The 115343-nt window shown below is 38.9% G+C and carries 89 protein-coding genes, 4 pseudogenes and 3 riboswitches (2 of these 96 cut by a window edge); of the genes and pseudogenes, 26 read left to right on the forward strand and 67 right to left on the reverse strand.

The window, feature by feature from the left end:
- The 6 genes from srtB to isdC form a co-directional block, all read right to left on the reverse strand.
- Positions 1-536, reverse strand: partial view of a class B sortase gene (srtB, locus tag NSS70_RS18105; protein ID WP_144598284.1) — the 5' portion only. Its footprint begins 232 nt before the window's first position; 536 of the gene's 768 nt are visible here — the first part of the coding sequence; it begins with the start codon at positions 534-536; the stop codon falls past the left edge of the window.
- The gene (locus NSS70_RS18110; protein ID WP_066250110.1) at positions 533-1330 is read right to left on the reverse strand and encodes an ABC transporter ATP-binding protein; all 798 of its coding nucleotides are present in this window, start codon (positions 1328-1330) and stop codon (positions 533-535) included. The genes srtB and NSS70_RS18110 overlap by 4 nt, the downstream gene beginning before the upstream one ends.
- Positions 1320-2300 (reverse strand): FecCD family ABC transporter permease, encoded by a 981-nt coding sequence (locus NSS70_RS18115; protein WP_063387712.1) that lies wholly within the window; start codon positions 2298-2300, stop codon positions 1320-1322. Before NSS70_RS18115 ends, NSS70_RS18110 begins: the two co-directional genes overlap by 11 nt.
- Before the next feature lie 29 nt (positions 2301-2329).
- The gene (gene isdE / locus NSS70_RS18120; RefSeq protein WP_063387711.1) at positions 2330-3211 is read right to left on the reverse strand and encodes a heme ABC transporter substrate-binding protein IsdE; all 882 of its coding nucleotides are present in this window, start codon (positions 3209-3211) and stop codon (positions 2330-2332) included.
- 127 nt (positions 3212-3338) lie between these two features.
- The gene (locus NSS70_RS18125) at positions 3339-6113 is read right to left on the reverse strand and encodes an NEAT domain-containing protein (protein ID WP_340882160.1); all 2775 of its coding nucleotides are present in this window, start codon (positions 6111-6113) and stop codon (positions 3339-3341) included.
- 15 nt (positions 6114-6128) lie between these two features.
- Positions 6129-6806 carry a heme uptake protein IsdC gene (gene isdC / locus NSS70_RS18130; protein WP_327873237.1) on the reverse strand — a complete coding sequence of 226 codons (678 nt, stop codon included), beginning with the start codon at positions 6804-6806 and terminating at the stop codon, positions 6129-6131.
- A gap of 1462 nt (positions 6807-8268) precedes the next feature.
- Here isdC and NSS70_RS18135 point away from each other — a divergent pair.
- The 9 genes from NSS70_RS18135 to NSS70_RS18175 all read left to right on the forward strand — a co-directional run bounded on the left by NSS70_RS18135 (position 8269) and on the right by NSS70_RS18175 (position 21058).
- Positions 8269-9024: an amino acid ABC transporter ATP-binding protein gene (locus NSS70_RS18135; RefSeq protein ID WP_063387708.1), complete on the forward strand. Its 756-nt coding sequence runs from the start codon at positions 8269-8271 to the stop codon at positions 9022-9024.
- Positions 9025-9965: 941 nt separating this feature from the next.
- Positions 9966-11252 (forward strand): IS110 family transposase, encoded by a 1287-nt coding sequence (locus tag NSS70_RS18140; protein WP_340734194.1) that lies wholly within the window; start codon positions 9966-9968, stop codon positions 11250-11252.
- A 1084-nt stretch (positions 11253-12336) separates the two neighbouring features.
- Positions 12337-13587 (forward strand): PucR family transcriptional regulator, encoded by a 1251-nt coding sequence (locus NSS70_RS18145; protein ID WP_066250119.1) that lies wholly within the window; start codon positions 12337-12339, stop codon positions 13585-13587.
- Positions 13588-13699: 112 nt separating this feature from the next.
- Positions 13700-14830 carry an alanine dehydrogenase gene (gene ald, locus NSS70_RS18150; RefSeq protein WP_339210448.1) on the forward strand — a complete coding sequence of 377 codons (1131 nt, stop codon included), beginning with the start codon at positions 13700-13702 and terminating at the stop codon, positions 14828-14830.
- A gap of 113 nt (positions 14831-14943) precedes the next feature.
- Positions 14944-15069, forward strand: coding sequence for a hypothetical protein (locus NSS70_RS18155; protein ID WP_339193396.1), 126 nt, complete (start codon positions 14944-14946; stop codon positions 15067-15069).
- A gap of 442 nt (positions 15070-15511) precedes the next feature.
- On the forward strand, positions 15512-16522 hold the full coding sequence (locus NSS70_RS18160) for a dipeptidase (protein WP_340882162.1): 1011 nt from the start codon (positions 15512-15514) through the stop codon (positions 16520-16522).
- A 5-nt stretch (positions 16523-16527) separates the two neighbouring features.
- Positions 16528-17754 (forward strand): DUF819 family protein, encoded by a 1227-nt coding sequence (locus NSS70_RS18165; protein ID WP_340882164.1) that lies wholly within the window; start codon positions 16528-16530, stop codon positions 17752-17754.
- A 672-nt stretch (positions 17755-18426) separates the two neighbouring features.
- On the forward strand, positions 18427-19569 hold the full coding sequence (alr, locus tag NSS70_RS18170) for an alanine racemase (RefSeq protein WP_339193399.1): 1143 nt from the start codon (positions 18427-18429) through the stop codon (positions 19567-19569).
- A gap of 1147 nt (positions 19570-20716) precedes the next feature.
- Positions 20717-21058, forward strand: coding sequence for a DUF4372 domain-containing protein (locus NSS70_RS18175; RefSeq protein WP_340882165.1), 342 nt, complete (start codon positions 20717-20719; stop codon positions 21056-21058).
- Between the two features lie 340 nt (positions 21059-21398).
- On the opposite strand, the gene NSS70_RS18180 is transcribed toward NSS70_RS18175, so the two are convergent.
- The 3 genes from NSS70_RS18180 to NSS70_RS18190 all read right to left on the reverse strand — a co-directional run bounded on the left by NSS70_RS18180 (position 21399) and on the right by NSS70_RS18190 (position 25739).
- Positions 21399-21731 (reverse strand): antibiotic biosynthesis monooxygenase family protein, encoded by a 333-nt coding sequence (locus NSS70_RS18180; RefSeq protein ID WP_340882166.1) that lies wholly within the window; start codon positions 21729-21731, stop codon positions 21399-21401.
- A gap of 970 nt (positions 21732-22701) precedes the next feature.
- Positions 22702-24231, reverse strand: coding sequence for a malate:quinone oxidoreductase (locus NSS70_RS18185; protein ID WP_339197633.1), 1530 nt, complete (start codon positions 24229-24231; stop codon positions 22702-22704).
- A gap of 917 nt (positions 24232-25148) precedes the next feature.
- Entirely contained in the window at positions 25149-25739 is a 591-nt protein-coding gene (locus NSS70_RS18190; protein ID WP_063388770.1) for a TetR/AcrR family transcriptional regulator, read from the reverse strand.
- 189 nt (positions 25740-25928) lie between these two features.
- Between NSS70_RS18190 and NSS70_RS18195 the strand changes: the two genes are divergently transcribed.
- The 3 genes from NSS70_RS18195 to NSS70_RS18205 all read left to right on the forward strand — a co-directional run bounded on the left by NSS70_RS18195 (position 25929) and on the right by NSS70_RS18205 (position 29350).
- Complete coding sequence (locus NSS70_RS18195; RefSeq protein ID WP_340882168.1) at positions 25929-27488, forward strand: AMP-binding protein; 1560 nt, start codon at positions 25929-25931, stop codon at positions 27486-27488.
- A 170-nt stretch (positions 27489-27658) separates the two neighbouring features.
- On the forward strand, positions 27659-28966 hold the full coding sequence (locus tag NSS70_RS18200) for an MFS transporter (protein ID WP_066250135.1): 1308 nt from the start codon (positions 27659-27661) through the stop codon (positions 28964-28966).
- Positions 28967-29158: 192 nt separating this feature from the next.
- On the forward strand, positions 29159-29350 hold the full coding sequence (locus NSS70_RS18205) for a hypothetical protein (RefSeq protein WP_340882171.1): 192 nt from the start codon (positions 29159-29161) through the stop codon (positions 29348-29350).
- Positions 29351-29527: 177 nt separating this feature from the next.
- Here NSS70_RS18205 and NSS70_RS18210 read toward each other — a convergent pair whose 3' ends face one another.
- A complete protein-coding gene (locus NSS70_RS18210) occupies positions 29528-30406 on the reverse strand; it encodes a LysR family transcriptional regulator (protein ID WP_340882172.1) in 879 nt (292 codons plus the stop codon).
- Between the two features lie 216 nt (positions 30407-30622).
- Here NSS70_RS18210 and NSS70_RS18215 point away from each other — a divergent pair, with 216 nt between their 5' ends.
- Complete coding sequence (locus tag NSS70_RS18215) at positions 30623-31945, forward strand: short-chain fatty acid transporter (RefSeq protein WP_340882174.1); 1323 nt, start codon at positions 30623-30625, stop codon at positions 31943-31945.
- Between the two features lie 2009 nt (positions 31946-33954).
- On the opposite strand, the gene NSS70_RS18220 is transcribed toward NSS70_RS18215, so the two are convergent.
- The gene (locus NSS70_RS18220) at positions 33955-34515 is read right to left on the reverse strand and encodes a hypothetical protein (protein ID WP_340882176.1); all 561 of its coding nucleotides are present in this window, start codon (positions 34513-34515) and stop codon (positions 33955-33957) included.
- A 75-nt stretch (positions 34516-34590) separates the two neighbouring features.
- Positions 34591-35064: a hypothetical protein gene (locus tag NSS70_RS18225; RefSeq protein WP_094244402.1), complete on the reverse strand. Its 474-nt coding sequence runs from the start codon at positions 35062-35064 to the stop codon at positions 34591-34593.
- Positions 35065-35184: 120 nt separating this feature from the next.
- Here NSS70_RS18225 and NSS70_RS18230 point away from each other — a divergent pair.
- A pseudogene (locus NSS70_RS18230) lies at positions 35185-35486 on the forward strand (transposase); the annotation flags it as partial.
- 1 nt (position 35487) lies between these two features.
- Positions 35488-35691 (forward strand): hypothetical protein, encoded by a 204-nt coding sequence (locus NSS70_RS18235; RefSeq protein WP_144598295.1) that lies wholly within the window; start codon positions 35488-35490, stop codon positions 35689-35691.
- A gap of 646 nt (positions 35692-36337) precedes the next feature.
- Here the strand turns inward: NSS70_RS18235 and NSS70_RS20940 are convergent.
- The 4 genes and pseudogenes from NSS70_RS20940 to NSS70_RS18250 all read right to left on the reverse strand — a co-directional run.
- Positions 36338-36616 carry a transposase gene (locus NSS70_RS20940; protein ID WP_375338768.1) on the reverse strand — a complete coding sequence of 93 codons (279 nt, stop codon included), beginning with the start codon at positions 36614-36616 and terminating at the stop codon, positions 36338-36340.
- A gap of 141 nt (positions 36617-36757) precedes the next feature.
- Complete coding sequence (locus NSS70_RS18240) at positions 36758-38806, reverse strand: DUF2357 domain-containing protein (RefSeq protein WP_311066570.1); 2049 nt, start codon at positions 38804-38806, stop codon at positions 36758-36760.
- Positions 38807-38815: 9 nt separating this feature from the next.
- Positions 38816-40987, reverse strand: coding sequence for an McrB family protein (locus NSS70_RS18245; RefSeq protein WP_340882178.1), 2172 nt, complete (start codon positions 40985-40987; stop codon positions 38816-38818).
- A 479-nt stretch (positions 40988-41466) separates the two neighbouring features.
- Positions 41467-43609, reverse strand: a pseudogene (locus tag NSS70_RS18250) (type I restriction endonuclease subunit R); the annotation flags it as partial.
- Between NSS70_RS18250 and NSS70_RS20945 the strand changes: the two are divergent.
- The 3 genes from NSS70_RS20945 (at position 43499) to NSS70_RS18265 (ending at position 45540) form a co-directional block, all read left to right on the forward strand.
- The gene (locus tag NSS70_RS20945; protein ID WP_445290590.1) at positions 43499-44032 is read left to right on the forward strand and encodes a recombinase family protein; all 534 of its coding nucleotides are present in this window, start codon (positions 43499-43501) and stop codon (positions 44030-44032) included. The pseudogene NSS70_RS18250 and the gene NSS70_RS20945 overlap by 111 nt on opposite strands.
- A gap of 15 nt (positions 44033-44047) precedes the next feature.
- Entirely contained in the window at positions 44048-44320 is a 273-nt protein-coding gene (locus NSS70_RS18260) for a DUF4368 domain-containing protein (protein WP_340882179.1), read from the forward strand.
- A 74-nt stretch (positions 44321-44394) separates the two neighbouring features.
- A complete protein-coding gene (locus tag NSS70_RS18265) occupies positions 44395-45540 on the forward strand; it encodes an IS3 family transposase (RefSeq protein WP_340882181.1) in 1146 nt (381 codons plus the stop codon).
- Between the two features lie 408 nt (positions 45541-45948).
- Here NSS70_RS18265 and NSS70_RS18270 read toward each other — a convergent pair whose 3' ends face one another.
- Positions 45949-46863, reverse strand: a complete 915-nt coding sequence (locus NSS70_RS18270; RefSeq protein WP_340882182.1) for a tyrosine-type recombinase/integrase — start codon at positions 46861-46863, stop codon at positions 45949-45951.
- Between the two features lie 315 nt (positions 46864-47178).
- Here NSS70_RS18270 and NSS70_RS18275 point away from each other — a divergent pair, with 315 nt between their 5' ends.
- Positions 47179-47760, forward strand: a complete 582-nt coding sequence (locus NSS70_RS18275) for a hypothetical protein (protein WP_340882183.1) — start codon at positions 47179-47181, stop codon at positions 47758-47760.
- 772 nt (positions 47761-48532) lie between these two features.
- On the opposite strand, the gene NSS70_RS18280 is transcribed toward NSS70_RS18275, so the two are convergent.
- A complete protein-coding gene (locus NSS70_RS18280; protein WP_340882184.1) occupies positions 48533-48811 on the reverse strand; it encodes a hypothetical protein in 279 nt (92 codons plus the stop codon).
- Between the two features lie 314 nt (positions 48812-49125).
- On the opposite strand from NSS70_RS18280, the gene NSS70_RS18285 reads away from it, so the two are divergent.
- Both NSS70_RS18285 and NSS70_RS18290 read left to right on the forward strand, forming a co-directional pair.
- Positions 49126-49737 carry a hypothetical protein gene (locus NSS70_RS18285; protein WP_340882186.1) on the forward strand — a complete coding sequence of 204 codons (612 nt, stop codon included), beginning with the start codon at positions 49126-49128 and terminating at the stop codon, positions 49735-49737.
- A 131-nt stretch (positions 49738-49868) separates the two neighbouring features.
- Positions 49869-51119 (forward strand): IS4 family transposase, encoded by a 1251-nt coding sequence (locus NSS70_RS18290; protein ID WP_339192832.1) that lies wholly within the window; start codon positions 49869-49871, stop codon positions 51117-51119.
- 516 nt (positions 51120-51635) lie between these two features.
- Here the strand turns inward: NSS70_RS18290 and NSS70_RS18295 are convergent.
- Positions 51636-52844: a hypothetical protein gene (locus NSS70_RS18295; protein WP_340882188.1), complete on the reverse strand. Its 1209-nt coding sequence runs from the start codon at positions 52842-52844 to the stop codon at positions 51636-51638.
- A gap of 114 nt (positions 52845-52958) precedes the next feature.
- Between NSS70_RS18295 and NSS70_RS18300 the strand changes: the two genes are divergently transcribed.
- Positions 52959-53093: a hypothetical protein gene (locus NSS70_RS18300; RefSeq protein ID WP_340882190.1), complete on the forward strand. Its 135-nt coding sequence runs from the start codon at positions 52959-52961 to the stop codon at positions 53091-53093.
- Between the two features lie 148 nt (positions 53094-53241).
- Here the strand turns inward: NSS70_RS18300 and NSS70_RS18305 are convergent, their stop codons facing one another.
- The 7 genes from NSS70_RS18305 to NSS70_RS18335 form a co-directional block, all read right to left on the reverse strand.
- Entirely contained in the window at positions 53242-53802 is a 561-nt protein-coding gene (locus NSS70_RS18305; RefSeq protein WP_340882194.1) for a DNA cytosine methyltransferase, read from the reverse strand.
- Positions 53803-53809: 7 nt separating this feature from the next.
- Positions 53810-55387, reverse strand: a complete 1578-nt coding sequence (gene tnpC / locus NSS70_RS18310) for an IS66 family transposase (RefSeq protein WP_445290583.1) — start codon at positions 55385-55387, stop codon at positions 53810-53812.
- 64 nt (positions 55388-55451) lie between these two features.
- A complete protein-coding gene (gene tnpB / locus NSS70_RS18315; RefSeq protein WP_048622526.1) occupies positions 55452-55808 on the reverse strand; it encodes an IS66 family insertion sequence element accessory protein TnpB in 357 nt (118 codons plus the stop codon).
- Positions 55802-56128, reverse strand: a complete 327-nt coding sequence (gene tnpA / locus NSS70_RS18320; RefSeq protein WP_327848417.1) for an IS66 family insertion sequence element accessory protein TnpA — start codon at positions 56126-56128, stop codon at positions 55802-55804. Before tnpA ends, tnpB begins: the two co-directional genes overlap by 7 nt.
- A gap of 182 nt (positions 56129-56310) precedes the next feature.
- Positions 56311-56910 (reverse strand): hypothetical protein, encoded by a 600-nt coding sequence (locus NSS70_RS18325; protein WP_340882197.1) that lies wholly within the window; start codon positions 56908-56910, stop codon positions 56311-56313.
- 334 nt (positions 56911-57244) lie between these two features.
- On the reverse strand, positions 57245-58618 hold the full coding sequence (locus tag NSS70_RS18330; RefSeq protein ID WP_340882478.1) for an IS1380 family transposase: 1374 nt from the start codon (positions 58616-58618) through the stop codon (positions 57245-57247).
- A 91-nt stretch (positions 58619-58709) separates the two neighbouring features.
- The gene (locus NSS70_RS18335; protein ID WP_340882199.1) at positions 58710-58961 is read right to left on the reverse strand and encodes a hypothetical protein; all 252 of its coding nucleotides are present in this window, start codon (positions 58959-58961) and stop codon (positions 58710-58712) included.
- A 327-nt stretch (positions 58962-59288) separates the two neighbouring features.
- On the opposite strand from NSS70_RS18335, the gene NSS70_RS18340 reads away from it, so the two are divergent.
- Positions 59289-60398 carry an IS4 family transposase gene (locus NSS70_RS18340; protein WP_144596560.1) on the forward strand — a complete coding sequence of 370 codons (1110 nt, stop codon included), beginning with the start codon at positions 59289-59291 and terminating at the stop codon, positions 60396-60398.
- Between the two features lie 194 nt (positions 60399-60592).
- Here NSS70_RS18340 and NSS70_RS18345 read toward each other — a convergent pair whose 3' ends face one another.
- The 5 genes and pseudogenes from NSS70_RS18345 to NSS70_RS18365 all read right to left on the reverse strand — a co-directional run bounded on the left by NSS70_RS18345 (position 60593) and on the right by NSS70_RS18365 (position 69948).
- Positions 60593-63004: an AAA family ATPase gene (locus NSS70_RS18345; RefSeq protein WP_340882202.1), complete on the reverse strand. Its 2412-nt coding sequence runs from the start codon at positions 63002-63004 to the stop codon at positions 60593-60595.
- A 493-nt stretch (positions 63005-63497) separates the two neighbouring features.
- Positions 63498-63753 (reverse strand): annotated as a pseudogene (locus tag NSS70_RS18350) (transposase); the annotation flags it as partial.
- Between the two features lie 177 nt (positions 63754-63930).
- Positions 63931-67272 (reverse strand): DEAD/DEAH box helicase family protein, encoded by a 3342-nt coding sequence (locus NSS70_RS18355; protein ID WP_340882204.1) that lies wholly within the window; start codon positions 67270-67272, stop codon positions 63931-63933.
- 42 nt (positions 67273-67314) lie between these two features.
- Complete coding sequence (locus NSS70_RS18360; protein WP_340882205.1) at positions 67315-68481, reverse strand: restriction endonuclease subunit S; 1167 nt, start codon at positions 68479-68481, stop codon at positions 67315-67317.
- A 9-nt stretch (positions 68482-68490) separates the two neighbouring features.
- On the reverse strand, positions 68491-69948 hold the full coding sequence (locus NSS70_RS18365) for a type I restriction-modification system subunit M (RefSeq protein ID WP_340882207.1): 1458 nt from the start codon (positions 69946-69948) through the stop codon (positions 68491-68493).
- A 236-nt stretch (positions 69949-70184) separates the two neighbouring features.
- On the opposite strand from NSS70_RS18365, the pseudogene NSS70_RS20950 reads away from it, so the two are divergent.
- Positions 70185-70396, forward strand: a pseudogene (locus tag NSS70_RS20950) (transposase); the annotation flags it as partial.
- A 219-nt stretch (positions 70397-70615) separates the two neighbouring features.
- Here the strand turns inward: NSS70_RS20950 and NSS70_RS18370 are convergent.
- The 4 genes from NSS70_RS18370 to rlmD form a co-directional block, all read right to left on the reverse strand.
- Positions 70616-71326, reverse strand: coding sequence for an MAE_28990/MAE_18760 family HEPN-like nuclease (locus tag NSS70_RS18370; protein ID WP_339193441.1), 711 nt, complete (start codon positions 71324-71326; stop codon positions 70616-70618).
- Positions 71313-72449, reverse strand: a complete 1137-nt coding sequence (locus tag NSS70_RS18375) for a DUF262 domain-containing protein (RefSeq protein ID WP_339193443.1) — start codon at positions 72447-72449, stop codon at positions 71313-71315. Before NSS70_RS18375 ends, NSS70_RS18370 begins: the two co-directional genes overlap by 14 nt.
- A gap of 3 nt (positions 72450-72452) precedes the next feature.
- A complete protein-coding gene (locus NSS70_RS18380; protein ID WP_339193444.1) occupies positions 72453-73760 on the reverse strand; it encodes a DNA methyltransferase in 1308 nt (435 codons plus the stop codon).
- Between the two features lie 391 nt (positions 73761-74151).
- On the reverse strand, positions 74152-75525 hold the full coding sequence (gene rlmD / locus NSS70_RS18385; protein WP_340882211.1) for a 23S rRNA (uracil(1939)-C(5))-methyltransferase RlmD: 1374 nt from the start codon (positions 75523-75525) through the stop codon (positions 74152-74154).
- A 180-nt stretch (positions 75526-75705) separates the two neighbouring features.
- Between rlmD and NSS70_RS18390 the strand changes: the two genes are divergently transcribed.
- Entirely contained in the window at positions 75706-75861 is a 156-nt protein-coding gene (locus tag NSS70_RS18390) for a Fur-regulated basic protein FbpA (RefSeq protein ID WP_082829588.1), read from the forward strand.
- 197 nt (positions 75862-76058) lie between these two features.
- Here the strand turns inward: NSS70_RS18390 and NSS70_RS18395 are convergent, their stop codons facing one another.
- The 4 genes from NSS70_RS18395 to gatC form a co-directional block, all read right to left on the reverse strand.
- The gene (locus NSS70_RS18395) at positions 76059-76988 is read right to left on the reverse strand and encodes a diacylglycerol kinase (RefSeq protein ID WP_327848228.1); all 930 of its coding nucleotides are present in this window, start codon (positions 76986-76988) and stop codon (positions 76059-76061) included.
- A 269-nt stretch (positions 76989-77257) separates the two neighbouring features.
- Positions 77258-78688 (reverse strand): Asp-tRNA(Asn)/Glu-tRNA(Gln) amidotransferase subunit GatB, encoded by a 1431-nt coding sequence (gene gatB, locus NSS70_RS18400; RefSeq protein WP_144597463.1) that lies wholly within the window; start codon positions 78686-78688, stop codon positions 77258-77260.
- 13 nt (positions 78689-78701) lie between these two features.
- Positions 78702-80159, reverse strand: coding sequence for an Asp-tRNA(Asn)/Glu-tRNA(Gln) amidotransferase subunit GatA (gatA, locus tag NSS70_RS18405; protein ID WP_066250781.1), 1458 nt, complete (start codon positions 80157-80159; stop codon positions 78702-78704).
- A 16-nt stretch (positions 80160-80175) separates the two neighbouring features.
- Positions 80176-80466: an Asp-tRNA(Asn)/Glu-tRNA(Gln) amidotransferase subunit GatC gene (gatC, locus tag NSS70_RS18410; RefSeq protein ID WP_063388808.1), complete on the reverse strand. Its 291-nt coding sequence runs from the start codon at positions 80464-80466 to the stop codon at positions 80176-80178.
- A 273-nt stretch (positions 80467-80739) separates the two neighbouring features.
- Here gatC and NSS70_RS18415 point away from each other — a divergent pair, with 273 nt between their 5' ends.
- Positions 80740-80898 carry a YjcZ family sporulation protein gene (locus tag NSS70_RS18415; protein WP_082829587.1) on the forward strand — a complete coding sequence of 53 codons (159 nt, stop codon included), beginning with the start codon at positions 80740-80742 and terminating at the stop codon, positions 80896-80898.
- A gap of 85 nt (positions 80899-80983) precedes the next feature.
- Here NSS70_RS18415 and NSS70_RS18420 read toward each other — a convergent pair whose 3' ends face one another.
- The 28 genes from NSS70_RS18420 to NSS70_RS18555 form a co-directional block, all read right to left on the reverse strand.
- Positions 80984-82135 (reverse strand): CamS family sex pheromone protein, encoded by a 1152-nt coding sequence (locus NSS70_RS18420; RefSeq protein ID WP_340882213.1) that lies wholly within the window; start codon positions 82133-82135, stop codon positions 80984-80986.
- Positions 82136-82150: 15 nt separating this feature from the next.
- The gene (ligA, locus tag NSS70_RS18425) at positions 82151-84154 is read right to left on the reverse strand and encodes an NAD-dependent DNA ligase LigA (protein WP_327856604.1); all 2004 of its coding nucleotides are present in this window, start codon (positions 84152-84154) and stop codon (positions 82151-82153) included.
- A gap of 26 nt (positions 84155-84180) precedes the next feature.
- Entirely contained in the window at positions 84181-86361 is a 2181-nt protein-coding gene (pcrA, locus tag NSS70_RS18430; RefSeq protein WP_340882215.1) for a DNA helicase PcrA, read from the reverse strand.
- Positions 86362-86388: 27 nt separating this feature from the next.
- Positions 86389-87075, reverse strand: a complete 687-nt coding sequence (locus NSS70_RS18435) for a heptaprenylglyceryl phosphate synthase (protein ID WP_066250770.1) — start codon at positions 87073-87075, stop codon at positions 86389-86391.
- A gap of 209 nt (positions 87076-87284) precedes the next feature.
- Entirely contained in the window at positions 87285-87590 is a 306-nt protein-coding gene (locus NSS70_RS18440; RefSeq protein ID WP_063388817.1) for a YerC/YecD family TrpR-related protein, read from the reverse strand.
- Positions 87591-87593: 3 nt separating this feature from the next.
- Entirely contained in the window at positions 87594-88631 is a 1038-nt protein-coding gene (locus tag NSS70_RS18445) for a DUF3048 domain-containing protein (RefSeq protein WP_340882218.1), read from the reverse strand.
- Positions 88632-88668: 37 nt separating this feature from the next.
- Positions 88669-90408 (reverse strand): adenine deaminase C-terminal domain-containing protein, encoded by a 1740-nt coding sequence (locus NSS70_RS18450; protein ID WP_340882222.1) that lies wholly within the window; start codon positions 90406-90408, stop codon positions 88669-88671.
- 372 nt (positions 90409-90780) lie between these two features.
- On the reverse strand, positions 90781-92031 hold the full coding sequence (gene purD / locus NSS70_RS18455) for a phosphoribosylamine--glycine ligase (protein WP_094246367.1): 1251 nt from the start codon (positions 92029-92031) through the stop codon (positions 90781-90783).
- Positions 92032-92049: 18 nt separating this feature from the next.
- Positions 92050-93588, reverse strand: coding sequence for a bifunctional phosphoribosylaminoimidazolecarboxamide formyltransferase/IMP cyclohydrolase (gene purH / locus NSS70_RS18460; protein WP_339210485.1), 1539 nt, complete (start codon positions 93586-93588; stop codon positions 92050-92052).
- Complete coding sequence (gene purN, locus NSS70_RS18465; RefSeq protein ID WP_066252087.1) at positions 93585-94166, reverse strand: phosphoribosylglycinamide formyltransferase; 582 nt, start codon at positions 94164-94166, stop codon at positions 93585-93587. The genes purH and purN overlap by 4 nt, the downstream gene beginning before the upstream one ends.
- Entirely contained in the window at positions 94163-95203 is a 1041-nt protein-coding gene (gene purM / locus NSS70_RS18470) for a phosphoribosylformylglycinamidine cyclo-ligase (protein WP_130156640.1), read from the reverse strand. The genes purN and purM overlap by 4 nt, the downstream gene beginning before the upstream one ends.
- Positions 95204-95229: 26 nt before the next feature.
- Positions 95230-96639, reverse strand: a complete 1410-nt coding sequence (purF, locus tag NSS70_RS18475; protein ID WP_063388823.1) for an amidophosphoribosyltransferase — start codon at positions 96637-96639, stop codon at positions 95230-95232.
- Positions 96624-98840, reverse strand: coding sequence for a phosphoribosylformylglycinamidine synthase subunit PurL (gene purL, locus NSS70_RS18480; RefSeq protein WP_063388824.1), 2217 nt, complete (start codon positions 98838-98840; stop codon positions 96624-96626). The genes purF and purL overlap by 16 nt, the downstream gene beginning before the upstream one ends.
- Positions 98824-99507, reverse strand: coding sequence for a phosphoribosylformylglycinamidine synthase subunit PurQ (gene purQ, locus NSS70_RS18485; protein ID WP_340882224.1), 684 nt, complete (start codon positions 99505-99507; stop codon positions 98824-98826). Before purQ ends, purL begins: the two co-directional genes overlap by 17 nt.
- Positions 99504-99758 (reverse strand): phosphoribosylformylglycinamidine synthase subunit PurS, encoded by a 255-nt coding sequence (gene purS / locus NSS70_RS18490; RefSeq protein ID WP_063388826.1) that lies wholly within the window; start codon positions 99756-99758, stop codon positions 99504-99506. Before purS ends, purQ begins: the two co-directional genes overlap by 4 nt.
- The gene (gene purC, locus NSS70_RS18495; RefSeq protein WP_094244364.1) at positions 99746-100477 is read right to left on the reverse strand and encodes a phosphoribosylaminoimidazolesuccinocarboxamide synthase; all 732 of its coding nucleotides are present in this window, start codon (positions 100475-100477) and stop codon (positions 99746-99748) included. The genes purS and purC overlap by 13 nt, the downstream gene beginning before the upstream one ends.
- A gap of 90 nt (positions 100478-100567) precedes the next feature.
- Complete coding sequence (purB, locus tag NSS70_RS18500; protein WP_063388828.1) at positions 100568-101866, reverse strand: adenylosuccinate lyase; 1299 nt, start codon at positions 101864-101866, stop codon at positions 100568-100570.
- 47 nt (positions 101867-101913) lie between these two features.
- Complete coding sequence (gene purK, locus NSS70_RS18505; RefSeq protein ID WP_186439341.1) at positions 101914-103035, reverse strand: 5-(carboxyamino)imidazole ribonucleotide synthase; 1122 nt, start codon at positions 103033-103035, stop codon at positions 101914-101916.
- Positions 103028-103516: a 5-(carboxyamino)imidazole ribonucleotide mutase gene (gene purE, locus NSS70_RS18510; protein ID WP_066252098.1), complete on the reverse strand. Its 489-nt coding sequence runs from the start codon at positions 103514-103516 to the stop codon at positions 103028-103030. The genes purK and purE overlap by 8 nt, the downstream gene beginning before the upstream one ends.
- A 164-nt stretch (positions 103517-103680) precedes the next feature.
- Positions 103681-103782, reverse strand: a riboswitch (purine riboswitch).
- Between the two features lie 824 nt (positions 103783-104606).
- Entirely contained in the window at positions 104607-105932 is a 1326-nt protein-coding gene (locus tag NSS70_RS18515) for an NCS2 family permease (RefSeq protein WP_063388831.1), read from the reverse strand.
- 137 nt (positions 105933-106069) lie between these two features.
- A riboswitch (purine riboswitch) is annotated at positions 106070-106171 on the reverse strand.
- Positions 106172-106209: 38 nt separating this feature from the next.
- Positions 106210-107730: a glutamine-hydrolyzing GMP synthase gene (gene guaA / locus NSS70_RS18520; RefSeq protein WP_063388832.1), complete on the reverse strand. Its 1521-nt coding sequence runs from the start codon at positions 107728-107730 to the stop codon at positions 106210-106212.
- Positions 107731-107844: 114 nt separating this feature from the next.
- Positions 107845-107946, reverse strand: a riboswitch (purine riboswitch).
- A 33-nt stretch (positions 107947-107979) separates the two neighbouring features.
- A complete protein-coding gene (locus tag NSS70_RS18525) occupies positions 107980-110145 on the reverse strand; it encodes a DUF4129 domain-containing transglutaminase family protein (protein WP_340882226.1) in 2166 nt (721 codons plus the stop codon).
- Complete coding sequence (locus tag NSS70_RS18530; protein WP_340882575.1) at positions 110145-111347, reverse strand: DUF58 domain-containing protein; 1203 nt, start codon at positions 111345-111347, stop codon at positions 110145-110147. Before NSS70_RS18530 ends, NSS70_RS18525 begins: the two co-directional genes overlap by 1 nt.
- A 5-nt stretch (positions 111348-111352) precedes the next feature.
- Positions 111353-112306: an AAA family ATPase gene (locus NSS70_RS18535; RefSeq protein WP_340882228.1), complete on the reverse strand. Its 954-nt coding sequence runs from the start codon at positions 112304-112306 to the stop codon at positions 111353-111355.
- Between the two features lie 246 nt (positions 112307-112552).
- On the reverse strand, positions 112553-113269 hold the full coding sequence (locus NSS70_RS18540; RefSeq protein WP_144597442.1) for a 5-formyltetrahydrofolate cyclo-ligase: 717 nt from the start codon (positions 113267-113269) through the stop codon (positions 112553-112555).
- 276 nt (positions 113270-113545) lie between these two features.
- Entirely contained in the window at positions 113546-113713 is a 168-nt protein-coding gene (locus NSS70_RS18545) for an aspartyl-phosphate phosphatase Spo0E family protein (RefSeq protein WP_082829641.1), read from the reverse strand.
- A 352-nt stretch (positions 113714-114065) separates the two neighbouring features.
- Positions 114066-115331 (reverse strand): PucR family transcriptional regulator, encoded by a 1266-nt coding sequence (locus tag NSS70_RS18550; RefSeq protein WP_340882230.1) that lies wholly within the window; start codon positions 115329-115331, stop codon positions 114066-114068.
- Positions 115324-115343 carry the 3' end of a V4R domain-containing protein gene (locus NSS70_RS18555; RefSeq protein WP_339197754.1) on the reverse strand. It continues 523 nt past the right edge of the window, so the window shows 20 of its 543 coding nt (coding positions 524-543); its start codon lies off the right edge, out of view — the gene reads right to left on this strand; its stop codon occupies positions 115324-115326. Before NSS70_RS18555 ends, NSS70_RS18550 begins: the two co-directional genes overlap by 8 nt.

Here is a 115343-nt window from a genome sequence, read left to right on the forward strand (position 1 = left end):
TCAGCATCGTAGCTTTCATATAACGTATCAAAATAAATGGTGCGGTGATGCTGGAAAAACGATTCATCCAGATATTTATCTAATTGTCCAAACATCGTGTCATCTTTCATACGATGTCCGTAAAGGATAACATTTTGATTTAGGCCTTTCACATCATTTCGATAATCCATAAAAATGCTTCCAGCCCTCGATTTCTCTTTTTTATAATTTCTTGTTAAATAAAACTCATTGTTTTCCGCTTGAAGAATCGGATACGAAATGTATGTGTCGGGAATTTCAATCCAACCAACAATATCTTGGTTAATGCGCTGCAATTCAATAAAAGACGAACGAATTCTTTCAAAGTCCTTGCCTTCGTGAGAAGTTCTCTCGGTACGATTTTCTTGATAAACCTCTTGAATTTCAGCTAAAACTTGCCGGTTTGTATAGTAATCGTAAAGGATACTTATAATTTGATACGCTGAAAAAAACAAAATCCCAATGCAAACAATGCTAACGAGTTTCCCAATGATCTTTCTCAATCCCCGATCATTCATGTCTCATTGTCATTCCTTCTTGCAACTCCCATTGGCACAACATAAAATCCGCTTTGATCATTATGATTGACTATGGCTCTTACCCCATAAATGCTTTCAATCATTCCTTCCGTGATCACTTCTTTTGGAGAACCTTCCGTCACAATTTCGCCGTTTTTCATCACAATAATCCAATCACTATAACGAATAGCTTGATTCATATCATGCAGCACCATCACAATCGTAATGTTATACTCCCTGTTTAACTTCTTGATGAGCTCTAAAATTTCGAATTGATAATAAACATCCAAATATGTTGTCGGTTCATCCAAAAACAAAATAGGGGTTTTTTGCGCCAATGCCATCGCTATCCAAACTCGCTGTCTTTCTCCCCCTGACAGCTGTTCTACTTTTTCTTTTCGTTTTGATTGCAAATTGGTAATGGAAAGCGCCCAATCAATCACTTCTTCATCCTCTTCTGAGTTATGATGATGAAAAAATCTTTTATACGGCATGCGGCCGTAGCTCACCAAGTTTTCGACATTGATATCAAAAGGAATTTCATTTTTTTGATGAACAACCGATAGTTTCTTCGCCAATTCCTTCGGCTTATATTGTTGAATCAATTTTCCATCCAAAATAATCTGGCCTTTTTGCGGTGCATTGTGGCTAGACATAACTTCTAATAATGTGGACTTTCCGCATCCATTCGGACCGATAATCGTCGTAATTTTACCAGGTTCAACAGCAAGGTTAATTGATTTTAACTGATCCTCTTTTTGATTATATGAAAATGAAACATTTTTAACCTCCATAGATGCGATCACTCCTTCTAATCAATATAATCAAAAAGGGACCGCCGATTAATGACATAATAATGGATGCAGGAAGTTCCGTCGGCGCTAAAAACACCCTTCCGATTGTGTCGGCCGTTAAAATAAGCAAAGCTCCTGATAAAATGGAGAATGGTGTTAATATTTTATAATCTGAACCGACTAATAGCCGTCCAATATGGGGAATTAGCAAACCGACAAATGCAATGACCCCAACAGTTGCGGTTGTGACGCTTGCCAAATAAACTGCAATCGCAGATATAATAACCCGAGCTCTTGTCACGTGAAGCCCCAGATTTCGCGCCGTTTTATCTTGTAAAGCCAGCATGTTGCACCAAGAATAAACGAGCAAGGACAATATTAAACCGATGGAACCATATATAACAATTGTTTGAACATCGTCCCACGTTTGTTGAGATAATGTTGATGCAGTAGCTTTCGCAGAACTGGTTGTCGTATAACCTCTGTAGTTAAAGGATTCATATAATGCAGTAAACACCGCATTGACTGCCACCCCAACTAAAATTAATCGAAGGGGGCTGAGCCCTGATTTCCATGAAAAGGAATAGACAAGAAAACAGGCAAGTATCCCTCCAAGAAAAGCAAACAGCGGCATCCAAAAAAACAACGTAGGAAAGAAGCTGATCATAGTTAATGCAACAAAATTGGCTCCTGAAGAAATCCCGATGATCCCAGCTTCCGCCAAAGGATTTCTCATGACTGCCTGCAATAATAATCCCGATACCGCCAAATTTGCTCCAGCAAAAAGGGACACAATGATCCGCGGAAATCTCATATCCTTTATGACTTCTACATCTTCATTTCCACCAAACAAAAGGCCTCTGATCAACTCAGCAACGCCAATTTCCAAACTTCCGTTCACAATAGAGAAAAAAGTGACAACAACCAGCATTGTGGTCACCACTGCAAAAGTTAGCCACGTTTTCTTCATGGATCAGCACCCTTTTCTTTTTTGTCCGCTTATTCATGAAACTCAGGATACAAATATTTCACCAATTCATCTAAAGCTTCATCCGCTCGAATGGTTGCGGTAGTCGGGAACAATTCTTCTTCCAGATCATACACCCTGCCATTTTTGACAGCATCAAAATGCTTCCATATATCGTTCTTCTTAAATTCTTCATCGAACATTTTGACTACTTCCTCCGGCATGCCGTGAGCAAGCCTTAATATGACATCGGGATTGGATTCATATAAATATTCTGTGTTAGATTCTAAATACTCCACTTTCTCTCCTTGAATCACGTTGTTTCCACCCGCCAATTTCACTAGATCGCCAATATAGGAATGCTCTGTTGCCACTAAGTAACTTCCGGGAACTCCGAGTAAGATTAAAACATTTGGTTTTTCCAAGTTACGAGTTTTTTTCTGGATTTCTTTTACTTTTTTTTCGAATCTATCAACGATCTTCTTCGCTTGTTTTTGTCGTTCATATTTTTCTCCGAGTGCAAGAATTTCCTTTTCCATTGATTGAAGACTGGTTAAATCCAAAAAATCTACTTGAACGTTATGTTTTTCAAACACTGGCTCTAAATCATATTGAATAGTTGAAACAGAGTATACATCAGTAGGTTTTAAAGACATCAAAACTTCCATATCAGGATTTTTAGCATACCCCACTCTTTTCGCATTCTTATACCGCTCCGGCAGTTTTTTGCTGCTTGTGGGGACGCCAACTAAATCAATATCTAACGCATCAAAAATTTCCGTAACGGCAACAGATAATGAGACAACTCGATGATCCTGTTTTTTCGGCTTTTTTTGTTCCGTTGATTCAGCAGCAGATGAAGAACAACCGGCGACGACAACCAGCAGCATTATCAAAAGGATCAGCCATCCCATTCTTCTTTGTTTACACACTTAAACAAAGCCTCCCCGCTTTCGACCGACCTAAAAAGTCGTTGTCATATTTTTTTAAATAAGAAAATGTTGTCTTGATGCGCATGTCCGCATCAAGACAACAGTCAGGTTATTTTTTCAAATGAATAAGGAGCCTTGAGCGATTCTTCCAAACTATGATGGCAAGAGATCCTAGCAGCAATGCCAAATACAAACCAATTTGGGAAAGATCAGCCGTTTTGGCATTCACGGTTGAATTATTTGAGTTATTGGAAGCGTCATCGTCTGTCGACTGTTGATCTGCATCTCGGTTAAAGGTTAGTGAATCGTCATCGCTATTGCTATTTTGTTGATTTTGATCTTGATTTTGGTTTTGATCTTGATCGGTGGAATTCGTATTCTTCGTTGGAACGCCTGTTCCATCATATGGTTTTACACTATCTGGATCAAAAGCAATTTGGATATCATACGTATTGTGATATTGAAGATCTGGAATATCCACCTTGATCTTAGCATTCACTTTTTTAGATAAATCTTCGATCGGGAAACCTACTACTCTTGTATCTTCTTTTTCATTTTTGCTTCGCACTTCCACATCTTGATATTGGCCGTTTCTTTCCACTTGTAATTTCGTGATCCATGAGCTTTTTAGCAATGTGAACGCAACATCTAATTGTCCATTTTTTACAGTTAATAGTGCCGGGCTGACAACATAATCATTGACCATTGACGGTTCTTCTGTACCATTTTTTAATACAGTAAATTCCACGGTATATAGACCGTCAGCCAACTCATTTCTTGTTTGTCCGCCATTGTTATTTCCAGAATTTTGATTGTTATTGTTCGATGGATTGTCTCCAGGCTTATTTGTACCCGGATCTTTCCCAGGATCTTCTGGTTTTTGTCCATCCTCATCCGGCTGATCCTTCTTTACTGGTTTGATGCTGTCTACATCAAACTGGATTTGAACCGTATAAGATCCATCATAACCATATTGCGGTATAACAACTCTTGTTTGAACATTCAGTTTTTTCGTTAAATCGTCCACTTCAAACTTGACGACTCTTGTGTCTTCTACGTCATTCGTCGATACAACCTCCGCATCTACATATTGACCGTTTCGCTCTACTTGAAAGCTTTTAATCCATCCGCTGTTTTTTAACGTCACGGAGACGTATTTTTTGCCATCCTTCACCGATAAGCGAGCCGGTTTCACAGTATAGCCATCCATCATCGAGATATCTTCTGTCTTGTCTTTTAAGACCTTAAAGTCAATCGTATATTCACCGTCTTGAAGCTCTTCAGCAGGCTGTTCATCCTGATCGCCATCTTCTCCCGGCTGCGGATTTGGCTCATTATCTCCAGGAGCTGGATCATTCGGTTCCTCGCCATCTTCTTGTCCTGGATTTTCAGGCTCTTGGCCTCCTTCTTCCGGCTGCTCCGCCTGCACTGGTGTAATGCTGTCTACATCAAACTTGAAGTGAACGGTATGCGTCATTTCATACATGTTCGGAACCGAAACAGTCAATTGAGCATTCAATTTTTTTGTTAAATCGTCTACTTCAAACTTGACGACTCTTGTATTTTTTTCTACATTTGTCGATACAACCTCTGCATCGACATATTCGCCATTTCGCTCTACCTTAAAGCTTTTAATTAATGAACTGCTTTTTAACGTCAATAAGACGTATTTTTTACCGTCCTGCACTGTTAAACGGGCCGGCTTCTCTGTATAGTTATCCATTGATGAGATATCATCTGTCCCGTTTTTGAACACTGTCAAGTCAATCGTGTATTCTCCGTCTTGAAGCTCTTCAGCAGGCTGTTCATCTTGATCGCCATCTTCTCCAGGAGCTGGATCATTCGGTTCCTCGCCATCTTCTTGACCCGGATTTTCAGGCTCTTGGCCGCCTTCATCCGGCTGTCCATCCTGCACTGGTGTAATGCTGTCTACATCAAACAGGAATTGAACAGTATGAACCGTATCATATACACCTGGTACGGCAACTCTTGTTTGAACATTCAGTTTTTTCGTCAAATCATCTACTTCAAATTTGACGACTCTCGTATTTTCTGTCTCATTCGTCGATACAACCTCCGCATCGACATATTCACCGTTTCGTTCTACTTGAAAGGTTTTAATCCATTCGCTGCTTTTTAACGTCACTGAGACGTATTTTTTGCCGTTCTGCACTGTTAAACCAGCTGGCTTCACAGTATAGCCGTCCATTGTTGAGGTATCTTCTGTCCCGTTTTTCAAGACCCTAAAGCCAATCGTATATTCGCCGTCTTGAAGCTGTTCCGCAGGCTGCTCATCTTGATTGCCATCTTCTCCCGGCTGCGGATTTGGCTCAGTATCTCCAGGAGTTGGATCTTTCGGCTCTTCCCCATCTTCTTGACCCGGATTTTCAGGCTCTTGCCCGCCCTCTTCCGGCTGCTCCGCCTGCACTGGTGTAATGCTGTTTACATCAAATTGGAATTGAACCGTATGAACTGTATCATATACGCCTGGTACGGCGACTCTTGTTTGAACATTCAGTTTTTTCGTTAAATCATCCACTTCAAACTTGACGACTCTCGTGTTTTCTGCTTCATTCGTCGATACAACCTCCGCATCGACGTATTCACCATTTCGTTCTACTTGAAAGGTTTTAATCCATTCGCTGCTTTTTAATGTCACTGATACATATGTTTTGCCGTTCTGCACTGTTAAGCCGGCCGGCTTCACGGTATAGCCGTCCATTGTCGAGGTATCTTCTGTTCCGTTTTTCAAGACCCTAAAGCCAATCGTGTATTCTCCGTCTGCTATAGCCGATTCAGCAAAAACAGGCTGTATTTTGACGGTCGGCAATAATAGCAGGAAAACCATAAAAATGGCAAAAAACTTTCTAATCCTTTTCTTCACAAGAAACCTCCCCTTCTACGAAACTTTAAATCTAGATTTGAATTTAAAAGTTAGAAATGCTGCAGATAATAAAAATAAACCGATGAAAACATAAAGTGACGTGCTGTCACTAGTTTCCGGATTATTTTCTGTCTGCTTGTCTGTTTCATTTTGATTGTTTGTTTTATTTTGACTACTTTTTTCATTGCTTGTTTTTGTAGAAGCAGAGGTAGATGATTCGTTTGAACTATTAGAATCTGAGCTAACAGCTTTAATGCTATTTTGATCAAACTTTAGTCTTATTGTGTAATGGCTGTCATAAACACCCTCTCCAGGAAATTCGTCTTCTGGAATATAAACATGTATTTGAGAGGTTACAATGTCGGGAACTTGATCTACTTCAAATTGCGCAACTCTTTTATTTGCAGAAGTATCTGTGCTTATCACTTTTGTATCCACATTAGAAACTTTAAATTCTTTAATCCACGAACTATGATTTAATCTTACTTGAACGAAGTATTTGCCATTTTTCACAATTAGTTTTGCAGGCTTTTCCCAATAATCATTGGCCATGGATACCGAATCATTATCTGCTTTTAAAACTTTATAGTTGATGGTATATGTTCCATCAGCCAAGGAATTATTCGCCGATGCCGGCAATGAAGCATAAAAAACTACAAATAGTAAAAAGACGACTGAAAAAATTTTTTTCATTTTTTGATCCGTACCCTCCTTTAAAATGTAATTAATAGATTGTTATATTCCAGAATTAAATAGCTTTCCCCCTTTCGGCTACTTATCAATAATGATTCTCAATCTCAATAGTCATTTTATTAATAACGATTATCATTGTCAATAAATTTTTATGAATCTTCCAGTTTTCCATAATTATAGAAATTTTTCATTTAGTAGTTTTTTATTTAGTTGGAAACTCCGTATTAAAAGACTTTAGTCGAACTTTATACAAGAAAATAGAAAAATCTTGTTTAATTGAATTTCATCCATAAAAAAATAATTTGTATTTATCAGAATGATTGATTCGCCTTATGTCTGAAAAATTATTCGGACAGTGTATTATTCATGTGAATATAGGCTATCGATTAACAAAATGAATAGAAAAAAAATGGAGATGAAACAAATTAGATCAGTTCCCTTTTTTCGGACATGAGGTAGTGTGATGTTAAGGCCAAGGGGGAAAATGAAATGGAAGACTTGGAGTATTTTTAAAAAATGCTTTTTCATTGATTAAACTTTATTAAGAAAATTTAATGTTTGTACCAGCACTTTCTTCTTTATGTATCGATAACGCAATATGAACTCCAAAAAATAAGTTTAGTAAGTAATATAGAGCAGACGCAAAAATGGTAAAAATTGGACATGAACTTTTTTAAAAAGTGTGAATACGAAATGGAGTGTAAAACGGAATTAATTATTTTTGAATAATTTTTTTAAATAATATTCGCCAGCTATTCTATATGAGTTTACAACTAGGCAAAAATGTATTGAAAATACATATGAGCATTTCTTCAAACAATAATATTTTCGCTGCACCTACAATGAAACTTCAAAACAAGCTCAGAATACTAGTAACTCTCATGTCTTTTTATCAATTTGTCCGATCTGTACAATCAACTGTTGACTTTCAAATTATTAAGATCTATTATTATAGAAAATTAAACCTAGCTAAATAGTATGATTTAAATTTAGAACGACTCAATTAGATGGTACAGATTTTTGAATGGATAAAAGGTGCAGACGACGAAGCGGTAGGTACAGATTTAGCATTACTCATCTACTAACAGGGTGTGGATCAATACATCCTCTCGTTCATCATTTGACACTGCAAAGATAGTGATTCAAAAGCTTGCATATGACAGAGCCTATCCTTATGCAAATGCAATCATATATAACTTATGACTGCACAGTCAGTTGGATTAATAAATGTTCATGCAATTTATAATGCTCATTCCTCAAACGCCGGCTGCAGCACTTTCAAATTTTTGTACAGCCACTGTCAATTTTATTAAAGCACATCATTAAGTCATAGGGTGCCATTGCATGAAATAATATTAAGAGCCTAACATGTCGCAATTTTTTGAATTTTATATTGATATGTAGTTTTGGAGAATATTTATAAAACTACCAGACTTAAGCTTGAAGGCAAGAGGTGGATAACATGCTGGAAATTAAAAATGTACATAAATCATTTGGGAAAAACAAAGTTTTAAACGGAGTTGATTTAAAAATAGATAAAGGGGATGTTGTCGTCATTCTTGGACCGAGCGGATCAGGAAAGACAACATTGCTAAGATGCATAAATTTTCTTGAAAAAGCAGATCAAGGTCAGGCAATTTTTGGGGATATTCAGGTTGATCTTCATAAAGCAACTAGAAAACAAATTCATGCAATAAGACAAAAGACTGCATTTGTATTTCAAAATTACAATTTGTTTAATAATAAAACAGCATTAGAAAATGTAACAGAAGGACTCATTATTGGCAGGAAGATTCCAAAAGAAAAAGCGAATGAAATTGGAAAAAAAGCATTGGATAAAGTAGGACTGTCCCACAAATACAATGCTTACCCTAGTGAATTATCGGGCGGGCAGCAGCAAAGGGTTGGCATTGCAAGAGCGATTGCTTTAAATCCAGACATCATTTTATTTGATGAACCAACTTCCGCACTGGATCCGGAATTAGTTGGTGAAGTTTTAACAGTTATGAAGCAAATTGCCAAAGAAGGAACAACAATGTTGGTTGTAACTCATGAAATGTCTTTTGCGAAAGATGTTGCCAATCGGGTGATTTTTATGGATGGCGGAGTCATTGTAGAAGAAGGATCACCTAAAGAAATTTTCACACACCCAAAAGAAGAAAGAACAAAACAGTTCTTAAAGCGGGTAATACCCGAGGATTTTACTTACTATATTTAAAAAGTGAACAGCCTCTGTCCTTTCACATCACTGTAAATACAGGCCCAAACACAGAAACCTCCTAAAATTCCTAGCCCTACACGATTCAAATACGAATTGTTTAGGGCTTTTGCCGAATATTGATTGATTTCCTTCAATATCCTTTACGAGCACCATTATTCAAGCTGTTTCCACTGGGCATCCTACGGAATGAACATATCAGGACGTGGAAGCTCCCGTAAAATAAAGAACCTTCGAAATGAGCCAGCGTTTCCCATTAAAGTATTAAATATCCACAACAGCCAAATATTTTAACGACACGACAAGCAAAAGCAAGTTTCTCAAGAACGTGGTAAAATAATAGCATCAGCATAGCACTGTTCAGCAGCGCTGTATTCTTTCGAAATGCATGAGTACAAGCACTTTATTGATCCAACAGTAATGCAAATTCTCACCCGTTATGCGAAGAAGTTTTTCAAGGAAGATTTCGATCGAGTGGCAATTATACAAAGCTGAATATGTATCCATATGTTTCTGGCAAAAATGTCCTATTCTTTTGGAACCCGGCAAAATGTAAGCATCGTTGTCTATGCAATGAACAAGCAGTTCATCGGTTTTACCCAGATTTTATCCTATACGTTCGCCAACTTTTTCTAAAATAGGTAGTTTTGAAAACGTTTACTTTTTATAATTTGTCAGATTTCCTGACGATAATATTGAGAATGCTGCATTTTAAAAAAATAATCTATTTAAAGACAGTTTAAATGGGATGCTGCTTTTAATAAAGACGGAATATTTTCATTATAGATTATTAAAACCATTTTAAGGAGCATTCCTGTATTGAAGAAAAATGAGGCAAAATAGCGGTTTTTCGGGTTGTACAAAAATAGAGCCCTCTTGGTATAGTACGGAGTGTCAACGGATGTTGACCTCTAATTTAGGAAACCAAGGAGGACTCATACATGAATTATAACCAAAATCGCAAAATCTCTCAAATCACAGAGAACACATTGATCGTCGGTGTTGATATTGCTAAGCACAAACATGTCGCTCGGGCGCAAGATTTTAGAGGCATTGACCTAGCTAATCGCCTAGTGTTTACGAGCGATCTCAAAGGCTTTCAAACCCTGACACAATGGATAGACCATTTGAAGGGTCGTCATCAAAAGAATACGGTCATTGTCGGAATGGAGCCAACTGGTCATTATTGGATGACTCTGGCTTATTACCTAAAAACACATGATATTAAATGCGTTGTAGTCAACCCGTTACATGTGAAAAGAAGTAAAGAGCTGGACGACAATTCGCCGACAAAGAATGATGCGAAGGACGCGAAGGTGATTGCCCAACTTGTGAAAGACGGGCGCTATTCCGAACCCACGCTGCCCGAAAGCATCTATGCTGATCTCAGACAAGGCATGAAGCTTTATGATCAAATGGTTCAGGATCGCAATGCGATTAAAGCCAAAGTCCATAATGTGCTGGATCGCTATTTTCCCGAGTTTCTTACGGTCTTTAAGAATTGGGAAGGCAACGCCGCTCTTCAAATCTTACGCGCGGGCCTTTTCCCCCAAGACATTGTGAAAATGCCTGAAGAAACCATTCTTTTTGAGATCAAGAAGGCAGCTCGACGCGCGGTCGGCATGAAGCGTGTTCAAAAGCTTAAGGAAGCCGCTGCAAAATCAGTGGGCTTATCGGTAGGTGTACGATTCGCTAAAAAGGAATTGCGGTATTTAATGGAGCAATATGACGATTTAACGGCCCGTATTGACGAGTTAGCTAAGGAATTAAGCGAGATGGTTCTGACCATACCCGGGGCTAAGGAAATCAGCGCAATAAAGGGTATCGGGGTGATGACCGTCGTCGGCTTTTTTGCCGAGGTCGGCGATCTTTCGCAATATCATCATCCACGCCAAATCCTAAAATTAGCGGGATTGAACTTGCGAAAGAACGAATCCGGCGAGCATAAGGGCCGGACAACGATAACCAAAAGAGGCCGCAAACGTTTAAGAGCCCTTTTGTTCCGGGTCGCCATGCCCTTAGCCGCCACCAATCCGGCCTTTAAGCGTCTGCATGAATACTATCGTCACCGTCCGGAAAATCCGCTCACAGGAAAACAAGCGTTGATTGCCTTATGTGGTAAGCTTATTCGCGTTATGTTTGTGATAGGCCGTCGTCAATGTGCGTTTAGTGAAGAGAGAATGATTCAAGATATGCCTCATCTTCAGAATCAGAAACAGGTTGCTTAAAACGCATCAATCAAAGGAAATCGCCCAACTGTGACTTGTGACCTTGACAATTGAAGCACGGAGAAGCCGGAGTGATTTGTACCATTCGGGCATGACCCAGTAAAGGAGCTTTTCCGGCCTCCACCTCATGGATAGGTAGAACGAAGGAATGTAAGAGCTTTGACTCTGTGAGACATGGGAGGGTAAACCGCCATGAGCGTTGTGGAGATCCCTATGTGCGATCATATCTTTGTTACCAGATAAAGGTAAATAGAACCTTTGTCTTACACGAAGTCAACTCAAACATCCATTTATTAGGTAAAATACCTATAATATCCATGAATTGATTGACAAGTAAAAACAATTGGTGCAGATTTCCGGAGAAAATGCGAGTAATTCTAAGAAAAACTTTATTTTATAGAGGGAGGTGGAATTATTCAATTAATGATTGCAGATGATGTGCTTGAGCCTAATACCATGAAATTGGTAAGATCGCTGCCGAATGTAATGAATTGATGACGACACCTTTGATTTGTGAAACTGCTGAACAATCGGCAAGATTAATTCAAAATAACTATGAACTAACAGAGATTTTTATATATGCTGACCCCGTGTTTTTCTACTTAGCAAAAAGTGCGTTTCCTATTAGTAATTTTTCGTATTACATCCCTTTTGCAGGATAAATGATCGGCAAAGAATCGATCAATCAAAAAGGAAAGCCAGGCCGGATTTAGGAAAAATCAATATCACGAAATTATCAAAACACGTAAATGAAAAAGGAAAAGCAAATATTTAGTTTTCTTCATAACTGTAAATCCTTGGATAATTGGCTGCATTTATAGAAGCAAACAAAATGTAATCTGTAATTCTCGGTGTTTGGCTGACCATGTAGAGATTCTTTTTTCGCCATATGACTCTTTATGTTACCTTAGGCGGTATGAGCTTCTTGGCAAGGATATTTGGTACGAATCTTGTTTAGGCTCTTCTAATAATTGTTCAGAAATTTTTTTAATAATGATCGACAAAACGGGTGATTCTTGTTCATTCAATTGACCCTTCATTATTGGATTTAGGACTGTAAAAATGCAAAAGGGGGCAAGAATTAATGAGGAATTCATTAGGCTATCCACAATTACTTTCGCAGTTGCGTCAAGACGATTCCCTAGACCTTTTGGCAGACCGTATTGGTGAAATGCTTGAATGTCCAATAACGATAGAGGATTCCAATCATCAGATCATTTCCTACAGCAGACATAAAGAAAATGTTGATGAAGCAAGAATGGCCACGATTATGAGTAGAAAAGTGCCAGATAAAATCATTAACAGTCTTTGGAAAAATGGGATTATGGCAAAACTGTTCGAAAGCGATGAACCTGTTATTGTCCCTGCAATCGAAGAAGTTGGACTTGGCAACCGTGTCGCTGTTTCGATTCGAAAACATAATGAGGTTTTAGGGTTTATATGGGCACAAATCAATGATAAAACAATGGGCGATGATCAATTGCATTTGCTAAAGGAAGCTGCAAAGCTTGTGAAAAACCATCTCCTCCTTCAGCGAATAAGAAAACGAAAAGAAGAAGAGAGTCATCAAGAATTTCTATGGAAGCTATTAACAGGTCATCTGAACGATGTGTCTAAGATTAAACACCAGGCTAAACGAGTTGGGGTTAATCTGGATGGAAATCTTGCTGTTGCTATCATTAACTTTGAAAATGATATAACACAAGCTATTGAAAAACATGCCTATTATTTGGCTGAAACATTGCACCAAGTTCAAGTAGTCAGCAAATTATTTGATCAAAATCAACTAATATTGCTTACCCGGCTCAGAACAGAAAAAGAGGCGATGAACGCTCTTTCCGGTTTTATTAAAGATTTTATCAACAAAATAAGTATGCGTTTACAAATCCGAAATATATCTGGTGCTTTCGGCTCCGTTTATCATACTCCGGAGCATGTTCATTGCAGCTATAAACAAGCATTGAAAGTATTAAGGCTTAAGGAAAAATTCCCCGATGAATTACAGCAAAAGTATAGTTTTCAGGAGATCGGCATCTATCAGTTTTTAGATGAACTTTATCAAATCCGAGTTCGTGACCACTATCAAAGTGAGGCAATCAAAAAATTAAGAGAGTATGACCTCAAGCATCACACCGATTTATTGCATACGCTTAAAAGTTATTTAGAATGCGACTGCAATGTTTATCAAGCAGCGCAATTATTACATGTTCATCCGAATACGTTAAATTACCGTTTAAAAAGAGTAGTAGAAATAACAGGAATAAACCTGAAAGACCCTAACCAGAAAATAACATTATTTCTGGATTTAAAACTTGAAAGCATGAATGTCGAGTAATTTGTATATTTACACAAATTACTTTTGCGGTTTTCTGATTTTTTCATAAAGTAAGGTTCAACTAAAAGAGATATGATAGTGGTGCAGATGTTATTTTAAGGAGATGGTGAGGATGATCATCGGGGTACCGAAAGAAATTAAAAATAATGAAAATCGTGTAGCTATCACACCTGCAGGGGTTGTGCAATTAATAAATGCAGGACATAAAGTTGTTATTGAAGCAAACGCTGGAATCGGAAGCGGTTTTACCGATGAAGAGTATAAACAGGCTGGTGCCGAGATTGTTGAAAGAGCTTCAGAGGTTTGGGAAAAAGCAGAAATGATTCTGAAAGTAAAAGAGCCCCTCCCAGATGAATATGTATATTTCCGAAAAGGGTTAATTTTATTTACCTATCTCCATTTGGCAAATGAACCGGAATTGGCCAAAGCTTTAGTGGAAAATGAAGTGACCGCTATTGCTTATGAAACAATTACCGTAAATAATACATTGCCATTATTGACACCAATGAGCGAAGTTGCCGGCCGCATGGCAGCTCAACTCGGGGCGCAATATTTGGAAAAATCTAAAGGAGGAAAGGGAATACTGCTAAGCGGTGTTCCTGGTGTCAAACGCGGAAAAGTCACGATTATTGGCGGCGGTGTAGTCGGAACGAATGCAGCAAAAATTGCACACGGCCTTGGTGCAGATGTAACGATTATTGACTTAAATCCTGCACGCCTGCGTCAATTAGAAGACATTTTTGGTTCAACTGTGCAGACGTTAATGTCAAATCCTTATAATATTGCAGAATCTGTCAAAGACTCCGATTTAGTTATCGGTTCGGTGCTGATTCCCGGTGCAAAAGCACCTAAGCTTGTAACGGAAGAAATGGTAAAATCTATGCAGCCCGGGTCAGTCATAATCGACGTTGCTATTGATCAAGGCGGAAACTTTGAAACGATTAATTATGCAACAACTCATGACAATCCTATTATCGAAAAATATGGAGTGCTGCATTATGCAGTCGCCAACATTCCAGGTGCGGTTCCACGTACAGCAACAATTGCCCTAACAAATGTCACGATTCCATATGCTGTGCAAATTGCTTCCAAAGGTGTAGTTCAAGCAATTAAAGAAAGTGAAGCGATTAAAACAGGCGTGAACGTCATGAATGGGAATATAACCTTTAAAGCAGTAGCACATGACCTTGGCTATGACTATGTTCCAGTCGATGACGTTATCTCCGAACGATTGTATTCTTAAAACGGTGATGAAACACCCTTCATGCTTAGCTGTGAAGGGTGTTTTAAAATAAAAGGTTCCTTAAACAACCTTCATTGACATTAATAAAAGTTCGAAACCGCAAAAAGTTGAAGATGGAAAAGGTTGATTTAAATAAAGAAATGGCATTCATTGCTCATCTTTCTGAAAAAACCGGAAAAAATAAATATGAAAGCGCCTTGATGAAAATGGGAGTTGAACAATTGAATATCAAATCGTAAACCGAAATAGATTAACAGGAAACGCTGGCTCCGCAGGAGAACCTTTTTGAATAGAGCCAGCAAATACGATTATTTTTCAGAATTTTATATCAATCAAATGGACAATCAAAAGTTTGTTTAAAACAAATTTCCAGATTAACTGAAAAGGCAAGCTTTTATCAGATTTTCTTTCCAAACAAATTTTCCGCTGCCGATAAAGTACTTCAACATTCGTTTGAAGAAAGAGATCTAATCACTCTTTCATCTACAAAATAAGATAAAAATTCCAAAAAGCTTGTTAAAAGTTTGGAAAGAATCTCTTCGTTATTATATTTTGACTGAACTTCCTGAATTTTTAATCTTATTTTTAGAATGATGAAAGTAAATAAATTATTCATTTATTATCTGATGCATACCGCCAACTTACAAAAACCTGAATCTGTTTGTTATGGGGGAGTTCATCATGAAAGTTTTTGATCTGCATTCTGACCTGTTTACTGATATTGCATGGCGGAAAAGCCGTGGCGAAAAGAATATATTTGATCGATTTCATTATCCTAAACTGAAAGAAGGCGAAGTCGATTCTATCATTTGTGTGTTTTGGGTAGAGCCAAAATTCCGTAATCATCCATATGACAGGTTTCAAACATTATTTCAATATGTAATGAGTGATTTAATGGATTCTAAACACGCAATGATTGGTCATCCTTTGTCTGATCAACGGAATAACCCTGATTCGGAAAAAATCAAAATCTTTTTTGGGGTTGAAGGCCTTACTTTTATGAAGGATTGGAAAGGGGAAACAATTGAAGCCAAAATCGAAAACACATTCAATTTCCTTCATGAAAATAAATTTATTCATTTGATCTTTGCATGGAATGAGCGCAACTTTTTGGCAACCGGTACTGGCGCAGAAGATTCTAAGATCAAAGGTCTCACAGACTATGGGAAAATTGCCGTTCAGATGGCAAATAAGAAAAACTGGATTCTTGATGTTTCTCATTTAGATGAAACATCTTTTTGGGATATGTATAATGCCAGCGAACTTCCAGTTATAGCTTCTCATAGCAATGCAAGAGCTCTTTGTCCCCATGAGAGAAATTTAACAGATGAACAAATAAAAGCGATTGCGGAAAGAGGTGGAATCATCGGTTTAAATACTTATGGTTTGTTTGTAGATCACGAAAATCCAACGATTGATAAATTCATTGATCATGCGATTTATATAGCTGATCTAGTTGGTCCGGAGCATGTCGCCTTTGGGTTTGATTTTGTAAATTACTTAGAATCCTATGATTTAGGTACAGAATTTAATGTATACACAAGAGATCTGGAGGATGCGACAAAAATTCCATATCTTTTGGAGAAAATGAGCAAAAGAGGGTTCACACCTGAAGAGTTAGAATCCATCAGCTTCAACAATGCTGATCATTATATAAAAAAATTATTTTCAAAAGAAAAAGATAGGAGATGATTAAATTGGAGAAGACACTTATTCAAGCGGATGACTATATAACTTTGTGGGGCATTATTGTAGTTTTGGCTTCGATAAGTATTTATCTAGAACAGCGTTACATTTGGGCATCCAAAATAACAGGAGCCATCATTGCACTCATTGGGGCGATCGTTTTATCAAATACTGGAATCATTCCTACAGCATCTCCAGTGTATGATGCAGTTTGGACTGTTATTGTTCCAGTAGCGATACCATTGTTGCTTTTCCATGTTAACATTAAAAAAATATTTAAGGAAACCGGAAGATTGCTTATTATCTTCCTATTAAGCTCGATAGGGACAATTGCCGGCACCATTGTCAGTTTCTTTTTATTAAAAGATTATATTCCAATGCTTGACAGACTAGGTGCTATGTTCAGTGCAAGCTATATTGGCGGCGGAGTGAATTTTGCCGCAATGGCCGCTAAGTTTAAAACACCAGGTGAATTAGTCTCTTCTGCGGTAGTTGCCGATAATTTAATGATGGCCATACTCTTTATTATTCTAATGATTATTCCAACACTTTCATTTTTCAAGAGACGTTACAGTACTCCCCACATATTGGAAGTAGAGCGTCAGGGTGCAATAGAAGATGGAAAAACATTGGCGGAAAGCTTTTGGAAAAGAAAGGATATTTCTTTAAAAGATATTGCACTTTCTGTTGGGACAGCCTTTTTGTTTGTCATTGTATCCTTTAAGATCGCCAAATATTTTGACCAGTTGATTCCATCTAGGGAAGATGTTTCGTTCTTTATGAATTTGCTGAATGGACTTTTCGGGGATGGATATATTATGCTGACAACGATGACGTTCATGGCACTGACGTTATTTCCGAAATACTTTGAAAATATTAACGGGAGTCAGGAAGTTGGAACATTTTTGGTTCATATATTTTTCGTTGTTATCGGCATCCCGGCGTCCATACCGCTCATTATTCAAAATGCACCATTGTTGTTATTGTTCGCCTTTATTATTGTCATCATTAATTTAATCATTTCTTTAGTTGCCGGAAAAATATTTAAATATGATCTTGAAGATATACTTTTAGCAAGCAACGCTAATATTGGCGGGCCAACAACCGCAGCTGCATTGGCCATTGCGAAAGGTTGGAAAAATTTAATTGGACCGATATTAATAGTCGGAACATTCGGCTACATTATTGGAAACTATGTTGGCACAATTCTCGGCAACTGGTTCTCAACTTTTATGTAAGTGAATCACTTGACCCAGCATTTCAAAAAATGCTGGGTTTATGACAAATACTTGAAATCATAAACTGTGGTCATAGCAAAATTTTTGATGTGAATGCGTTCAATAATCTTTACTCTCATATAGCAGAAACTATTTCTAAATGGAAATACTAAAGAATCCATAACTGAAACTGCCTCAAATGACTTCGCCGAAACATTGCATTGTTGTTTCCATGAAGTTTAGAAGGATTAACGCCACTTTAGCAAGCTTTGAAAAATATTTCAAACTATGTTCCAAGATTAGAAATTGAGAATCTGCCAAGCTGTCCCCTGCATGAATTCATTTAGAAAAAACCATTTTATCAGGTACTCTTATCGAAGATTTTGTGGTAATCTGGTAATCTTTTCTCCATAGTTGGGACACCAAGGCAATTTTATCATGATTTTTTAGACGGAAAAAACTTGTGTTTATCCATTAGTTAATAAAAATGCATTTTATACAAGAGTAAATCCTGAACTTTGTGTAAAGCGGAATCTAGGTTCGGTTCGTTGGGTTGGATGTGAGATTTTACATAATAATTAGGATTTGGCCAATAATCAGTGATATTACGCAAACAACTTTTTGCTGTTTGAATTTCCAGTATATATCCTAAAAAAGCATATTGTTGTTAATTTCACCTAGGGGGAAAACACAATGAATCATGGAAGTTATCGAGACACATGGGTTGAAGTGGATTTGGGAGCGATCCAGCATAATGTAAAGTCCTTTAAAGAACATATTCATAATGAATGTAAGCTGATGGCTGTCGTGAAAGCGGACGGATATGGACACGGTGCCATCGAAGTGGCAAAAGCTGCAATTGGAGCCGGTGCTGACTATTTAGCGGTTGCCATCCTTGATGAAGCAATTTCCCTAAGGGAGGCAAATATTAAGGCTCCAATTTTAATTTTGGGTTATACCTCCCCAAATGCCGTAAAAACTGCAATACAACATGATATTACACTAACTGTTTTTACGCAGGATGTGTTAGATCAAGTGATACAGACTGCAGAGGAACTGAAAAAAAACACCCATATTCATATCAAAATTGACAGCGGGATGAACCGGATCGGCATTAAAAATAAAGAAGAAGCTCTGAAACTGATTCATTCCAATACTTCTTCTTTTGTAACGGTGGAAGGGATATTCACTCATTTTGCACAAGCGGATGATCCAGATTCATCCTTTACAGAAAAACAATTTTCCCATTTTCAAGCAATTGTTGATTACTTGGAACAACATGATGTACATATCCCAATAAAACATTGCTGCAATAGTGCCGCAACGATCGCATATCCGGAAAAGCATTTGGATATGGTTAGGGTTGGTGTCAGTCTGTATGGGCTTTATCCAAGTGAACATTTGCGAGACAAAATTTCCTTGAGACAAGCGATGAGTTTTAAAACAAAGCCGGTTCTGGTCAAAATGGTGAATGCCGGTGAATCAATCAGCTACGGCTGTACATTTACAACTAACAGAGTATCAACGATTGCAACGATTCCTGTCGGCTATGCAGATGGGTTATCCAGATCCATATCCAATAAGGGCAATGTTACTGTAAAAGGAAAAAGGGCGCCTATTGTGGGCAGAATCTGCATGGACCAGTCGATGATTGATGTAACAGGTGTTGGAGCTGTGAATGAAGATGACATCGTCACTATTTTTGGAGATCCAGATCATGGCTATATTTCATTAGGCGAAGTAGCGGAACAAATGAATACGATCCACTATGAAACAGTCTGCCTCATTGGCAAAAGAGTGCCAAGAGTTTACGTGAACAACGAAAACAAAACCTAAATATCATTGTTTACGAACGGGGTCTCTGCCCCCAAAGTTCAAAAAGAGCGGCACATTCGAAAATATAGTCATGAATCACATTGTTAAAGGCATTTAAGAAATGTAGTGTTTGGCAATAAAAGGTTTGCATATTATATATTCCATATCCACCGCCTTACATGAATAGGCGGGTATGATAGGCTGATAAGCCCCGCAAAGTCCTATAACGGGTAGCGGGTATATTATTTACCTCCTGGAAACTTTCGCAGAATGAAGTTGGAAATATGCCTTGAAATAACTTAAAAAACGCGAAGTGCATTCCTCAAGTTAATTTATTTACATTCATCTTACAGCCTTTAGAATAATTAATAAATATATTTTTAACCTTAATGATGGCAAGAAAATTATAGTTACAAGTTATGATGCGAAAAATTTTAAAAAAGAGGCTCCTCGGTCCTCTCTAAATAATTTCTATCCATGAAACTTATCAACTATAAGTTTTAAGTTAAAATTGAAGTCACTTATCCGCAACAAGTCACACACTCTCATAAAACCGCCCTCTTTGTCTCAATAGAACACGATTTTAACTTTTCGTTTTTCACAAACGGTTCTCTGCCGTGCAGCCTTATACTCCTCCTCAAGAAAATATTATTTTAATGACATCCCCTTACCGATAAATTATATTATTTGGACTTACATACTAAACAAAAAACTCGATGGGAAAATCAAAAAGACTTACAAGTAGTCAATAAATGTTACAGAAGTATAATTTAAAGGAAATCCGTAAACTTATCGGAATTCCTTCAAGCACTTTCAGCAAACTAATGCCAGAAGGGGACTACCTTTATCATCAAGCGGACAGGCAATATTACCCGTTTGTTCTCTCGAAGATGTTTTTACTGCCAATGCTTCTTTCGCTAATTGCAGCTAAAAAATCCCTTTGAATGTTTCCTTCGTTTCATGTATACCAAAGGTCCTCTTCATTTGGTCACTTTGATTATAAAAAACGATTAAGTCCTGAATTTTGTCACTAGCATTGCAGTAATTAAATCTGATGATTCAAAATACTAAGAATGTTCAATTTTTTATTGATTTCGAAACAAAAAAATCCTTTACAATGGAAGTACAGGTGGTTCCTGTCCAAATCCAATCGTAAAGGATAACTGTTATGGACAAGAATACACTAATTTCATCATTTGGTAAATGGGTTTCACCCATAAATATTCAAAAACTTAGCGAACAAGTCAAAGAATTGAAACAGGACTATTACACAAAAAAGCTGACAACAGAAGCCTATATTAAACTTTTATTGGTAGCCCAGCTGCTCGAATTTACGAGCTTAGAGGAAATGAGTGATGCACTTGTAGACGAAGATCTTCAAAAAGCACTCGGATTTGAATCGATAAGTGCCTCTCAGCTATCCCGAAAAAACAATCAGCTCACTTATTTTACTTTCATACATATAAAAGAGGTGCATTTCACATCAAGTGCACCCCAACAATTGACATAGAACCTAATTTTCAAGAACACTCAGCAACTGAAAATTAGATGTGTGTCTTAATGCCACCGTGTACGGACTTTGCATACCATAAAATCCAGAAGGGGAGATCGCGTCCAACAACGATCTCCCCTTCTTATGTATCTACTATTCTTCTAATAGCAATGATTTAAGTTCTTCTAATCCTTTTTGACGCTCAATTGGATCCAGAAACCCCACGCATGAATAGATTCTTAAGCAATAAAAAAACACCCATTCACAATTGACCATCAGCTAAAATGAATGGGCATTTAAAAATTTTTAGAGCATATGTTCAGGAAAAACCTACTTTGGGACTGGAGGCTGCTTTATTTTATCGAGTAGAGGACTCTACATAGCCTTTCTGACCCAGCACATAGAAGACATCTTGACGGCTCTCCAAAATGTAGGAGGGAGCAGGCTTGCCTCGGTTCGCCCGGTGAGAAGCAAGGTGAGCCTCGCTCTTCTCCCAGGCTTTCCAAGCCTCTTCTGATTCCCAGCGAATCATAATTAGGATCTCTTCATTCCCTTTTCTCTTCCTTTTCTTAAGCACGCTTAAATCGATAAAACCCGACTGCTGTTCGATTATTCCCTGTGAAGTGAAGCGGTCAACAATTCGATCGGCATGTCCTTCTGTCACTAAAATAGTATTTATTTGAACAAACACTCACATTGCTCCTTTCATAGTGATTATACATTATTATATTTGATAACAATTATCATTTTCAATAATACCCGCAAGAAATATTCATCTTTTTTCAAAACTCTTCTCTATCAATTCATTTAAAAAGATGATGGCCAATAGCAAAGCGCCTGATCCACAGCACAACATATGACGATATAGCTCCGCTGTCCCCACCAGATGAAAAATTGAATTGCCGGCACACTATCACTATTTAATTGTTTCTCTACCTGTCCGGCTTTCGTATCAGATACTCCATTAGCCAAGATAATATTCATTCATTATTTTAAAAAACTATTTTAATATAAGTTCGCAACAAAAAAACACACGTTTATGAAGTCAAACGAAATCAACTCCTAACATGTTTTTTACGTGGCAATATTGTTGTCAATCTTGATAAATAAGTTTAAATCTTATCCAAGACAGGTGTCTCTTTACGAACACAAGTTTTACAATGCTTTTAAGGCTGCGGCAGAGCAAGCTCTTTATTGTCAAAAATGGCTTCTCCATAATTCCATTCAAATTCCGCATGTGTGTAACACCGTAAGGATAAACTCTTTTGGTTATCATAATAAAACTCCCCATGAAGATAAACAGATTTTTATTTTTTAATCTGTCTACCTAATGGGGAGGCATATCAAAAATCAAAACGTCATTAAAACAAAAAACACATAAACATCAATATATAAACGTTACGAAAACATTAAAGGGGAGGTCTATAAGTCGAAAAAACGACTTATTAGACATCCCTCTTTTTTTCGTCGTGACAAAAAATTTTTAAAAACGGATTATTTTCAATTATATTCTATTATTCTGCAATTTTTTTATATTATCTCTGCTTTAAAATCATTGACTTATCAGTCTCTTTTCTTTATTATAGAAACAATTATCCACTGATGAAAAGTGGCTGTTTTAAACTTTATTCATTCCACACCTTTGTTTCTCATCCAAGAAATTAGCTATAAACCGGTTCTTTTTCGTTTACACCAGAGATCGGTTCTTGTCCGTTTAGACCAAGCGTCTCTGCTGTTGAAGTATGAAGTTCATGGAAAAGATCCGGGTTTTCCACTAGTGACACACCATAAGAAGGAATCATTTCTTTAATTTTCGGTTCCCATTTATTCAAATGTTGAGGAAAGCATTTTTTAATTACTTCAAGCATTACGTGTACAGCAGTAGAAGCTCCAGGAGAAGCACCTAGCAATGCAGCAATCGAGCCATCTGCAGCCGTAACAACTTCTGTACCAAATTGAATCGTTCCTTTACCGCCAGCTTCAGTATCTTTGATAATTTGCACACGTTGGCCTGCGACGACTATATCCCAATCCTCTGATTTAGCCGTCGGGATAAATTCACGCAACTCATTCATGCGCTTTTCTTTCGTTAACAGAAGCTGCTCGATCAAGTATTTTTCCAAAGAAAAGTTTTTAAAGGCTGATGCCAACAAAGTTACGAAATTGTGCGGTTTTACGGAAGCAAACAAATCCAAATTTGAACCAGTTTTTAAGAACTTAGGCGAGAAGCCTGCAAACGGTCCAAAGAGCAATGTTTTTTTGTTGTCGATATACCGTGTATCAAGGTGCGGAACTGACATAGGAGGTGCACCAATTTTAGCCTTACTGTAAACTTTTGCATGATGCTGCTCTACAACTTCTGGATTATTACATACCATAAATAATCCGCTTACAGGAAAACCACCAATATGTTTACCTTCTGGAATACCAGATTTTTGAAGCAAGTGCAGACTTCCCCCGCCGGCTCCAATAAATACGAATTTAGCCTTATGGATTTCAACTGAACCGCTATTGAGATCCTTCACTTTCAATTCCCACAAACCGTCGCTTGTGCGTTTAATATCCTTAACACTATGCTTGTAGTATATTTCGACATCTTTCTCTTTTAAGTAGTCAAATAACATGCGTGTTAAAGCTCCAAAGTTAACATCCGTACCTGAGTCGATTTTGGTTGCTGCGATCGGTTCATTCGATGTACGTCCTTCCATTATAAGCGGAATCCATTCTTTCAGTTTTTCCGGGTCATCAGAAAATTCCATTCCTTGGAATAATGGATTGTTTGATAGCGCTTCAAAACGTTTCTTTAAATATCTCACATTATTTTCCCCTTGGACTAAACTCATGTGGGGCAGCGGTCTGATGAATTCCTGCGGATTTTGTATTAGATTGTTTTTTACAAGGTAAGACCAAAACTGTCTGGAAACTTGGAACTGTTCATTAATTTTTATAGCTTTGCTAATATCAATAGATCCATCCGGTTTCTCGGGTGTGTAGTTAAGCTCACATAGTGCAGCATGCCCCGTTCCTGCATTATTCCATTCATTAGAGCTTTCTTCTCCTGGTTTGTCGAGTTTTTCAAACACTTTAATTTCCCATTCCGGCGCTAATTCTTTCAACAGTGTCCCTAAAGTCGCACTCATAATTCCGGCACCAATTAAAATAACGTCTGTGTTAGTTTGTCTGCTACTCATTTTTCCCCATCCTTATCCCCCAATATTTGTAGAAAGGATGCAGGCGACCTGCCTAATTCAAAGCTCTACATGGCTTTCGCCACACGCCTTTTCTACAACAATTATATCTTAATTATAGTATATCATTATTTAAGTATAGTTCATTATTAGTATTTCTAATTAAAGTCCATCACGATTATTTATAGATTTACAGATTCTATATCAACTTTATACAACCAGACCGCTAAAATTAATTTTTTCTTGAAAATGAATCATTTTACTCCACCAACATATCCTATTATTTACCAATCGCCAGATATCACCTGAACGAATGAGATGTGCTGTTTAAATAAGAGTTTCTACCGATAAAGAAGATCAAAAAAGAATCCATAAGCAGTCAAATAGAGCTCTTTATGGGATATATCTTGGTTAAAGGGGGATATCGAAAATTTTTACGTTGATGCAAACGCGAACAGTTGCACAAAATAAAACAGATAAATCACCTCTTCAAACAACAGATGATGAACATGTCACTCAATTATAAAATCAGTCACTTATTCTGCCTCCCAAAATAGATAATTTGAACAAACAGTTCCAATTGTTTTTTTAGGATTTATTCCTTTGTTTGCTTATCTTGCCAGCAGTGATGATGTTCTGTCATTTTTTGGCGTGGTTTTTCACTCTATGCAAAAAAACACAAATTTTTACATATAGGATGTATGTTTGAATTTGATCATTTAATATTAAGTCACTTTACAGAGGATCGACCACATAAAAAATGAGCCACGTGATTTCCCATTTTCAAAACCTCTCTTATGCTTGTAAGTATCAGAACATTCAAACATAAAGAGAGGAAGAAAAGGATGATGAGTATGGCTCAATTTCATACCAAGGATAAGTAGTTTCCTACGATTCTAAAGCTCTAGTAATTTTTTGAATCAATATTTTTCAATTCCTTGAAAAACCGCTTGAAGCATCTTTTCAATCTCGATGACCGGATCTAGTTCCTTTTCGAAAATAAACCAATCATATAAAGTTCCCCGCATGCACCTGGAAATGATCATGGCCAGCTCTTGTATTGAAAAATCTTCGGTGAACTCCCCTTTTTCCTGTCCCTCTTGTAAGTAATTTTCAAGAATGTGATATAATCTTCGATTCGTATCCGCAAGAAACTTGGCGCTTTGAGGATTCATATAAATCGTTTGCATTAACTCTTTCCCTAAATCGTTTTTCAAATACTTCATTTGTGTGATGGAAAGACGTATAATTTTTTCCTTAGCAGATAAATCATTCGGCAATGTTTTGCAAAATTCATCATAAAAGTTATCAATTTCCTTAAACTTTTCCAAAAAAATTTCTGACTTCGAAGCAAAATGCCCGTAAAAGGCTCCCTTCGACGTTTTGCTTTTCTCGACGATTTCATCCACAGTGACTTGGTTATATCCTTTTTGACTAAACAGCTCCAAAGCTGTTTCCAAAATTCTTTTTTTGGTTTTAAGCGCTTTTTTTTGCTTTGCATTTAATGTCATAAAAAAATCCCCTTTTTTCCTAACTCAACTTGTCTTTTATTATATCTAATGGTCTTGGAAAACCTTTTATACAAAATATTCTAAATTAACAAAATATTATTGACAAATCCAATATATTGAAATAAACTATGGTCTATAAAGACTACAGTCTATTTTTGTTGTAAGCGTTTACTATAGGGGGTGAAATCGATGGATATTATTGGAGAAAGAACGATTATCGATTTGCTTCATGAAAAATGCAGGTTACACGGAGATAAACCATTTCTTGTCTTTGAAGATAATAACAAAAAAACCACCATGTATACTTATCAGACGTTTTTGCAAAAAGTGAATAAATTCAGCCGAGTACTTTTGGATTTAGGGATTCAAAAAGGCGACCGGGTTACTCTCCATCTTCCAAATGGTTCTGACTTCATTGTCTGCTGGTTTTCATTAGCTAGAGTCGGTGCGGTTATGGTACCAACAAACATCCTCTCGACTGCAAATGAAATGGAATATACAATAGCCCACTCGGAATCGGTTCTCCTAATTACAGAAGAGGAGTATTTAGAAAAATTTCAATCAATTCAAAGCAAATTGCCAAATCTTAAAAAAATATTGTTAAGCCGCTGCAAAAATGATCTATACAAAGAAATAAGCATGGATCATTTAATTGAAAAAGCAGAGGGAGACATTCCTCCTATATCCCTTAAAAGCGATGATATTGTCTCCATCATGTATACTTCGGGAACAACTTCTAAGCCGAAGGGATGCATGATTACTCATGCCAATTATCTTTATACTGGCGAGGCTGTTTCGAAGACCCTGAACTTTACCCCAGAAGACAGGGCTTTGATCGTACTTCCTCTTTTTCATGGCAATGGCCAATACTATCTGTTTATGCCTGCCTTAACCGTTGGAGCAAGTGTTGCCATCACGGAACGGTTCAGTGCTTCTCAATATTTTAAGCAGGCAAAGAGATTGCATGCAACAGTCGGTTCATTGTTTGCAGCTCCCATCCGCATGATTTTAGCACAGCGTTTTGATGAGGCAGACAAAGAAAATCCTCTCCGCTTAATCATCTTTGCCCAATCGGTCACGCTTGAACAACTGCAGGAATTTGAACAAAAATACAATGTACCGCTGTTGCAGCTATACGGAATGACAGAAACTGTAGCACCGCCATTAATGAATCCATTATATGGGCAAAAGGATAATACCGGAATCGGAAAGCCCATCCTCAGCGCCGAAGTCAAACTTGTGGATGAAGCGGGAAAAGAAGTACCGGTCAACAAACCCGGTCAGATCATTGTAAAAGGCATTCCGGGGCGCACTATTATGAAAGGGTATTACAAAAATGAAAAGGCAACCAACGAAACTATTCAAGACGGCTGGCTGTATACAGGGGACAACGCCATTATGACAGAAAACGGTTATTTTTACTTCGTTGATCGGAAAAAGGATATGATCAAACGTGCTGGAGAAAACGTAGCGGCAATGGAAGTAGAAAATGTAATCATGGAACATCCGGACGTGTATGAAGCTGCTGTCATCGGCGTGCCTGATGAGATGCGGGATGAGGCCATTAAAGCGTTTGTAATTTTAAAAGAAGGAAGACAAACGACGGAACAGGAGCTGATTGAACATTGTCAGAACCGTCTTTCAAAATTTAAAATACCGAATACCATCGAGTTTGTGAAGGACTTTCCTAGAACGTCTGTCGGAAAAATTCAAAAACATTTGTTGAGGAAATCCGAAAATTTACTTTAAAATCATTCAATTTACTTTTATGTACCTGCTTTTCCAATATTTTAAACCTCGGAATGTCATTAATGGAATTCCGCCGTTCCAGTGCAAGCGATAATGAAATAACCGTGAATTCCCTCAAAAAGAGAATTTGAATTTGATTATTAGATATGTGAGATGAGGGGTGTATTTTTATGAACAAAATCCGTATCTTGTTTGCCAGCTTATCAGGGTCTGTCATTGAATGGTATGATTTTTACCTATATGGTACTGCTACGGGACTTGTGTTTTCATTTCTATTCTTTCCAAGTCATGATCCGGCTGTAGGACTATTACTTTCTTTTGCAACCTTTGGAATTGGCTATGCAGCCAGACCTATCGGCAGCATTATCTTCGGTCATTTTGGTGATAAGATGGGAAGAAAGGCCGCTTTAATATTTACACTTATTGGAATGGGCGGAAGTTCATTTTTGATTGGTCTTCTTCCTACTTATGAGCAAATTGGTATTTGGGCGCCGATTATACTCGTCCTTTTAAGGCTCATCCAAGGTATTTCCCTTGGGGGTGAATGGGGTGGAGCTGTTCTGTTGGCCACCGAATATGCCCCGAAAGGCCTTCGCGGACTGTATGGCTCCATTCCCCAGTTAGGTGTACCTATCGGTTTAGTTCTCGGTTCATTAAGCTTAACGGTTATTAGTTATTTTACTTCTAATACACAATTTTTGGCATGGGGATGGAGGATTCCGTTCTTATTTAGTGTCGTTCTGATTGGACTCGCACTCTGGATCCGAAGCGGAATTGAAGAGACTCCTGCCTTCAAACAACAAAAGGAAGCTGGAGCAATTGCGAAAATACCATTTTTGGAAACGTTCAAAACGAATTGGAAAAGTGTTTTGCATGCTATCGGTTTAAAAATTGGGGACGGATTTTTCAATGTATTCTTAATGTCATTTATTCTTTCTTATTCTACGGTGTACTTGGGGTATTCCAACCAAGTGGCACTAACAGCCCTTACCATTGGCTGCGCAACTATGATTATCACCATTCCGGTTGTAGGATACTTGTCTGATTATATTGGTCGAAAACTTATTTATATTGTCGGATTAATTTTATTGTTTATCTTATCTATCCCTTATTTTTCATTGGTTGACGAGGGCGCTTCCTGGTTATACATCATGCAAGGCGTGATGCTGGGAATCATCTGGGCATCGATTTTCGCAACACAGGGCACCTTATTCTCCGAATTATTTCCGGCAAAGGTTCGCTACACAGGTTTATCCTTCGGGTATCAAGTGGCAGCCGCCATTGTTGGTTTCGGTCCGATGATTTGGACAACAATGGCCGAATCCTTCGGTCCTTCCCCATGGGTCTTTGGCGGATTTATGATGGGAGGCATTATATTATCCCTTATTTTAAGTCTGTTAGTTCCGGATACGAGAAAACGTTCGTTATACGATCATCATATTGAAACAGCTGAAAATAATTTCAGCATAAAACTGTAAGGTAAAATAAGATTTCTATCCTTCCACGGGGTACCATAAATTATTGAATGAGGTTACCCTGTTTTCATTTTTAAATAAACTCGTTTGGTATATCTATGTGTGGGGCCTAATTATGGTGTGAATGCCTCTTACGCAGTTGCTAGAAACGAAAAACTCAAGGTTGGAGCCACTCCCTGAAGGAAAGGGGATGCCTTGACATTATTTGAATCTCTCATGCTCGCTATTTCCTCTGGGGGTGGATGGACCAATACTGTCTTTTTTAAAAAAAGTAATCCGCTCTTGAGTTGGCGGCTCAGAGTGGATACAGTTAGTGCCGCTGAATCGGCTGGTCCCCCTGACAGAGAATCGTTTAAAGACGGTTATCAATGTTCGTCGTACGGATAACTTTTTCATTCACCAACAATTTATACGTTTATTATATCTTTTGTACAAAAAATGAAAGACTGCAGCCAAGGAATTTCCGTCCTAAGGTACTTTCCATCATTAGGAAACGGTTTATTGATGCACTTACAAGCTTTATTCATTGAAATACAATGTTATTAGAAATGGAATGTATAGATTTCACTTCTCTTGTTCCGTAAGCATCTCCAGCAATTTTTTCAAAGCAAAGGAGCGGTACCGACCCTTTTTCGTGATAATACCAAGATGCCAAAGAACCTTTTCTTTCAAGGGAATAATAACAATATCCGGATTATTTTGTTTTCCGCCTATCACTTTCGGCAGCAATGTGATCCCCATTTTTGATGAAACAAGCTCCAAAATTAAATCCCATTGGGAACTTTCATAGGCGATATTCGGGGTAAAACCAGAATTTTTGCAGGTGTTAATGATAAATTCATGCAACGTAAAGTTTTTTGCAAATAATATAAAGCTTTCCTTCTCCAATTCTTTGACGGACACCCTTTGTTTGCAGGCCAGAGAATGATCCTTGTGGATAAAAAGGACGAATTCATCCGTAAAAAAAGAAGAAATGTGAAAAATGGATTCATCCACCGGCAGAACCACAATGCCGACATCAATTTCCCCCTCTTCCACCAGCTGCTCTACCACCCTTGCGCCAACCTCCACCAACTCCAATTTGACATTCGGGTATTGTTGATGGAAGTTTCCGGCAATGGAAGGGAAAAAACCCGTTCCAATAAGGGGAGGAATGCCGATTTTAATTTCTCCAATGGCGACGTTTGCCAGTTCATCCAGCAGCATTTTCGTTTCTTCCAAAATACTCATTAACTTTTTTCCCTGTTCATAAACAACTTTTCCTGCATCCGTCAATTGAATATGCCTCGTGGATCGTTCCAATAGTTCCATATGAAATTCCTCTTCCAGCTTTTTCACGGCTTTACTTAATGACGGCTGGGATAAATAGGAGTGCTCCGCAGCTTTTGTAAAACTCTGATGATTGGCCACCTCAATAAAGGATTGAATGTCCCGAAGTTCCATCGAATCCCCCTTTTTATTCCCAAATGTAATAAATAAGATTCATTTTATTTATTTTACTTTACCGTTTGTCCCTGTGTAAACTTTTATGTAAGCGGATGCAAAAAAGGAATTTTGAAAGCGATTCCATCATGCACTCATTTACTTGTTCTTATTTTTTAACGGAACCGGTGGAAAAAACAAACAGAAATTATTATTTGCTAAAGGGAGGAGAAACCATTGAAGACACTTACATCCTTTTTCAACCGCGTGGTGCAGCGTTATTTGCCTGATGCCTTGCTGTTCGCCATTATTTTAACGTTTTTAGTATATTTATTAGGTGTTTTCTTTACAGACAACAGTCCAGTGGACATGGTCACCCATTGGGGTTTAGGTTTTTGGGATTTACTGGAATTTACCATGCAGATGACCCTTGTGGTTGTAACCGGCTATATATTAGCAAACACTCCCGTCATTAAAAGGTTCTTGGCGAAAGTAAGCACCTTTGCACGCACCCCTGTCCATGCCGTCATGCTTGTAACCATTGTTTCATTAATCGCCTGCCTGATTAATTACGGTTTCGGGCTGGTGATCGGCGCTTTGTTTGCCATACATGTTGCCAAGTATGTTCCATCCGTCGACTACCGTATTTTAATTGCCAGTGCATACAGCGGATTCCTCATTTGGCACGGGGGATTTTCCGGTTCGATCCCACTTACCATTGCAACCCCGGGCCACTTTTTGGAGGAATCCATGGGCGTGATCCCAGTGACGAAAACCCTTTTTAGCCCGACAAATTTGTTTATTGTTATTGCCCTTTTGATCACCTTGCCGCTGTTTAACCGTTATTTGTTAAAAAATGCAGAGAGCCAGCTCGAAGATCGAACGAAATGGGTGATTCCAAATGAAGAAGCAGCAGCAGTAGAGCATGTGACACCTATGACACCAGCAGAAAAATTGGAAAACAGTCGGACAATATCCCTGATCATCGGCATTATGGGAATTGCATTTATTGTTTATCATTTTGCTGTAAACGGATTTAACCTAAACATTAATATCGTCAATTTTATTTTCCTTTTCCTTGGAATTTTGCTTCATCAAACACCGAAAAGGTTTCTGGATACGGTAGCAAACGGCGTTAAAAACGCCGGTGGGATTATCATCCAGTTTCCCTTTTATGCTGGAATTATGGGAATGATGATTCATTCAGGATTGTCTGAGCAAATCGCATTATGGTTCGTCAGTGTTTCGACCGAACAAACCTTGCCTTACCTCTCCTTTCTTAGCGCTGGCTTAATCAATATCTTTGTTCCATCCGGGGGCGGGCAATGGGCGGTTCAAGGACCGATTATGATTCAGGCAGCAATGGAATTGGGAGCAGATCCGGCCAAAACAGCAATGGGGGTAGCCTGGGGAGATGCTTGGACAAATATGATCCAGCCGTTTTGGGCGCTTCCCATTTTAGCGATCGCAGGCCTCCACATCCGAGATATTATGGGATTTTGCGTCATGATTCTAATTTTCAGTTTTATCCCGATCTCCATTGGATTTCTGCTGTTTTAAAGCTTCAGTTGTCCCATAACAAAAATTTTCCCAATATTCTATGTTTTACAAACAAATCCCAAGAATGCTGTTATGACGCCAGCATTCTTGGGATGGGTTTTTTTAAGTTTATCAAAAACTATCATTTGCTTTTAATCCTTTTTTGTTCCTTCTCCGTTTGACGGGATTGACGGTATCCCGGGTGTTTTGAAAATGGTTCCCTTTTTTTTGTTCCAATTAGGAACATGATCGTTCCAGCATTCTTGTCTAATGATGGGACTGGATGCATATTTTCTTGTAAAAAATACTCCCACTTTGCTGTTTCTCCTAAAAAAATGTTGCCGTGCTTGCTGTGCTGTGCAGAAGGTTACTATCTCTCCCGTTAGATACTGAGGATGAATCGAATCCCGGCCGATGAGCTTTTTCAAATAATTTTTGACATAATCCAATTAAAGCAGACCGTTTTGTGTCCTGAATTTGTGCATTACAAAACCAAATCTTTCACAGCCAACTCAATCATTTTCATTTTTTCCTCATTCATCATTTTCTTCTCCTTCTAAACTATTGGATAATTCCAATTTCAATTTCCTATTGAAAACGTTAATAATAGATAAAAAGATCGGTTCTATCACTCAAAAACCGTAAACCAGAAAAAATCACCATCTCTTTTTTCATAGAGGAGAAGAAAAATTAAGAGAGAATCGCAAAAGGGAAAGCCTATTGCATTTTATAGAAACCTATTCGCAAAAGACATATCAGTTAAACGATGTGATTTTTTTTTCGATAATCTGCCTCCCAAAACACAAAATAGATAATTTTAACAAACAGTTCTAATTGTTTTTTGGATTTGTTCCTTTGTTTGGTTTTCTCGCCAGCAGTGGTGTGATGTCTGTCATTTCTGGACGTGGTTTTTCACTCTATGTCGAAAAAAAACACTAACTTTTATATATAAGGTCTATGTTTCGGTAAATCCGTTTTTTGTCACAAAAAGGGAGAAAATACAACAAAGAAACTCCTGACTCATAGGAGCAGGAATTGTTTTTGTCATCGTTTGACAGAGTATTTTTCTAAAAAAGATTGTACAGCCAGTAGAGAATTCTCGAAGCATTACGCAATCAATGCAGGAGTGGATCGAAGCCTGTAGAGATAGGCTGCGAGGTGATGAAGCAGGAAATTCTCATAGAAACATGGAGAAGCACGCCACTTTAGTGAGTGGTGTGAGGTTCCACCGCGGTAGTAAACTGCTAATCCATTTCCAAAAGCTACTTTCAGATAAAAATCGAAAAAATATAAATCGAGTAGGAGGGAGCGATTAACTCCCGTCCTCTCACACCACCGTACGTACGGTTCCGTATACGGCGGTTCAATTAAGATAATTGACGCAAGTCTTTATAACTTCCGTGAATAGCTGTTCTCTTTATGCCAGTGGTCACTCCACCCTCCAAGAGATCTCCCACGGGATTCACCGCTTCCTCCCTCAAGTGAGGTACTACGTTTTCTGTGTTCATCATGACTCACTGAATGCCAAGGGCTATTCTCTCTTAATTGTTCGGTCCTTCTTAGTTGTTCTAGACCAACTAATACTATGACCTCTGCTGACTTCTGACTGTTCAGCTATCTATCACTAGATAGGTTACCAAGGTTACTTGGCGTGCCAGCCAGACCTCCCCGGGTAAGAGTGTAATCTTTCCTTCCATCCATCTGCTTCATTTACTCTGTATCACCTTCGGCAGAAAGGGCTTTGTTTTGTCTTGCAAACTCACCCAGTGATACCTAGCCTCATATGAAGTTCGTGTTCCTCAGACCGGAAGTTTGCCGCTCGCTTCCTTCAGATTCCGCGTCACCACGGACACCCTTGCGTTAAGCTAACTGCTACTTCTGCCCTCGCAGCTCGGGACTTTCACCCTATAGATTACACCCATGCCGGGCGCACAAGCAGGTGGAGAGAAACGCATTGTTTTTCTCCACTTGCTTCATTTTAGGGACTTATCGGACACCCCCGCCCGAAAATTGAATAGAAACTGGTGAGATTAAACAGATACGCTGAATGTACTTCCCGATGAGATGGCAGCACCATCGATAGTATTGCCTTTCCCATAATATGCCTCGCGCCATGCTTCAACGTATATTGCGCTAAACTCACTAGTTCGTGCCATTTCTGCTTTTGTCATCACCATTGTCCAACCATTATTTTGTGAATAATGGGCAATGACATTATTACCTGCATCTTTGAACTCCACAAAGGATATTCGGCCTTTGCCGGCAAAACTTTGGGATGCTTTTGCGATAATACCTTTTCTATCTGGAGACACAACGGAAATATAGCTTTTCATAAGATTTCTGTAGCCCGCAGATTCACCGCCACAGATACCTTTGGCGGCATCTTTTTTTGCCTGTTCAATAATAGCCTCTCTGAATTCTTCTTCACTCATGGCAGGGGCTGTTTTCGTGCAGAAATCGAACCTGGTAAAGTCAGGGGACGGAAAGCCATTCATCCGCAGCCTATTGTCAATTTTTGTTCCAAGCAATATATTGATTAAGTTGACATCTAATGGTTTTATACGACTTATTTTCCATTCACTCCTTTGCATAGGATTTCGCCTGATACTTTGCTGGAAAATATCTGGAGATAACCACTACTTACCTATCCGGGTTTAAGATGTTGTTTAGTAGTTGTAGTACACCGTCAGCTTTATATTTTTATATGTTTTATAACCGGGAGACAAACTGCTGACGTTGGTTCCCGTATAGTAAAGTTGATATGTGCCATTCGCAAGCGTGCCAATCAATCCTGCAGAAATTTCTGTTTTGTTACCAGATCCCCATGGTGCCGATGTCCATCCGGAAATGTTACTAGTTGTTATATACAATCTGTTTGACAGGATTGCGCCAGAATACGACATCGTGTTACAATCAGCAACGACCTTTGTAATGACCGCATCTGCCGGTAATCCGGAGACATTAATTGTAGCAATAGACGAGGAACCACTCTCACCCGGGTCAAGATACAGACTCATTGAACCGATTGTTCCAGAGGATGAGGTGAATGTTTTCGATGACGAAGCGGCGAATGCGGTTGTTGTCATGAAAAATACTACGACCATCACAAGCAATAAACTGATTAACCTCTTTGCTTTCATATAAGCACCCCCTTTCAAATGTTATTTTTGAGGATTCACCAGCCCATAGAATAATTGACCCTCATTATATATATCGTCCAGATATTACCATTATTTTACACAAAATTTCATATTTGCCACTTACACGTACCACGGCATCGTAATGGCAAATTTAGTACCGATCTCTTTGAATGCTATCAGCGTAGCGAACAAGCATTATTGCTTGCTATGTTGGAAATAGTGGTAAACGGTGTTTCAACTCGGAAAGTACAAAAAATTACAGAACAATTATGTGACAAGAAATTCTCGAAATCCACCGTTTCAGCCCTTTGCAAAAAACTAGACCCTATAGTCCATGAATTTAAAATGAAGCCCCTACAAACTCATTACCCTTTTTTAATTGAGATGCCTTGTATCTTAAAGTGCGGGAGAATAGTCCAATTCATGTCCTATGAATCCTTAATTCTTTCTCTTTTTCATCAAGCTGATTTAAGTAAAGAAGAATTGTTCGATTTAATTGAAAAAAGCAATCGTGATCAATCAAGAAATATTCTATATAGTTTGAACGGAACCTCTTTTCATACACCCATTCCCAACCAAAAATTGGTTGAATGGATTAGCCAACAAATAATCAAAATACAATTTTAAAAGTTCCTGTCCTTTCATGAGGCAATTCCTGAATTTTCTTCATTGACTAAATCGAAATAAAAGCAGAGGGAGCTCCGAAAATCTTTACGGATTTCCGGCTCCCTCTGCTTAATTTTCCCTCAACACAATCTCTTCCAAGCACTCCCACATGACGGCCCTTTTGTTTTTATCTTTGATTATATTTTCTTTTAGAAACAAGGAGTAAGCCGATCATCCATGCTGATCAACAAATGATTGAATATTGAAGTAGCCGTATTTGGCAATACAATAACATAATTCATAAAAAGAAGACCTATTATAATTCTTTTTTTAAAACCATCTTCGCCACACACTCCACATACCTTGAGTGGTGATCGCAGATATCGAGAAGTAGCAGTGTTCACCTAATTCGTTTTTAATAAGGAAAGGACATTGGGGAACAAGCCAAATCAGCCATGACATTGAAACATGATTCCAAAACCGAGGAGGTTTTTTTGGGAAGTTACTTTTCCCCCGGTAATGTTCAAGCATTGCACAAAAGAAAACCTATACGGATTGATAAGAAAGGAAAAAACGGATCATTCGTTGTAACAAAGGGGATGCACGAAATAGCGCGTACATACCCTTAATTGCTAAATATCCATATATCGGAAGGGCTATAGACGTTTTACAAGCACCTCGCAACGATCCACACGTGCCTATTTGGGGTGACATCAAGAATATTGCGAAGAAAGTGCGTCTGCCACCGCTGCCGTGTCACTGCTTGGAGCTGCTGTTCAATGGCCCGCACCGCCCTTTTTGCTGTTCTGAGACGACCTAGCCTACAACCTTTTAGTTTAGCATGCAAAGATTTCGCTCCAGCTCGACTCGCTCCGCTGTTTCCGATTTGTAGACCAAGAAATTCCCGATATTCTTGCTCATTGATCCCTGAAACGGATATACGCATTCATGCAATGATCGTTGATTCCAGTCCCAGTTGACGGATCAAGCCCCTTGCACAGCGGACAGACCATTGATTTGAAAAATGAAGTTACACAACTATTCTTCAGTGTGATTTTTTGAATTGGCTCTGGTCTCAACTTTGAATTCAGGTAATAATTGTTCCTTTCAAAATATTTTCTTGTATACTGAAAGATAACAGATGATTTGCAGTTTTATTACACATTGGACAGTGAACATCCCAATTATTTTTAACTTGTAGATTATAGTTATTAGTTGGATATTTATAAAGAGGTCTTGGATATTTGTAAATCCTGCCGTTAATTGTAGTGCTTCTCAACCCCCTGTTATTGTAAAAACAAGAACTACAAAAATTAGCAACCCAAACCTCTTCACATTCTTGACAAATATACGTTGTCTTCCATCTTAATTTGTTTCTGTAAGGTTCCCTTTCTTCCCTTATCCCATCTATTTCTTTTCCGCATTTTGGGCAACAATTTTCAAAATGACTACATTCATGCAACAATCTTTTCAGATAAATACTTAAATTCTTATTTTCAGATGGAGTGAAATAAAAATGTGTAAGTTTGTGTTGATGACCACTTGGATTTAACGTTTGATGCTTAATATTCCAATTCAACGAGTCTACATCAGTATGAACTAGCGTAGCCGATTGTAAATGAATATGGGGTGTATTACGAAATAAATTATTTAAATAGCGAGTCCCCGAACGTTCTAAATCATCTAGAATTGCTTTTCGACTTCTCGGCATTTTGCTGTAGCATTTATATTTTGCATCTAATGTATGCATGTACCACTTCTTTTTCTTTTTATTATAGAAGCCAATAACAAAATCAGGTTTATATCCTATGTCATCGAATGTATAATCATAGCAAAGCAGGATATCAAATGGCCTGTCCATTAATCTAAATCGCTTCTTATATCCGCTAATCGTTTTTTGATTTATGTACTTTTCCTGTACATCTTTCATAAATTCATTCGGATTTACACCCCATTGACTCATTTGCTCAATGATTTTTAATAAAATCCAAATCTCATAAAGTGTTGGCGACTTTACTATTGACTGAATAAAAAGCCGAAATGTCTCCGATAAACGGGGAGATAAATTTTCATATGCAACATAAATGGAATAGAGTTCACTATAAACAGGATGCATGCGAAAAAGATGTGTCTCTTCTATGACTTGTGGCTCGCATTGCAATAAGGGTTGGTTTAATAGCTCACTAACCTTATCCTTCATTTCTCTCCATATACAAATCCTGCGTTGTAACTTCTCACAATCAGAGCGCACAATTTCGATAAGACTACGAAAATTTGATGACAAAGAGGAAGACTGCTCCATCTTTTCTACTTCTTCTAGTTGCTGTAGCTCGTTTTGCAACGAACTCAACTGTTTTTGTTCAGCAGTTAACTCCATGTCGATTCGTTGCTGAAACTCTTCTACCATAAACCGAATCATACGATGTTCTTTTATATCTGTTGTTTTCTCGCTTATAAGCGCCGTGACTTTTCCATTTTTTCTAATTTCATTTTCAATAATCATAGAAGTCGTCCACTTTTTTACTTGATGTAGATTGATTTTCTTTTCAACCTGAATCAATTCTTGTTCAGGCATTTTTAAAATCTCATTAAAACAGTCGAAAAATTGATCAAAGAGTTCTTGAAATTGTTGTTGTGGATAAAGAGGCATTTGTACTCTTCTCAAACAATTCTGATCATTATAATCAATTTGCGCAAGATCATAGGAGAACAATTCAAATAATCTTCGAACCTCCTGTTGCATTTGTTGATATTCTTCGATAGACATGGTTCCAGGAGTAATCATGACTGTGGCTTTCGTTATCTCATTACCATCTTCATCATACGCAATAACATCAAAACTGCCGCCTGCATTAATCCCAAAGATACTGTCTGTTGTTTTAGGAAAGCCGTCTTCCATCCATTCTTTTTCCTTGTGATACCAAATACCTGATTCCTCATCGAACGTTAATCGGGCAACTTCTATATCAAATTGTTTCACAACAATTCGGCTTGCGTTCTCAACACAAACACCAATTTGGGTCATTCTTTTCTTAATCTTATTATATTCACAAGTAAAATACGTACTTCCGTCAAATTGAAGTTCATCATAGATCACTAATCGATCTTTTTCCTTTGCGACATGGTAAAGCTTCACCTTTTCCACCTACCAAAACGTCACTGTGTGTTTTGACTCTAACATAACCTTTAATCTTTGATAAGATCGTGAATAAGGACTTAATTCGTTTAGGACTTTATTGTAAATCTTGTCGAATTCTGATCTTTTTATTTCAATTCTAGGTAGAATTTTTCCTAAAATAATATAATCAATTAATTCTTCGTGTTCCTCTTTATTTTTGGCATACTTTAAAAAGTTACGAACATGTTTAATTCCTCGACTATTTAGTGAAGCATTCGGATAATCTTCAAATAATTTCGATATTTCTTCAATTTTCTCAACCGTATCGTTTACAGCTGTATCGTCTAGGAACGGTGATGTAAATGTCTCGTAGTCCATCTTGATCTTTCCAGTTAGCGTTTTCAGCTTCTTTTTTATTTTTTCTTTTTCATCAGATTTCAAGTGTCCCACTTCAAATATAAAGCTTCTATCTATCACTTTTGGGCTTAGTGGTTTTACAGTATGATCCATATTTAACGTGCCAACAAAACGGACATTCTCAGGTATCTTAAATACAGGTGGATATAGCCTTATTAATTCTTCAGCACTTTTTCGTTGTTCAACACTCGCTCTTTCATCACTTAAAATAAACTTTGCAATTTCCAAATACCTTTTTGGATATAAATGAAGTACTGGTGTTTTCTGCTCACGTGCGCTTAAGATCTCTGAAAAATAGTATTCAATATGAGCTAAGTTCATTTCATCCAAACAGATTAAAAACAGTTTTGATTGATTTTGTTCCTGCGCTGCTTCAGCTAGTGCTTCCATAAACGGAGTGGGAACAAATGTTTTATCTATCGGATGAAAATATCCCAACAAATCTTGTGTATCAGTCCAGCTAGATTGCACTGGTATCATACGCACTTCTACATTTTCAACTGCTCTTCCCAAAGCTTGGACAATACTGGACTTCCCCGTTCCTGATGGCCCTGCAAGTAACGTTAAGATATTCGCTTGTAAAGAATAAATAAAAGTTTTTATAATCTCTTCCTTATAGATTAAATGTTGATCATCATTATAATAAAATAATGATTGTAAATGCGAGATAAATTGTTCAGGTTCATACTCGATCACTGTATAAGTCTCATTTTTATTTGGGGTGGTCTGCTCTTCAATCTCGATCATTTCATCAATTTTTTTCATTATACGATACCATTCTCTACGCTTTTCATCGAGTTCTTTTTCTTCTATTAACAATTTTTCCTTTTCTTTTCTTATTTCATCCCTTTCTTCTAACAATTTTTGACGTATATCACTACTTATATCTAATAATTTTTGCAATATTAATGTTGCGATCTGTTCATCGTTTTTATCATCTATTCCAAAGATTTTACGGATTTTCTCCATATATTGTTCAATATATTCATTGTCAACAAATTCTGAGAGTGCCTGCTGTAATGTTTGTGGAAGAATTTCTGCTCCATCGAAATCCACATACAACAATGTATGCATATATCGTTCACTTTTGTTATCAGTAAAATAAGCAGCTACAATATCCCCTACTTTTATTCGTTCCTTATCTTTTAATGTGTCGATCGAACGTGACAATTCCCATTCAGAATCTAGAAAAGGATGGGGTAACATTTCAACATCTCCATTTTTATTTAAATGAATCGGTACTCCTATGATTTGCTTAGTATCTATATTTACTATCTTTAATAATAATCTACCATTTAGATATTTTTTAAATTCAGTTACAAACTCGCCAACCAATTCGCTATTTAATGAGTTATTACGATATGCTTCTAACAATTTATTTTTTAAATCACCGATCTGATTATTAAGCCAATTCAAATACTTTTGACGCCCACTAATAGAAAAAGTATCTAGATATTTTCGATTAAATCCAAGCATTCCTTGCAAGATCAAATGATCTTTTAGCTCTTTTATAGAGTTGATCTCCTGATGTTTAATCGCGTCTATTAGCTTTTCAAGAATATTCCCCCAATCTTTTATCGTATCAATATTCATTTCTATGTTCTCAAAATACGTTTTAAAGTTTTTCTTTCTTCGATTCTTTGTCCCTTCCCTTATAAATAAAATTACTTTTTCAATCACATCAATATCAATTATATTCTCTTCATTTAGTAAGAAATTTTGCATATCCTGAAACGAGTCAACATAACTCAGTAATTCTTTATCTTCTGTTATTTCCGTCATAACAATCCCTCCCGATAACTACTTCTTCCTAACAAACATAAACTATTGGTTGAGACCCTTGAATGTTTCTTTTGCCTGATATAATGCTCAGTCTGCTATTTGTGTAAATAACTTCTATTTATGTACTTTTCTTACTTCTCCATTAACAGTAGAGCTTTAATCTATTCAATTCTATCCACCAATTTCTTAGTTACTATCACTACCATAATTTACAACCACTATTTTAGTACAAAAGTCCAATAACAACAAATCACCCATATTCGACCTATATTCTCACATTAGCACCCCTCTCAAATAAAATCATCTGATTCGTTCCAAGAGAGAACAAGATCGAGATGCTTCGTCTCTGCGGAAGAAACATTTTCCTCTGCCATGTTTCTTGAAACTCCCCTCTTTTCGCAAATGACTTAAACCCCAACTTATTTAGGAATATAATGCTGTTTATCAAATAAGTCTTTGTGACTATAATAGTGGGTATGGTAAATGGCCATCTGGTCGCGGTGTTCGTGCAGATAATGTTCCACCTTTTTCCGATAATTTTTCAGATCATTGACAGTAAACATCGGACCGTTTTCTTTGACCTCTAAAACTTGGTTTTTAAAGTTCGTATAGTAAATTTTTTGCGTTTCTTTTTCAAGGAATTTCACAAAATCACGCAACGCTTCGCGAACGGCTTCCAATTCGAAAATATCGGCTTCGCTCCAAAACTCTTCCGTCTGCACCTTTTCGATGATGTATTTTTGTTCCATCACTTGAGGAATGGAACCGAGTTTCGACAACGCCTCTGCGGTGCGAATCACACTCCGAATCGTCTTCGTCGCATTTTTCGTTTGCAGCTTCGCCAGCTCAATCGTATACATAAGCAAATCAAAACGTTTCGCCAATTCATCATCGTTTAGCGGAACAATCAGCGGCGAAATATGTTCTTTGATTTCATTGACATCCATCGCTGTTAAGGAATCCCATTTAGCCCGATTTTTAAACTTGTGTACGTATTGAATATGTTGGCGTACGAGGAAGTTTTCTTCGTTTAACTTTATTGATTTCCGCTAGCACCTCGTCAATCAATTCATTGCGATAGGCAATATACTCTTCTTCTTGGTATTGTAAATGCTGCAGTTCTTTAATGATTTCGATTTTGGCATTAAATAGACGCTCCGTTAAGCTTTTCACCGCTTTTCCTTCGATTCCTTTCGGATTTTCCCGGAAAAACTCAAAGTTGCCGCAATAGTCAAAAATAAGGAAATGCGTTTTATCTTGCCCGGCTCCGAATAAATCTTTGCATAAACGGGTTCCGCGACTGGAGTGGATATTCCGAAAGTCGTCAACCTTGTGTTCTTCAAGAAAGTACGATCCAAACCAAAGTTTTGGCAAATGATTGGAAAATCATCGATTAATGTTTGGTAATAGTTCACGCTGTTATCAATGACTCGTGCAAAGCCGCCCTTGTATTCAGGGAACAATTGATCAAAGCGCTCCACAATTCGTTCCGCATGGCGATGGTTTTTCGCCAAAATAATCGTTTTGCCGAGTTTGTCCCCGCCTTCTACGCGAATCCCTTTTTCCATTAAATCTCTCAGTACCGTATCAATCGTATCGTCATTAAACAACCATTCATTTAACGCGGCACTGTCAATATCCTCGCCTACTTCATCATCAAATGTTTCTTCGTACCGTTCTTTTTCTTCATCAGATAACTCATCGTAATGAATGCCTTCTTCGAGAAACTTTAGTTTTGTTTCAATGGTACGATAATCCACTAAATAGCCATCTTGAACCGCTTGATCTAACTCATAGGCATAGGTCGGCACACCTTTTTCCAGATCAAACACTTCATACGTATTGCGGTCAATTTCGTCTTTTGGTGTGGCGGTAAGCCCAAGCAATATCGCGTCAAAATAGTCAAAAATAGCCCAATATTTCTTATAAATATTGCGATGGGATTCATCGACGATAATTAAATCAAAATGCCCGACGGTAAAGAGGCGTTTGCCGTCTTTTCGTTTCGCTTCGTCAATCGCGTTCATCATCGTCGGGTACGTCGAAAACACCATGCGGCTTTCCTCTGGATTGTCTTTGTTATCGAGCAAATTGCAAAGCGTCAAGTTCTGCAACAAATGGCTAAAGCTATTTTTCGCTTGCGTTACAAGCGTTTTGCGATCCGCTAAAAACAAAATATTTTTTACCCAATTATGACGGGTAAGAACATCGACAATCGAAATCGCCGTCCGGGTTTTGGCGCTCCCCGTCGCCATGACAAGCAATGCTTTGCGCCGTTTGTTCTCGAGCGCGTCGCATACGGCTAAAACTGCTTCTTTTTGGTAATAGCGATTTGTTATGTTGTCATTGATTTGCACATTTTTTAGCGGCCGCTTCATCATGCGGCTTTTACAATAAGCAAGCTTAATTCTTCCTTATTGTAAAAGCCGGAAACTCTCCGCGCCGGATAGTTCAGATCGTCCCAAATATACGTTTCAAAACCGTTTGTGTAAAAATGATTGGACGTTGGCCGTGCATTTTTTCAATGCAGTCGGCGTACAATTTCGCCTGTTGCTTTCCTTTGTTCGGGTCAGCGGTTGTTCGTTTCACTTCGATAACCGCAAGCAGCTTACCGTTGTCGCCAACAAACGGAAAAAGGCGTCTGATGAGGAACTAATTATTATTCCAAACGCTCATGAGCCGATTATTCCAAGAGACGTATTTGAAGCTGTACAACATCAGATGAAATTACGGTCAAAAACAATCCCTGCTCCAAAACGGCACCTATTTACGAATATCGCCTATTGCGCTGATTGCGGCAAAGACATGTGGTATCGCTCAAATCATAAAGTTATATGTGCGGTGGATATGCCAGATTCGGCAAAAAAGCTTGTAGCAGCCATGTCATCAAAGAGGAAGTACTTAAACAGACCATCATTCATGACATCCAGTCTCTCATGCAGCAAATTGATAAAGAAACTGGATAAAATAAACAAGAAAATTGACGCCTTAAAAGCACGAAAACGCAAATATATCGAGCTGCTCGCCGATGAAAAAATCACTTAAGAGGATTATCAAGATATGATTGAGGCAAATAGCAAAGAAATCAATGAGCTTGTCATTTCAAAAAAAGAACTTGAATCTTTGTTATCAAGCCATAAAGTTGTCGAGAATATCCAAAAGTTGAAGCAGGAATTGGCCCAATTTTTAAACTTTGATGAATTAACACCGGAAATTTTGTATTGTTTAATTGATCGTATTGAAATTAAACTCCAAAAATCTTTTATCGATTCTCCGCCCCGAAAATTGAATAGAAGCAGGAAATTTTTAATTATTTCCTGCTTCTTTTTTTAAAACCATCTTCGCCACACTATAATGCTCCCATAAGGTGAGACACATGAGCGTGATAAATAAGTTATAATGATACCATGAAAAAAAGAAACCGATATACCGCAGAATTTAAAGCTAAGGTGGTTCTTGAGGTGTTGCGTGAAGAGCAAACCGTCAATGAAATAGCCGCCAAATATGAATTAAGCCCAGTCATGGTCAGTCGTTGGAAAGCAGAATTTCTAGAACGATCCTCGATGGTCTTTGAAAAAGGCTCAAGCGAAGTGGATAAAATCCGTAAAGAATATGAGGCCAAACAAGAAAATTTAGAGAAATTGGTAGGTCAGTTAACGGTTGAAGTTGACTGGCTGAAAAAAAATCTGGACTCAAATAAGTCTGTTGACGAACGAAAGGCTATGGTCGAATTCAATCACCCATCGATCAGCATCAAGCGTCAGGCACAGTTATTAGGTATTCATCGTACTAGCGTGTATCGCCAATCAAAGGGGCAAACAGAAAGCTCAGAAAACATCATGCTCATGCACGAAATGGATATGCTTTATACAGCTCATCCCTACTTTGGCTACAGGCGCATGACTGCGAAACTTCGTGAGAAAGGATTTGATGTGAATCGTAAACGCGTACGCCGTCTCATGCGCCTTATGGGTATACAAGCTATTTACCCAAAACCCAACCTTAGTAAGAGGCTACATGCCAAGTACTGCCGACCTTACCTGCTCCGTGGATTGGAGATCACCCATCCGAACCATGTGTGGGGAGTGGATATCACCTACCTTCGTATGGGACGGGGCTTTATGTACCTGTTTACCATCATCGACTGGTTCAGCCGCAAAGTGATCGATTACGAGTTATCTAGTACGCTGGAGAAAGGATTTGTCATCAACTGTCTTAAACGGGCATTGCGTCATGGTAAGCCGGCCATCATCAATAGTGACCAGGGCAGCCATTTTACAAACGCTGACTATCTCGGGCTGTTGAAAGAGTATGGCATCCAGGTATCAATGGATGGCAAAGGACGAGCAACAGACAATAGTCGTACGGAACGCTTCTTTAGAGCTTTAAAGTATGAATGTATCTATCTCAATGAATTCGAGAATCCTAAAGAGTTGCGAAAAGGCATTCGACGCTATGTTACGTTCTATAATACAGACCGACCTCACCAATCTTTGGACTATTTGACGCCAGCAACAGTGTACAAGCAACCTAAGATGGTTCAAGCATCCTAACCATCGAACGTATATGGAGAGACGGGCATGATAGGCTGTTTTAGCCATGCGATGTTATCTGTCCATCGCTCCAGCGCAAAAAATCGTGCCCGTAGAGGCTCCATGTCAAGCCTTTATCGCACACGCACCACATTCATAGCGAAAGGAGAGAATGGATAACTTAAATATTATCAATTTGTGTCTTGACAAAGGGGTGCATTACAGTTTTTTGTGAATTATCTTCGCATCAAAGAATTACCTCTTGCTTTTAATTAAGCAGAGGGAGATTGACCGTCTTTGACTGGGAGAAGCGCTGTTTAAATGGAATAAAAAATGCTAAAGGCCACGGCAATCATTCTTCAAAGATTACCATGGCCCTACTGGACTATCCGAATCGTTATCGGTGACACCTACGCACAAACAACTTTGTTAAAATTTCGGCAATGCCTCCACAGCATCCGCCAAATCACTATAGCTGTCCTTTAAGTATCGGGACGTTGTGGCAATATTGCTATGACCAGCAAGCCTCCGCACTTTCTCGATATCGTTGTTCGTCGCCTTTAGCATCCACTTACAAAACGTATGCCGGAACATATGGGGCGTCAGTTTTTTATTTGGCAGGCTGTAGCTTTCGATCATTCGCTGGAGGCCCCTTACCGAAAACTTCGGAGAACGTTGGCTGTAAAAGACGTATGGCGATTCGGCCACATGCGGTTTCTTTTTCGCCATTTCCGCGCGAAACTTAAGCCAATCCTCGAGTTCTGCCAACAAGATATTCGAGATCGGCACTGTTCTTACCTTCATCCCTTTTCCCACGATTCGAATTCTCTTCATCTCTAAATCTAAATCCGTTAATTTTAAATTTGATAACTCCTCTACTCGCAATCCTGCATAGGTAAGCAGATACACCACCGCACGGTCCCGTCGATACTTTTCTTCTGGATCAACCCCTCTGCTACGGACCGGCTTTTTCCGCATCCGATGCAATAAGTCCTCAAATTCTTCTTCCGTCAGCCACATAATTTTTTCGTTATCTTCATCGGCTGATTTTAAATCCTGGATGTCTTTCATTGGGTTCTGTTCAATCTTATGGTGTTCCACCGCCCACGCATAGAAGCTTCGCAGCGAATTAAGACGGCGATTGATCGTGGAAATAGCCAACGGTTTCCCTTCTACCGGATTCAACATTTGCTGGATCCATTTGCGTATGTCGGCCGACGTGACGTAATCGCCTGGACGAAGATGCAAGTCTTTCAAAAACTGATTCACGTCATTGAGATAGGAGATCACGGTGTTAGGAGAAAACCCCTTCTCTTGCAAATATGTTTCATATTCGTGCAGCATCTTTTTCATCCTTTCACTTATATGACGAGTTTAAAAGGATTCGAAGAGCAAATAATCGCTTCGAAAAATAAAATTATATGACGAGTATATCATAAAAAAGACGAGATTGTTAGACATATAATGTAGATTATATGACAAGTTATAAGTACAAGTGAGAGAGCGTATATATTTTTATTTTATAAAAATACCTAGTTAATTACAGTGGGTTCTCAAACAAGAGGAAAATAATAAAGAACAATATGGTATAAATAGGATATACACCTATTAATATGTTATTATATTTATTGTATAAAATAGATTAGGAGGAGATATATCTTGAAAAAAAGTTTAATTTCATTAACGTCTGCTGCTTTACTAGTAGCAACAATCAGCCCTTCATTAAGTTACGCAAGTATTATCGAACCAACAAATGAAAAACTAACAGTGAATAAACAAAATCATCAAAATGTAATTAGCGTACAAGATGCATTAGAAATCGAACAAGCATTGATACAGAGTCAAATTAATGCAGATGATTATATCAATGAATTAACTGCGGAGGGTATATTACCAACATCTGCTACCTCTCCAACTGCACCTGGCAATCAAATTATTACACCTTCTAGTAAAGGTAGCGTAAGTGTAAAAGCCATAAGTAATGCAATAAAAAAACATGAAAAATCTATTGATAGAGGTATTAAAGGAGCAATTAATAAACTACCTTTACCTAGATCTGCTAAAAATAAACTCATAGGTGTACTCTCCGTGGGAGGGCTTTTAGAAGTACTTAGCCATTATACTGGGTTTGTTGATGATGTCGAGGAGTTCTTAACAAATGTTATTAGCGATTATACTGGTTTAGGAAAAACTACATCAAATGTGATTGCAAAAACGATTACATTCTTTTTGCCATTCTAACCAAAGAGGTTGTGCAATGTTGCACAACCTCTTTGGTTCTTTATTTAAGCTCTTTTGTAAATTAAATAATATTACTAGAAAATATAAAATCGCACGGTATTATATTTTATTATAATTACAAGGAAGAGATAGGGGGATGGAAAAATAAGTATAACTCTTATAACAAAAGTATCAGTCATACTTATAGTAATTAGAACAGCTAAACTATACCGCTTTGTTGATAAGAATTTTGAATTTTTGTCCTTTCTCCGCAGTTTCTTTATCAGTTAAAGAAAACGATATCAAAATAGGTGGATATCGTGTTTCAGACTTTTTATTTGAGCGAGGTGAACAAACCGCATTCAGGATTTTTAGTACCTTAGCTATTTGGACAGTCTTTATTCTCCGACTGTCCATTCGGAGTTTTCTGTTCATTTGTGGAAGTACTTTGTTTCTGATAACTAGCTACCTATCATCTCGTTAAACAATTCCACAATTCTTACAAAGGAAGAGCTGGCATGAACAGTAATTGCTATAACGATTAACAGAGATAATACTTCAATGAACGCAAGCTAAACCATTATAAAAATGAATTTTGCGGACTATACTAACCATTTTGAAAATATCGTTTTAGATCCTAAAAGGGTCTAATTCTAATTTTTCGTTTTCAGATAAAGTATGGAAATCTTTGTAAACATTGTGCCAATCCGCCACCATCAGGAACGCACATTCTGCAATATTCGATACCTTCATATACTATTTTTGTTATCAACAATCTATATGAAAACAGCATTTATTTAAGAAAACTAGTATTTAGATAAACAAGTAAACTACCAATAATAATAATAAGCAATAATATTACTAATACAATTTTTTCAAGCAAGGTTGATTCATTTTTATCACGCATAAATAATTGATAATAAGTATAAGTAAACATGATTAGATTTATAAGTAAGCAAAATGCCGTTGTATGTGATTGATCATTATAGATAGCAAAAGAATCATAAATAATTAATGCAATTGCTCCTCCTATCAAAAAGTAATAATAGTATATATTAGCTAATCGTTTCATAATAATCACTCTTTATATTGTAAATTATCTTAACAGAACCTTAAAAGGCCATAACATCCCCATCGTATTATGTCCATTCATATTAATACACCACGCTGTTAAGATTTTCTTTATTTTAACATATTCATGTCCTTTTCTCCAAATTGGTACAAATGGGGTATATAAGGGAATTAGTAGAACATATTGATGTGAACCAAAACCAAATAGATTTGTTAATAAAAAGGATTACGAATTATATATAAGAATACAAGCTTGCTGGGGTTGTCTTTATATGGTGATTTTTACAATTATGATTTAACAGATATTTTTAATGCATGCAAGGAGCGTGGTATAATTTAGTCATAGATATGGATTGCAACCAACAATCTATGGAATATTTTTATAAATATTATGAGCAATTTAGTTTATATAGAATATCTATTTACTCATTAAATAATGAGAAGAATAATCACTTTTTTACTTCCAATTATTTAGAAGTAATTAATGATTTTGTTACACACGAAAATGTAAAAAAATCAGGTGAAGTGTTAATAATACCGATTACAAAGGAAAATATTAACGAACTACCCTCAATTGCTTTATTCGGAAGCGAAAATGATTTTAAAGTGAATCCGTTAATATTGCCTGATAACAGGTTAATTCCTTTTTCCAATATTTTAACTAACAAAGAATATAACTCTTGTATCAATACAATAAAAGAATTACTAAATATATATGGGGGAAATATATATTTAGACATTCCTAGTGGATTCGATATAATTGGAAAACAAGCGATACGCTCAGGGTTTCGGTATTCTGCGGATATATGTTCGGATGAGGGTATACGTTTATGTGAATTTTCTAGGAATAGATATTATATAGATATCAATCAATTAGATGGCTTCTGGGCACAATATGATGAATCTAAGTACATGGGAAATCAGTAGCATTGCATTAAGTTAATTTTAATTTGTCAAGCCCAATTTTATGTTAAATTTCATCTTTTTGGATATAAAAAAACTCCTTATAATTAGGATTGGCAGTCCTATCCAAATCCTAAGAATAAGGAGAAACCATTATGGATAAGAATACCACAGAATCCACAATAAATGAACTATTTAAAGAGATCGATCCAATAACTTTTTCAAAACTAATTAATGTGATTGACGTTGACAAATACATTAAAAAATTAACGGCGTATAAGTTTTTACAACTTTGTATCATCGCTCAGTTAAACGAATTGGAAAGCTTAACAAAATTGGCCAAACATTTGAAAGACAAGGAAGAGTTGCAGACATATCTGGAATTTGATGCAATTAGTACTTCGCAACTTTCTCGCAAATTAGGCCAATTATCCCCTCAACTGTTTGAAAAAGTATTTAAATATCTGGTCTTAAAGATCCAAGGGCAAATGAAAAATGCCCCGATCATCCGAAACATTGGTCGTCTTCTGGTCATTGATTCTACCACGATGAGCATGAGTTTGAGCCAATATCCATGGGCAACTTTTCGTAAGACAAAGGCTGGTGTTCGACTCCATTTAAAGGTTGTTGTAACGAAGGATATCACTGTTCCGGATCAAGGGATTATCTTACCCGCGAAACATGCCGATCGCACACAGATGGACGAACTCATTGAAATCGATCCAAATGCGATTTACTTGTTTGATCGAGGGTATGTCGATTACAAACAGTTCGACCGCTTATGCCGAGAAGGGGTGCGATTCATTACCCGGCTTAAAAAGAACGCAGAGATTGAAGTTTTATCGGAACGGATTCCCAATCCAGAACGTTTGATTTATAGGGATCAGATTGTCATTTTAGGAAATGACCGTAATCATACCAAAATGACTCATCCTCTCCGATTGATCGAAACGGTCGACAGCGAAGGGAATCCCGTGATCATCATAACCAATTGCTTTGATCTTTCTGCGGAAGAGATTGCAGATTTATACCGATATCGCTGGAAGATAGAGACCTTCTTTAAATGGATGAAACAGCACCTTAAGATAAAAAGATTTTATGGAAAAAGTCAAAATGCCGTTTACAATCAAATTTGGATCGCCCTAATCACCTATTGCTTACAGGCCATGCTCCAATTAAAAGTGAATCACGATGGTCCTTTATTAGAGATCAAGCGAACTTTACAGAATCTGCTTTTTAAAGGTTTTGACTGTTTTGTTCGCTCCCTTTTTAAAAAGCCAATTCGAACGTCCAACGGTCGGAAAAAATACCATTGGGAAAAAGATTTTGAAACCATCGTGTACCAATTTGAAGAAGGGGAGGTGGAACACCTAGACGATTTAGTTTATGATCCAATGTTTCTGTAATATATTACCAAATTGTGGAAATGGACTGCCGATTAAGACGTCATTGTCCTTTTAAGCTTGCTTAGAAAGATTGTATGTCTGAATATTCAGTTACATGAAATAACTGGAATTTTTATTGAGCTTGACAAACATTAAATTTTTTTATGCAACGCTACTGTCTGTATTATGTATAATGTATACACAAAGAAAATACTGAATTGATTAAATATTATATAAATTAATAATATTAGAAATACAATAAAAGAGGATGATAGATTTATGGACGGAATTAAATTAGAACCCATAAAAGAAAAAACCACACAAGAAATGGTTTATAAACAAGTTAGAGAAGCTATTTTAAATGGTGGTATTACAAAATTCATAAAATGACGTGTACCTATAAAGTAAATATTAAATAAATACCTAGAAATAATCAAAACATAAGGTGTCTTAAAAAACCTAATCCTAAAGCTTTTATATCTCTTTTAAACAATCTAAAGTACACCCACTATATAAAGAGCCATTTCGCTAAACTTTCTAAATTTCTTTTAATAATTGTGATATACGTCCACTTGATAGACCTAATTCTTGGGCTATTTCAACTTGTTTTAATCCCTGTTCATGTAAAGCTTTTACTTTGTTTATTGTTTCTTGTTTCTTCGCTTGTCTTGGTGTTAAACCCGCTTTATTACGCCTGTTTTGCCTTCTTCGTTTGTTGTTTCTATCATACTTCTCACGTTGCGAAATGATTGTTTTAAGATGTTTCTGCTCTTCTGGTGTAATCTTATATAATTCTATCAAAGTATCATTCTTATAGTTATAACCTTTCGTTTTATCTTCTAAATGTTCATAATAAGCCCTTACAGACGATTGAACATAGCTTTTAACGCTTTTTTCAGGTAATGGATCTATAAATCTATCATTAAGGTTCAAAGTTTTATATAACGCCACTTGTTCATTTCGATGAATATGCAACATGAAATAATGGTAAACAAATAGAATATTATTGCGCATGCCTTTTAAATCATAGTTTCTTAACTCACATAAGGTTTCTATATCACTTGCACGTGCCTTATAAAGCGTGTAAATGTTGAAAAGATACTTAATATTCCTCTTTCGTTCAGAGTTACTTATAGTTTTGTTTTTAATTTTCTTGTAGTCTTTATTTCTATAAATCTCAAACGGATCTACGAATTGCTGGAACATAGACATTGTATAAATTGCTTCAGGATTAAAATAAATTACTTTAACACGTCTATTTGCTTGTATATGCAACGAATTAGGAACCCGTAATACTCTAGCTATATCCTTTGCACTTGGATCCGCACCAACATCTTTAAACAGCTCATAAATATACTGTTGAATGTGCTGATAAAGGGATTTTGTTTGCTTATAAATTCCTGGAACATCTTCAATCTTCCAAATGACGTATAATCCACGACCTGAATCAATCACAAATGTAGGCTCAACTATACGATCTGTATTTATAAAGAAATCAATCGCATGGAAAACATCCTCTTTAGAAATACCTACGTTGTAATAGTCAATATCAACGAAAAACGCATTTAAATGGCGTACAGAACGTATTCTTCGTTCAGGTTTATAGAATGTATTGATAGATACATAGCAATTCGTATTTAAATTTACCTTGCTTGTCCACTTTGAAATAGGAACATTACGCTCTTTCCAATGTTGATCTTTTGTTGCAACAGATACATACCCGCCCTCATCACCTTTAGGGTACATTGTTTCACTGTATTCGCTCAAAGTTATTGAAAAGGTATCAAAGTTTTTTTAAATATCTTTATTTTTTGGTAAATAGTCCTTATAATAGTAATAAAATGAAAAGGAGGTACTAATATGCCATCACCTAAAGATACAAAAGGTCCTATTGTTAAAACAGGTCCTACTGCCGGAAATAATAGAAGTAGAAATCAAGATGGAACATGGAGAAAAAAGCGTTCTGATGCCGGATCTACTAGAAAAGAGAAATGAAATATTCTAGATGATTTTTTAAGATTAACGAAACAATCTTACTATCCCAACTTACCATAATTCTCCTTATCGTAAACCAAAGAGCATATTAATTTGGGATTGAATCAATGTGCTCTTTGGTAAGAGATTATCTATTTTCATACATTTTTTATACTGAACCTACACTACAAGCTTCAAAATCCTGCTTTATTTGTCTAAAAACCTCACCTTTTCCTAGGGTCAACATCCCCTTAACATTCTCAGCTATAAAGAATTTAGGTTTTGTTTCTATTAAGCAACGAATAAAATGGATATACAAAAAATTCCTTGGGTCATCCACCAAACGTGGACCTGCCTCACTGAACCCAGGACATGGGAATCCCCCCAAAACAAGATCACCAGCGGGAAATCTTTTAACCTTTTTAATATCTGTTCTATGTAAAAAAACATCATCACTAAAATTCATTTTATAAGTTTCCAAGGCTTCCTTAAAATTATCTATTGCATAAGAATGATGAAAAACACCTTTATCTCGGATAGAATCAAATAATTCCTTGTCTTTTAAATAATTATCTACTTTACTCTTTCCAAATACATAATCTAACCCTGCTAATTCAACCCCAAAGTCAAGACCACCTGCCCCTGAAAATAACGAAACTATATTAGCTTTCTCCCTATCCAAAACGTAAGCGTAAAGTAATCCCCACCTGTATTCAGATGGGGATTTCATGTATGCTTTATTTAGATTTTTTAGGAACACGGCATTCCTGCGGAAGCGTCGGTGACCATGGCAGGAATTCAGCTAATTTTGTTTTATCTGTCGTATCTATATTGGGAAGCTCTTGAAACAGATAGCTAAGGTAGTTGAATGGATCCAACTCGTTTTCCTTGGCTGTCTCCACAACACTATAGATGATCGCACTGGACCTTGCTCCTTTTGACGTATTACTGAAGAGCCAGTTTTTGCGACCGATCACAAAAGGTTTAATTGACCGTTCCCCGCGATTATTATCGATCTCCAAACGGCCGTCCTCTAAAAATGCCTCCAACCGCTCCCATTGGTTACGACAATACTTGATCGCTTTGCCAAGTGCGCTTTTTGGCAGTACGCGCGGCATTTGCTCTTTAAGCCATGACAAAAAAGCCTCAAGCACGGGTTTGCTGTGCTCCAGCCGTGCTTGATAGCGCTCCTCTGGACTTGCATCTTTAAGCTTGCGCTCAATTTCAAAAAGTTTATTGCAATAGGCCAGACCTTCCTTTGCTTTGACGGTGGAAGTGCTCGCCGATTCAGGCAGTGCCTGCAGGGCTTCTGTGAATTTGCGGCGGGCATGGGCCCAGCACCCGACCAATTTCACATCGGGGAGGACGTTATAACCCGCATACCCGTCCACATGCAAATATCCCCGGAAGCCGTCCAAAAAACGGCGTGGGTGCTTGCCTGCACGGGTTTGCTGGTAATCGTATAAGACGATTGGTGTATCCCCGCGACCGGTACGATAAAGCCATATGTAGGAAGTCGACGTCGCTGGCCGGTCCGGTTCAGACAGGACCTGCAAGGTTGTCTCATCCGCATGCAGACGATCCTTCTGTAGGAGGTGCTCATGCATCTCATCGTAAATGAGGCTAAGCCAAGTTTGAGCCCCATAAATGGTCCAATTGGCCAGCGTTTGCCGAGGTATGGACACGCCAAAGCGTTCCAGTTGTTTCTCCTGGCGATACAGGGGCATACCTTCTACGTATTTTTGTGTCATGGTATAAGCCATTGACGACGGAGACGCTAGGCTTCCAGGGAAAACAGGTTCCGGCATCTTCGCTGTCACAATAGGTGTGTTCAGTTCATGACGCTCACAGTGACGGCAGCTATATACATGACGCACATGTTCGACTACTTTCACTTGGGCAGGAATGACTTTCAATTCCTTGCGTACTTCTGTGCTCATTTCATGCATAGCACCGCCACAGCACGAACAGACCTGTTCCTCATCAGACAAACGGTATTCGATCGTCTCTGTAGGCAGGTTTTCAAGCATGCGTTTGCGTTGGCCGTGTTGTTTCTTGCGTCTATATGTCATCGTCTCAACGGTGGGCTCTTCCATAGCTGGATCAGCCGTGGACTCGGCTTCGTTGAAAAGGGAGAGCTGGTCCGGATGGGTCTTCTCGCTGGAAGCTCCGAATAGGCGTTGCTGGCTGAGGCGGAATTGTTCCTCATACCATTTTAATTTCGCTTCCAACTCTTCCTTTTCCATTTGGAGCTTTTCGTTGAGCGCTTTGTAATATTCAATTGTGCCTTTTGAAGTCTGCGCTGATTTTTCCATATGTCCAGTATACGGAAAAGAATCCAACTTGCCTAGTATCGAATTCTTTTTTTATTTATTTGTTTTATAGAAGGATGCGTGCCTTCACTTCCTGATGCGCTTGCTTTTGTTCGATTGGCAAGCCGTCCAGCAGCCAGCGCAGCTGGCGTGAACTGATAGACATGGGCGCTGTATCATTCTCCGACGGCCAGTGGAACGTCCCTTTTTCCAGACGGCGATAATGAAGCCAGAAGCCGTTATGTTCCCATTGAAGAATCTTTAACTTGTCCCGTTTCCGGTTACAAAACACGAATAAGCACGGAGAAAAGGGATCGAGTTCAAAGCATTCCTGTACAATAGCGGCCAGTCCGTCAATCGATTTGCGAAGATCCGTACTGCCACGCGCCAGATAGACACGTTCAAACGGGGAATTCATCAACATTGGTGTTGCAGCACCCGAATCACATCGGTTAATAGATCCAGATTGGCACCGGGCCGTACTTCAACGGAGATCGCATCAACGTGTAAAAAGATCGGACCTTGACCTGAAGAGGGCAAGGATTCTTCTACCTGAACAGCCAGCCACTGCGTCTGGACAGGCGTTTCAGTGCAACTGCCACCGCGGGAGAACTGCCTCACCCAATAGTACATTTGGTGAGTTTTGATTCCTTGATCCCGGCACCACTCCGCTATACTCTGTCCACTCTCTTTCCAGGCATCATATCGTGCTTTCCATTCTATTCTTTTTTCTTTTAGGGTCATGGCAAAACCTCCCGAATCATTCTAAGAAGATTATCACACGGATGACCTATGATCGGAATGTGGGTTTTATTTGACGCTTACTTTTTTTGCTTATTAATTCGAATATACATAGCACTAATAGTATAACATATATTACATATTATTGGATATACAAAAGTTATCCACATAACACTACATAATGATTATATTTTCGATAAAAAAAGTGGATAACTATTGGTATAATCACCTTTAGTTATCCACATGTAGTGAAATGGTGTCAAACTTGAGTCAAGAATAATATTGTATTTCCTATAGCTTATGAAATCAGTATCTACAGGTTCACATGCTTCAGCATATCCTACATAATTGTCTTCAACTTTAATTAACACTAGGTCATAGTCGTAATTAAACACCTCTATACTATTATCATCCCTCACAGTAGCAAATAATAGCTCTAATTGACTAGGAATTTTCGATAGGTCTGTTTCTTCAATTTCAACATAGGCTATAAGAAAATCTGCATCCTTCAAATGGATATCTTCAATAGTTTGATCAGGATTTTTCGCAATTTGCCCATAAATACTTACTTCATTAAACCTATATTCATGATTCACCAAAGCAAGATCAAGCAGAATTGCAGAACATACATTATCGATACAATCTGATATAAAATTGCATATTTCATTACATTTATCATTTATCTTAACATCTTCAAATGTCATACCATTTTTTACAAAACCTTCAATAAAAGCTATCATTTTATCGTCAAAAAGATTAAATCCTATAGTTGTAGGAATATCCATAATATGTTTAATTCTATTATTTGATTTTCTTAAATAAGTGAATTCCGATGCATTGCTAATATTCGCAAAAACCCTTTCAACATTTTTTGTTGTCTGAAAACCAGCAATTCTATTTTTTTTATTACTACCTGAATCCGTGATGAATTGAAATCGACTTTGATTTTGTTGTAATTTTGATGGATTGATAATCCATAAAACCCCTTTTATGCTTATGACCTATGTCATCTCTATTTCCGAAAATGGAACAAATCTCTTTTTTAGGTATACGAACCAAAAAAATAGACAAAAAAGCACAGGGAGTGACGTTGGACATCAGTTCCCGAACATTCGTTCGTTATCTTACCTCTCTCCATTTCTGATAGACGTTCAGTAGGGGCTCGCTATAGCCACTCCTTCGCGTCAGTTTCATCCAGATCTGTCGTGATCGACGGACGAGTCGCCCTGCCATCGTGATCACCGTCTGAATAATCGTCTTGATGCGGCGGCGTTTCACTTTGTGGTGCAACGGATGTCTCGGATCGCTTAATAGATCTTGTCCAATCAGACGAAGAAGATTGTAAACGAAGGCTCCCATGACCAACACGAGCGCATTCGTTTTCATCTTCCCAGATGGAAGCCGCTCTAAATCTAAGTCGCTCTTCAGTTCGCTATGAAACTGTTCGCATGTCGCATGGTCATGATACAACGCGAGCACATCGCTCATTCGAACATGCTCGTATCCTTTGAGCCGCACCCAATAGCTTTCCACTTCATAATCAGGAACGAGCATCAGCTGTCCATTGCGTTCCATCGTCCGTTCCGTCACTTGGGTGACTTGAACGTACGTATACGTGTTTCCATCGATCGCTGCCTTCTGTGGAAGGCATAGCTCATAGGTTTGTACTCCTTCGCTTTGTCCATCATCGACACGTTTGCCCTTTTGCGAAGCGATCCGGAACCAAAGCGCTTTCGATTCTCGGCGTAAGTTTCGCTTGATGACAAAGTCCACGTCTTCCTTTAGGCATACGTGCACATTCGCTTCTGCATCGTTTCCTGCATCCATGCGAACAAGCAGACGAGATGAAGTCAGTTGACGAGCTCGACGGATAGCGGTGACTAAAAACGAGGGCATGTTGTCTTGCACATGTTGTTTCCCTGGACGCAACTCGGCATGAACGAGATACCCTTCCTTCCCTGCATACGCAAACAACGGTGTAAAACCGTCAAATCCTTTATACGTTCGACTGACTCCTTCTTTTTTCGTATCGGAGTTGTCAAATGGGGAACCATCTATATCAAGGGGAAGCCATGTCGTCTTTCCTTTGGTCCAACAAGGGGACAAAGTGGCATGTCGTTGAATCAACAGACGTATGGACTCCTCCCAAAGAATCGTTTCGGTCATCGGAAGACAAGCGAGCTGATCGAGTCGTTGTCGCAAGGTTGGAGAGGAAGGCACGTGCTGAATCCCCATCGATGCCGAAAAGATATCGTCCTGACGATACGCTTCGATATGATCGAAATCCGTTTTTCCTGTGGCAAGCAAGCCAATCATCGAGCGAATGACATCGCTATGGGAAATGTGCACTTCTCGACGAACCGTTGGAAGCCGAAGTGCGTTTACCCGTTTATCCAGTTTCGTTCGATGGAGTAAGTAGCCAACGAGAGCAAGCCCAGCACTTGGGGTAATCGCTTCATCTGTCAATACAAACCGAATCGGGAAATCTTTCATCACATCACCTACTTGATGAAGAATCGTCAACGTCGTTTTCCCTTATCGTATCAACGGTTTGCGACCATTGTAAAGATGTTTTGTCACGGATTCAGGTACTATAAAGGAAACCAAAATCCACCATATCTTTAGGAAACTGAGGGTATAATAAAGCGCAATTTACTACTTGTGCTAAGGAATCTAAAATATTGTTAGCATACTGAATAATATCCTTTATATACTTTGAGATTAAAAATGATAAACTTGTTTTATATCCAAATATTTCAAATGAATCGTCTAATAATGTTATTGAGGCACTTCCTTTATTTTTAAGATCATAATTAATTTTTGAACGATACTCCATGATTCTTCTATCATATTCAGTTGTTAATTCATATATAAAATTATAAAATCTCTACAATGCTCTAATGTTTTGAAATTATACAGTACATTATCAATAAATTGATTTGCATCTGCAACCTTTTTATTTACAAATTCTTTTTTCAGCTCATGAAAATTGGTTTGCAAATTTTTTCACCTCTATTTTTAGGAATATTTGATATATAGAATTTCACTAGCGTTGCATTAATTTAATTCGAAAATTCCGAATTGAAAAAAGTCCATAAAAAAATCCTTTATAATGGATGGTACAGGTGGTCCCTGTCCAAATCCAATATAAAGGATGAAGCCTATGGACAAGGATACACTATTTTCTTCATTTGGTAAATGGGTCACTCCTCTCAATTCTGTTAAATTTACACAAAGAATTGAAGAGATGAAACAAGATAAATATACGAAAAAATTAACCACAAAAGCGTATTTACTTTTGTTTTTGCATGCTCAACTTCAACAACGAGAAGGACTGCGCGCCATCGCCGATGATGCGTTACTGGATGATTTTCAGCGAGAATTAGGATTGACATCTATTAGTGCTTCACAACTTTCTCGAAAACATCGCCAAGTAAAACCCGAATTGCTCGCAGAAATCTTTCTGGATTTAGTGAATCAAATCCGCCAGATGTCCACGAATTCCTCCAGTCAGGTGAGTGGCTTAAAAATCGTGGATTCTACGACCATTTCACTGAATCTGAAAAAATATCAATGGGCTACGTTTCGCAAAACGAAGTCGGGAATTAAGGTTCATTTACGACTGGTGTTTGTCAATGAAGATACGGTTTATCCGGAAAAAATGGTCATGACCCCAGCAGGGAACAATGATCGAACACAAATGGAACAACTGATCGACGAAACAGATGCCATGTACGTGTTTGATCGTGGTTATGTAGACTACGAAAAGTTCGATTATTACTGTGATAAAGGCCTCTTTTTCGCCTCCCGTCTGAAAAAGAATGCCTATGTTCGATTTCTTGAATCGTTCTCTGTCCCATCCAATTCCTCTATTTTATCTGATTCGATGGTGGTCATTGGGACACCACAAAAACGAACGGAAAATGTCTTTCGATTAATCGAAACATTCGATTCGGACGGGAATCGAATTCGAATCATTACGAACCGATTCGACCTAGATCCAGAAGAACTTGGTGATATCTATCGTTCTCGATGGGCCATTGAATTATTTTTTAAGTGGATTAAGCAACGTTTAACACTCAAACATCTTTATGGAACGAGTCCAGAAGCTGTAGAAAATCAGGTTTACTTAGCTCTGATTTCTTACTGTTTACTCATTCTTATTCAACTTGAAATGAAATCGAAACATTCTCTCACCCAGATTTATCGTTGGCTTCGCGTTTTTCTTTGGAAACCAAGTACCGTGTGGGTGGAACGAATTCAACGGGAATGAGTTGAAAAAAGTCGGCGAAGCGCAGTAGCCATGTAACAATAAAACAAATACATTTATTACCAAATGGATAGTGATCACCTTTAGTTGGTTACTGCCTTGTTTTTCGTTTATCATAAAATATTTTATTCAGAAAATTCTGCATAAAATGTTTTTATTTTTTATGCAACGCTACTGATAGAATTTATACACCTAACTTAATTAACTGTACTCCTACTATTAACTGGAATATTTTCCTCTTGTTGATTCATTACATCATGTGGTAATGCATCTATACTTCCTAGAAATGCATAATACTGTTCTTCATCGTTTCGTCGAATAGAGTCAAGAATAATAATTGCATTTTTTTTGAATTCCGGGATGTCGATTGGTTTAAATAGTCTATCTGGTTGATTCTCCCCATGTGAAAATTCATTATTAATTCGATTTAAAAACGAAACGAATTCCAGTTTTTCACCAAAGAATTCACGTATTCTTTTATCATTTTTCATATTAAAATCAGGGTACTTAAAAAACATATAAGTTTCTATAAATTTACGAGCCGTATTAGGAAATGAATAAAATACTTGATAATTTTCGTCTGATTGATCCTCTGTTGCCACCCTATATATCTGGTGGAATAAAAATATAAATTCTGTTGAATATGTTTGCAAATAAGTCGGCATTCTCGTAATAATACTTGTTGCTTCACCGTTAGCAGTTAATTTTTTTTCAATTAAATAATATTTATTCTTATATTTTTTGTTGTTTGTAGGAGTTGTGAGTTTCTGTAAATACTTTAATAAATCTAAATTATGTGTTGATATAAAAACTTGTTTATAGTTTTTACTAGCTATTTCAGAATCTATTAAACTAAAAACATAAAAAATATGATTAGAGTCTAGACTTGAAATTGGATCGTCAATGAAAATTGTATATTCTTCAATATTTGAAATATCTTTTAAGGTTGCAAGGAAATAACAAAATGCTATTAGACTTTGCTCCCCTTCACTTAAATTTTTTGCTTTTTGATTATTCCTTTTCACAACAAATTTTGAAATCTTCTCACTAGCTCCTTCTTCAATATCTAAATATAGTTCAGGATGACCGAGGAATGACTTTAAATAATTATTTACAAGTTTAACAGCATTCTTTTCATCCTTTAATGATGCTTCCAATTCTGCCTTTTTAAGAAGGCTTTCTTTTTCAATTTTCTCTAATTTTTCTTTTTCATTATTTATCTTTTGCAATAAATTTCTCTGGTTTTCAATTGCTGCTTTTTTCTGCTCATAGTTGATCAACTTTTTGAATAGATAAATCTCATGGTACCTTAATTTTTTCCTTGCTTCATTCTGCTTCTCTGTATATTTTAAGGTATATTCATTATTTTTATTTATTAAAATATTTATTTTTGATAATAATTTATTAGCTTTTAAATTAATGTCTCTATCTTTTCTTAATATATTTGAGGTAGAAAATAAATTTTTCCTTCTTTCTTCTAAAACACGATATACCTCGTCTAACTCTGAAACTGCTTCCTCTTTTAATAAATCTAATTCTCGCTCTATTAAATGATAATCTTCTTCAAAAATTGAATAGAAACTATATTTATTAAAAGGTAATTGGTAATTTAAAATATATTCTTTCTTTTCCTTAATTTGAGTCATTAATTTTTCTAGATTTTCAGTGAATTCTTCAACTTCCCTTGTAAAATGTCTATCTAATTCTTCCCAACGAGAAACGTCTATTTTATTTCCACAAAATGCACATTCTTCTGAAATACCTTTATGAAGACCAATCCCTTCTCTAACCCATTCTTGTAGGTCATTATTATTAGCTAATGATTCTATTATTTTACTGGGTTTAAGGCTCATTGAAAGTAATAATATTGCTTTGTCTATAAGTTCCATATAATCAAAATCTAATATTGAACATTGAGACACTATTTCTTTAATATTTTCCTTAATAGCATTTTCAAGTTCTTTCTTTTCTTGTTCTTCTAATAATGAAGTAGCAAAATGAATTTCTTTTTCTATATCCCTTATGTCATATTGCTTTTTTTGATCAGCTAAAAAAAGGTTCGGATTATTCCTAATCTGACTCGCCTTTTCCCTTAATATTTTTGATAATTCTTTTTCTAACTTATCGAGAACTTTCTTGTTTTCATTATATTTTTTATTTAAACCATGATCAGGGTTATATAATTTTTCCCTAATTTCTTGGATTTTCTTTTCTTCTTGTTCAATTTTATATTGAATTTCAATATTTTCCTCACCTAATATTGTAAAGGGTAATATATCCCCATTTTCATCGTATAAAAAGCTAAGGTTATCTTTTTTAAAGTCAGCATTATAAACTCTAATATTATAAGGACCATCATCTAAATCTAATTGAGTTATTTGTCTACCATCATCAAGAGTAATTATAAATTTTCCATTATTAAAGTCTTTATGGAGTTTTCCTAATTCAAGACTTCTTATTATTCTTGAAAATGTAGTTTTACCAGCATAGTTTCTTCCATAAATAATGTTTCGACATCCGAACCCTTCATCCGAATCATCTCCAAATATATCAACCCATCTATAATTTTTATAAGGACCGTATTCTAGAATATCAATTTTTCTTATCATCTAAAAAATTCCTCCTATTTTTTACGATAGAGAGGTGGTTTACTTAATATCTACGAACAAATTTAAAATCACTTTTTACATTCCAATATAAAACAAGCAGAAGCACCCCTTGGATATAATGCTTCTGCTTTTCTAAGTTGCCGTTAAATATTTAAATTAAACTAGGCAGTATTAGTAATTATAGAACAAGGATAATATGTATTCTTACCAAGAACTTATAGTAAATTATTATTAGTAATTTCTATTTTTATCTTACAATAAATACATAGTATTTCCAATATGGTACCGTCAAGAATTTTGTGTAATGCAAGATAGGTATCTCTGAAATGGATTTGGAATGGATAAGGGACTCGTTTCCTCCACACATAAGACTGAATATTCAGTACCCTTTGTAGAAAAGGAGAATCCCCTTATCATATACATTTACATTATTTGGTTAATTGTAACGTTCTTCAAACATGCGTTGGAGGGCTTCCTGCGCTTCGGCAAATCCTCACAACTTTCGTCCTGCCCTTTCTCATTAAAGTCCTAGATGGTTAATACACGACTTTTTCTGCAGACTCTAAACTGCTTAAACTGTTCATCGGCTTTAGACGTTTCCGAATCTCCTTGATCGTTCGTTCGATAGTATTGGTTGTGTAAATCACATTTCGAATACAGCTTGGATCATCCATAAATGTAAGGAGAACATCCAACTCATTGGCCCAAGATTGAACTTCTCTTGGATATTTGCCGGACCATTTCGACTCAATATGGGCTATCTACACAACATTTATACTCGTTTCGTTCTATATGTATAAGAAATATAAGGCATCTTCAAGACGTTTCCAGCCTCAAAGATGCCTTAACACCGAAGAAAAACAAAATATATTGAAACGTTAGCAACAACCCCAACGGCTAACCAGATATCACAAAGAACGCTTTTGCTACGCCCCCACAATATCTTCCGAATTCCGGTTAATCTCATCGATAATACTAATAATCTTCCGCGCGTCATCCATGTTGTCTTTAAAGAGTTCAACAATGCTGCCGATGGTTTTAAACGGTTCTTCCTGCAGCACCCGCTTGTCCATGACTCCGTTTTTCACAAAGTAATCGACGATCAATTTGACAAAACGGCTTTGTTGGATGTTCAATAGTTCGCTTGATAAAAATTCGGAAAACGCTTCGTTGGCGGCCTGTGGGTCAAGGCCGACGATTTGGCGGACAAGTTTTGTAATCGGTGTGTCTCCGAATTCTCTTTTATAATCTTCCTGTGTGCCAAGCTCATTCCAAAGAATATGCTCCAACGTTTTTAAGTCTTGGACTGTTAGCTTTTTATTATTTCGCAGCTTATAAATGGCCATCTGGTCGCGGTGTTCGTGCAGATAATGTTCCACCTTTTTCCGATAATTTTTCAGATCATTGACAGTAAACATCGGACCGTTTTCTTTGACCTCTAAAACTTGGTCTTTAAAGTTCGTATAGTAAATTTTTTGCGTTTCTTTTTCAAGGAATTTAACTAAGTCACGCAACGCTTCGCGAACAGCTTCCAATTCGAAAATATCGGCTTCGCTCCAAAACTCTTCCGTTTGCACCTTTTCGATGATGTATTTTTGCTCCATCACTTGAGGAATCGAACCGAGTTTCGACAATGCCTCTGCAGTACGAATCACACTCCGAATCGGCCTCGTCGCATTTTTCGTTTGCAGTTTTGCCAACTCAATCGTGTACATAAGCAAATCAAAACGTTTCGCCAATTCATCATCGTTTAGCGGAACAATCAGCGGCGAAATATGTTCTTTGATTTCATTAACATCTATCGCTGTTAAGGAGTCCCATTTAGTCCGGTTTTTAAACTTGTGTACGTATTGAATATGTTGGCGTACGCGGAAGTTTTCTTCGTTTAACTTATTGATTTCCGCTAGCACCTCGTCAATCAATTCATTGCGATAGGCAATATACTCTTCTTCTTGGTATTGTAAATGCTGCAGTTCTTTAATGATTTCGATTTTGGCATTAAATAGACGCTCCGTTAAGCTTTCCACCGCTTTTCCTTCGATTCCTTTCGGATTTTCCCGGAAAAACTCAAAGTTGCCGCAATAGTCAAAAATAAGGAAATGCGTTTTATCTTGTCCGACTCCGAATAAGTCTTTGCATAAACGGGTTCCGCGTCCAATCATTTGCCAAAACTTTGATTTGGAGCGTACCTTTTTAAAGAACACAAGGTTGACGACTTCCGGAATATCCACTCCAGTATCGAGCATATCGACCGATACCGCAATTTGCGGCAATTTGTTGCGGTCGGAAAAATCATCGATTAATGTTTGGTAGTAGTTCACGCTGTAATCAATGACCCGTGCAAAGCCTCCCTTGTATTCAGGGAACAATTGATCAAAGCGCTCCACAATCCGTTCCGCATGGCGATGGTTTTTCGCAAAAATAATCGTTTTGCCGAGTTTGTCCCCGCCTTCTACGCGAATTCCTTTTTCCATTAAATCTCTGAGTACCGTATCAATCGTATCGTCATTAAACAGCCATTCATTTAACGCGGCACTGTCAATATCCTCGCCTACTTCATCATCAAATGTTTCTTCATATCGTTCTTTTTCTTCATCAGATAACTCATCGTAATGAATGCCCTCTTCAAGAAATTTAAGCTTTGTTTCAATGGTACGATAATCCACTAAATAGCCATCTTGAACCGCTTGATCTAACTCATAGGCATAGGTCGGCACGCCGTTTTCCAGATCAAACACTTCATACGTATTGCGGTCAATTTCATCTTTTGGTGTGGCGGTAAGCCCAAGCAATATCGCGTCAAAATAGTCAAAAATTGCTCGGTACTTCTTGTAAATACTGCGATGGGATTCATCGACGATAATTAAATCAAAATGCCCGACGGTAAAGAGACGTTTGCCGTCTTTTCGTTTCGCTTCGTCAATCGCGTTCATCATCGTCGGGTACGTCGAAAACACCATGCGGCTTTCCTCTGGATTGTCTTTGTTATCGAGCAAATTGCAAAGCGTCAAGTTCGGCAACAAATGGCTAAAACTATTTTTCGCTTGCGTTACAAGCGTTTTGCGATCCGCTAAAAACAAAATATTTTTTACCCAATTATGACGGGTAAGAACATCGACAATCGAAATCGCCGTCCGGGTTTTGCCGCTCCCCGTCGCCATGACAAGCAACGCTTTGCGCCGTTTATTCTCGAGCGCGTCGCATACGGCTAAAACCGCTTCTTTTTGGTAATAGCGATTCGTTATGTTGTCATTGATTTGCACATTTTTTAGCGGCTTCTTCATCGTCCGACGATCAATAAGCAAGCTTAATTCTTCCTTATTGTAAAAGCCGGAAACCTTCCGCGCCGGATAGTTAAGGTCGTCCCAAATATACGTTTCAAAACCGTTTGTGTAAAAAATAATCGGACGTTGGCCGTGCATTTTCTCAATGCAGTCGGCGTACAATTTCGCCTGTTGCTTTCCTTTGTTCGGGTCAGCGGTTGTCCGTTTCGCTTCGATAACCGCAAGCGGCTTCCCGTTGTCGCCAAAAAGGACGTAATCGACATAGCCGACTCCTTCTTGATTTGGCATGCCAACGACAGGGTATTCCACAATAACGTCCTTTTTAAATTCCCAACCAGCAAGCTTCAAATCTAAATCAATATATTTCTTTCTTGTTTCCCATTCGCTCAGTTCATCGACTTGGAAGTGGTACTCTTTTGTATTCGCTTCCCGTTTGGCGGTGAGAAGGGCGCGGAGCTGTTCATTTTCTTTCATCATTTCTTCGAGACGTTTATCTTTGGAGCTTAACCGTTCGTATAAATCTTTTAATTCTTCCGGACGCTCGCGCTTTTCCTCTCCGATTGGCAGCAACGATTCATCAAAATCCGTAGCCGTATATTCATCGGAATAACAATAATCAATCCAAGACACAAACTGATGAAGATTATGCAGGGAAAGAATCGCTTCTTCCCTCGTAATCATCGAGTTCGTATGAACCGCGACATTTCCCAGTTTGACAATGTAACGCAACAACGGCAACAAGTCTTCATCAATAATGGACAAAAAGACGTTGTCATGAATCAAACTGGAAAGATTATCTTGATACGGAACTTTCAAAGCGCTGTCAAAGCTGTACACCCACTTAACGGCAAGCTCCAGCGCACGGCGCGTTAAAATCGCGCACGTCGCCGGACTCACAACTAAACTTTTCTCCGCTTCTAAACACGCATTCGTAAAACTCTCATAATGAGGTTTTCCTATTAAAAAACTAAAGTTGGATAACAACAAATACCCCTCCCTTAACCGAAACTAACTTCTTATCGCTCGCTAGTCGTTGAATAACTCTCCTTTAAATGCGCGTTGCATGAGAGAGTTAAAGTTGTTTTCAAGCTCTGTCAAGCTTTTGTGAAGAATTGCTTTCTGGGAATCAACTTTTTTTACTATTTCAGAAAATTTGGCTTGCAAATCTCTTGGCGGCAACGGAATTTCCATGTTTCTTATGTCCGTTAAAGACAAGAACTTTTGTGTTCCTCCGCGTTTATTTTTATTGAGAATATAATCAAGATAATGTGAATTCAATAAATATTTTATATATATATTGATTACACAAGGATTGTTAAATTTTATTAATGCTACATTCTTTATCGCAAAATTTGGCTGTTCGTCGACGATAATTGGATTTCCGATTGTGCCAATCATCGGCATAATAATATCTCCTATATCAACTTTAGACCTCTTATTAATATTTATAAAGTCTTCTTCCGAGATGTAGTTTACGTTCCTTAAATCTATTTTCCCATTTTTAATATTTTTAGAAGTTACTAAAGGATAACCGCTTGGAACATACTTAGGCGAATCGTGTGTTCCATCCCTTACATCTGTAATGTCTTTAAGTGGTCGTCTTTCCCATGTTTTATTGGCAACAGGATCCCCAAACATCTCCAAAAACACACTTTGCGTTAACTGGTCTAACGCTTCAATTTGGGCTTTACGTTTGTCGATGAATTCTTGGGCTTTATCTAGTACAAAAACAATGCGTTTCTGTAAGTATATATTAGGGATTGGAATTACCACTTCTTTTAAAAATTTAAAATGACGATTATATCCTGTGTCAGGTATATTCACTGTGCGTAGATAATAATAAATGTATTTCGTAAGAACTTCTTCCTCTGAGAATACATTTTTTAGTAGTTTTACACCATCTGCGCCTATAAATATAGGAAAATCAATATACTTTAATATTCTCGTATGATCACCAAATATGATTAATGGAGATTTATCATAAACTCCTTCTCTATCATTGGTAAAACCAGCAATATAGTCTTTTCCCTGATCAATAATTGGATAACTTCCTTGTGCAAGGTATTCCTCTTTTTTTATTTTTTTTGCATTCTTAGTTTCATCTCTTAAAACATCACTAAATTTTAATAATTTCCAATTAGGATTTTTTTGTAAACTTCTTAAAACTTTCTTGTCCTGATATTTACTAAACATAGCATCACTCTATCCCTTTATTATTTTTTTTAATTCCTCTAAACCATTCATAATCTCCTTTTCCAACGCTTCCACTCTTTCAAGTATCACACTTGGCGCTTCATACTGTACTTCTTCATACTCAATTTCTTTATATTTGTTAATCGAAAGGTCATAGTCATTTTCCCGGATTTCTTCCACCGGCACAAAGAACGACTGCTCCGTGCGCTTCCGTTCTTTTTCCGCTTCACGGTTATGGAATCGTACAATGATGTCCGGAATATCGTTTTCTTCAATCGGGGTGCGCTTGTCGTCCAATGAATAGCCGTCCGCCTTCATATCATAAAACCATACTTGATCCGTTCCTCCTACGCCTGTTTTAGTAAAAATCATAACCGCTGTTGAAACGCCGGCGTATGGTTTAAATACGCCGCTTGGCATGGAAATAATTGCTTCTAATTTATGATTTTCCACAATTTCTTTGCGGATATCTTTATGCGCCTTCGAGCTGCCGAACAATACCCCATCTGGCACGATGCAGGCACAGCGTCCGCCCGTTTTTAAGATGCGTAAGAATAATGCCAAAAATAAAAGTTCGGTTTTCTTTGTCTTTACAACTTTTAACAAATCATTTGAAACTGCATCATAATCTAATGAACCTTTAAACGGCGGATTGGCAAGGACAAGGGTGTATTTGTCCTTATCTTTGTTTTGTTCCGATAAAGAGTCGCGATATTCGATATTTGGATTTTCAATGCCATGGAGCATCATGTTCATCGCACCGATGCGCAACATCGTGCGGTCCATATCAAAACCGTAGAACATATGGTTATTAAAATGCTCTTTTAAACTTTGCACCAAAAATAAGTCGCTGCGATGTTTGCGCAAATATTCGCCCGCTGCGACTAAAAACCCTGCGGAACCGGCGGCCGGATCAACAATAATATCTTCCGGTGTTGGTTTGACTAACTCTACCATCATCTTGATAATATGACGCGGCGTGCGGAATTGCCCGTTCGTACCTGCTGTCGCGATTTTGGATAGCAAATATTCATATAAATCCCCTTGTAAATCGCGGTCCTTCATTGGGAGCTTATCAATGCCGTCCACAATTTTGGAAAGCATTTGCGGCATAGGAATCATAAAAATCGCATCGCTCATATACTTGGCATATGCGGAATTTTTATTGCCATGCAAGCTTTTAATAAAAGGAAATACTTCCTCAGATACAATTTCATACATTTGGGAAGCTTCTAGATTTTTAAACTTGCTCCAACGCAAGTGTTGTTTATCTTCAGGAAAGATTCGTTCAAACTCAATTCCTAATAAAGCAGCCTCTTGTTCTCTTTGGGTTTCAGCTTCATCGAGTCCTTTAATAAATAAGAGGTATGTAAATTGTTCAATGACCGTCAGCGGGTTCGTAATTCCGCCCGTCCAAAACGTTTCCCATATTTTATCGACTTTGTTCTTTAATTCTCCAGTAATCATATAGCAGCCTCCTTATTATTTCCGAATTTAATTATACATTGTTCTATCAGCATTAAAAACTCCAATATAATGAAATTAAACCTGCTGTCAAAATTAAGTTCGTCATTGTGTAAAAAAGAAAATAGAAAAAGAGCCATGTTGTTCCCTCTTTGTATAGAATAAACAGCAAACATAAAGAGGAAAGTAACAGTGGCTCTATGTCATATTACTATAAATTGTTAATTTTGGTATGAGTTATGACCAGAGATGAGGGATTAACCAATTCGCCGGAACCAGTCCTGAATCAAATTCTCGAGGCGCAAGTAGAAGAGCAGCTAGAGACGCACCTTATGAACACATAGAAGAACGAAAAGGCGATTGAAACTTCGTATCCACGTCAGTTGACGACCCGAGTAAGACGTTGACCTCGTACATCTTTCCACTCACAAGAGATGGAGAGCTCTCCACCGCCACACCAAAGTATATACAGGATGCTTTGCTTGAGGGAGATTCGCGGGATTCTTCATGCTCCAAACATGCAAACGGACCAGCTGGCTGTTGGAATTAAATAAAAGGAATTTTAATAATATTAGGATTTGATTAAAAAAATAGATTATGAACATACAATACTCAGGATGCTTAATTAACTTTTTTACTTCTGTCGATTTACCAGTGCCACTTTACTTAATTAGCAACTTTCTTTTAAATATCTTTTTTCTTTTAAAGCACTCATTATAACTTCAATAACTGCTTTCATTACTTCAAAAGTTGCCTTTTCAATTTCTGAATATGTGTTTTCATCAAACCCTTCTTTATCACGACCATGTGCAATTCCATTACGCCTATTCAATAACATTGAAATTTGGCCTTCATATTCTTTAAAAGCATCATATGGCAAACCCAATCTAAATAATATCTTTTTTAAAACAACAGGCCAAAGATTAGATTCTGTATCTACAACCGTATCAGGTATAGTTACCGGCTTATCTAAAAAAGAATGCATATTAGAAATAAAATCCACTTGACGGGCATAAGAATGTAATTTTGTATCGTCAGGTAATTTATTTCCAAAAATTTTCCTATAAATTTCAGGCTTTCTACTAGCATCCTCATAAGCTTGAAATTCTTCTGCAAAAGAACATGCAACTATATAATCATTAGCTGCTTTGCGTAGGACTTTCGCTTTATTGATAGCATCTACATAAATTAGAAAAGCTGTTCTGCAAAACCCTTCATAATGTGAATAAAGCATAACAACTAATGCTTTTCTATATCTTTTTTTATCTTCATCATCTTCTATATAAGCAAGCTGATTACGTAATAATCTAATCTCATTACTTCTCCATGTCATTTCCTCTTCAAGTTGAGAACGGATATCAATTAAATCAATTTCTCTCATTTATTAGTGCACCTACCCGATCCTCAACAAACTTAATTCTTTGCGCTAATTGATTAGGGGTATTTTTACCTCCTCCTGTTGTTAATGCTTTAAAATTACTATCATTTTTTATTTCAATAAATTCATTTTTTAATTTTTCGATAAATTCATTATCATAATTAATTTGGTCTAAATATTTTTGTATTCCTAAAGTAAAAGCTTCAAAATGATAAGGAGAAAAAGAAGATATAAATTTTCCATTGTTATTCGTTCTAGAAAAAACATATTCTCCCAAAGTTAAATTAAGTACTTTAAAAGTTTTATTAAAAATTTCTCTTTCCTTATCATAGTCAAATTCTATATGTCCCTCTTCGCCTTTCTTATAAGAGACCCCTTCCATATAATCCGTCATAAAGGATCCGACATCATGTCGATATTTATGGCGATAATTTTTAAAGGCAAAAAATCGTAACACTAATTCTTCATCATATTTTTGATCTTTCTTTTCATCAGATAAATTGGATATACAATTTACAAAATCTTCATTTTTGCTTAATTCAATAATAAACTCATTAAATTTATCGTCTAACAACCTAATAGTACAATTTCTTATTTCTTGTTCACTTAAAAGTTCCCCACCTGTATTTAACCTTTTAAACATATAATAGCGTAATCTCTGGTCACTTTCTCTTCTAATAATTTCAACACGTACAAAATTCCTTTTTAGTTTTATTTGAAGTGGCTTTGGCAAATCATTATATGTGTAGCCATCTAATTGATTAACTATATCGCACCCAGTTAATGTTAAATATTGGTTTTTCTTAGTTTTTAATGAACCTCGAAAATGTAAATAAGAAGATATCCTTTGTAAACCATCTATTAGTTCATATACTCCTTCTTCTCTCTCAATTACATATATTGGTGGGATAGGCATTTCTAAAATTAGAGATTCTATAAAGCGAGATTGTTTTTCTTCAGACCAACGGAATAATCTCTGATAATCAGGGTCTATTATAAGTTCACCATTTTCGTACATGTCTAACAACTCATTAAATGACAAATCTAAACTTCTCGTTCTGACTTTTTTTATCTTAGAATCAACAATTTCTATAAGTTCATTATCTGTAATTCGAGATTTTTCCACTTTTCATCCCCTCGTTTTTTTAAATATAATGACACTTTCCACACTTTTAGTATTTACTCTATATTTTCTGATTTTTGGATTTATTTCTGCCATTGAAACTTTCGATTCAAAATCCTCTTTACAATATTGAGTCCATCCTAAACCTTTTGTCATTTCAATTATAATTTGTGGTAAGTTAACATGTACATCCTTATAATATGAGTCTTGAACAACAAAGACACCATATCCATTTCGCTTCAACACACGATTAATTTCTACAATCGACTTATAAATTGAATCAAAATATTGCAAATATGTTTTGTAATAATAAGTTTTTGATGCTTTGGAATTATGGCTACTAATTTTTGATAATGTTTCAAGGCATGTTTTTCCCCAATTACTATTTAATGTTGGAATACTTTCATTAATGACAGGTGATCCAATCATTCTTTTCCTTAATTTCTCCATTTCCTCAATTGGACATCCTATAAGAGCTAATTCTAAACTAGTTAAAACAGCATAATCAATTCTTGTACAATATGGTGGAGAGGTAATGACTGCATCTATTTCATTATCTTTAAGAGGAATATTATCCGATGATGCTATATCTATTTTCGTTAAGCGTTCTAAATCAACATAACAATCTGATTCATGTTCAAATTGATTTATCATAAATTCAACTTGATATTGGAACTCCCTAAAAATATCCTCTTTTTTTAAATCAACCCTTTCCTCTGGAGATTTTGGTTTCTTAATCCAAGTAGGGTTAGATGATCTAAATTTTTCCAAAAATTTTTTCAAGGCTCTAAATAATGCAACATAAAAAAAGGCAGCCACACTGTTTATAGATTCCAAACTCTCTTCATAAAAAATTATCAAATATTCATCTTTATCACATGCAATCTGTTGAATCGCTCTTTCAATATTTCTAAACACTTTTGCACTCTTTGGTGTTAGCCAAATTTCTAGTGGTTCAGGCGAAATCCAAGGATACTTCCAATAGTATTTTGCTTTCTTTATTATTTTTTCACATATCATTAATAACTTTGGTATAGAATTTCTATTAACGCACCTCGCCTTTGAAACTATTACCATAATAGGATTAATATCAAATCCTATCGAATAATATTTATTTTCTGCCGCAACTTGAGTTGTTGTTCCACTTCCGTTCCAAGGATCTAATATAATATCCCCTTCTTGTAGATTAAGGATATCTAAAATATTTTTAACAAATCGAGGTGAATATCCTGCATAATACTCATACCACGCTGTTTTCCCAAATTTGTACAAAAAATCTCTCTTAGGATTGTTAGACACTCCCAATAACATCATAACCTCATCCTTATGTCTTTTCTATAAAAATATTGTTTACACTATTATAACGCGTAATTAACATAAGATTCCTTCATTATATTTATCATAAAGTTCTTCATCAATTTACCCTAAAATAAAAAAGTCCTAATCATACTTGTTAAAGACACTTCATCCACTATGTATACTTCAATTTTTTGTTCGATAAAATTTGCTAAATCCAAATTTTCTGTTTGATATAAAAACCAATTCTTTCCATAACACCTATTCTTCGATTTTTTCGCAAATAAAAAATAAAAGTCTTGCTAAAAAAAGTGGGTTCAAAGCTTGAAGGAGAAGGATTTCCCCTTCTCCCCTGTCTTCCTGTTTTTTCGCAAAATTTTATTTTCAATCACAAATGTTTATTTTAAAGTTATAGCTTTTTTACGAGCAACGCACAGCACTCCACATGCGCCGTATGCGGAAACATGTCGACTGGCTGGACTTCTTTTGTTTCGTAGCCGCCTTGTTCTAGGATGGCAATGTCGCGCGCTAATGTCGCCGGGTTGCAGGAGACGTAGACGACTTTTTTTGGTTTCATTGCTATAATTGTTTGAAGCAGTGAATGATCGCAGCCTTTTCGAGGAGGATCCACGACGATGACGTCTGCGCGAATTCCTTGTGCATGCCATTTGGGCATGATCTCCTCTGCTTGACCGACGGCAAATTCAACGTTCTCGATGCCGTTTAGTTTTGCATTTCGTTTGGCATCTTCAATGGCATCGGGCACAATTTCCACGCCGTACACTTTTTTAGCTTTTTGCGCAAGGAAGAGTGAAATCGTTCCGATCCCGCAATAGGCGTCGATGACCGTTTCTTCTCCTGTAAGTTCGGCGTATTCTAACGCTTTTTCGTAAAGCACCTTCGTCTGTTCAGGGTTCACTTGGTAAAAAGATCGTGCGGAAATGGCAAACTTAATTGATCCGATATAATCATATATATATTCCAAACCCGAAAGCAGCTTTGTTTCTTCGCCAAATATGACGTTTGTCCGTTTCGGGTTTATGTTTTGGACAATCGATCGAATGTTTGGAAATTTAGCGGTAATTTCAGCTAAAATTTTCTTTTTATGTGGAAAATCAGCTGTTCGGGTAACGAAAACAAGCATCGCTTGCTTTGTTTGATACCCGTAGCGGACAACGATATGGCGCAGCCATCCTTGATGGGCTTGTTCGTTGTAAGCCCGGATGTGATAGCGGTTCAATATCGCTTTAACTTCTCGGACAATTCGATCGTTTTCCGTCTGCTGAATGAGACATCTCTCCATATCGATAATTTCGTGCGTTCTTTGTTGATAAAAGCCTGCAATCAGAGCGCCTTCCCGCTCCCCGATTGGAACCTGTGCTTTATTTCGATAATTCCAAGGATCGCTCATTCCGATCGTTGGATGAACCGTGACTTTTTCTACATCCACTTTTCCGATGCGGGCAAGCGTTTCTTTTACTATTTTTTGCTTATGGCGCAGTTGGCCGTCATAGCTTACATGCTGAAGCTGGCAGCCTCCGCATTGTTTGTATATAGGACAAGGCGCATCTGCCCGATCGGGGCTTGTTTCCGATAATTTCATGAGACGTCCGTATCCATAGCCTTTTTTTACTTTGACAACTTTGACTGTTCCCTTTTCTCCAGGCAAAGCATTCGGGACAAATAAAGGAAAGCCGTTGATTTTGGCTACTCCTGCCCCGTCATGTGTTAAATCTTCAAACAATACATCGTAATAATCATTTTTCTTCACTGGTGCTTCCATGTTGTTTTCTTCCTTTTTGATCAGAATGAACTGAAAAAATTGTATCATAACCGCAAAAATGACCCAAGTGATTTTATTATTGTCATAATAGGAAATACTATTGTAATGAAAATATAAAAGGGCGGCACGTAACATTGGTTGATGAAAAAGCGTCTATATTAGCTGAAGGAGTGAATTTACATGGATCAAAGTTTTAAAGAGTCACTCATCGAACAGCTTATTGCCAACGGTGTTTACAAAGGGGAAGATGGACAACAATTATATGAATTGAACGTCATTGAGTTGTTAAAACTTGTCAATAAAATTGAAAGCGATCATTACCATTATGGAAAATAAAAATTTCGTTTTTCCAACTTGAAAGCAAGGCTGTAAAAACAGCTGCACCTTTCTTTCATTACATTTTGTTTAACAAGCTGCCTGCAAAGCTTTTGCAGTGGTTTTTTTTAAGCAAAATGTTGCAGACAAGTCATATAAATCGTTGAAATTAGCGCGGGGAGCCGCATTTCATCTATTCAAAAACGGTAAAGAGCAGCCTATTCGCTGCTCTTTTCAATTGGCGCGTTTTTTTCTGCTTTTTCTTTCGACATGATGATCTCAATATATTGATACAAGTTTTCAAATTCAGCAGGCAGGAGTCCTCCGTATTCGCCGTCCAAGTTTAACTGCATTTTGTCTTCTGTCTTTACTTTTATCCGATTGGCTTTTGTATAAATTACATTTTCACTGTGAATATGCTCGCCTTTTAACGCCAAGCTGGCAAGGCGAATAAACTCCGCGAGGCTGACTTTTTTCAAAATCAGTAAATCAAACATGCCATCATTTAAAATTGAGTCTGGAGCCAGCTTTTCAAACCCTCCGACCGAATTTGTCAAGCTGATTAAAAAAAGCATGATCTCTCCTTGAAACAGCTTGCCATCATATTCAATTTCCACTTCTGTCGGATGGATGGAAGGGAGCATTTCAATCCCCTTTAAATAATAAGCAAGCTGCCCTAAAACGGTCTTTAATTTGCTTGGAACGTCATAAGTAAGCTCTGTTAATTTTCCGCCGCCGGCAATATTAATAAAATATTGGTCATTCACTTTTCCAATGTCTATTTTCCTTTTTACGCCGTTCAGCAGCGTATCGACTGCGTGCAAAATATTGTCGCGGGGAATGCCGATTGCACGGGCAAAATCGTTTGTAGTTCCGACGGGGATGATTCCGAGCGTCGGACGATTTTCCATGACTGCGAGCCCGTTCACAACTTCGTTCACCGTACCGTCTCCACCCGCAGCGATTATGAGGTCAAACCCGCGTTCAGCAGCCTGTTTCGCTGCATTTGTCGCATCTCCTTCACCGGTAGTAGCATGGCACGATGTTTCATAGCCGGCCTCTTCAAATTTAGCAAGAACTTCAGGGAGCTGTTTTTTGAAAGCCTCTCGACCAGATGTGGGGTTATAAATGATTCTTGCGCGTTTCATTCACATCATCCTATACTATCCATTTCTATTGTAAAAATAGAATCATTAATAGATTATTCCTTTTTGCCAAAACAAACAAGTTTTTTCTATCATTTGTGTTCATTTATACTATTTTTGTCAATAAACGTTTATTCTATTTTTATTTTGATAAAACTGTTCGCCATTTAAACACTTTTTTCAAATTCCAGCTTCAAAAATTCATGGATGGGTTTTATTTCCATTTTACTATAAATAAAACACCCAGCTGCTAAGCTGAGCGTCTATTAAAATTATCGTTTCTTTATTTCTTGTAATAACAATTTGTTTACTAATTGCGGGTTGGCTTGCCCCTTCGTTTTTTTCATAATTTGACCGACTAGAAAGCCAATCGCTTTATCTTTTCCGTTTTTAAAGTCGATAACCGATTGCTCATTTTCATCCAATGTTTCGATTACAAGCTTTAAGATGGCACCTTCATCAGAAATTTGAACAAGCCCTTTTTCTTTCACGATTTTTTCAGGGTCTCCACCTTTTTCAATCAGCTCTTTGAACACTTTTTTCGCGATTTTGGAGGAGATGGTTCCATTTTCGATCAGCTTGATCATTCCTGCAAGACTTTCCGGGGTGAGCGCCACTTCAGACAACTCTTTTTGCTCTGCATTTAAATATGCTGATACTTCTCCCATCAGCCAGTTAGAAGCTTGTTTCGCATCAGCTCCGGCTTTAACTGTTGCTTCAAAGAAATCAGACATTTCTTTCGTCATTGTCAGCACTTTAGCATCATACGCTGGTAGTCCAAGCTCTTCAACATATCGTTTTTGGCGCGCATCCGGCAGCTCCGGAATCGATGACCGGACTCTTTCTTTCCACTCATCATCAATGTAAAGAGTGACTAAATCAGGTTCAGGAAAATAACGATAATCGTCTGATCCTTCTTTAACGCGCATTAAAATCGTTTTCCCTGTAGCCTCATCAAAACGGCGTGTTTCTTGTTGAATGACGCCGCCGGATAAAAGCACTTCCGCCTGACGTTTTTCTTCATATTCGAGCCCTTTGCGCACAAAGTTAAATGAGTTTAAGTTTTTCAATTCTGTTTTTGTGCCAAATTCTTTTTGTCCGATCGGGCGGAGCGAAATGTTTGCGTCGCAGCGAAGAGATCCTTCTTCCATTTTACAGTCGGATACGCCAGTATATTGAATAATCGATTTTAATTTTTCCAAATATGCATAGGCTTCTTCAGGTGAGCGGATGTCCGGCTCTGATACAATTTCAATCAGCGGTGTTCCTTGACGGTTAAAGTCTACAAGAGAATAGCCGTCGCCAGTATGCGTCAATTTGCCAGCATCCTCTTCTAAATGAAGGCGCGTAATGCCGATTTTCTTTTTCTTTCCGTTCACTTCAATTTCAATCCAGCCGTTTTGACCGATTGGCTGATCATATTGGGAAATTTGATATGCTTTCGGGTTGTCCGGATAAAAATAGTTTTTCCGGTCAAACTTTGTATAAGTAGCCACTTCGCAGTTCAATGCCATCGCAGCTTTCATTGCGAATTCAACGGCTTCTTTATTTAAAACGGGCAAAACTCCCGGGTATCCGAGGTCAATGACCGTTGTGTTTGTATTTGGTTCAGCACCGAAAGCGTTTGGTGCACTTGAAAAGATTTTCGATTTCGTTTTCAATTCCACATGTACTTCAAGTCCGATGACCGTTTCAAAGTTCATTAGTTCTCACCCCTTACAGTTCCGGTTTTTGTTTATGGAAGTCTGTTGCTTGTTCGTATGCATGGGCAACGCGATAAACGGTGCTCTCGTCAAAATGCTTGCCGATGATTTGCAATCCCAGCGGCAGGCCGTTGGCAAATCCGCAAGGTACGGAAATAGCAGGAACTCCGGCAAGGTTCACATTGATTGTTAAAATATCGTTCGCATACATCGTGAGTGGATCGTCAATTTTTTCGCCGATTTTAAATGCTGGAGTCGGGGTTGTCGGTCCGATGATGACGTCATATTTTTCAAAAACGTCTTCAAAATCTTTCTTAATAAGCGTGCGCACTTGCTGCGCTTTTTTGTAATAAGCATCATAATATCCAGAGCTTAATGCAAATGTACCGAGCATAATGCGGCGTTTTACCTCATTTCCAAAGCCTTCCGCGCGTGTTTGTTTATACATATCGATCAAGGTTTCAGCGTTGTCGGAGCGATAGCCGTAGCGGACTCCGTCAAAACGGGCGAGATTCGCAGATGCTTCGGATGAGGCAAGCAAATAATATGTAGCAATACCGTATTTGGAATGCGGCAAAGATACTTCTTCCCATTCTGCGCCCAATCCTTCGAGTACTTTTAAAGCAGCCAGTACGGACTCGCGCGACTCACGGCTTACCCCTTCACCTAAATACTCTTTCGGAACCGCAATTTTCAGCCCTTTAATATCTCCAGTTAAAGCGGATATATAATCAGGAACTTCCACATTTGCACTTGTGGAATCCATTGGATCAAGACCTGAAATGACTTGAAGAAGGTAAGCGTTGTCTTCAACAGTTCTTGTTATCGGTCCGATTTGATCTAATGAAGACGCGAATGCGACTAATCCGAAACGGGAGACTCGTCCATATGTAGGCTTCAAGCCAACAACCCCGCAGAATGCTGCCGGCTGGCGAATCGAGCCGCCTGTATCAGAGCCTAGTGCAAACGGAACTTCTCCTGCGCTGACAGCCGCTGCGCTGCCGCCGCTGGAACCGCCCGGAACCGCTTCTAAATTCCATGGGTTTTTCGTCTTTTTAAATGCGGACGTTTCAGTGGATGATCCCATCGCAAACTCATCCATGTTTAATTTGCCGATCGTAATCGCTTCAGCTTCTTCCAGCTTGCGCATAACCGTTGCATCATAAATTGGGTCAAAGTTTTCAAGAATTTTGCTTGCACAGGTTGTGCGTAAATCCTTTGTCACAATGTTATCTTTAATCCCTATCGGCATGCCAAACAATAAACCGTATGTATCTTTTTTTCCTATTTCATTATCCAGTTGTTTTGCTTTTTCCCGGGCTCGTTCTTCATCGAGGGTTAAGAAAGCTTCTACCTTTCCGTCGACTTCTTGAATGCGCTTGTAAGACTCGTCGACAAGATCGGAGACGGAAATTTCTTTTCGGTGCAGCATTTGTTTTAATTCAGATATTTTATGATCAAACAGAGCCATGTTCGCTTCGTCCTCCTTACTCAAGAATGGCTGGTACGCGGAATTGTCCGTCTTTTTGGTCAGGAGCATTTTTCAACGCAACTTCCCGTGGAAGACCCGGCTCAGGTTGATCTTCGCGCATGACATTTTTCATATCCAAAACGTGGGAAGTTGGTTGAACGTTCTCCGTATCCAATTCATTTAACTGCTCAGCAAACGTTATAATCGCGTCAAGCTGATTGGTAAACATCTCTGCTTCCTCTTCCGTAATTGCCAAGCGGGCAAGATGCGCAACATGTTTTACTTGTTCTTTCGAAATGCGTGACATCCCAATTCACCTCCACTTTTTCGAACACACTGCAATACTCTGATAATATCAAATTTTAGCCAGATAAAGCAACACCCCCGAAATGTTGAAACAATATTGCACGAAGGCAGGCTGAAAAAAGCCCCTCTTACAGATGATTTTCTTTTCATATGTAATTTTCAAAACGTCGAAGGACTTCAGCCAAAAATTCAAATATAGGTACATTCGTCCAAACGTTTTATTCATTCGTGAATATAAAAATATTGTACGGTACATTATTCGGAGGTGAAAAACATGAGTTTTGGATTCGGTTCTTGTCAAGGCTACGGTTACGGAGGATATGACGGCGGATTCGGGTACGGTGGTGGATTCGGACACGGCGGCGGATTTGCCCTTATAGTAGTATTGTTCATTTTGTTGATCATTGTCGGTACTGCTTTTGTAAAGTGGTAAACACCGTTTAACCAAATGCCCGCCAAAAAACGATCAATATAAAGGTGATTTCAAAATCCCCCCTTTTTGAAATCACCTGTTTTTTTTATTGAAAAACATGAACTGTTGGTTTTTCCTGTCCTGGCTCTCTAACGATGAGCGCTTCCGGACCTCTTGAAGAGTTGATGGTCACTTCCAGAGAAATATAGTCTTTGTAATATTCCACAACTTTCCCAGTTAAAAATTGTGTAAAGGCGATGACTTCTGTTTTACCGTAAAACTGAACCGGTATTTCTATTTTCATTTGCTTCATTTCACCGTCTTGATAAAAAGCTTTCCCAATGATACCTGTGTAGTTAGGGAAAAAGTCTTCAATATCACCTTTCAAACGTTTAAATGTGTTGGCATCGTCCGGTTTTTTCTTTGTTCCCTCTTCAGATGGGAAAAAGTAATACTCTTCGTTAATATTTTCCCACTTTCCGATATTTTCGCTTCCACCATCAACGATTGTTCTTGCAAAAAAGTGCCCTGGAACAATCGAAGATTTAGGCGCTTGTTCGTAAAGGGAAACGACAATCGGCACTTTTTCTAATCCTTCTATATCTCGAAGCCTCTTCACAACCACTTGTGCGATTTCCTTCCCTTTCTTTTCAATGGTGGCCTTGTCTATTTTATTTTCTTTTTGGATGCCGTCTTCCGTGCGGTAATAATAAACAGAATTCAAGGCCAAACCGATTGACACTCCGCCAAGCTCAAGTGTTTTTTCATCTTTTTTTACAAGGTAATTATGTTCAAGTATATGCGTTACATAAATGGGGCTTTTTTCGGAGCTTTCTGGCGGATTTAAACCTTCATTTTTGAAAGATTTATCCTTTTTTTTCGCTTCTTCCAAATCTTTTCCTTCCAGCTTGCGGCTAAGCCAGTTTTGGACAGTTTTTTTGTCTAAATATTGTCCTTCTTGAAACACATATTTATCCGTTGGAAACTTGTCGCTGGCCATCCGCATAAGACCAGTTTCAAATTCATCAACATCAAATCTTGTATTGAGATTGCTTGCCACAAGCCCTCGCGCTTCACTCGTTTTAAAAGGCACGAGCATCTTATAATAATCTTCCGAAATTCTGTATTTCGGTATAATTGCTTTTTCTTCCGTTGATTCTTCCGTCTCTTGTACAATTTGCTCCGGTTCTCCAATGTCCTGCGAGCATGCACTGAGCACAGCCATGCACGCTGCCGCTATGATCAAAAGTTTTTTCAAGGTACCTTCCCTCTCCTATTTCCTTAGTTCTTCAAGTAAACGAGACTCATCCCAAACCTCTATGTTTAATTCGCGAGCTTTTGCAAGCTTGCTGCCGGCATCTTCACCAGCGATTACAAGATCTGTTTTTTTGCTCACACTGCCAGTAACTTTTCCGCCTCTTGCTTCAATTTGTTCTTTTGCTTCATTGCGGGACATTTCAGCAAGCTTCCCTGTTAAAACGATTGTCTTACCGGCAAAATACGAATCCCCTTCATCTGAATTTGTCCGTTTCGGACCTTTATACGTCATATTGACGCCGAACGACTTTAATTCTTCAATCAATTCTTTTACTTCAGGCTGTTCAAAAAAAGTAGCGATGGAATCAGCCATTTTTTCTCCGATTTCCGGTATGTTGATTAATTGTTCTCTTGTCGCGCTTTGCAGCCGATCCATTGTTTCAAAATGCTCTGCTAAAATCTTGGCGGCTTTTTCCCCAACATAGCGAATGCCTAAACCGAATAAAAGGCGCTCCAGCGAATTTTCCTTCGACCGTTCAATCGCGTGCAACAAATTATCCGTTGATTTTTCACCCATCCGTTCAAGCTGAAGCAATTGGGGTTTTGTTAATTTGTATAAATCCGCTACATCTTGAATCAAGCCTTCTTTAAACAATTGGGTGATGACGCGCTCCCCTAGTCCTTCAATATTCATCGCATTTCGGGAAACAAAATGGATGAGCCCTTCGCGAATTTGCGCCGGACATTTTGGATTAATGCATCTAAGCGCAACTTCTCCTTCCAACCGGACCAGCTCGCTATTGCATTCAGGACAGTGCGAAGGCATCCGAAAATCCTGTTCATTGCCTGTTCTTCTGTCAACAAGAACATTTACAATTTCAGGAATGATGTCCCCGGCTTTTTTCACGACGACGAAGTCCCCAAGCTTAATATCTTTTTCCCGAATCAAATCTTCATTATGAAGGGAAGCTCGTTTGACGGTTGTCCCGGCAACCTTTACAGGCTCTAAGATCGCTGTTGGGGTAATGACGCCGGTGCGTCCGACAGCGAGTTCAATATCCAGCAGCTTCGTCACCACCTCTTCTGCCGGAAACTTATAGGCAATCGCCCATCTCGGGCTTTTCGCAGTTGCCCCCAGCGCTTCCTGCTGACGCAAACTATCAACCTTAATTACAACTCCGTCAATATCATACGGAAGCTGAGAGCGCTTTTCCAACAATTGATCAAGCAGCTCGATCACTTCGTCGATGTTTTTGCATTTTCTGCGTTCACGATTTGTTTTAAAGCCGAGTTCATCAAGCAAGTCCAATGCTTCACTATGAGAAGACACTCCGGTATCGCCAAGCTCTGCTATGTTATAGACGAAAATATCTAAATTTCGTTTCGCGGCAATTTTTGGGTCTAGCTGGCGCAAGGAACCAGCCGCAGCGTTTCTCGGATTGGCAAACGGAACTTCCCCTTTTGCAATGCGCTCCTCATTTAATTTCTCAAATGATGCTTTCGGCATAAATGCTTCCCCGCGCACTTCCATCGATAAATTTTTCTTTAGTCTCAAAGGGATCGAGCGGATCGTTTTTAAATTTTCCGTGATATCTTCCCCCGTCGTGCCGTCTCCTCGTGTTGATCCTTGTACAAACAGGCCGTTTTCATATCGAAGGGAAACCGCAAGCCCGTCAATTTTCAGCTCCACTACATATTCGACATCCCCAACTGCTTGGCGGACTCGCCTGTCAAAGTCACGCAAGTCCTGCTCATTAAAAGCGTTTGCCAAACTCAGCATCGGCACGCGGTGCGCCACTTTTCGGAAAGCATCTAAAACAGCGCCCCCCACCCGCTGGGAGGGAGAATCAGGGGTTTTCAGCTCTGGATATTTTTCTTCAAGTTCTATTAGTTCTCTCATGAGGCGGTCATACTCTGCGTCAGGAACAGACGGATTGTCAAGAACGTGATATTCATAATTATATTGATTCAAAAGCTTGTGCAATTCTTTTACACGGTTTTCTGCCGTACGTTTGTCCATATGTGTCAATTCCTTCCTTCAAATAGTTACTGTACTTTTTCAATTGGTGCAAATTTAGCAAGCAACCGTTTTATGCCGACAGGACTTGGAAATGCCACGTCAAGTTCTTGATCCTCCCCATCGCCTTTCACTCGGACGACAACACCGACACCCCATTTTCCGTGCACGGCTTTATCACCTACTGACCAAGCCTTTACATCTCCTCCCGTTGATTTCGCTCCGATTGTTCTATTTAGTTTCGGCTTTGGAGATTTCTTTTCATTTAAGTCTTCTAAAACCTCTTTCGGCATCTCTTCAATAAAACGAGATTCCGGGTTCATGTTTGTTCTTCCAAAAAGGGTCCTCATTTTCGCATTTGTTACATACAATTCTTCCTCTGCCCGCGTTATCCCGACGTATGCCAGCCGGCGCTCTTCCTCCATTTCCGCCTCTTCCATCAAGGCTCGGTTGTGAGGAAATACACCTTCTTCCATCCCGATCATAAATACAACCGGAAACTCTAAACCTTTTGCCGAATGGATCGTCATCAATAACACGGAATCTTTCTGCTCCGATTGCTCTTCATCAATGCGGTCAATGTCCGCAATCAAGGCCAAATCCGTTAAAAAGGCGACAAGGCTTTTGTCCTCATTTTGCTTTTCAAAGTTTTGAGTTACAGATAAAAATTCATCAATGTTCTCTAAACGACCTTGGGCTTCCAATGTTTTTTCCTGCTTAAGCATCTCCCTGTAGCCGGTTCTGTCAAGAATCTCTTCCACAAGCTCAGTAACGGACACATAGTCTTGCATTTGTGACAGCTGCTGGATCAATTCACGGAATTCCGTCAACACTTTCATAGCACGAGTGCTGACCCCGATATGTTCCATTTCTTCTAAAGCAGCAAACATCGAGATACCTTGCTGGGCTGCATAATTCATTATTTTTTCAACGGTTGATGCACCGATGCCCCGTTTCGGAACATTGATGATTCGCACCAAACTAATATCATCATTCTGGTTTGCCACTAGACGCATGTATGCAAGAATATCCTTGATTTCTTTCCGGTCATAGAACTTTATGCCGCCGACAATTTTATAATCAATATTCGATTTTAACAGCACTTCCTCTATGACACGGGACTGTGCATTTGTACGGTACAATACAGCAATATCGGAAAGTTTTCTTTTGCCCGATTGGACGAGCTCTTGAATTTGCTTGGCGACAAACTGGGCCTCCCCAATTTCGTGATCAGCCCGGTAGTAAATAATTTTTTTCCCCTCAGGGTTTTCCGTCCATAAATTTTTCGGCTTTCTGTTCATATTATTTTTAATGACTTCATTAGCCGCATGCAAAATACGCTTGGTAGAACGATAATTTTGTTCAAGCAAAATCACTTTAGCGTTCGGATAATCTTTTTCAAACGATAAAATGTTTCCGATGTCCGCCCCTCGCCAGCGATAAATCGATTGATCCGAATCGCCGACAACACAAATATTTTGAAAACGGGATGCCAGCATCTTTACAAGCGTGTATTGTGCGCGGTTTGTATCTTGATATTCATCAACATGAATGTATTGAAATTTCCGCTGATAATATTCGAGTACTTCTGGAACACGTTGAAAAAGCAGTATCGTTGACATAATGAGGTCATCAAAATCAAGAGCTTGGTTTTTCAACAATTTTTTTTGGTAGTCGATATAGATATCGCTGACAATTTGCTCCCACACATCTCCTGCTTGACGAGCAAATTCCTCCGGGGAAATGAGATCGTTTTTCGCGCTGCTGATAGTGCCGAGAATAGCTCGAGGATCATATTTTTTAGGATCAATGTTTCGTTCTTTTAAAATCCCTTTGATGACAGACAATTGGTCTGATGTATCCAATATCGTAAAATTGCGATTGACGCCGATCCGGTCAATATCTCGGCGAAGGATTCGCACGCACATCGAGTGAAAAGTGGAAATCCATATTTCCTCAGCACCAGGGCCAAGCAGTTGTTCAATCCGGTCTTTCATTTCCCTCGCTGCTTTATTTGTGAAGGTAATAGCAAGAATATTCCAAGGTGCTACCCCTTTTTCTGCCATTAAATAAGCGATCCGGTGGGTGAGAACCCTTGTCTTGCCGCTGCCTGCACCCGCCATGATTAAAAGAGGACCTTCCGTATGCTTCGTCGCTTTTTGCTGCTGTTCATTCAAACCTGAGAGGAGCTGCTCAGTCAAAAAATGCATTCAACACTCACCTCATTTTCACTTTCTTTACCCTTTGACAGCGCGGACGGTTTCAAGCGCTGATTGTAAATTTTCATAAATGGCATTCCCGACAACGATGATGTCAGCGTGCTCGGCCATTTCTTTTGCTTGCGCAGCATTTTGAATGCCGCCCCCATAAATAAGCCTAGTATTCGTTAAAACCGATTTCGCTGCTTTTACTGCTTCAACATTGCCGTACGTTCCGCTATATTCTAAATAAAAGAGCGGAAGATGAAACATGTTCTCCGCCATTCTCGCATACGCTTTAATATCATCCAAATTAAGCTCCGTCTTTGCTTCGGTCAATTTTGCCGCTTTGCACTCTCCATTTAAAATGCAATAACCTTCCATTAAAATATCATTCCAGTTCATAATGTCACCAAACTCTTTCATTGCTTGGTGATGCAGCTCCGTAATCCATGTAGTATTTCGGCTGTTTAAAACCGTCGGAATAAAATACAAATCAAATCCTGGAACAATCGATTCTAAATTCGATACTTCCAGCACGCATGGAACGAGAAAACGCCGCACCCGCGAAAGCAAAGAAAGAACATTATCTTCCGTTACATTGTCGCTTCCTCCAATGATAACAGCGTCCGTTTTTGATTCACAAATTTTTTCAAGCTGTTCATCGGAAATGGCTTTATCCGGATCGAGCTTAAACACATGTCTCCACTCGTTCACATCATACATACATAATCCTCCATTTCATATACCATTTCATTATTATATCAAATTATAATAGGACAAAAAAATGGTGAATCAATGAAAGTCTGTAGATGTATTAGAAAGAGTTTTTTTAATATGAGAGGGGGTTTTTTTAAGCTATGTTGAAGAAGCCTTTCAGAGTTTTAAAAGTTCTAAACTAAAAAAGAGCTGCTGATTTCACCCAGCAGCCCAATTTATGACGAAGCGTTGTCATCTTTAATTCTTTCAAGCGCCATTGCATAAGCATCATTTCCGTAATTCAAGCACCGCTTTACCCGGGAGATTGTCGCTGTCGATGCACCTGTTTCTGTTTCAATTTTATGATACGTATAGCCTTCCTGAAGCATTCTTGCAACTTCAAACCGTTGGGCAAGCGATTGGATTTCATTGACGGTGCAAAGGTCATCAAAAAAACGGTAGCATTCTTCCAAATCTCTTAAAGAAAGGATAGCCCGGAACAATTGGTCTAACTCTCTCCCCCGCAGCTTGTCAATTTGCATGCATCATTCTCCTTTCTCAGCTGAATTTTGAAAAGCCTGATCCAAATCTGGCACGATATTGATCCAAGTATGGCCGGGAACTAATTTTACTTGTTCTTCATTTTCATAAGGAAGGATGCGTCCGTTCACATTTTTCCAATCGACCCTTTTCATCATACCTTTTTGCAAAAGAATTCCCTCGCCCCCAGAGTTTAAATCAATCGTTCTGCGACCGTAATCATCAAGAAAACGATGATCCGTTTGGACAATAAAAATGTTGTCTAAAAGAACAGGTTCTTCCGTTTCGCGATCGACTGTCAGTTCGTCCCCGGAATACCGCTTATAGCGGCCTAGCTGCTGATCGAATACATATTTAATGCGCCATTCCGGTTTAGAACCATAAGAAACAACGGCTTCTAACATTTCTTCTCCAGAAATGCCGTTTATTTCTTCATCTGAAAGAAAAGGCAGCGGGGCAACTTCCTTTGTCATTGAATACCCGTTTTCTTTTGCTCCTTTTACGACATTTTCAAAAGAAATATACGAGTTATGAGGAGCTTTCCGGGTTGAATCCCGCCAAAACAGCGTACCATCATAAAACAGACCGTTTAAATAGTCTAGATGCTCTGACTCCAGCATTTCTTTAGCAGTGGGACTCCAGCCGTGACTGATATAAATTGCTTCATACCCTTTACTCAAATCGACAAAATATTCCCGCGCACTTCTGACTGGACCGATAATTTTTGGCTTCTCGCTTTGATAAATGGCTAAAAAGCGCGTGATCGTGCCTTCAGCTAAAGCCTCGTAAACAATATCCGCTTTATTTAATCCTGATTGAGGCCTCGCTTTCGGATGGTTGTTAATCGTGACAGCAATTGGGCGGCTGTCAATATTTCCGGTCGCAGCATTTCCTGTCAAAGGGCTTACGGCTGTTTCTTTTTCAATTGGCTGATTTTCAGATGATGACGGTTCGTCATTTGTTTTCTCTTTTTCTTTTTCATTCGTGCAAGCTGTTATAAAGACAAAGAAAAGCATCGTAAATAAAATCAATGTCCTTTTCATTCATTCACAACCTTAACTAATTTATCCCTTTTATATTTTAACGTATTATTGTCGGAAAGAGTATTGTTTTTTTCATAACATCATAAATTCCTTCCTGTGTAATCCGAATATATGGTAAATGTGTGGAAGATAAAAAGAGCAGGCTGTGAATCGGGTCTAAAAATTTATAGCCCTTTTCTCTCATAATCTGGACCAAACCATTTTCTTCCTTAATGACCTCTTTAAATTCTTTCGATGACGCAGCGCCGTTAATGTTAAGAGGCATTTCATAAATCACTTGGCCATTTTCCGTTAATACTATTCCACCGCCGATTTCTTTCAATCTGGAAAATGCATGCATCATATCTTGTTTGTTTTTCCCTATCAACACCACATCTCCAGTCGTTGAATAAGTGCTTGCAAAGCCTTTTATCCCCTTTGCGAAGCCTTTTAACATTGTATTGATCCGCCATTTCCCTTTTTTATCGATGACAGCGAGGAAGCTTTCGTCATGATCTAGCGGAAGTTCATCAACGAAGTTGTCAATAGTGATGGAATACGGCTCAATAATAACCGTGTTTCTCATTTTTAATCCCATCGGCATAGAAAATTGAAGATCATCCATTGTCAAATCCCAATCAAGTTCAAGCGGTGCAACTTCATATTTGTTCCAGTCTGCTTGAGGGAAATGATCAAACACCTGACCGTCCTTATGAATCCATTTCCCTTTCGCCAAAACAGCCACTGGGTTCGGGTTATTTTTCGCTTCCAGAAAATTTATGGAGGCTAACCTGCCAGGACCGATTACTCCCAATTTTGAATCAAGCATATAATATCTAGCAACATTGTACGTTGCCATTTTATAAGCCTCAAACTCTGGAATTCCGGCCTCCAGCGCTATTTGAATGGTCTGATTAATCATTCCATTTTCATAAAAAGCAGGCGTTGAACCATCCGTTGTAAAAAACATTTCGTCAAAACGATTAACTCCAAATGCAAGCAGCTCTTCCAACAATTTCGGCAAATCCGGCCGTATTGAAGAATAGCGGAGCGGCACGCTGTATCCGCATAACAATCGATTATATACTTCTTCTCCGCTAATAGATTCGTGATCGGAATCGACACCAAATAATTTCATTTTTGTCAATGTTTTTCGAGAAGCCCCTGGAAAATGGCCTTCTACACGCTTCCCGACCTTTTTTGTCTCATGAATCCAGTGTAAAAACAAGTCATCCCCTAAAAGAAGCTTTGGCCAGCCTGTCAATTCTCCTCCTTGAATAACGGCTGGATGCTCGATCCATTGTTTCACGACATCTGGCGGAATGCGTTGATCTTCTTCTCTGCATTCCGTTTGCAAGTCATAGCGGGCCCACCAAAAAAACTGAACTGGAGAAGATTGCATATCTTCAACAAAAGAAAACGCTTTCTTTTTTGGGAATTGTAATAGCAAAAATAGGTTATCGCATATTAGTGTTGTAGTTCCCGTTTGCGATACATGTTGTGCAAGCGAATGAGGATTATATAATTGAAACGGATGGGCGTGCGGTTCAATATAGCCAGGAACTAAATAAAGTCCTTTGCAATCAAATATTTCCGTATTTGCTGTTTTTTCCGGCTCCTCATTGCCTACATAAATAATGCGGTCTTTATAAATCCAAATATTTGACTTCACCCACTGGTTTAAATATGGATGTAAAAATACTGCATTTTTCAACCACAAGGTTGGTGCTAATCTATTTGAAACGACATCTATATGTTCACGAATTTCATGGGCTTTCCAAAAAGCACCAGATCGCATGATCTGCTCAGTCCTCCTCAATTAAAAGTAATTACTCAAAATAGTGACTCTGTTACTTTATATATTAACATATGAAAAATATTAAAGCACTAAAGTTTCTTACAAAATTTTGAACTTGGGATAACGGTGCAGAGGCTTTCTTGATTGATCGTTTCCTAATAGAAGAAACGCTGGTTTATTTTTAATAATGAGCGGTCAAAATAGGAAGTTGTTTAAGAAGAAGCTATGTCAAAAATGCCGATTACATTCCTTTATAAAATGAAAAGGACAGGAACAACCTCCTGTCCCATTGGAAAGGTTTATAAAATATGTGGTAGATATGTCTTTTATTTATTAGTATTCATCGGTTCGGAATATTGAAATCCAAATTCGTTATAGTGCGCGATAGCCGATGTCTTTACGATAAAACAAACCTTCCGTCTCAAGCTCTTTTAATTGCTTGTACACTTTTTCTTGCGCATTTTTTAAATTATCTCCAAATGACGCCACAAGGTATACACGACCCCCGTCTGTTACAAATTGGCCGCCTTCCTCTTTTGTTCCGGCATGGAATAAAAGGGCATCCGCACCAACCTTTAACAAACCGATCGGTGTTCCTTTCTTATAGCTGCCCGGATAGCCTTCCGCCGCCACAACGACTCCCAACACCGCTTGATCTGTCCATTCAAGTTCAACCGGTTCTCCTTTTAACACTTTCAACATCACATCGATAAGGTCTGATTTTAGTCGAGGAAGAACTACCTGTGTTTCTGGATCTCCAAAACGCGCATTGAATTCAATCACCTTCGGGCCGTCTTTTGTCAGCATGAGGCCGGCATAAAGAATACCGGTAAATGCCGCTCCTTCATTTTTCAAAGCTTTCGCTACCGGCTTTAAAATTTTCTCTACAGACTCTTGAACAACATCATCAGAAATTTGCGGGACAGGAGAATAAGCCCCCATTCCACCTGTATTCGGTCCTTTGTCTCCGTCAAAGGCCCGCTTATGATCCTGCGCAATCACCATCGGGTAAATGTTTTCTCCGTTTACGAAAGCCATAAGGGAAAACTCTTCACCTGTCAAAAATTCTTCAATTACAACGGATTTTCCTGCTTCTCCCAGCTTATTTTCCTTTAAATAGCCGGACAGCGTGTCAATTGCTTCTTCATTTGTCATCGCAACAACGACACCTTTTCCCGCCGCAAGCCCATCCGCTTTAATCACAATCGGGGCGCCTTTTTCTTCTACATATTGCTTCGCTTTGGCAAAATCAGAGAACGTTTCATAATTGGCAGTCGGAATGTTATATTTTTTCATTAAATTTTTTGCAAATGATTTGCTTCCTTCAATAATTGCCGCTTCTTTCCTCGGTCCGAATACAGTTAATCCAGCGTCTTCAAATTCGTTGACAATACCGTTCATTAAAGGAATTTCAGGACCGACAATGGTTAAATCAATGTTGTTTGTTTTGGCAAATTGGATCAATTCGTCTGTTTGTTCTTCTGAAATCGGAACTCTTATTGCAACGTCTTTCATACCATCATTGCCAGGCGCGACATACACTTTTTCAACGAGAGGGCTTTTGGCCGCTTTCCAAGCGATCGCATGCTCACGGCCCCCTTTTCCAATAACAAGTACTTTCATCATCAGTCATCCCCTTTCTTAATGTTTGAAATGACGGACTCCAGTAAAGACCATTGCAATTCCGTATTCATCCGCTTTTTTTATCGAATCTTCATCGCGAATGGATCCGCCTGGTTGTATGATTGCTGTAACCCCTGCTTTCGCTGCTTCTTCAACGGTGTCAGGCATTGGGAAGAACGCATCTGATGCAAGTGCACTGCCTTTCGCTTTCTCGCCAGCCTGTGCAATCGCAATTTTTGCAGCACCAACCCGGTTCATTTGGCCTGCACCAACACCAACGGTCATTTCATCTTTTGCCAAAACAATCGCATTTGACTTGACGTGCTTCACGACTTTCCAACCAAGCTTTAAGTCCTTCCATTCTTGTTCAGTCGGTTGTCTTTTTGTTGGGATTGAAATGTTCGCGTCATCGAGCGTATAAATATCTTGATCTTGAACAAGAAGGCCGCCGTAAACAGATGTCAGCTGCTTCTCCGGTTGGAATTTTTTCGAAAAGTCGATCGTTAACAATCGAATATTTTTCTTTTTCGTTAATATTTCAAGAGCTTCTTGGCTAAACGAAGGGGCAATGATAATTTCTAAAAAAATTTCGCTCATTTTTTCAGCCGTTTTCTGATCAACTTCACGATTCAGTGCAACAATGCCGCCGAAAATTGAAGTCGGGTCCGCCTCATATGCCCGATTATAAGCTTCAAAAATGGTTTCACCTGCGCCGACGCCGCACGGATTCATATGCTTAACAGCGACCGCTGCCGGTCCATCAAATTCTTTGACAATGCTAAGTGCCGCATCCGCATCTTTAATGTTGTTATACGACAATTCCTTTCCATGGAGCTGGATGGCTTCGGCAATAGATGATGGAGGCGTGATCGGCTTTTTATAGAACGTTGCCTGTTGGTGAGGATTTTCCCCATAACGAAGGGATTGCTTCCTTTCAAATGTCACAGTAATCGATTCAGGCTCTTCTTCTCCTGCCTGCTCTGTTAAATATTCCGCAATCAGTGCATCGTATGCAGCAGTATGACGGAATACTTTGGCAGCCAACTTCCGTTTTGTTTCTATGCTTACTTCTCCGTTCTCTTTCAGTTCGGCTAAAATGACGGGATAATCTTCAGGATCAACGACAACCACTACATCTTGGTGATTTTTTGCAGCAGCCCGAAGCATCGTCGGCCCGCCGATGTCAATGTTCTCGATCGCTTCCTCAAAAGTCACGCCATCTTTGGCAATTGTCTCTTTAAACGGATATAAATTCACAACGACTAAGTCAATCGGTTGAATACCGTTTTCCTCCATCTGCTTCATATGGATATCATTGCTGCGAACCGCAAGCAGCCCCCCGTGAATAACAGGATGCAGCGTTTTAACTCTTCCGTCCATAATTTCCGGAAAACCGGTTACTTCCTGAATTCCAATGACATCTATTCCATTTTCCTCAAGAAGCTTTTTCGTTCCGCCAGTGGAGATTACTTCGATCCCAAGATTGACAAGCTCTTGCACAAACGGAATGATGTTTGCTTTATTAGATACACTGACAATTGCCCGTCTGATTGTCATGCTTTCACCTCTAATTTTTCTAAAATTTTTCCTATTGTTTCAGGATAAAATGAATGCTCGATTTTATGGATTTTCTCTGCAAGTGTATTAGCATCATCATCTTCGCTGATTTCAACCGCACGCTGAGCGATGATCGGGCCTGTATCCATTCCTTCATCAACATAATGGATGGTGACACCCGTAATTTTTACGCCGGCACGGAGCGCTTGTTCAATTGCATGTTTTCCCGGAAATGCAGGAAGCAAGGAAGGATGTATATTCACAATTCTCCCCGCAAAAGCGTCAAGAAGAGTGTGGCCGATTAAACGCATGTAGCCGGCCAGCACGATAAAGTCCACTTGATAGTGCCTCAATTGCTGTAAAATATCTTCTTCAAACTGTTCCTTCGACTCATATTGCTTCGGATCAAAAACAAAAGCAGGAATCTGCTCTTTTTCTGCCCGCTCCACCACTTTAGCACCGGGTTTATCACAGACTAAAAGCATCACATTTGCTTTTAGCTTCCCGCTCTTTACATGGTCTACAATCGCTTGGAAATTAGAGCCGCTCCCGGATGCAAACACCGCGATCCGCTTCATGAAAAAGGCCCTCCTTTCAACCGAATTCCGCTTCCTTCTTTTACCCGGCCGATGAGAAAAGCCTTTTCTCCCAGCTTTTCAAGCTCATTGAGGCACTGCTGAACAACATCTTCTTCGACCGCCAGAACAAAGCCGATTCCCATATTGAACACTTCAAACATTTCAGACAAATCGATATTTCCTTGCTGTTGAATAAAGGTAAAAATCGGATGAATCGGCCATGAACCGAAATCGATTTCTGCTCCAAGCCCTTCCGGAAGCATTCTCGGGATGTTTTCAATAAACCCTCCTCCGGTAATATGGGCCATGCCGTCAACTTTATATGCTTTCACAAGCGGCAGGACGGAAGAAACATAAATTTTTGTCGGCTTTAGCAATTCTTCTCCGAGCGTTTCGGTTAGAGGCTCGTATATTTCATGTAAATCAAGCTTATTTTCTTCCAAAAGCACTTTGCGAACGAGTGAATAACCGTTTGAATGGATGCCGTTTGATGAAAGGCCGATGAGAAAGTGCCCAGGCTTGATCCGTTCGCCTGTGACAATGTTTTCTTTCTCGACAACACCGACAGCAAAGCCGGCAATGTCGTATTCATCTTCATCATATACGCCGGGCATTTCCGCTGTTTCTCCACCGATGAGCGCACAACCCGCCTGCAGGCAGCCATCGGCAACACCTTTAACAATTTTTTCAATTTTTTCAGGGTCTGCTTTCCCGAGCCCCAAATAGTCCAGGAAAAAAAGCGGCTCCGCACCTTGTGCCAAAATGTCGTTTACACACATAGCCACAGCGTCTATTCCAATCGTATCGTGTTTATCCGCCATAAAGGCAAGCTTCAGCTTCGTTCCCACTCCGTCTGTTCCGGAAACAAGCACCGGCTCCTTATATCCTAAGCTTGCCAGATCAAACATTCCGCCAAAACTGCCGATCCCTCCTAAAACACCGGGACGCTTCGTTTTTTCCACATGCTTTTTCATGCGGCGAACTGCTTCATAGCCCGCATGAATGTCCACACCTGCTTCTCTATACGCTTTGGACATGAATTATCCTCCTTCGGTCTGTCATATTAGCCTTTCTCATGAGGAAGAATCGTATCTTCATAAATGTCTGTCGGATATTTTCCTGTAAAACATGCCATACATTGCCCGCGAAATTCACCTTCATATTTCCTTCCGATCGCATCCAGCATCCCTTCTGTGCTTAAGAAAGCAAGACTATCGGCGCCAATGATGCTGCGAATTTCTTCTACAGTATGAGAAGAAGCGATCAGCTCCTCATGAGTGGAGGTGTCAATACCGTAATAGCAAGGGTTGGCAATCGGCGGTGAACTGATGCGGACATGCACTTCCGTTGCCCCTGCTTCCCGCAGCATCTTGACAATACGCTTCGATGTCGTTCCTCTTACGATTGAGTCATCCACCATGACAACCCGTTTGCCTTCCACTACCCCGCGGACAGGGGAAAGCTTCATTTTCACTCCTTGCTCCCGCAATGATTGGGACGGCTGAATAAACGTACGGCCGACATATCGGTTTTTAATTAAACCGAGCTCGTACGGTATACCGGATGCCTCGGCATAGCCGATCGCCGCAGATATGCTGGAATCCGGAACTCCAGTCACTACGTCCGCCTCTACAGGCGCTTCTATCGCAAGCCGTTTGCCGAGATTTTTTCTTGCAGTATGAACATTTATTCCTTCCACATTGCTGTCAGGGCGTGAAAAATAAACGTATTCCATCGTACAAATCGCACGGTTAATCGTTTTGGAAAAACGTTCGCTTTTCAGTCCTTCACCATTGATGATGATAAGCTCGCCAGGCTCAACGTCCCTTTCTAGCTGAGCTCCAACAGCATCAAAAGCGCAGGTTTCCGAAGCGACAACATATGCATCACCTAGACGTCCGATAGATAAAGGACGGAGTCCGTTCGGATCAAGGGCAATCATCAGCTCTGTTTCCGTCATGATTAAAAAGGCGTATGCCCCTTTAATCATCGTAAGCGCGTTTTTCACTTTATCTTTTAGCTCTAAATAGCCGCTTCTTTTAATTAAATGAGCAAGAACTTCTGTATCTGACGTTGTTTGAAAGATGCTTCCTTGATTTTCAAGCTGATGCTTCAATCCGGAAGCATTCACTAAATTTCCGTTGTGAGCTAATGCGAGACCGCCTTGCTCCGATCGAAAAAGGAACGGCTGGACGTTTTCATAACCGCCTCCTCCAGCCGTCGCATAGCGAACATGGCCAATAGCTCCTGTTCCTTTTAAATTGTCTACCCCATTGGCAAACACTTCTGTGACAAGTCCTTCCCCTTTAAACCCTGTCAGTTTTTCGCCGTCTGTTACGACAATCCCTGCCCCCTCTTGTCCGCGATGCTGAAGGCTGTGCAGACCGTAATAAGTGATTTGAGCAGCGTCCTTATGACCCCATATGCCGAATACACCGCATTCTTCATTTAGCCCCTTTATTTCAGCAAGCATGGGATAGCTCCTTTCCAAGCTTGTTCTAACTCTTCCACTGATGCTTGAATCAATGTTTCTCCATTGCCGTTGACAATTTTAAGAATTCCGCTGTTTGTGACCGTTCCGATAGCTTCAGCTTGAACAATCTTTTCAAACGCCTCTTTGTTTTCCGGTTTTACGGAAACGACGATGCGGGACTGGGATTCGCTGAACAGCCCTGCCAATGCATCACCGTTGATCGTAATTTCCGCTCCAAGACCCGTTCCGATTAAGCATTCACTTAGCGCAACGGCCAGGCCTCCTTCGGCAACGTCATGAGCCGACTGGACAAGCCCTTCGCGAATGGCAGCTAACAGCTGATCTAAACGTTGCTTCTCTTCTTCCAGATCAATTTCCGGCGCTTTGCCAAAGATCTTGCCTTCAAGCATTTTTTGCAATTCACTTCCGGAAAATTCCGGTTTTGTCTCACCGAGCAAATAAACGATGCTGCCCGCCTCTTTAAATGATTGCGTTGTAATATGATCTGTATCTTCAATAAGTCCGACCATCCCGACAACCGGAGTTGGATAAATAGCTGTTCCGTTCGTTTCATTGTACAAGGAAACATTTCCGCCAATGACAGGTGTATTTAAAGCTAAGCACGCTTCGCTCATGCCGTCCACCGCTTTTTCAAGCTGCCAAAAAATCTCCGGTTTCTCCGGGCTGCCGAAGTTTAAACAGTCTGTAATAGCGAGCGGCACCGCTCCTGAACATACGATGTTTCTTGCTGCTTCACTAACTGCAATTTTTCCGCCGACTTCTGGATCTAAATATAAATAGCGTGAGTTGCAATCGGTTGTCATCGCCAAAGCTTTTTTCGTCCCTCTGATTCTAAGGACAGCCGCATCAGAACCGGGCGCCACGACAGTGTTCGTCCGCACCATATAATCGTATTGGTCATATACCCACTCCTTGCTGGCTATCGTTGGCTGTTTCAGCAATGCAAGAAGGGTTTCTTTGTAATCGTCAACTTTTGGAACATAGGGCGGCATGCTTTGAAACTGGCGATAATATTCAGGTTCTTTAGACGGTTTATAGTAAACAGGCGCATCTTCCGCAAGCGCATCAACAGGAATTTCCGCAACGATTTCTCCTTTATGAATAAGGCGCAGCATCTTGTCATCTGTAACTTTACCAATCGGTGCAGCCTCCAAATCATATTTTTTAAACAAATCAATGATTTCCTGCTCCCGCCCTTTTTTAATTACGAGAAGCATTCTTTCTTGCGATTCGGATAACATCATCTCATAAGGAGTCATTCCTGCTTCCCGCTGAGGAACAAGATCCAAGTTCATTTCAATTCCTGAGCCCGCCTTGCTCGCCATTTCTGCCGATGAGCTTGTAAGCCCCGCTGCCCCCATATCTTGAATGCCGACAAGTGCATCAGATTTGATTACTTCAAGGCAAGCTTCCAAAAGCAGTTTTTCCATGAAAGGATCTCCAACTTGAACAGCCGGACGCTTTTCTTCGGAAGCTTCCGACAATTCTTCGGAAGCAAATGTAGCACCGTGAATGCCGTCTCTTCCGGTTTTGGCTCCGACGTACATCACTGTATTGCCGACACCAGTTGCTTGACCTTTTTTGATATCTTCATGGTTTATGAGTCCGACACACATCGCATTGACCAGCGGATTTCCTTCATAGGAAGCGTCAAACTGTACTTCTCCTCCAACTGTTGGAATTCCGATACAGTTACCGTATCCGGCAATGCCAGCGACAACTTCTTCAAACAAATATTTGACACGCGGGCTTGTAAGTTCCCCAAAGCGAAGAGAGTTAAGGAGAGCGATTGGTCTGGCTCCCATCGAGAAAACATCGCGAATAATGCCTCCGACTCCTGTTGCTGCACCTTGATACGGTTCAATTGCAGAAGGGTGGTTATGGCTTTCTATTTTAAAGACGACGGCTTGATTGTCGCCGATATCAACAATCCCTGCTCCTTCACCAGGTCCTTGCAGCACACGTTCTCCTTTTGTTGGAAACTTTTTTAATACAGGTTTTGAATTTTTGTAGCTGCAATGCTCTGACCACATAACAGAAAAAATTCCAATTTCCGTGTAATTCGGCAATCGTCCTAATATTTTTTCAATGAGGGCAAACTCCTCATCACTAACTCCCATTTGCTTATAAATTTTGTCATTTTTTATCATTTCTGGACTTGGTTCAAGAATTTGTGACATGAGCTTCCCTCCAACTTCTTACAATCGATTGAAACAATTTCAACCCGTCTGTATTTCCTAAAAGTTCGCTGACTGCCCGTTCCGGATGCGGCATCATTCCAAGGACATTGCCGCGTTTATTTACGATGCCTGCAATGTTATTTAAGCTTCCGTTCGGATTATCTTGATACGTAAAAACAATTTGCTTGTTTGTGATTAACTCTTCAAGAGTTTTTTCATCACAATAATAATTTCCTTCCCCATGTGCAATCGGAATGGTGATAATCTCGCCCTTATCATATTTGTTCGAAAACATCGTTTCGTTGTTTTCCACCTTTAATTTCACAGGGCGGCAAATAAATTTCAGCTTCTCGTTCCGTCTCATGGCACCCGGAAGAAGACCAGCCTCAAGCAAAATCTGAAACCCATTGCAAACGCCAAGTACAGGCTTCCCTTCATCTGCAGCTTTCACAACTTCCTTCATAACATTGGCAAAACGGGCAATGGCTCCGCTGCGCAAATAATCGCCGTATGAGAAGCCGCCAGGAAGGAGAATGCCATCGAAGCCACTTAAATCTTGAGCGTCATGCCAAACGTATTCGACTTCCTCTCCCAGTTCGTCTTTAATGGCATGGTACATGTCAACGTCACAATTGGAACCCGGAAAAACGATCACGGCAAATTTCACTTGACGGCTACCTCCTCTATTTCATAACGGTAGTCTTCAATCACAGGATTTGCTAAAAGCTTTTTACACATTTCGTCTACAATCTCTTCGACATTTCGATCCGTTTTTCCGATTGCTAGCTCCATGTACTTCCCGATCCGAACATCTTCCACTTCGTTGAAATTCATTGAATGTAAAGCATTTTTCACCGCATTTCCTTGAGGATCAAGCACACTTTCACGCAATGTAACATATACTTTTACTCTGTACATGGAACTGTACCTCCTAAACGTTTTAAAATTTCTTTATAAGCATCCGTCAAATTGCCGATATCCCGGCGGAACACATCTTTATCAAGCTTTTCATTTGTATGTTTGTCCCAAAGTCGGCACGTATCAGGGGAAATTTCATCTGCAACAACAAGCGTTCCGTCGTTTAGCAAGCCAAATTCAAGCTTAAAATCTACTAGTCTCACGTTTCTTTCATGAAAATGCTTCAATAAAATATCGTTTACTTTGAAAGCTAATGTTTTTATTTCATCCAGCTGCTCTTTATCCGCAAGCTCTAGTAGTTCAATATGGAAACTGTTAATTAAAGGGTCTCCCAGGTCATCATTTTTATAGTAGAACTCAATGATCGGCTTTTTAATCTCAGTTCCTTCGGCAATGCCCAATCTTTTGGACAAGCTTCCTGCCACAATATTTCGTACAACTACTTCAATCGGAATGATTGTCACCCGTTTGACAAGCTGTTCATTTGACGAAATTTTTTGAACAAAGTGGGTCGGAATGCCGTGTTCATTTAACTTTTCAAACAGCAAACTTGAAATTTCATTGTTTAGCTGTCCTTTGCCTACAATCTCAGCTTTTTTCTCCCCATTAAACGCGGTAGCGGAATCTTTATAATAAACAAGAAAAATGTTGGGATCGTCTGTTTCATAAATTTTTTTCGCTTTTCCTTCGTACAGCAATGAGCGCTTTTGAACGGTCATGATCATGCCTCCTAATGCGGAATATTGGCCTTTCATTTTATGTCAAGGGGCAGGGCAGTTTTTGCGATTTGCCGAGCCCCATTTGGACATCTACTGTTCTAACCCACAGCGTTTAAAAATGTAATCCACATTTTTCAAATGGTAATTGTAATCGAAGCAGTCATCGATTTCTTCTTTCGAAAGCTTTGTTGTAATTTGTTTTTCCGCTTCGATCAGCTCTCTAAACGGAACTTGGCGCTCCCACGCTTCCATCGCTTTCGGCTGAACTAAATCGTATGCTTCTTCACGTGTCATACCTTTATTGATCAGCGCAAGCAAAACCCGCTGTGAGTAGATCAATCCCAGCGTTTTCTCCATATTGCGCTTCATATTTTCAGGGAAGACCGTCAAGTTTTTCACAATATTGCCAAATCGATTTAACATGTAGTTCAACGCGATCGTAGCATCTGGCAAAATGATGCGCTCTGCCGAAGAATGAGAGATGTCGCGCTCATGCCACAATGGAACATTTTCGTAAGCCGTCAGCATCATTCCGCGAATGACCCTTGCCATTCCTGTCATGTTTTCCGATCCGATCGGATTGCGCTTATGCGGCATCGCAGATGAACCTTTCTGTCCTTTGGCAAAAAACTCCTCCACCTCGCGAGTTTCGCTCTTTTGCAAGCCGCGAATCTCAACTGCAAACTTTTCAATCGATGTAGCAATTAAAGCAAGCGTAGCCATGTACTCGGCATGTCGATCACGCTGCAATGTTTGCGTCGAAATCGGCGCCGGCTTTAAACCGAGTTTTTCACACACATACTGCTCCACAAACGGATCAATGTTGGCATAAGTGCCGACTGCTCCGGAAATTTTGCCGACTTCAATCTCTTCTCTTGCGCGTTTGAACCGCTCTAGATTTCGCTTCATTTCTTCATACCATAGCGCCAATTTCAAACCAAACGTTGTCGGTTCTGCATGCACCCCGTGCGTACGCCCCATCATGACGGTGTATTTATGCTCCAACGCTTTATCTCTTAAAATAGCGATGAAATTTTCCAAGTCTTTTTGTAAAATTTCGTTCGCTTGCTTTAGCAAATAAGATAAAGCGGTATCCACGACATCAGTGGAGGTCAATCCGTAATGCACCCATTTTCGTTCGTCGCCAAGCGTTTCTGATACAGCACGGGTAAACGCCACTACGTCGTGCCTTGTTTCCTCTTCAATTTGCTTAATTCGGTTCACATCAAATGAAGCACGTTCACGCAGTTTTTTTACATCTTCCTTCGGGATCACACCAAGCTCCGCCCACGCTTCACATGCTAAAATCTCCACTTCAAGCCAAGCTTTAAAGCGGTTTTCTTCCGTCCAAATCGCGCCCATTTCAGGACGTGTGTATCGTTCAATCATTCCTGCAACCTCCTATTGATCTCTCCGTCTTGTTTATGAATAGCTTGTCAAACATTCCAAATTTGAGTGGATTCGATATATGTCAATAGTTCCTCAATTTCATCACTGAAGAACGTAATATGTCCCATTTTTCTGTTGATTTTTGCCTCCGCTTTTCCATATAAAAATAATTTCCCTTTTTTCAGCAGCTCTTCGTTTTTCAACACAGGCTCTAGATGCTGGCCCAGTATATTCACCATAATTCCTTGATGAATGAGCTTCGTGTTTCCGAGAGGCAATCCGCAAATCGCGCGAATATGCTGTTCAAACTGCGATGTTTCACATAAATTTAATGAATAATGACCTGAATTATGAGGCCGGGGGGCGAGCTCATTTATATAAATTTCATCGTTTGCCACAAACATTTCAACTGCCAGCGTTCCAATCAGCCCAAGCTTCGCCGCCAATGTTTTTGCTGTTTCCTCCGCCTGTTCCTTCAACGAATCAGAAATTCTTGCAGGTACAATGCTTTCGTGCAAAATATTGTTAACATGAATGTTTTCGGCAACAGGCAATGTGCTGACTTCACCTGTCACGCTTCTAGTGACAATAACCGAAATTTCTTTGTCGAACGCGATCCATTTTTCCAATACACAGCGTCCGTTCTTCAACAAAGCTTTTGCTTCTTCTATATCTTCTTCTTGCTTTAGTACAAATTGGCCTTTCCCATCATATCCTCCGCGGCATGTCTTTAAAACACTCGGGATGCCTATGTTGGATACGGCTTGATAAAAATCATCTTCTGATTCAACGACTTCATACGGCGCAACTTTTACACCAGCGTTCGCCACAGCTTCCTTTTCCGTCTGGCGATCTTGTGTAATGGCGAGCAGTCTGCTTCCTTGAGGCAAGTAGGCGTTTTGCTCAAGCCAAGTTAACGCCTCGTAATCAATATTTTCAAATTCATACGTTATACAATCGCTCACCTTCGCAAGCTCTTTGATTGCATCCAAATCATCGTAACGGGCTGTGATTTCCATGTCGCTCACTTGGCCGCATGGAGAATTCGGAGTTGGATCAAGCACCGCCACACGATATCCCATATTTTTGGCAGCGATAGCCATAAATTTGCCTAGTTGACCGCCTCCAATGATTCCAATTGTACTTTGAGGCAAAAGTTTTTTATACAAGCTGATCACTGCTTTCCATGACGTTTTTTCTTATATATTCTCGCCGTTGTTCAAGCTTTTGCTGAACATCAGCATCATTGATTGACAAAATTTGCGCCGCTAACAGACCAGCGTTCACCGCGCCCGCTTTTCCTATCGCCACTGTTGCAACAGGCACGCCGCCGGGCATTTGCACGATCGAGAGCAGCGAATCCAGTCCGTTTAACGCGTTTGTTTTAACCGGAACTCCGATGACAGGGAGAGTTGTTTTCGCTGCAACCATTCCCGGCAAGTGTGCTGCTCCGCCTGCGCCTGCAATGATTACTTGAATTCCGCGATCCCTGGCAGTGCTTGCATATTGAAACATCCAATCAGGTGTGCGGTGGGCAGAAACAACCTTTTTTTCATAAGGAATATTCAGCTCATCTAATATTTCACAGGCATGCTTCATCGTTTCCCAATCTGAAGTGCTTCCCATTATCACTCCAACGACAGGATTCATGGCGATGCTCCCCTCTTTATTTTTAATAATAGGTTGCCACCTTCGTTAAAAATCTTGACAATAATTGAAAGGCATAAAAAAAGCCCGCTTCTGCATTTTCCCTATCAATAAGGGAAAGTAACACAAACCGGGCATAAGTAATATGTATGCTCAGTTGAAAAATCTTGCCGATTACTTTCCCTCATAGTCCAACAATTTACGGTTGTTGGGTAGAAACTTTTGGGCCATATTCCCAAGATTATATGAGGTTTTAGTTTTCATATGCTGTTTTCGACTCCATCTTAACAATGAAAAATCATTATGTCAACGATAAAATCGAACATTATTTTTCTTTAAACACCGAATGTTCGGATTTTGATGAACCTTGATCATGATCTGTGCCGTTTTGCTGCCTTTTGAAACAAATCGAGTAGGAGGGAGCGATTAACTCCCGTCCTCTCACACCACCGTACGTACGGTTCCGTATACGGCGGTTCAATTAAGATAATTGACGCAAGTCTTTATAACTTCCGTGAATAGCTGTTCTCTTTATGCCAGTGGTCACTCCACCCTCCAAGAGATCTCCCACGGGATTCACCGCTTCCTCCCTCAAGTGAGGTACTACGTTTTCTGTGTTCATCATGACTCACTGAATGCCAAGGGCTATTCTCTCTTAATTGTTCGGTCCTTCTTAGTTGTTCTAGACCAACTAATACTATGACCTCTGCTGACTTCTGACTGTTCAGCTATCTATCACTAGATAGGTTACCAAGGTTACTTGGCGTGCCAGCCAGACCTCCCCGGGTAAGAGTGTAATCTTTCCTTCCATCCATCTGCTTCATTTACTCTGTATCACCTTCGGCAAAAAGGGCTTTGTTTTGTCTTGCAAACTCACCCAGTGATACCTAGCCTCATATGAAGTTCGTGTTCCTCAGACCGGAAGTTTGCCGCTCGCTTCCTTCAGATTCCGCGTCACCACGGACACCCTTGCGTTAAGCTAACTGCTACTTCTGCCTTCGCAGCTCGGGACTTTCACCCTATAGATTACACCCATGCCGGGCGCACAAGAAAAGGATCAGACAGCATTTCAGTCTGATCCTTCGACTTCTTATTAATTGACAAGAAAGATGAAATAAAGCAGAAATACAATAGATAAACCATACAAAATCGGATGAATCTCTTTTCCTCTTCCTTTCAGAAGCATCGTGATCGGGTAGAAAATAAAGCCGATAGCAATACCGGTTGCGATGCTGTACGTTAATGGCATTGTAATCAAGATTAAAAACGCCGGAACAGCAATTTCAAACTGATCCCATTTTATATGCCCTAAAGATGATACCATTAAAACTCCGACAATAATGAGCGCTGGAGCCGTAACAGAAGATGTAATAACGCTCAATAGCGGCGAGAAAAATAAAGCTAATAGGAAACATCCTGCCGTTATAATGGAAGCAAAACCTGTCCGCGCGCCTGCCGCAACCCCTGCTGATGATTCTACATAAGAAGTGGTTGAAGATGTTCCTAAAATCGCTCCGACAACTGTTCCCATTGAATCAGATACTAAAGCTCTGCCGATTCGCGGAAGTTTATTGTTTTTCAATAACCCTGCTTGATTGGCAACCGCAACCAGCGTTCCTGCCGTATCAAAAAAGTCAACAAACATAAACGTTAAGATTACGACAAGCATTTGTAAAGAAAAAATATCTCCTAAATGTCCTAAAGCTACTCCAAACGTCGGAGCCAAGCTCGGAATTTCCCCAATAATTTTATCCGGTTTTGGAACAAGGCCAAAAATCATTCCGACAACGGCCGTAATCACCATGCCGTAAAACACGCCGCCTTTCACTTGCCGAACCATTAAAATAATCGTAATAGTTAATCCAAAAATAGATAGAAGAGTATTTCCATTCCGCAAGTCTCCCAATCCGACAAGAACAGCGTCATCATTAACAATTATGCCTGCATTTTGAAAACCGATAAATGTGATAAACAATCCGATTCCCGCACCGACTGCATGCTTCAGCTCCGGCGGAATGGAATCAATAATTTTTTCCCGCAATCCGCTAAGCGTCAGCAAGACAAGAAAGAGACCTGAAACAAGAACACCTGAAAGGGCTGTTTGCCAAGGGATGCCGTACGTCAAAACGACAGTAAAAGCAAAGAACGCGTTCAATCCCATACCGGGAGCAAGAGCTACCGGATACCGTGCCACAATACCCATGATGAGTGTCCCGATGGCTGCAGCCAACGCGGTCGCAGTGAAGACAGCTCCTTGATCCATTCTCAATTCATTGGGAAAATCAGCAACAGAGCTTAATGAAAGCGTTGCTGGATTGACAAACAAAATATAGGCCATTGAAAGAAATGTTGTAATTCCGCCAATAATTTCCCTGCGGTAATTAGTGCCAAGTTCATCAAATTGAAAATATTTTTTCATTATAAAGTCCTCCTACAATTGGCTGTATAAAAAACTTTAAGCAAAAAAATAAGCGCTCCATTCCAAGGATGCGCTTGACCATGAGGTTGCTGAAAGCCCAATGTGAGAAAGGAAAAGGATCCTCTCCTCCTTCAGCCATCGAACCGTCAACACCTCGTAGTCAAGCTATTTACGGTAGCTTGGTAGAAACTTTCGGGCCATATTCCCGAAATTATACGAGAATGTTTATATTTATTATATAAAAATGATAATTCCGATTTATACAAGTTGGTCAGATTTATTCCCATTCAATTGTTGCCGGCGGCTTGCTTGTAATATCGTAGACAACTCGGTTCACGTGCGGCACTTCATTGACAATCCGCGTAGAGATCACTTCCAGCACTTCCCACGGAATACGAGCCCAATCTGAAGTCATGCCGTCAATTGAAGTGACAGCACGGATTCCAATTGTATGATCGTACGTGCGGGCATCGCCCATCACACCTACGCTGCGGATGTTAGGCAAAACGGTGAAATATTGCCAAATGTCCCGCTCTAATCCGGCTTTTTTAATTTCTTCTCGTAAAATAGCATCGGATTCCCGAACAATCTCTAGCTTTTCTTCCGTTACTTCTCCTAAAACCCGAATGGCTAATCCTGGTCCCGGGAACGGCTGCCGCCAAACGATTTCATCTGGAATACCAAGCTCTGTTCCAAGTGCGCGAACTTCGTCTTTAAAGAGTGTATTCAATGGTTCAATCAGTTGAAATTTCATATCCTCCGGAAGTCCGCCGACATTGTGATGCGATTTGATCGTTTGCGCCGTCTGCGTACCGCTTTCGATAATGTCTGTATAAAGTGTTCCTTGAGCAAGAAACTCAATGCCCTCCAATTTTGCCGCTTCATCATCAAAAACATAGATAAACTCGTTGCCGATGATTTTTCTTTTCTTTTCCGGGTCAGTAACACCCTTCAATTTTTCTAAAAAGCGGTCTTTTGCATCTACTTTAATGACATTCATGTTAAACCCTTCGCTAAACGTCTTCATGACGCTTTCCGCTTCCCCTTTGCGAAGGAGTCCGTGGTCAACAAAAATGCACGTTAATTGATTGCCGATCGCTTTATGGATTAAAACGGCTACAACAGATGAGTCCACCCCGCCGCTTAGCGCGCACAGCACTTTCTTATTTCCGACAGTTTTGCGGATGTTCTCTATTTGCATTTCAATAAAGTTTTCCATCGTCCACGAATTTGTGCACCCGCAAATGCGGAAAACGAAATTTTTCAATAGGTCGTTTCCAAATTCTGTATGGCGCACTTCGGGATGAAATTGAACCCCGTACATGTTCCGCTCATCATTGCTGATTGCGGCAAATGGACATGATGGGCTAGTGGCGTCTACTTTAAAGCCGTTCGGAATATCGGCCACAAGATCCCCGTGACTCATCCAAACGATTTGATCATCAGGCAGGCCTTCAAACAACGGCGATTTTTCCTTTACTTGTAAAGCTGCTTTCCCATATTCCCGGTGCTTCGCCTTCTCCACTTTTCCCCCGAGCAAATAGGTCATTAATTGCATGCCATAGCAAATTCCGAGCACTGGAACCCCGAGTTCAAAAATCCGCTCGTCGCAGCGAAAAGACTTTTCGTCATATACGCTGTTTGGACCCCCTGACAAAATAATTCCTTTCGGATTCATTTTTTTGATATCTTCTATCGACAGCGTATGCGGATGAAGCTCGCTGTAAACACCGAATTCGCGAATTCTGCGCGTAATTAATTGATTGTATTGGCTGCCGAAATCTAACACTAAGATCATGTCTTGGATGTTCTCCAACGTGTTCACCTCATTATTTTGATGGATCAATATATTGTTTCACATCTGACTTCAAAAAAATAGAATTCTACCGAAAAAAGGCAGAATTCTAGTACATCTACTAACTTCTGCCTTCATAGTCGGGTTATTTACGGTAACCCGGTAGAGACTCTCGAACCATATTATCGAGGATATACGAAGGAGCTTCCCGCTATGAATTTTTTCTTATCATACCAAGTGATCAAGACCCGGTCAAGAAGTTGTTTTTTTGATTAAATCTTCCCATAATTCTTTCGATTGCTCCCATTCCTTGCTTGGATCATCGCCCCGATACAGCGCCCGCTCATAAATGTAAGTTAATTGCGACATACTATTTGTTCCAAACATTTGATCAATCTGTTTTGCATATTCCCTTAACGTTTGCCCGTTTTCCCGTTTGTAGCCACATCTTTCCAGAGATTTAAGCAAAAGCCTGTATGCTTTCAAAAAATCTTTCTCATCATGATTCCATTTATAGAAGCTAGTCATCCAACTGGTCATCCATTTATTTCTCGTTTTGAAAAGTATTAACACACATGCCGCTATAAACAAGATGAAACCGATGGAGACAATAACAGCTGGTGATAGCGAAAAAGGGAATTCCTTTGGCTGCTTAGCATCATCCGTATCGATTTGTTCTTGACTTTCTTCCTCAAGCGGCTGACTTTGTTCTTGTTCGGTAGCGGATGAATCTTGTTGATTTTCATTTGATTGATGTGCAAATTCCTGCGGATTGGAAAAACCGATCGTCGGTTCAAAAGGGACCCAGCCAATTCCAGAAAAATAAACCTCTACCCACGAATGGGCATTGTTGCTAGTTACTTCATACACTTCCAATCCTTCGCTTGTCGTTTCCACAAACTGCCCAGGGGTATATCCCTTTACCCAGCGCGCCGGAATTCCGACAGACCGAAGAAGAACAACCATAGATGTTGAAAAATTGTCGCAATATCCTTTCTTCGTTTCAAATAAAAACTGATCGACATAATCTTCATCCAATTCTGGGACAGCCACATCATTCGTTTCATATACAAACGGTTCTTTCAAAAAATACTGTTCAACCGCCTTGGCTTTATCATAAAAGTTGTTTTTATCTTTTGTAATCTCCACAGCGAGATTTTTCACGCGTTCCGGAAGGCTTACGGGAAGCTGCGTATATCGTTCAACCAATTCTTTTGGAGCACCTTCATTCGAGTGAACAGCCTGCAATTTTTCAATTTCAAACAAGGGATAAGAATATTTCAAAGAATAACTGGAAAGCCGTTCCCCCGATTCATTAAACATTGGGAATATATTCTCCGTAACATGATCGATGCGGTATTGATCAGCATCACTGGAAATTTCCTGCAATCCAAGCGGATAAATAATATGCTGATATGGATATTCGCGCTCAATTTCTACAGTCGAAACAAGCTGTTCCGTTTGAACCTGACTACTCGTCAAGTTTAAATACGGACCGATAAATCCATTTGCAATGGAAAATTGTCTGTCGCTTGTCATCCAGCCTTTTCCTGTATAAACATCTTTTGTTTCAACTCGCCAATAATGCTGTCTTTCTACATACGCCCGAAAAGCAGGTGCATCGTTTGGAATGAACGGACCGCCCAATTGCTCATCATTGGTACCATAACCGATTTTTTTGACAACCGAATTTGACAAATGCTCCCCTTCTCCGTCCTGTTTATACTTCGAAAAATACGGTAAAGGGTCTGGCCATTGGGGAGCCGCTTTCGGAGCGAGCCACCCGATCGCAGCGGAAACAACAATCATTGCCAAAAGCGGCACAATCCATTTCCAATACAAAATAGACCTAAACGGAATTTTCTCCGAAAAAATCATCCTTTCAAAATAAAGAAGACCTAAAAGAAAAAATCCAACCACCGCTAACCGTATAATCGCATAAGTTGCATCATATGGCGAAAACGTATCTAATACTGCCACATACGTAATAGTTAAAATTAAAAATAATAAAATTCTTTTTCTCTGAATAATCCAATAGTTTAATAAATAGACAAGCAGCCACAATAATACAAAGAAAAGAAACGTCCGGAATGGAGGAGTCATTCCGCCGAAATACCTTTCGGTGATCAAGTTTAAGTTATAGCGAAGATCATGAATAAATTCTAATATCCATCCTATTTCAAAAACAGAGCCGTTGTAAAACAGCTGATGAATAAAAAAGAAAATATAGCATAATTTAACTGGATACGAGATATACCATTTTAGCTGCATAAATGTAAAAAAGAGAGAAATTCCGATAAATATAACGAAAATAACGGTATAGATAGAATCAGTCGAATATTCAAGCGGCCGCAGCCATTCCCACAGCAAAATAAACGATAGCAAATATAAACAAAAGTTAACGATTTGCTGTTTCATTATCGGCTTCCCACCCTTTGCGCTGCATCTCGGAACATGCCGGCGTCAACAGTGCGGACAGTTATCGAATGCCGCCGCAATTTATCTATTAGTTCTTGATCTCTTCTCGGCTTTTCAACCGCTTTTGTCACATGCCAAATTGTGACATGACGCGGCTTCGGAAACGCTAGAAGCTTGTCAATCAAGGAAGGGTGTAAATGACTTGTCATAATCATGATAGATGAATGCTGTCCCCATTTGTTCAATTCCTCTAAAAGCTGGTTGATAAACTCGTCCTCACCGTCGCAATCCGCCACTGCCAAATGATACAGGATATGCTTCCAATGATGCTCATGATTTGATATAGGAAAAACTTTCTTCGTTTTCCCAACCGAAACTACCCCGAGCTTGGAACCGTTTTTGAGCACTGCTTTAGAAAACGAAGCTGTAAATGAGATAAGCTCTTCAAATGACGATGACTTTGTTCGATCGATGAAACAAACAATTTGTTGGCTATTCAGCTGCTCAAATTCCTTTGTCATGATCGAATGGCGTCTCGCTGTCGCCTTCCAGTCTATCCAAGATAATTTGTCTCCTGGTTCATATTCCCTTACCCCAGCAACAATCGAAACATCTTTTATATATCGTGTTCTTGCAAAACCTGCATCCTTTTCAAGTGAAAGTTGTTGGGGACGGTACTGAAACTCAAAAAATGGCGGATAGACCACAATGTTATTTTTTGCCGAATAAATGTTTTCTCTTTCAATGATTCCAAACAAATCTCCTGTTTTAAATCGCACTGTTTCAAAATGATGGGATCCCCTCGGAAGATTAGATAACGAATATTGGAATGAAAAACGTTTTTTCCACCAAGGAAACAATACAATCTTCGCTGATCCCGAATTTTTCAGCTTTTCAGGAAGGACATCCTCAACGATTCCAAAGAAAAAAGGGAAGGGAAACGGCTGTTCAATTTCGATAGTACAAACAAGCGGTTCGCCTGCTTGAAATTCCGTTTTATTTAATTTGCGCCGAACTCGCAGCTTCTTCAGCGGATAAAGAGCCAACGCAACAGAATAAACAACAAACGGCAGCAATGAATACAATAAAAACCAGCTGACAAATCCTCCTTGAAACATGGCATATGCAAAGGAAGCCGCCACGAGCAATATTAAAAAAGCAAGGTTCCACGCCAGCCGTGTGCCTTTTAGCAAGCTTTTCATTGATTTCACAGCGACCTCACTACAGGCACAGGGATTTCGGCAAGAATATCTTCAATGATTTGTTCAGCTGTTCTCCCTTCATAACGCGCTTCAGATGTCAAAATAATGCGATGGGGCAGGACATGCACGGATAAATATTGAACATCATCGGGGATCACATAATCTCGGGCATGAATAAACGCATACGCCTGAGATGCCTTCATAAGTGCAACAGAACCACGGGGACTGACTCCTAAATAGACGGAATCATGGTTCCGCGTCTTATTTACGATGTCTACAATATAATGTTTAATCGTATCATCTACATATACTTGTTTGATTTCTTCCTGAAGTGCCGTTAGTTCGTCTTTGGTGATGACTGACGTTAGTTCATCAAGCGGCTGTCCTTTTTCAGCTCTTGTCAACACTTCTACTTCTTCTGTAACGGAAGGATAGTCCATTTTCAGTTTTAGCAAAAATCGATCCAATTGAGCCTCCGGCAACGGATAAGTTCCTTCATACTCAACCGGATTTTGTGTCGCCATAACGAAAAAAGGTTTTTCAAGCGGCATTGTCACGCCATCAATGGTGACACTCCCTTCCTCCATGCCTTCAAGCAAGGCGGATTGGGTCTTTGGCGAGCTTCGATTTATTTCATCGGCCAAAATAATATTAGCCATAATCGGTCCTGGTCGGTATTCAAATTCAATCGTTTTCGGATTATATATCGATACTCCAGTAACGTCTGAAGGCAGTAAATCAGGTGTAAACTGAATTCTTTTAAAATCAGCCCCAACAGACTTTGCCAATGCCTTCACCATCATCGTTTTTCCAACTCCGGGTACATCTTCGAGAAGCACATGCCCTCCAGCAAGCAATGCCGACAAACTTAAAATGACCAGTTCACTCTTTCCTACAATAACTTTTTCAACATTTTCGACAATTTTTTCTAATTTTGGATGCATCGTCTCCCCTTGCATTTATAGGCCTCCCAATCATCATATCTGCACTTCTAACTCTATTATACAATTGCCTAATAGCAGAAAAAAACGATTCGTTTTCAAACTGTTTAAAATTTATTGTACATTGTTACGTTTTCTTCTGAGAAAAGAATAAGGGGTAGAAAATTGAGAATTTTCACAAACTTTATGCGGAGTATTCCTAGTTTTCCTGCTTCTAAATGAATGGGATGACGTCATGCTAAAGTAAATGCAAGGGAATGATCGTTAAGAACGCTTGTATAGCATTGCCCAAATTTCTTTTAAAACAGGCATTTGTTCTTTCTCTTCTTCACTTACTTGTTCCCAAATGATTCCTTCCGGCTTTGAATAAGGAGTGTTCGTTTTGATCAATTCTTTTTCTGTAGCAATCCAATCAACCGTCAAATCATACGGATCAATAGGAAAATCGTCTTCTACCAGCTGAATGCTATGAACAGTCGTGACGACAGGAACAGAAGGCTGCCCAAGCTCCCGAATAATGGCATATTCGCGATCAGCATATCCTTCGCCTTTTCCAATTCTGCGCCCGTCCCTATGGACTGCAACCGATCCAACCACGATGAAATCAATAGTTGGCAGCTGATCGAGAGAGATCTCCCTTCCGAACGTATTCATATGTTTCAAGCTGGCGGCTTTTCTCTCTTCTCCTTTTGGCACCCATTCAGGCTTCACCATGATAAAACCGGATTTTAATCTTGGAGTTGGCATAAGAAGAGTCTTTCCATCAATTAGCACTTTCGTCCGAATTGGAAGCTGCGGAGCATCAGGGTTCACCTTTACGACGTTTGCCGATTTATATTCAGGCATCGAAGCAACAATTTTTGCAGCTTGTTCAGCTCCTTTGAAATTTGGAATTCTATTTTTCAGCGGAAACGGAAAGCGTCCAAGCTTCTCTTTTTCAAGCTGAGTCCATATTTTTTCCCTGACGGCCTGTTTATCCATCTTCTAAACCTTCTTCCTGCGCCGTGATTTAACCTTTACAAATAAAAAAGCAGTGGTGAAACTTTGTAAAAACAGCCAATTGACAAACGAAAAGATGATGTTTTCATATTCTATCTTGGGGCTCATAGAACAAGAACAGCGGTATACTCCGGGAATCTAAAATATGTGTCGGAAAATCAAAAGAGCTGCCATTCTTACGATTGCCCAATTTGAAAGCTGAAAGGTAGATACCATTTTGATTCAAGATGGGAGATAATTTTATCAATACTGCCAAGTTCACTTCGTTTTTTTTAAGAGCTCGATTTGGTATTGATGAATCAGCTTATCAAGTTCCTGGCTGATTTTTAACACAACCTCAGATGTATATCCATATTTCTCAGCCAATGAAATCATATATGCTCGTTCATTTTCTATTTTAATAGATAGAATATTCATTTTATTCATTTTTCAGTAACCCCATTTTTTACGAGTTTTAGTAGTATTAATAGTACCATACTCTTACGAATAATGTAAAGATTTGTAATTTATTGAAGAAATTTGCGGAAGAAGGGGGTAAATTCCCCCATTTAAAAAGTATTGGGGTTTATTTTCTCCACCATGCAGAAAAAAACGTTCCTAGCACAATAAACCCATTGTAAAATTTTTAAAATAGCGTTCACTTAAAAAATCGGATAATCATTTTTGCAAATTTACTGAATGGATTGTATTTTCTGATGAAAATCCTCTGAAGCAGCCTGAGCGTGCAAGAGTGAGTTAAGTTTATTGGACAAATTGTCATGATTATAAAACTTGCGCTTTATTTCATTTTGACTTCAATGAGCCCTAAGAAAAGATAAATATTGACCGCAGCATGAACATCAAAGAAGCCTTGGCTCGACGATAAATCAAACCCGCCAATTTCTTGCATCCTCTTCAGTCGGTAACGAACAGACCCTAATGAAACATGCATTCTTTCGGTTGTTTTATATAGATGTCCGTTATTTTCAACATACCAATAAAGCGTTTCTAATAAATCTGAGCCATGCTTGTCATCGTAGTTTTTTATTTTTTGAAGCATTGTATGTGAAAAGGCTTCCATTTCCGGTAAATTTTCAGAGCATATTAACTCCGCAACCGCTAAAAGCTCCTTAAATGCTTTGACTTTCGCATTGCTTTTAGAAAACTTCATAATCTTAATTGTTTTTTCTGCTTCTTTTAATCCTTTTTTCAAATCTGATGCTTGCTGACATAAACTGCTGATCCCCAATTTCATTTCAAAAGTTTTAATCTCGGAGAAAATCTGATCAATTAGCCATTGCCCGCATGAAACTTCAGATGAAAATTGACGGATAAAATCTTCAGGAATAACAGCAATCAGCTGATTGACTTTTGTTGTCATTATACATGCAAAACCTTGCTGCTTGAACAATTTATTTAAGTTTTCAGCTGCTGCAGTTTTATAATGATTAAGCGAATCTTCAAGCTCTTTTCGATTAAACTCTTGGCCGCTGTCCAGATGAAACAAAAACACATATTGCGGTTGATTAAGATTGTATCCCATTAATTTTAATCGGTAAGTAAGCTCTTCTTCTGAAAATTCCCCCCTAAAAACGGCGTTCAGCAATTCTCCTTTAATTCGCTGTTCGTTTTCAAACGCAGAAGTTTCATTTATTATTTGCATAGCACAAATGGATGCCGCCTTTTCAATGACGATATAGTCCAATTCCGAAAAGCCTTCTGATTCACGAATTAGTGAAACATAACCAAAAATGTTGTTTCTTACAAAAACAGGAGATATTAATTTTTCAAATGTATAGCCTTTTGCTGAAGAAACTTTTACCCGATTCGTATTACATTTTTCTTTTATATCTACTGTTTCCACTTTCTCCCACACATAATCAGCGCTGTTTAAATAAATTTTTCGAAGCGAATCGCTCGCTTCAATCAACTGACGGTGAGAGTTTTCCAGCAGAAGAGCACAATTCATCTCAACCGCTAAAGTGTTCAATATCCCCTTTAGTCCACACCCGTTTAATAGCGAATTTGTCAACTTTTCATTAATCATAAGAGCTTTCTTAAACATTTCTTTCTGCTT

The sequence above is a fragment of the Aeribacillus sp. FSL K6-2848 genome (assembly GCF_038004325.1).
GTDB classification, from domain to species: domain Bacteria; phylum Bacillota; class Bacilli; order Bacillales; family Aeribacillaceae; genus Aeribacillus; species Aeribacillus composti.

Bases quoted from the DNA above. Each gene is read 5' to 3' on its own strand.
- purL (WP_063388824.1), bottom strand. From the start codon at position 98,840: ATGTCACAAATTCTTGAACCAAGTCCAGAAATGATAAAAAATGACAAA.
- NSS70_RS18145 (WP_066250119.1), top strand. From the start codon at position 12,337: ATGAGGAATTCATTAGGCTATCCACAATTACTTTCGCAGTTGCGTCAA.
- NSS70_RS18335 (WP_340882199.1), bottom strand. From the start codon at position 58,961: ATGGAGTATCGTTCAAAAATTAATTATGATCTTAAAAATAAAGGAAGT.
- NSS70_RS18280 (WP_340882184.1), bottom strand. From the start codon at position 48,811: ATGAAACGATTAGCTAATATATACTATTATTACTTTTTGATAGGAGGA.
- NSS70_RS18450 (WP_340882222.1), bottom strand. From the start codon at position 90,408: ATGCGATCTGGTGCTTTTTGGAAAGCCCATGAAATTCGTGAACATATA.
- NSS70_RS18175 (WP_340882165.1), top strand. From the start codon at position 20,717: ATGGACAAGAATACACTAATTTCATCATTTGGTAAATGGGTTTCACCC.
- isdE (WP_063387711.1), bottom strand. From the start codon at position 3,211: ATGGGATGGCTGATCCTTTTGATAATGCTGCTGGTTGTCGTCGCCGGT.
- NSS70_RS18540 (WP_144597442.1), bottom strand. From the start codon at position 113,269: ATGGATAAACAGGCCGTCAGGGAAAAAATATGGACTCAGCTTGAAAAA.
- NSS70_RS18305 (WP_340882194.1), bottom strand. From the start codon at position 53,802: ATGAAATCCCCATCTGAATACAGGTGGGGATTACTTTACGCTTACGTT.
- NSS70_RS18200 (WP_066250135.1), top strand. From the start codon at position 27,659: ATGAACAAAATCCGTATCTTGTTTGCCAGCTTATCAGGGTCTGTCATT.
- NSS70_RS18110 (WP_066250110.1), bottom strand. From the start codon at position 1,330: ATGGAGGTTAAAAATGTTTCATTTTCATATAATCAAAAAGAGGATCAG.
- purB (WP_063388828.1), bottom strand. From the start codon at position 101,866: ATGATTGAACGATACACACGTCCTGAAATGGGCGCGATTTGGACGGAA.
- NSS70_RS18345 (WP_340882202.1), bottom strand. From the start codon at position 63,004: ATGATAAGAAAAATTGATATTCTAGAATACGGTCCTTATAAAAATTAT.
- purD (WP_094246367.1), bottom strand. From the start codon at position 92,031: ATGAAAGTACTTGTTATTGGAAAAGGGGGCCGTGAGCATGCGATCGCT.
- purM (WP_130156640.1), bottom strand. From the start codon at position 95,203: ATGTCCAAAGCGTATAGAGAAGCAGGTGTGGACATTCATGCGGGCTAT.
- NSS70_RS18260 (WP_340882179.1), top strand. From the start codon at position 44,048: ATGATTGAGGCAAATAGCAAAGAAATCAATGAGCTTGTCATTTCAAAA.
- NSS70_RS18210 (WP_340882172.1), bottom strand. From the start codon at position 30,406: ATGGAACTTCGGGACATTCAATCCTTTATTGAGGTGGCCAATCATCAG.
- NSS70_RS18395 (WP_327848228.1), bottom strand. From the start codon at position 76,988: ATGAAACGCGCAAGAATCATTTATAACCCCACATCTGGTCGAGAGGCT.
- NSS70_RS18325 (WP_340882197.1), bottom strand. From the start codon at position 56,910: ATGGATATTCCTACAACTATAGGATTTAATCTTTTTGACGATAAAATG.
- NSS70_RS20940 (WP_375338768.1), bottom strand. From the start codon at position 36,616: ATGCGTATATCCGTTTCAGGGATCAATGAGCAAGAATATCGGGAATTT.
- purC (WP_094244364.1), bottom strand. From the start codon at position 100,477: ATGACCGTTCAAAAGCGCTCATTGCTGTACGAAGGAAAAGCGAAAAAA.
- NSS70_RS18340 (WP_144596560.1), top strand. From the start codon at position 59,289: ATGGACAAGGATACACTATTTTCTTCATTTGGTAAATGGGTCACTCCT.
- purH (WP_339210485.1), bottom strand. From the start codon at position 93,588: ATGACAATCAGACGGGCAATTGTCAGTGTATCTAATAAAGCAAACATC.
- purE (WP_066252098.1), bottom strand. From the start codon at position 103,516: ATGAATCCTGTCGTTGGAGTGATAATGGGAAGCACTTCAGATTGGGAA.
- tnpB (WP_048622526.1), bottom strand. From the start codon at position 55,808: ATGTTGATGAATTCCCCGTTTGAACGTGTCTATCTGGCGCGTGGCAGT.
- NSS70_RS18530 (WP_340882575.1), bottom strand. From the start codon at position 111,347: ATGAAAAGCTTGCTAAAAGGCACACGGCTGGCGTGGAACCTTGCTTTT.
- gatB (WP_144597463.1), bottom strand. From the start codon at position 78,688: ATGAACTTTGAAACGGTCATCGGACTTGAAGTACATGTGGAATTGAAA.
- NSS70_RS18360 (WP_340882205.1), bottom strand. From the start codon at position 68,481: ATGTTTAGTAAATATCAGGACAAGAAAGTTTTAAGAAGTTTACAAAAA.
- NSS70_RS18545 (WP_082829641.1), bottom strand. From the start codon at position 113,713: ATGAATAAAATGAATATTCTATCTATTAAAATAGAAAATGAACGAGCA.
- NSS70_RS18435 (WP_066250770.1), bottom strand. From the start codon at position 87,075: ATGTATGATGTGAACGAGTGGAGACATGTGTTTAAGCTCGATCCGGAT.
- purF (WP_063388823.1), bottom strand. From the start codon at position 96,639: ATGCTTGCTGAAATAAAGGGGCTAAATGAAGAATGCGGTGTATTCGGC.
- isdC (WP_327873237.1), bottom strand. From the start codon at position 6,806: ATGAAAAAAATTTTTTCAGTCGTCTTTTTACTATTTGTAGTTTTTTAT.
- NSS70_RS18290 (WP_339192832.1), top strand. From the start codon at position 49,869: ATGGATAAGAATACCACAGAATCCACAATAAATGAACTATTTAAAGAG.
- NSS70_RS18235 (WP_144598295.1), top strand. From the start codon at position 35,488: ATGTCCTATGAATCCTTAATTCTTTCTCTTTTTCATCAAGCTGATTTA.
- NSS70_RS18445 (WP_340882218.1), bottom strand. From the start codon at position 88,631: ATGAAAAGGACATTGATTTTATTTACGATGCTTTTCTTTGTCTTTATA.
- NSS70_RS18300 (WP_340882190.1), top strand. From the start codon at position 52,959: ATGCCATCACCTAAAGATACAAAAGGTCCTATTGTTAAAACAGGTCCT.
- NSS70_RS18185 (WP_339197633.1), bottom strand. From the start codon at position 24,231: ATGAGTAGCAGACAAACTAACACAGACGTTATTTTAATTGGTGCCGGA.
- gatA (WP_066250781.1), bottom strand. From the start codon at position 80,159: ATGGCTCTGTTTGATCATAAAATATCTGAATTAAAACAAATGCTGCAC.
- NSS70_RS18160 (WP_340882162.1), top strand. From the start codon at position 15,512: ATGAAAGTTTTTGATCTGCATTCTGACCTGTTTACTGATATTGCATGG.
- NSS70_RS18535 (WP_340882228.1), bottom strand. From the start codon at position 112,306: ATGCAAGGGGAGACGATGCATCCAAAATTAGAAAAAATTGTCGAAAAT.
- NSS70_RS18220 (WP_340882176.1), bottom strand. From the start codon at position 34,515: ATGCAAAGGAGTGAATGGAAAATAAGTCGTATAAAACCATTAGATGTC.
- NSS70_RS18225 (WP_094244402.1), bottom strand. From the start codon at position 35,064: ATGAAAGCAAAGAGGTTAATCAGTTTATTGCTTGTGATGGTCGTAGTA.
- alr (WP_339193399.1), top strand. From the start codon at position 18,427: ATGAATCATGGAAGTTATCGAGACACATGGGTTGAAGTGGATTTGGGA.
- NSS70_RS18440 (WP_063388817.1), bottom strand. From the start codon at position 87,590: ATGCAAATTGACAAGCTGCGGGGGAGAGAGTTAGACCAATTGTTCCGG.
- NSS70_RS18115 (WP_063387712.1), bottom strand. From the start codon at position 2,300: ATGAAGAAAACGTGGCTAACTTTTGCAGTGGTGACCACAATGCTGGTT.
- tnpC (WP_445290583.1), bottom strand. From the start codon at position 55,387: ATGGAAAAATCAGCGCAGACTTCAAAAGGCACAATTGAATATTACAAA.
- NSS70_RS18155 (WP_339193396.1), top strand. From the start codon at position 14,944: ATGGAAAAGGTTGATTTAAATAAAGAAATGGCATTCATTGCTCATCTT.
- NSS70_RS18330 (WP_340882478.1), bottom strand. From the start codon at position 58,618: ATGAAAGATTTCCCGATTCGGTTTGTATTGACAGATGAAGCGATTACC.
- ligA (WP_327856604.1), bottom strand. From the start codon at position 84,154: ATGGACAAACGTACGGCAGAAAACCGTGTAAAAGAATTGCACAAGCTT.
- guaA (WP_063388832.1), bottom strand. From the start codon at position 107,730: ATGATCTTAGTGTTAGATTTCGGCAGCCAATACAATCAATTAATTACG.
- pcrA (WP_340882215.1), bottom strand. From the start codon at position 86,361: ATGCATTTTTTGACTGAGCAGCTCCTCTCAGGTTTGAATGAACAGCAG.
- NSS70_RS18135 (WP_063387708.1), top strand. From the start codon at position 8,269: ATGCTGGAAATTAAAAATGTACATAAATCATTTGGGAAAAACAAAGTT.
- purS (WP_063388826.1), bottom strand. From the start codon at position 99,758: ATGTACAGAGTAAAAGTATATGTTACATTGCGTGAAAGTGTGCTTGAT.
- ald (WP_339210448.1), top strand. From the start codon at position 13,700: ATGATCATCGGGGTACCGAAAGAAATTAAAAATAATGAAAATCGTGTA.
- purN (WP_066252087.1), bottom strand. From the start codon at position 94,166: ATGAAGCGGATCGCGGTGTTTGCATCCGGGAGCGGCTCTAATTTCCAA.
- NSS70_RS18295 (WP_340882188.1), bottom strand. From the start codon at position 52,844: ATGTACCCTAAAGGTGATGAGGGCGGGTATGTATCTGTTGCAACAAAA.
- NSS70_RS18370 (WP_339193441.1), bottom strand. From the start codon at position 71,326: ATGAGAGAAATTGATTTAATTGATATCCGTTCTCAACTTGAAGAGGAA.
- gatC (WP_063388808.1), bottom strand. From the start codon at position 80,466: ATGTCACGCATTTCGAAAGAACAAGTAAAACATGTTGCGCATCTTGCC.
- NSS70_RS18140 (WP_340734194.1), top strand. From the start codon at position 9,966: ATGAATTATAACCAAAATCGCAAAATCTCTCAAATCACAGAGAACACA.
- rlmD (WP_340882211.1), bottom strand. From the start codon at position 75,525: ATGGAAGCACCAGTGAAGAAAAATGATTATTACGATGTATTGTTTGAA.
- NSS70_RS18190 (WP_063388770.1), bottom strand. From the start codon at position 25,739: ATGACATTAAATGCAAAGCAAAAAAAAGCGCTTAAAACCAAAAAAAGA.
- NSS70_RS18390 (WP_082829588.1), top strand. From the start codon at position 75,706: ATGGATCAAAGTTTTAAAGAGTCACTCATCGAACAGCTTATTGCCAAC.
- NSS70_RS18285 (WP_340882186.1), top strand. From the start codon at position 49,126: ATGCAAGGAGCGTGGTATAATTTAGTCATAGATATGGATTGCAACCAA.
- NSS70_RS18525 (WP_340882226.1), bottom strand. From the start codon at position 110,145: ATGAAACAGCAAATCGTTAACTTTTGTTTATATTTGCTATCGTTTATT.
- NSS70_RS18265 (WP_340882181.1), top strand. From the start codon at position 44,395: ATGAAAAAAAGAAACCGATATACCGCAGAATTTAAAGCTAAGGTGGTT.
- NSS70_RS18515 (WP_063388831.1), bottom strand. From the start codon at position 105,932: ATGAAAAAATATTTTCAATTTGATGAACTTGGCACTAATTACCGCAGG.
- NSS70_RS18365 (WP_340882207.1), bottom strand. From the start codon at position 69,948: ATGATTACTGGAGAATTAAAGAACAAAGTCGATAAAATATGGGAAACG.
- NSS70_RS18270 (WP_340882182.1), bottom strand. From the start codon at position 46,863: ATGCTGCACGAATATGAAACATATTTGCAAGAGAAGGGGTTTTCTCCT.
- NSS70_RS18245 (WP_340882178.1), bottom strand. From the start codon at position 40,987: ATGACGGAAATAACAGAAGATAAAGAATTACTGAGTTATGTTGACTCG.
- NSS70_RS18415 (WP_082829587.1), top strand. From the start codon at position 80,740: ATGAGTTTTGGATTCGGTTCTTGTCAAGGCTACGGTTACGGAGGATAT.
- NSS70_RS18380 (WP_339193444.1), bottom strand. From the start codon at position 73,760: ATGATGTTATTGGGAGTGTCTAACAATCCTAAGAGAGATTTTTTGTAC.
- tnpA (WP_327848417.1), bottom strand. From the start codon at position 56,128: ATGACCCTAAAAGAAAAAAGAATAGAATGGAAAGCACGATATGATGCC.
- NSS70_RS18195 (WP_340882168.1), top strand. From the start codon at position 25,929: ATGGATATTATTGGAGAAAGAACGATTATCGATTTGCTTCATGAAAAA.
- NSS70_RS18550 (WP_340882230.1), bottom strand. From the start codon at position 115,331: ATGTTTAAGAAAGCTCTTATGATTAATGAAAAGTTGACAAATTCGCTA.